Source organism: Pseudomonas fragariae (ex Marin et al. 2024) (genome assembly GCF_059621105.1).
On the sequence record NZ_CM184369.1, the window covers coordinates 5,983,874 to 6,077,500 of the forward strand.

Here is a 93,627-nt window from a genome sequence, read left to right on the forward strand (position 1 = left end):
TTGCGCTGGGTCTGGAACTGGAGCTGGAGCCGGAAGGCGTTGATGCAGAGCAAGCGCCACCGCCGGGTGGTGGTTTGAGTGATCAGGTGGAAAGCTTCGAGCGCGCCTTGATCGCCGCCGAACTGGCGCGCCCGCACAGCTCGGTGCGCAGCCTCGCGGAAGCGCTGGGTGTGCCGCGCAAGACCCTGCACGACAAACTGCGCAAGCACGGCCTGACGTTTGGCGACAGCAGCGGAGCTTCCGATGACAACGATTGAGCCTGGACATGACGCCGCCCACGCACTGGAGCAGGTGCTGCACCACGACATCCCGCTGACCCGCGAGATGGGCATGCGCGTGATTGACTGGCACAACCAGACACTGCGCCTGCACCTGCCGCTGGCCCCCAACGTCAACCACAAGAGCACGCTGTTCGGCGGCAGCCTGTATTGCGGCGCAGTACTGGCGGGCTGGGGCTGGCTGCACCTGCGGCTGCGCGAAGCCGGGATCACTGATGGGCATATCGTGATTCAGGACGGACAGATCAGTTATCCACTGCCGGTACGCAGCGACGCCATCGCCCGCTGCGACGCGCCCGAGCTGGCGCAATGGGACAAATTCATCACCACCTACCAACGCCGAGGCCGCGCCCGCCTGACCCTGCACACCGCCATCAGCGAGCAGGACAGTGAAGAACAGGCCGTGCGCTTTGTCGGGCAGTTTGTGTTGCACCGGTGAGGCTGCGCGCAGTCAATTCACTACCCGTGGGAGCCAACTTGCTCGCGAAGAGGCCAGTGTAATCCGCAAAAATTCATCGTCTGATCAATCGTATTCGCGAGCAAGCTCGCTCCCACAAGAACGCGCCTGCCCCTGCAGACCTGTATCAAGCGAAGAACACGCCGTGCGCTTTGTCGGGCAGTTCATGTTGCGCCAGTGTGGCTGCGCGTAGTGGATGCAGACCTGTGGGAGCGAGCTTGCTCGCGAAGAGGCCGGTGCAATCGGCAAAAATTCATCGCCTGAACCATCGCCTTCGCGAGCAAGCTGGCTCCACAAGAACGCGCCTGACCCTGCATACCTGTATCAAGCGAAGAACAGGCCGTGCGCTTTAGCACTGGTGAAACTGTCTCAGCCAAGCGTCTCAGCGCTTTTGTAGGAGCGAACTTGTTCGCGAAGGCGTCGTTTCAAGCACTGGATTTGCTGTGGATGCACCGGCCCTTTCGCGAGCAAGCGAAACGTCGCCCGGTTCGCTTCTACGCCCGCCGGGCAGAGGCCTTGAGGCCCGGCCTCAGGACTGCGCCAGCACCAGCAGTTTGTCGCGCCATTCGGCGTTGGCTGGCAGGGCCAGGAAGAACGGGTTGAGCAGTGATTCGCGGGCCGGGTAGCTGAACGGCTGGCCGTCCAGTTGCAACACTTCGCCTCCTGCACCTTCAAGCACGCCCTGCGCCGCAGCGGTGTCCCATTGCGAGGTCGGGGCCAGGCGTGGGTAGCAGTCGGCGGCGCCTTCGGCCAGCAGGCAGAATTTCAGTGAGCTGCCGATGTTGGTCAGTTGCAAATGACCCAGCCCGTTCGACAGGCCCGCCAGCAAATGCTCCTGCTCCGGGCTGGAGTGGCGGCGGCTGGCGACCACGGTAAAGGTCTGCCCTTCGCCAAGCTGATTGCGCACGGCGATCGGCTGGAGGTGGCCGACGCCATCGCTGCGCCAGGCACCCAGCCCGGCACCGCCGAAGTAACAACGGTTGTTGGTGGGCATCGAGACCACACCGAATACCACGCGGCCGCGTTCGATCAGTGCGACATTGACGGTGAACTCTTCGCTGCCGGAGATGAACTCCTTGGTGCCGTCCAGCGGATCGACCAGCCACCAGCGCTCCCAGCTTGCCCGCTGGCGGAAGGGGATGTCAGCGTCCTCTTCAGAGAGCACATGAATGTCCGGATCAAGCGCCTGCAGGCCCTCGACCAGCACCTGATGGGCGGCCAGATCAGCGGCGGTCACCGGCGAGTCGTCAGTCTTGGTGGTCACGGTGACATTGGCGCGCCAGAACGGCAGGATCACTTCGCCCGCCAGTCGCGTGAGTTCAATCACCGGGGCGAGCAGCGGATGTGGCAGGTTGTGCAACGAATCGGTCATGGCTGAAACAATCCACGCTGGGTCAGCAGGTCACGTGTGAGGTACAGCGCGGCCAGCGCCCGGCCTTCGCTGAACTGGGCATTCTGGGCAAGGCTCGACAGCTCGCGCAGGTTGATCCGGTCGACCCGGATCGGCTCGGGCTCGTCGCCTTCCAGCCGCTCTTCGTACAGGTCGGTGGCCAGCACCACCTGAATTTTCTGGCTCATGTAGCCGGGAGACAGCGACAGCTCGGTCAACAATTCCAGCTCCCGCGCACCGAAGCCGGCCTCTTCCTTGAGTTCACGGTTGGCAGCCGCCAGCACGTCTTCGCCCGGCTCGATCAGGCCCTTGGGCAGGGACAGCTCGTAGGCATCGGTGCCGCCGCAATATTCTTCGATCAGCACCGCGTGATCGGCATCGAGCATGGCCACGATCATCACCGCGCCGGGGCCCGTGCCTTTGCTGGCCAGACGCTCGTAGGTCCGCTCGACGCCATTGGCAAAGCGCAATTGCAGCTCTTCAACGCGGAACAGACGACTACTGGCGACGATTGCGCGGGCAAGTACGGTAGGTTTCTGACGCATGACAGGCTCCTTTACATGAACGAGGTACTATACCGAGCTTTTCCCGATGTCTGTGTCGGATATGCTTACCCGCTATCAACCCCCTGACGAGGCCAGAATGCTTTCCATGCCCTGGAGCGAAATCGATACCGTCCTGCTGGATATGGACGGCACGTTGCTCGACCTGCATTACGACGAACACTTCTGGATGCAGCACCTGCCGCAGCGCTACGCCGAACTGCACGGCGTCAGTTTCGCCATGGCCTGGCTGGAATTGAAACCGCTGTTCGAAAACAACGCGGGCACGCTCAACTGGTACTGCCTGGATTTCTGGAGCGCCGAGCTTAACCTCTCGGTTCGCGACCTGAAACGCGAAATCGCCCACATGATTGCACTGCGCCCGGACGCCGAGAGCTTTCTGGCGGCCCTGCAAAAGGCCGGCAAGCGGGTGATCATGATCACCAATGCGCACCGTGATTCGTTGTCGCTGAAAATGGAGCGAATCGAGCTGGCGCCTTATTTCGAACGCCTGATCAGCTCTCACGATTACGGCTTTCCCAAGGAAAGCCAGCATTTCTGGGACGCGTTGAAGGCCGAAACAGCGTTCGACCCGGCACGCAGTCTGTTCATCGACGACACCCTGCCGATCCTGCGCAGCGCCCGACACTTCGGTGTAGCTCATTTGCTGGCAGTCAGCCAGCCCAACAGCCAGAAAGGCCCGAAAGACACCGAAGAGTTCGCTGCAGTGGACGACTATCGGGAGCTGAGCAAGGGATTGTAAGCAACGCCGTGTGCCCGCCTGAAAAGGCGGGCAGCGTCTTCAGATCACTTCGGAATGCGCAGCTTCTGACCTGGATAGATCTTGTCCGCGCTCTTGAGCATCGGCTTGTTGGCTTCAAAGATTTTCTGGTACTGGTTGGCATCGTGATACACGCGCTTGGAAATAGCGCTGAGGGTGTCGCCCGGCATCACTTCGACGTATTCGGATTCAGAAGTCTCGCCGCCCGCAACAGTCATCTGGTCGTCGACTTTATCCACGCCATGAATATTACCCAGCGTCACGACAATCTTTTCCCTCTCCTCCTGATTGGCGACCTGGCCTTTGACGATGACCGTGCCGCCGTTAACCTCGGTCTGCACATTGGGGTTGCCCAGGCCGACTTCGGAGATATGCTTTTTCAGCACCTCATCGGCGTTGGCTTTATCTGGCAGAAGTGCATCCAGAATTTTCTCGCCTGCTTCTTTGATGAAACTGATAAGACTCATTTTCTGGTTATCCGTAAGTAGTGTTGAGGACTGCGCGATTAGTGTAGCCCTCGTAAATCAAGGGCTGCAGGCTTCCGACCAACGTAGCTCGACCATCGTTCAGCCTGAACGCGTAGAATCGGCTGTCTGGATGGCTCACCGGAGTGAATATGGACATCAAGCAACTTAAATTTCTGATCGCCCTCGACGAGACGAGGCACTTCGGCCAGGCGGCTGCGCGTTGCAACATCACCCAGCCGACGCTGTCGATGCGCCTGCGCAATCTGGAAGAAGAGCTTGGCTTGCCACTGGTCAATCGCGGCCAGCGCTTCGAGGGTTTCACTGCGCCAGGCGAACGCGTATTGGCCTGGGCACGCACGGTACTGGCGGCCTACGACGGTCTGCAGGCTGAAGCGGCCGCCTGCCGCGGTCATCTGGTCGGGACGTTGCGCCTGGGCGTGGTGCCGCTGTCGAGCTTCGACCCGCTGCCATTGCTGCACCGGCTGCACCAGATGCACCCCAATCTGCGCTTCGAGCTGTCGTCACTCAGCTCCGAGCAAGTGCTGGAACAACTGGCGAGCAATCGTATCGACCTGGGCGTTTCGTACCTGGAACGGCTGGACAACGAGCGTTTCGATTCGCTGACCCTGGACGACACACGCATGGGCCTGCTGTATGACCGTCGGCACTTTACCTTTGGTGACGATCCCTTGAGCTGGGCCGACCTGGTCGAGTTGCCGCTGGGCACGCTGACCAGCGGCATGCATTTTCGCCAGTCGATCGATCACAACTTCCATAGCCGCGGCCTGCAACCCAATCCGCTGATACAAACCGATGCCGTTCATCAGTTGCTGCAAGCCGTACACGGCGGTTTTTGCTGCGCGATCATGCCGCTGGATGGCGGTCTGGAAACGCTGACCGAACATTTGCGCCTGCATCCGATTGCCGACTCCCGGACTTTAGCCCGGCTGGGGTTGATCATGCGCCGCAGTGCGCCGCGCTCGGCACTGGCTGAAGCCTGCTTTGCACTGGTAGCGGAAATACCGCGCTAGCGCGTTGATCGACGTCATCTATCGGGGCATCAGCACTAGCGATTAGACGATTTCCAATAACGGGCCTAGTCTTGCAGATGTCATTCTGCCGGTATTTCAGCCCATGCCCGTTACGCGCAAGGTCAGCTCGGCGTCCTTTGCTACGCCAGCCCCTGAAGCAAGCCAGTCCTACAGCTACTCGAATCTCGAGGGCGTGGACGCTGCACGCAACGAACTTGCCGAAGAAGTGGCACTGGCGATTGCCTACAACGGTATCAGCCAGGCGGTCATGCTGGTCAGCCCGACCGATCTGGAAGACTTTATCGTCGGTTTCAGTCTGGGCAGCGGCATCATTGCCTCGCATGACGAAATCTACGACTTCAAAATCAGCGGTTGCGGCTCGGCCATGCAGGCCGAGGTCGAGATCGCCAGCCGCGCGTTCTGGGAACTCAAGCAGCAGCGTCGGCAACTGGCGGGCACCAGCGGTTGCGGACTGTGTGGCGTTGAAGCCGTCGAGCAGGCATTGCCTGACCTGAAGGCGCTGCCCGGCGCGCCCCTGCCCCCGATCGAATGGCTGGACGGTCTGCGTCAGCGCATCGGCGAGTTCCAGCCGCTTGGCCGCCATTGCGGCGCTGTGCATGCGGCGGTGTTCATGGACGGTAATGGCCAGCTGTTGCTGGGCCGTGAAGACATCGGCCGCCACAACGCGCTGGACAAACTGATCGGCGCCCTGATCCGCCAGGACATCCCCCTGGCCGGCGGCGTCGCCATCGTGACCAGCCGCTGCAGCCTGGAACTGATTCAGAAAGTATTGCGCGCCGGCATCCAGACGCTGGTCAGCCTGTCGTCGCCCACCGGCCTGGCCCTGCAATGGGCCCGCCGTCATAACCTCAATCTAATTCACCTGCCGCAGAAAAGTGCGCCGCGGGTCTATAGCCCTGCGATGGAGATTCAAGCGTGAGCACTCATCATCAAGCCGACAAGACACCAACCCCCCGCTACAAGCCGTACAAAGGTGCGGCAGGCGGATGGGGCGCACTGATCAGCGTGACGCAACACTGGCTGGGCAGTGACAACGCGCTGAAGAACCTGCGCATGATGCTCAAGACCAACCAGAACGGCGGTTTTGACTGCCCGGGCTGCGCGTGGGGCGACTCGCCGGAAAGCGGCATGGTCAAGTTCTGCGAGAACGGCGCCAAGGCGGTGAACTGGGAAGCGACCAAGCGTCGTGTGGACCCGGCCTTCTTCGCCCGCTACAGCGTCAGCTCGCTGATGGAGCAGAGCGATTACTGGCTCGAGTATCAGGGCCGTCTGACCGAGCCGATGAGCTATGACGCGGAAACCGACCGTTACAAGCCGATCAGTTGGGACAGCGCGTTTGCGCTGATCGCCAAGCACCTGAAGAACCTGCCCAGCCCGAACATGGCCGAGTTCTACACCTCGGGTCGCGCCAGCAACGAAGCGGCATACCTGTATCAGCTGTTCGTACGCGCCTATGGCACCAACAACTTCCCGGACTGCTCGAACATGTGCCACGAGGCCAGTGGCGTAGCGCTGTCGCAAAGCGTCGGCGTGGGCAAGGGCACCGTGACCTTCGAGGATTTCGAACACGCCGATGCCATCTTCGTCCTCGGTCAGAACCCCGGTACCAACCATCCGCGCATGCTCGAGCCCTTGCGTGAAGCGGTACAGCGCGGCGCCCAGGTGGTTTGCGTCAACCCGCTCAAAGAGCGTGGCCTGGAGCGTTTCCAGCACCCGCAACACCCGGTCGAAATGCTCACCAACGGCGACCGCCCGACCAATACCGCCTACTTCCGCCCTGCCCTGGGTGGCGACATGGCGCTGTTGCGCGGCATGGCCAAGTTCCTGCTGCAATGGGAGCGCGAGGCGCAGGCCAACAACGGACCTTCGGTGTTCGACCACGCGTTCCTCAACGAACACACCGAAGGCGTACTCGAATACCTGGCCGCCATCGATGACACGTCCTGGGACGCCATCGTCGAGCAATCCGGCCTGCCGCTGAGCGACATCGAACAGTCGGCACGCATGTACGCCAAGGGCAAGAACGTGATCATGTGCTGGGCAATGGGGATCACCCAGCACCGCCACTCGGTGCCGACCATCCAGGAAATTGCCAACCTGATGCTGCTGCGCGGCAACATCGGTCGTCCGGGTGCCGGTCTGTGCCCGGTGCGCGGTCACAGTAACGTGCAGGGCGACCGCACCATGGGCATCAACGAACGCCCACCGGTGTTCCTGCTCGATGCCCTGGAAAAACGCTTCCAGTTCAAAGTGCCCCGCGAAAACGGCCACAACGTCGTCGAAGCCATTCACGCCATGGCCGAAGGCCGCGCCAAGGTGTTCATCGCGCTGGGCGGCAACTTCGCCCAAGCCACCCCGGACAGCCATCGCACCGCCGAAGCGCTCAGCAAGTGCGATCTGACCGTACAGATCAGCACCAAGCTGAACCGCAGCCACCTGTTCCACGGCAAGGACGCGCTGATCCTGCCGTGCTTCGGCCGCACCGACATTGATATCCAGGCCAACGGCCCACAAGCCGTCACCGTGGAAGATTCGTTCAGCATGGTTCACGCTTCCAACGGTCAGTTGAAGCCGTCGTCGAAGCAAATGCGTTCCGAGCCTGCGATCATCGCCGGTATCGCCAACGCAACGCTGGGCAAGACGCCTGTCGACTGGTTGTGGCTGGTCGAGGACTACAACCGGATTCGTGACCTGATCGCCGACACCATCCCCGGCTTCAAGGATTTCAACGAGCGCGTCAAGCACCCGGGCGGCTTCTACCTGGGTAACGCTGCTGGCGCACGCCGCTGGAACACTGCGTCGACCCGCGCCAACTTCAAGTCCAACGCGCTGCCGTTGACTCTGATCAATGAACACGTCAGCTCGACCGGGCAGATCCCGGACCTGATCATGCAATCGATGCGTTCGCACGATCAGTACAACACCACCATCTATGGCCTGGACGACCGTTATCGCGGGGTCAAGGGTCAGCGTGACGTGCTGTTCGTCAACGAAGCCGACATCATCCGTCTGGGCTTCCAGCCGGGGCAGAAGGCGGACCTGATTTCGATCTGGAGTGATAACCGCGAGCGCCGCGTCAAAGGCTTCACCTTGCTGCCGTTCGATATTCCGGCCGGTCAGGCTGCCGCCTACTACCCGGAGGTCAACCCGCTGGTGCCGCTGGAAAGCGTGGGCGATGGCAGCAGCACGCCGACATCGAAGTTCGTTGCCATCCGCCTCGAGCGCTCGGCAGAGTCGGCACGCATCCTCTGACGTCCCTGAAAGACGCCCACAAAAAAGGCCCGTTTCACTGGAAACGGGCCTTTTGCAAGTAACCTCAGACTCTCTTTTCAGACTTAAGTTCCTTAGCCAAAACAATAACTTAGCAGTTTGTGTGGCAATCGTGTTACTCGTCGGAATTGCATTGCTACATTCTTCACTTGACACCAAGATCGCGCCGTCATCCCTATGAGATTCCATACATGAAGTATTCCTCGATACTGTTGTTGTCTCTTACCCTGATCAGCGGTGCGGCGTCTGCAGGCAACCTCGAGTCAGGCGTAGGCGGAGCATTGGGTGGGGTACTCGGTTCGGTCGTCGGCCAGCAGGTCGGCGGCAGCACTGGTTCAGCAATTGGCGCAGGTGTCGGCGGCGCAGCCGGTGGCGCTGTAGGCGCGGACCGTCGCAACCGCACAGAGGCAGCCATTGGCGGCGGTCTGGGCGCAGCGGGCGGTAATGTGCTGGGTCGCAGCGTCGGCGGCAACACCGGCAGCCTGGTCGGCTCGGCGGTAGGTGGCGGCGGCGGTGCTGCACTCGGCAACTACATGGGCAACGAAAGCCGCAGCGACGATCGTCGTTATCGTGGTGGCCGTGACCATGGCCATCGCCCGAAGCACCACGGCCATCGCCGTCATCGTGACTGATACCACCGTCAGTTACTGAAACATAAAAACCGGCCGCTCTTGAGCGGCCGGTTTTCATTTGTCTGTCGCAACGCAGGCTCAGGACTGGATGCAGAGCATCGCCCCCTTGGTCAGATCACTTTGTGTGCATAGTCAGTTGCCAGCCATGGCCTGCACCCACGTCCTGACCTGTGCGTACGGATAATCCTCCAGCACCGCAAACCCGGAGGTGGCGCGGGCTTTGAGCCTGGTGAACAGTGGCACGCTGATGCCGCACAGAAAACGCGTCAGGCAGTCGGCGCTGGGGCGCTGGCCGGTGTAGTCCTGATGCTTGTGGATAAACTCGCTGCACAGTTGCTGAAAGTCCCGATTCGCCAAGGGCTCCAGCGCAGGTGGTTCGGGCAGGCGGGCAACTTCGCCAAAGCAGACCGAGCAATGTCCGCAACGCTCAGGCGCATTGTGATCACCAAAGTACCGCGCCAGCCGATGGGTCAGGCACTGGTCGCTGGCGAACACGTCCAGCATGGTGTGAATGCGCGCCACTTCAGTGGCTTCGTGATGAGCGAAATAATCGTGCAATTCGATGCTCAGGGCCTGTGCATCAAAGTCGCTGCGCAACAGGCTGTAGACCTCGGTCATCTGTTTGCTTTCAAGCTCGATCCAGCCTTTTTCCTGAAAGTAATCCAGCGCCTTGACCACCCGCCCGCGCTCGGCGCCGTATTGCTGGTACATCGCATCGAAATCGACGGTGGCCCAGGTGCGTGCCCGGTTTGAGGTGTCGATCAGGGCCTGAACGAACTCGCGTCGCTCCCCTTCGAAACGCGCCATCAGGTCTTGCGGCTGAAGCAGAAACTTGAAGCGGTACTCGGCAAAATACGCGTAGCGCGGCGCAATGATCCCGCGCAGCTCCAGTTGCACCAGCAGGGTCTTCAACGGCAATTGACGAATGTTGCTGAGGTCGGCGAGTGGCCCCAGCAGAAATTCCCACTGCCCGTCATGACGCGCCGCGAGCAGGTCTTCCAGCACACGGGCAATCCCCTCGCGCTCCGGCGTATCGCCGTACACGAAGTTCTCCAGCACGTTGAGGCTGTCGCGGTTGGCCAGCACCAGACAATCCGAAGCAGCACCATCACGCCCAGCCCGACCGATTTCCTGACTGTAGTTCTCGATGGATTTCGGCAGGTCGAAATGCACCACGTTGCGGATATCGCTCTTGTCGATGCCCATTCCGAACGCGATGGTTGCCACGATGCAGTTCAGACGGCCGCCCATGAACTGCTTCTGGATCGACTCGCGCTGATCATTGGGCAGCCCGGCATGGTAGGCGCTGGCGGGCAGGCCATTCTGTTCCAGGTGCGCGGCGATATGTTCGGCTGTCTTTTGCAGGGTCACGTAAACGATGGTCGGCTGCCCGCGACGCTCGTTGAGCCACTCCACCAGCAGGCGTCGTTTGTCACGGCCGCTGACCGGCTTGACCCACAGGTGCAGGTTGGCGCGGTAGAAACCGGTGGTGATGACATCCTCGGGGGCGATGGCGAATTTGTCCTGCATGTCGATGATGACTTGCGGGGTCGCCGTGGCGGTCAGCAGCAATGTCTGGGGAATATTGAATTCGCGCTGGTAGTCCGGCAGCTTCAGGTAGTCGGGGCGGAAGTTATGTCCCCACTCCGAGATGCAGTGCGCTTCGTCGACCACCAGCAAGGAAATCGGCACTTGGGCGATGAAATTGCGGAAGCGCTCGTTCTTCAGGCGCTCGACGGAAATCATCAGAATCTTCAGCTCGCCGGAGCGTGCGCGCGCCATCACGTCAGCGATCTCGTCGCGGCTCTGCGCCGAATCAATGCTCGCCGCCGATATGCCATGGCGGTGCAGGAAGGCAAGCTGATCCTGAATCAGCGCCAGCAACGGCGACACCACCAGCGTCAAATGCGGCAACATCAGGGCGGGCAATTGGTAACATAGCGACTTGCCCGAGCCAGTCGGAAAGATCGCCGCAGCCGAGCGCCCGGCCAGTACCGCACTGATGGCAGCCTCCTGCCCCGGCCGGAACTGTGTGTAGCCGAATACCTGTTCGAGACGCTGGTGCATTCGCGGTCCATCCATCAGTCAAAAAACGGGCTCAACCTTAACGCGCCAGGCCGGATGCACATAGCACCAAAGCGTTGCAGAAACTCTACCCAGCGACCGATATCATTGTAATATCACCGCCAAACATCGCTTGATCAGGAGCAGGAATGGATTCCCTACAGCAACCCGAGGACGACGGGATCATCCGCATTCAGCGCCTCGTGCCGGGTCAGGTCGATGTGGTGCTGGGCTCGCATCCACGCCGCAAGCGCGTCGATGCGCCTCGCCGCTCACGCCCTTATGGCCTGTGGCTGGCGTGCCTTATTGCTGCAGCCTGCGTGGCCGGACTGATCACCTCACATGCGAGAGGCCCCAAAGCGCTGGCAGTACCGCCTGTTGTGCAGTCCATACCCGAAACCCGGACAGTCGAGGCCGAGGCGCAACCCGTAGCCGCCGCCGATCCCGCGCCCACGCACATTCGAAAAACCGCAGAGCTTGTACCGATCGCGGCCACTGTGGCGCCGCCTGCCCCTGTGCAGCCCTTGGATGACTGCATGAAAAACGGCAACGTCATCAATGAGGCGGTGGCGAACTGTCGATTCGGCCAGGCTCCACGCCCCGCTCAGGCAGAACCGGCAACAGGCATGGTGTCTGCCGACTACATGGCCGATTTCAAGGCCAATGCTTCACGCAATTCCACGCGTTCTTCCAGGCCTTACAGCGTAGCGACGGCCTCCATCCGCGAAGCGGACGGCAGAAATCGCTACCGCGCGCAGTGGCGGATTTACGGCAACACGATCGATGGCGACAGCGTCTGCGAAAACTTCGCCATTCGTTCATTCGAACGGCGCGAGTGTCGCAAGGCGGCAGCGGTCAATTTCCGAGAAGAGTGCCGTGAGTGGACCAAACGTGCGGCGAGAAACCGCGACGAGGACAGTAAAAACGCCCAACAGCGCTATTGTGAAGTGACCACGAATTTCTCACCTTGAAAACAAGCCTGCGCCGCTCTGGCACAACAGTTTCACCGGTTTTTTCTACGTTCCCGGTGCATGGCCGAGCACCTGAGAATCCGTAAAAACGGACACATGTATAGCCAAAGGCTTACACGCAATGAAGCGAATGGCTATTTTGCACCTGCCATCAGAGCCGTAAGATTGGATCCAACAACTGGCGAACAAGGAGTTCGCCAGGATCAGGGACGATCGACCATCGCCGGGAAGGCAGCCGACAGGGAGTTGGAATGGTCTTGGTACAAACCCGCTTCGGCGGGTTTTTTATTGCCTGCGATTTTTGCCGTCAGCAGTCATACCGCCTCAAGATTTTTCCTGACGCCAGATCTCCCGCCCTTCAAAGGGTGGTTCGAAGCTGATCCCGCGAGGTATAGCGAAAGGCTTACACGCGCTGGGGGAACTTGGCTATTTCCGACCTGGCTCGCGCTCCGTACTATTGGATCCATCAAGGGGTGAACAGGAGTTCACCCGGATCAAGGATGATCGACCATCGCCTCGGAGGCGTCCGACAGGAAGTCGGGATGGTCTTGGAAAAACCCGCTTCGGCGGGTTTTTTGTTGCCTGCAGAAAAGCTGCGCGCCTTACGCTGCCCCGCTCACAGCCAACCGCTTAACGCTTGCCCTGCTCGAAGCGCTGCTGCAGCAAGTGCCGTGCATGACCCGCATTGACGTAATCCGCAATCAACTCACCAAGCTCGTCTGGCTTGAGCTTTTTGCCGTCCCGGCTGAACCGCGCCAGCGCCAGGAGTACCCGGCGTTTTTTCCTGAACACTTTTGCGTTCGGTGCAGAGAACGAACGTGAGACTCGCTCGGGTAAGGGCGCATCGTCTTGCAGATGCAGGGTCAGAAACGTGCCGTAGGCGACATTCAGCTCAAAATCAGCGATGTGCTGGATCGGGACGGGGGACTTCAGGTTGGCGAAGACAAAGTGATCGGGAGTGAGAAGCAGAGCGGTCTTGTCAGCACGCAGACACATGCGCAGCGCAAATGGCAGCAGCATCAGCATGAACGCCGTCAAGATACCGCCCGCTATCAGCATAGAGTTGCGCTTTTCGGTCAGCCCCTGGGGAAATGACAGCGCTTCGGCTATCAGATAAATACCCAGCCCCAGCAGAGGGGCGAGGAATAGCGTTAGCAACAGCCCCCGCAGGCGAGCGCCCTCATGCAGAACGACATTACCGCTTACCGTTTTCGCGCGGGCACGCAGTTCGGTCACCACCTCAGCATCATTTGCCACGTGATGCTTGATGAAGTCCTCGGTAAGACGCGTGCGCAGTGCCTGGGCATTGCTGAAGTACTGGTCCATCGCGGCGCGGGCCTGGGCCGCCACCACCGGCCGGGTGCCACTGCGGATCGCCTCGTCGGCAGCAACCTGCAGCGCGGCGATACGTTCGCCGTTTGAAGGGTGCGTATCCGAGGGGTGCGGCAGCTGGACGGCCATTTCTTCGTCAGGCAGCGTGAATGTCTTGCCGGCCAGTTCGTGCAGCACGCTGTTCGGCAGATCCTTGGTGAACACCTCCCCGCGCCTTGGGTTGGTGGCCCGCGTGATGTGCGTGTAGATCCGCTCCTGCAAAAGCGGATCAATGGCCGAGATGCGCACCAGCGCCGAGGCCGCCGACGCGTTGCCAGCCAGGCTCGCCCCCGCGGCGTCGGCGGCCAGCTCGCGCACGCGGCTCCAGTGATTGACCGCGTGATCGAAGCTTTCCATGAAATACACGCCCAGCATGAACGCCGGACGCAGAATGGTGCGCTGCAACCACCCGCTGACCATCATGTTTTCAGCGATCGCCCCTAGGCTGCGACCGATGCCGTCGTAGATCGGCAGAAAGCGCAGGCTGTACTCGGTGTCCTCACCGGCAAAATGCGCCAGCTCGTGGCCAATCACCGCACTGGTTTCAGCGGCATCGATCAGCCCGAGGTACAGGATCGGCACATGCAGAGTGCGCCCTTTGAGCACGGCGTCGGACGGCAGAAGGGAAACGTCGCTCGAGGTGACGTAGAAGCCTTCGGTCATGCCCAGCACGATGTGATCGGGGGACAGCGCGCCGAGCCGTTCGGCCAGATCGCGCACATAGGTCCAGAGCACCGGGGCCTCTTCAGGCGTGACCTGCTGCCCCAGAACCTCCATCGCGGTGGGCTCGAACATGTGCAGCATGACGCCCAGTTGCTTGCCCATCCGCCAGATCGAATACAGGCATGCAGCGACCAGCATCAGCACGACGATGATCAACTTGAGCTCGCCCGCGGACATGCGCCCCACATGCCACAGGCCCAGGGCTTCGAAACAGAGGATCGCCGACACGGCCGTGCCCATGGCGATAATGTGTCCCACCAGAACGAAGGGCAGAATCCGCCTGACCCTGCTGAAGGTGTTCAGCAATCGCTCGCGGGAATGCAGTGCGCGCGCTCCGGCCCAGTTAAGCCCTGCCAGCCCGATGCCTCCGACCAGAGCCGCCAGCAGGCACAGCGCGATGACAGCGCGTGCCAGCCAGGTGGTGACATTACCCACCACCACTACGAAGTCGAGACCCTGTTCTGCCTCATGGAGACGGGACAGAGCCTCCTTGAGGGTGATGTTCTCTCCGTCCATCTCCATCGTTCGCGTGAGGGCGTCGGGCGACCTGGCGAGCCTTTCGAAATAGGGACGGGCATGCGCAAGGTCGGCCTGGATCTCGGTCAGGCGCTCAGTGTTTTCGACACTGCGCTGCAACTGCCAGACACCGATGAGGTTCAGGCCCAGAGGGAGCAGGATGAGTACAGCAATGAGCTTGTAGATTTTCATGAGGCAAGGCTCATAGAGGTGCGTCGCCGCTGGCTGTCCTTAGCGCGCACAGGGTCCGTCAGGTAAAACGCCTCTGGCGTCTGCGTGCATGCGCCCTGCCGTTGCTCGAATAGAGGCGTGAGGGCGCTGGCGGCGTTATACCCTGATTTGCAAACTGATGTAACAAAGCTGCCCGCCTGACCTGCGTCGACCCGCCTGGATCCGTCCGCCTGAACGCTCGCAGTGCCATCATTCCCTTTCCAGAAAAAACAGCCTAATAAGGCCAGTCTGTGTATTTACCCTCTTCAGAGCTCGGTAAATCTGCAAATAAGTTCATCTTTCTAAGCTTAATTTACCCCCTTTATCGGATCCAAATACCACCCTAAAGCCCTTTAAAATCAACACCTACAGCTACATTGAGGGTGTAATCCAAAATAATGATGGCTCATAGGCATCATTGCTTACTGTAACGAAACCGAGAAAATATCTACCGTCTGTAGGAACTTTCCTACTAAAAATAGTGCCATAGACCACACTGCTGGCTAGACGACATCTATATGCCAGCACGAACTCCTCCCTCATTGTGGCGGTGTGTCTCGCAGTGACACACATGGCAAAACCACTTCATGAGCAGGTGTGCAGTCGAGCAATTCGCAACTTTTCCCCGTCCCCCGGCCTGATCCGGGAAACGGTCGTGAAGGGTTCAAGGACGATGTACCGATGACTCAGACGTTCGATATAGAAGCATTGATCAAGCTGCGCAAGCAGACGCGCGCTATCTCCGACGCGCTCAAGGTGCAGGCGTCCGACTATCTGTCGACCCTCGCGCTGCTGATACGCCCGCAGACATTCTTCGGTGAATACCTGCAGGGCGCACAGCGCAGCAGCGGCCGCGAGACTCAGCACCATTTCAAAGAGCTCAAGGAGCTCTATGACCGCATTGCCTCGGCAGAGCCGTTCAAGCTGGTCAATGAACTGGAAGTGCCCCTGAACCTGATCAGCACGACACCCGAGCTGTTCCCGCTCGAATACGACATGGTGTTGTCACAAAGCGGGCAGACCATTCGCATCACCAGTCCGGTGCGTTGGGTGGTGGGCTTCAACTCGTTCGATCTGGCGCAGTTTCGCAAGGTCATCAAAGACCCCAATCGCAGCAGCGCCGAGCTGTACCGCTATGTAGTGCATTATCTGGTGCTGTTCTACTGCCTGAGCAAGTCGCCGGGCATGAGCCGCCTGTTCGAAGGGCTGCGCTTCCCGGTCAGTTTCGAGCGCTTGAAAGACTTCGGCGACCTGCCGTTCTGCGTGATCAGTTCGCCGGTGCGCTCAGAGCTGCCGGATGAATCGGTCATTCGCAACAGCACGCAGATTGCAGGCAATACCAGCTTCGAAGAATTGGTCGGACACGAAAACATTCTGGAAATGAACGATGAAATCCGTCAGCGTCTTTTGCTGACGATTGAAGGACTCTAATCGCGCCCGGCCTGCCACAGGCCCGGTACGCAAACGACTTGCAGCGAGTTGCTCGCACAGGAGATGACGATGGCGAAGAAGGAAAGTACCCAGCACAAACTTGACCGCGTTCGCGCGCCTCGGGTCCATATCACTTACGACGTGGACATCGGCGATGCTCAGGAAAAGAAAGAGCTGCCATTCGTTGTGGGCGTTCTGGGTGATTTCTCCGGCAACCCGCTGGAGCCGCTGCCCAAGCTCAAGGATCGCAAGTTCATCTTCATCGACCGCGACAACTTCAACGGCGTCCTGAAGGGCATCAAGCCGCGCCTGGCGTATCGCGTCGACAACACGCTGGCAAAAGACGGCACGCAACTCGGTGTCGAGCTGAACTTCAATGCGCTGGAAGACTTCGAGCCGCAGAACGTCGTGCGTCAGGTCGAGCCGCTGCGCAAGCTGCTGGAAGTGCGCAACAAGCTGGCTGACCTGCGTAACAAGATGGGTGGCAACGACAAGCTTGAAGAACTGCTGATGGACGTGTTGCAGAACACGGAAAAGCTGAAAACCCTGGGCAAGGAATTTGGCCGTGAAGCCGCCGTTCCTGCCACCGACAGCAAAGAGTAAGGAGGAGCCTGACGATGACCGATAAGCAACCCGTGACTCAGCAGGACAGCGCTCTGGTTGAAGTGGAAAACTTCGCCCCGCAATCTTCCTTGCTCGACAGCATCATTTCCGAAAGCCGCGTTGCACGCTCCGAAACCGAGCGCACCCGTACCCGCGATCTGATCGGCGAACTGGTGGCCCAGGTACTTGAAGGCGAGATGACGCCGAGCAAGGACCTGATTGCCGTGCTCGACGCGCGCATCGCCGAGATCGATTCGATGCTCTCCGAGCAAATGAACGAAATCATGCACGCCCGTGAATTCCAGCAACTGGAAGCGTCCTGGCGCGGCCTGAAATATCAGGTTGACCAGACCGAGACCAGCACCACGCTGAAGATTCACCTGCTCAACGCGTCGAAAAAAGACCTCGTGCGTGACCTCAAGGCATCGTCCGAATTCGACCAGAGCGCACTGTTCAAGAAGATCTACGAAGAAGAGTACGGCACCTTCGGTGGTGCGCCGTTCGGCATGCTGCTGGGTGACTACGAGTTCAACCGCAGCCCGGAAGACATGTACCTGCTGGAAGAGATCTCCCACGTGGCAGCTGCCGCCCACGCGCCGTTCATTTCGGCTGCCTCGGCTGAGCTGTTCGGCTGGGACTCGTTCACCGACATGGCCGGCCCTCGCGATCTGGCGAAGATCTTCGACACCGTCGAATACGCCAAGTGGAAGTCATTCCGCGCCTCCGAAGATTCCCGCTATGTCGGCCTGACCCTGCCGCACGTGCTGGGTCGCCTGCCGTATGGTCCGGATACCACGCCCGTCGAAGAATTCAACTTCGTCGAAAGCGTCGATGGCCGTGACCACAACAAATACCTGTGGATGAACGCTGCCTACGCGCTGGGCACTCGCGTGACCGACGCATTCTCCCGCTACGGCTGGTGCGTGGCGATCCGTGGTGTGGAAGGCGGTGGCCTGGTCGAAGGCCTGCCAACCCATACCTTCAAGACCGATGACGGTGAAATCGCGCTCAAATGCCCGACTGAAATCGCCATCACCGACCGTCGCGAAAAAGAGCTCTCGGACCTCGGCTTCATTCCGCTGGTGCACTGCAAAGGCACCGACTACGCCGCGTTCTTCGGCACCCAGTCGACCCAGAAGCAGAAGCAGTACAACACCGACATTGCCAACGCCAACGCGCGTCTGTCGGCGCAACTGCAATACATCTTCGCGACCTCGCGTATCGCTCACTACATGAAAGCGATCATGCGCGACAAGATCGGCAGTTTTGCATCGCGCAAGGATGTCGAGCTGTTCCTCAACAAGTGGCTGTCCAGCTACGTGTTGCTGGATGACACCGCCAGCCAGGAAGCCAAGGCCAAGTTCCCGCTGCGCGAGGCGCGTGCCGAAGTGTTCGAAGTCCCTGGCAAGCCTGGCGTCTACAAGGCCGTGACTTACCTGCGTCCGCATTACCAACTGGATGAACTGACGGCATCGCTGCGTCTGGTCGCCGAATTGCCGCAATCGACACGCGGCTAACGTCAGTCACTTAGCCAGGGAGGCAACATGAGTAGTCAACACAAGCTGTTGCCTTCATTGCTGGATCGATTGCTCGACGATCGTCCACATCAATCCGTGGAATCGTCGTCGCAACGACTGAGCTCGCTGGCCGATTACAAGGCCAGCATCGTGCGTGACCTGGAGATTCTGGTGAACACTCGCCAATCTCTGGTCGCTGGCGAGCTGGAAGGTTTCGCCAATCTGAGCGGCACCATCCTCGACTACGGTATGCCCGACTTCACCAGTAGAAGCGTGCTCGACCCACAGGATCGTCTTTTGATCCAGCGCCAGCTGGAAAAGGCCATCTCGGTGGGCGACCGACGCTTTCGCAGCGTGAAAGTCCAGTTGCTTGCACAACAGACCGGCCAACGCATGCTGACTTTTCGTGTGGACGCAGTACTGCGTCTGCAGGACATTTCGCGTCAGGTTTCTTTTGACGCCGTGCTGCAGGTCAACACTCAGGAATACAAAGTGCAGAACCTCAACTGATGCTCGACGATCTGCTGCCCTATTACGAGAAGGAACTCTCGCACCTGCGCTTTCTGGGCCAGGAATTTGCTGCTCAATATCCGAAGATCGCTTCGCGACTGCTGATTGAGGGCGACAACTGCGAGGACCCGCATACCGAGCGCCTGATCGAGGCGTTCTCGTTCCTCTCGGCTCGCGTGCACAAGAAGCTCGATGATGAGTTTCCGGAAATCGTCGAGTCGTTCCTCGAGGTGCTGTACCCGCATTACTTGCGCCCTACCCCGTCGATGTCCATCGTCGAGTTCAACATGGGCAAGCAGGAAAAGGTCACCGAGTCCTATCGTGTGGCGCGACACACCGAACTGCATGCCAATCCGGTGGACGGCATCGTGTGCAAGTTCCGGACGTGCTACCCGGTCGAGCTATGGCCGATTGCCGTGCAGAGCGCGTCGTTCATCGAAATGGAACGCTCGGCGTTCAACGGCCACAGCGCAGACCTGATTGCACGTCTGCGCATTGGTCTGACGGCCACCTCCGACGTGCTGTTCGGCAAGATGGAAATGGACAGCCTGCGCTTTTTCCTCGATGGCGAAAGCACGCTCATGCATCAACTGTATGAGCTGCTGTTCAACAACCTGGCCAAGGCCACGCTGTCCTTCGAAGACGAAGGCCGCACTCGCGAAGTGGTGCTGCCCGCCGGTGCCTTGAAGTCTGTCGGTTACGGTCTGGATGAAGGGCTGGTGGATTACTCGGAGCGTTCGTTTCTCGGTTATCGGTTGCTGCACGAGTACTTCACCTTCCCGGACAAGTTCATGTTCTTCGACCTGTCGGGCTTTGCGCGCATTCTGGCGGGCAAAGAGATCGGCAAAGTGGAGATCAATTTCTACTTTTCCGACTACGACCTGACGGACCGTCTGGCGCGCCTGACGCAGAACATCAGCCGCAACAATTTCAAGCTCAACTGCACGCCGATCATCAACCTGTTCCGCCAGCAGGCCGAGCCGATCAAGCTGACCCACGTCCAGCATGAATACGCTGTCACGCCGGATGTGCGCCTGCAAAGCTCCGCCGAAGTGGTTTCGATCGATCGCGTGCGCCGGGTGAAGAAGATCAATGGCAACGACCAGGTCGGCACCTGCCATCCGTTCTTCGAACCACGCGGCGATCAAGGCCCGGGACAGAGTTTCTGGATCGCCCGGCGCCGGCCGACGCAGAGCCGGCAAAGTGACGGCTCAAACATGTTCATCCGGGTCGTGGATCGGGATCTGGAGCTGATCGATTCCAACAATGACACGCTCAGTATCCGTCTGACGTGCAGCAATCGCGACCTGCCATTGATGCTGCCTTTTGGCGGCGAGCGCGGCGATTTCAACATTCCGTCGAACTCAGTGATCAAGGACATCCGCTGCCTGCGCAAGCCTACGGCGACGGTGCGCGTGCCGCTGGGCAACGGCGTGATCTGGCGGCTTATTTCGCACCTGTCACTCAACCACATGTCGCTGGTTTCCAAGGGACGCGAGGTGCTGCTGGAACTGCTGTCGCTTTACAACTACCGCAACGTGTCGGCGATCCGCAAACAGATCAACGGGATCGTTTCGGTGAGCAGCGAGCCGGTCGTGGCACGCATCGGCCATCCGCGGCCGAACTTCGTGCGCGGCGTCGGCATCACGCTGAAGTTCGATGAAAGCCAGTACACCGGCAGTGGCGTGTTCCTGTTCGGCATGGTGCTTGATCACTTCTTTGGTCAGTACTGCTCGATGAACAGCTTTACCCAATTAACCCTTCGCACCTTGCAGCGCGAAAAGAGAGTGGTCCAATGGCCCCCGCGAACAGGCGATCAACCCCTGGTCTGATCGACCAGGCAAGGGCTGAGCCGCACCGATTCGAATTTTTCCAGTTGGTGCGTTTGCTTCGCCTGCACTACAGCAGGAACGGGCGTATGGACCTGGAAACCAGGCCGCACGAAGACCCTCTGCGCTTTCGTTCGCAGCTGTCACTGAACTTCCCGGCCAGCGAAGTCAGCGACCTGCAGTTCGAACGCGAAGGCAAGCTCTCGGCGGCAGGTTTGCCGCTGTCCGAAGTGCAGGTCACGTTCATGGGCCTGGTCGGTCCTTCGGGCGTGCTGCCGCGCCCGTATACCGAGCTATTGATCGATCGACATATTCAGTATCGAGACGACGCTGCGCATGCGTTTCTGGATATTTTTTCGCATCGCATGACCACGCTGTTTTACGAGGCGTGGCAGAAGTACAAGTTTTACATCGAGTACGAGCGCAACGGCACTTCGAACTTCGACCGTTATCTGCTCAACCTGGTGGGTTTCGGTCCAGAAGGCCTGAAGCAGAAGTTCGACAAGGGCGAGTCTCCCCTGCGCCGCGAACTGTTCAGCTACTTCTCGGGGATGTTCGCGCAGAAGCCGCGCAACGCCCTGAACCTTGAGGTCATGCTGAGTTTTTACTTCTCGCTGCCGTTCAAGATCCAGCAGTTCGCCGGACGCTGGCTGAAGCTCGACAGCAGCCAGTGCACGCAGTTGGGCCGCAAGAATGCCGTGCTGGGGCAAAGCGCCGTGGCCGGCAATCGCGTCTGGGATTACCAGTCGTGTGTACGTATCGAAATGGGTCCTCTGGAACTGGCCGACTACCAGCGCTTTCAGCCGGGCACCGAGGATTACCAGAAGCTTGTTGAACTGGTGCGTTTTTACATCGGTGCCGAACTGGACTTCCAGATTGCGCCGAAGCTCAAGCGCGAAGCTGTACCCGTGGCCCGCCTGGGTCGCCAAGGCAATGTATCGCTGGGCTGGCTTGGCTGGCTCAAACGCCCCGGTGTCGACGTGGAGCCTTCCCGTTGCGCCGTTTTCCATATTCCTTTTGATGGGGTCTCCCTGTGAACCTGAAGTCCCTGTTCGCCAAGCTGAACGAAACGAGCCGCACTGCCACTGAAAGCGCTGCTGCGCTGTGCCTGTCGGAGAACCATTACGACGTTGAAGTCGAGCACTTGCTGCTGCAACTGCTCGATAACAACGACAACGATCTGCCAGTGATCCTGCGCCACTACGATGTGGTGCCTGATCGCCTGCAGGCACAGTTGGTCACTGCGCTGGGGACGTTCAAGAAAGGCAACACGCGGACGCCTGCGCTCTCGCCGCACATCACGCGCATGATCGAGCAGGCTTGGGTGCTGGCATCGATCGAGTTCGGTCAGTCACAGATCCGTACCGGCCATCTTGTGCAGGCCTTGCTGGATGACGATGCACTGCGTCGCGTGGTCATCGGCTCGGCGCCGGAGCTGGAGAAGATCAACGCTGACGACCTGCGCCTGAACATGAGCGCGCTGGTCGAGGGCAGCCCCGAGACCAAGCTGAGCAAGCCACTGGCGAACGCCGACGCCAGCACGGGCGCCACCACCAAAGGTAACGGCAAGACGCCAGCCCTGGACCAGTACACCGTCAACCTGACCCAGAGCGCTCGCGATGGTCGCATTGACCCGGTGCTGGGACGCGAATTCGAAGTGCGGCAGATGGTCGACATCCTGACCCGCCGCCGCCAGAACAACCCGATCCTGACCGGTGAAGCCGGCGTCGGTAAAACAGCCGTGGTGGAAGGCCTGGCGCTGCGCATTGTGCAGGGCGACGTGCCGTCGGTGCTCAAGGGCGTTGCCATTCACACGCTGGATCTGGGCCTGTTGCAGGCCGGTGCCGGGGTCAAGGGCGAGTTCGAAAACCGCCTCAAGTCGGTCATCGAAGAAACCAAACGCAGCCTGCACCCGATCATTCTGTTTATCGATGAAGCCCACACGCTGATCGGTTCGGGCGGGCAAGCCGGGCAGAACGATGCCGCCAACCTGCTCAAGCCTGCCTTGGCACGCGGTGAGCTGCGCACCATCGCCGCCACAACCTGGGCCGAGTACAAAAAGTATTTCGAGAAGGATGCCGCACTGGCTCGACGCTTCCAGGTGGTGAAAGTCGAAGAGCCTGACGAAGACAAGGCCATCCACATGCTTCGCGGGTTGCTGGCGAAGATGCAGGAACACCACAAGGTCACGGTGATGGATGAAGCGCTGGTGCAGGCCGTGCGCCTGTCCAACCGCTACATCACCGGCCGCCAGTTGCCGGACAAGGCAGTCAGCGTACTCGACACCGCTTGCGCACGCGTTGCCCTGGGCCAGTCGGCACAGCCGGGAGCGCTGGAAGACTGCAAGCGTCACATCGACAACCTGAACGCGGAAATCACCGTACTGGAGCAGGAAACCGCCAAGGGCAGCGACCACGCTCGGCGTCTGACGGCCCTGCACGAAGAGCTGCAGGCCGAACAGGAGACCCGCGAGTCGCTGGAACAACAGTGGAAGCGCGAGCTGGAGCTGGTCGAAAAGCTTGGTGCACTCAGCGTTCCGCAAAGCGGCGAGCCTGATGCCGGGCAGATTGCCGCCGTACGCGCCGAACTGGCCAGCGTGCAGGGCGAGCAACCGCTGGTCCACGCACTGGTCGATGGCGGCACGATTGGCGAAGTGATTTCCGGCTGGACCGGCATTCCGCTGGGCAAGATGCTGCGCGACGAAATCGACACCGTGCAGAGCCTGCCCGCGCTGCTGGGCGAACGCGTACTGGGTCAGGACCATGCACTCGAAGAAATCGGCAAGCGCATCAAGATTTCCCGTGCCCGCATGGAAGACCCGAACAAGCCGATCGGTGTGTTCCTGCTGCTGGGCCCGAGCGGCGTCGGCAAGACCGAAACGGCACTGGCCCTGGCTGACACGCTGTATGGCGGCGAACGTAACGTCATCACCATCAACATGTCCGAATACCAGGAAGCCCACACCGTCTCCAGCCTGAAAGGCTCACCGCCTGGCTACGTCGGTTACGGCGAAGGTGGCGTGCTCACCGAAGCCGTACGCCGCAAGCCTTATAGCGTGGTGCTGCTCGACGAGGTGGAGAAAGCCCACCCGGATGTGCTCGAGCTGTTTTTCCAGGTCTTCGACAAAGGCGTGCTGGACGATGGCGAAGGTCGCGAGATCAACTTCCGCAATACCGTGATCATCCTCACCTCCAACACCGGTACTGATCGCATCATGCAGTGGTGCCTGAACACCGAGCAGAAGCCGACCCCCGATGACATCGTGGAAGGCCTGCGCGACGAGCTGAATCAGGTGTTCAAACCGGCCTTCCTGGGTCGCCTGACCATCGTGCCGTATTACCCGGTACAGGACGCGATTCTGGAGCGCATCGTCGGCCTGAAGCTGGAGCGCATCCGCAAGCGTTTCGAGTGCAATCATCAGGCGGTGCTGCGTTACGACGAAGCGCTGATCAAGGCTATCGCGTCGCGCTGCACGGAAGTCGACAGCGGCGCGCGCAATATCGACAACATCCTGTCCAAGACCCTCATGCCGGAGCTCGCGCAGCGGGTGCTGGAGCGGATGGCGCAGGACAAGCCGATTCAGAGCCTGACCATCGACCTGGGCAGCGATGGCGACTTCGCTTACACCCTGACCTGATCGATCACCCCATAGGTAAGACGTAATGAATAAAAGACTTCAAGGCAATTGTTCCTCGAAGCCAGCCTTGGCAAGGTGCCTGGCTGTTCTGGCAATGATGATGGCTCTGTCCGCCTGCGGCGTGACAGACCGTGTCGCCAAGCGCATGGATGACACCTGGGCTGGCGACATGATGTTTGGTGACAACGAAAAGGTCATCCTGACGACTGACGGCGGCAACCAGCTCAACCCCGACGAGTACGGCAAACCGCTCTCGGTGGTGGTGCGCGTTTATCAACTGTCCTCTCTGGAGCGCTTCGAGTCGATCAACGCCGACACCCTCTGGGATGATCCGCAAAAGGCTCTGGGCAACACCCTGGTCGAAAGCCGGGAGCTGATTCTGTTGCCTGGCATGGGCCAGACCGATCAGTGGCCGCTGAACCCGAATGCCTCGTATGTGGGCATCGCGGCGTTCTTCCGCACCGACGTCGACAGCCGCTGGAAGGTCGCGTTCGACGCCAACACGCTGCGCAAGGACGGTATCTGGTTCTCGTCCGACGGCGTGCGTGTGCTGGTGGATAACAACTACATCCTCGCGGTGCGTGGGGTGGACGTGCTGAACAAACTCAAGACTGAAGAGCAGTTCAACAAATCCAATTCGATTCCCGGACAACCCGCCAGTAAAAGTATGACCGAGCGCGCGCAGGACGCAGCTGTCCAGCAGGTTCAGGACTCGGCCGGCAGTGCTGCCAAAAAGGCAGCCGACTCACAATTCAATTCTCTGTTGGAAGGCGCCAAATGAGTAAACAAAGCCGCGTGATGTGGTCGGAAGGCATGTTCCTTTTGCCGCAACATTTCCAATATCAGGATGAGTTTCATCAACATCAGCTTGCTGAGTCGACGCTGCGCTCCACGCCCTTTCACTGGGGCGTGCAAACGCTGGAAGTCGACGTCGAGGCGCTGGCGACAGGCTCCCTGCAACTGAAGCGTCTGAAGCTGGTGTTCCCGGACGGCAGCCTTTACGACGCGCCGCAGCACGACCCGCTGCCTGCCGCCCGCGACCTGAAAAACCTGCTCAAAGGCGGAGAAATCAAGGTCTACGCGGCGCTCAAACTGCCTGAGCCCTTTGGCCTGAACTACGTTGAGGACGGCCAGGAGCAGAAGAGCGCGCGACGCTTTCGCAAACAGTTCGACACCCTGCCAGACCTCAACGAAGGCGATCTGGAAAACGAAATCACCAGCCTGCGCCTGAACGTGGTGATGCTGGTCGATGGCGACAGTCTGGATGGCTACAGCTACTGCCCGATTGCCCGACTGGCACGCAACAGCATTGGCGGCTTCAACCTGGATGCGCATTTTGTGCACCCGACGCTGCACGTGGGCACCCACGAGACGCTGGTCGGTCTCGGCAGGCGTTTGATCAGCGTGCTGCAAGCCAAGAGCAAGGCGCTTTCAGGCCGCCGCCGCGAGCGTGCTGACCAGATCGCCGAGTTTGGCTCCAGCGACGTCACCTTGTTCTGGCTGCTGAATACGGTCAACCGCGCCTACCCGCAACTGGCTCACCTGCTGGCGCATCCACGCTTGCACCCGGAACGTCTGTATCTGTTTCTGGCGGAACTGGCGGGTGGTTTGCTGACCTTCTCGCTGGACACCCAGCTCACCGACATCCCCGATTACGATCATCAGGACCCGGCGGCCTCGTTGGTCAAGCTCGACGAACTGGTTCGTCTGCTGCTTGAAAACGTGATTCCGAACCAGTGCATCGTCATCAACCTGAGTCAGGTCCGGCCTTCGTACTGGCAGGGCCAGTTGCTGGACCCGCGTCTTACCGAAGCCGACTTTTACATCTCGGTGCATGCCGACATGCCCGGCTCCAGCCTGCTGGAACTGGTGCCGCGCGCCTTCAAGGTCGGTTCGCCGGAAGACATCGAAGTGGTGGTCAACAGCGCCATGCCGGGCGTCACGCTGAACCACTCGACGCGTCTGCCAAACGCCATTCCGGTGCGCCTGGACAACCATTACTTCTCCATCGAGCCGCATGGCCGCGTGTATGAACGCATGATGGAAGCCCAGGCCATTTCCTTCTACGCGCCCAGCGCGTTTACCAATCTCAAGCTCGAACTGTTGGCGGTGCTTAAATGACTGAAGCCGTGATGCAAGGTGCCGCTACGGCCGCAACCGAAAAACCTACGCTCAAAGACCTGGTGCGTGACTTCATCACCATGGCGCTGATTGTCCGTCGCGGCCGCCAGGCGATCTCGGTCACCGCCTTCGAATCCAGCGTCGATACCTTTTTCGCCAACCTGGAGCGTCAGGCGCGCAGCGCCAACTACAGCGTCGAACAGGTCAAGGACGCCCAATACGCACTGTGCGCATTCCTCGATGAGAGCGTGCTGCGTTCGGGCGACAACGACATGCGTCGCCACTTCGAAATGGAGCCGTTGCAGTTCCGTTATTTCGGGGTTCACCTGGCGGGCGAAGGCTTCTTCGAGAAAATCGAACTGCTGCGCGCCGACGTGAAAAAGAACCTGGATGTGCTCGAGGTGTATCACCTGTGCCTGGCCCTGGGTTTCGAAGGCAAATTCGGGCTGGGTCAGAAGGACCAGTTGCGCTACCTGGCCAACACGCTGGGCCAGGACATCGCACGCTACCGCAAGACGCCAAAGGCGCTGTCGCCTGACTGGGCATTGCCTGACCAGGTGTCGCAAATGCTGCGCCATGAAGTTCCGGTATGGCTTTACCTGGTGCTCATCGCCCTCGTATGCCTGGGTGTCTATCTGACGCTTGACTGGTTGCTGGGCAAAGACGTGGCCGCGTTGGCCGAACAAATCAGCCAACTGTTCAATGCTTGAGTCCCGATCAGGTAACCGAGTCAGGAAGACATGAAGACATTACTGCGCCTGTTAAAAAGTTTCTGGTTCCTGGTCCCGATACTGTGGCTGATCAGCCTGGCTGTCTGCTGGTTTTTCGCCCCAAGGATCAGTTGGCTGCAAGGCTACACGCTCGAAGCGATGGCGATCATCAGCGCCTTCTACCTGCTGCTGATCGTACTGCGTCAATACCGCCGGATTCGCACCGAACACAACCTCGAGAATCTGGTTCAGATCGAAGTTGACCGCTCGCTGAAGTCCACCGGCGAGTTCCGTGATCAGCAAGTGCTGCGCGACCGCCTCAAGCATGCCATTGCCATGCTGCGCACCGATCGTTCGGCAGGTGGTGGCGGCTCCTCGGCGCTCTACGATCTGCCCTGGTATCTGGTCATCGGCATGTCAGCGGCAGGCAAGACCTCGCTGCTGACCCGCTCCGGCCTGTCGGCCAGCATTGCCAGCAGCGCCAATGACACGGAAAGCGGCACCCAGCACTGCGACTGGTACTTCAGCCCTGAAGCCGTGATGATCGACACCGCTGGCCGCTACCTTCGCGATGATCAGTCCGCCAGCGAATTCGCGGCGTTCCTGCGCATGCTCAAAAAGCAGCGCAGCAAAGCCGCCGTCAATGGTCTGGTGCTGGTGGTCAGCCTGCCGGAACTGTTGGCCTCCTCTTCCGCCGAACGCAACGAAATGGGGGCGCGCCTGGTCACGCGCATCGAGGAATACACCGATTGCCTGGACGCCAATCCACCGATCTACCTGATGCTGACCAAGACCGACCAACTGCCCGGATTCAACCAGGCCTTCGACGGCATGGACCTGAACGAGCGCCAGCAGCCGCTCGGCATGACGTTCGGGCTGAACGAGATCAGCACCGAAAGCCTGCGCACGGTGCTCGATCGCAAGCTGGCGAACCTGCAGGCGCATGTCAGTCGCCATGTCGATGCACAGATCATCGCGCTGGGTGCCGATGCCAACAGCGCCCTGCTGAACTTCCCCAACTACTTTGCCGAGCTGTCGGCGATACTCGAGCAGTTCCTGCAGCATTTCGCGCGCAGTAACGTCAACGGTACTCAGTTGTTGCTGCGCGGCCTGTATTTCACCAGCGCCCTGCAAACCGACAAGCAACTGACACCGGTGTATGAAGACGAGCTGTCGGAGTCGTTCGTCCTGCGGCCGGCGAAGCCATACGGTGCAGTGGAGGAAGAGGAAGAAGAACACCGGAAAATCAGTGATCGCAGTTACTTCATCACCGATACCTTCCGCCGCGTCATTTTCCCTGACCGTGACCTGACCCTGTACCAGTCACGGCATGGCCGCGACCGCTCTATTGGCCCGATCGTCATCGCTGCGGCGCTGTTCGCCGGGCTGGCCTTCATCGGCTGGCAGGCCCTGTCGTTCCAGAAAAACCGCGAGTGGCTGGCCAACATCAGCCAGCAGTTGCACGACCTGGAGCAGTCCCCGGACCGGGCACAACGCCTTGCCTCGGGCCAAGGCCTGGAGCTGCTGCGCAATCAGCTGGCAACCATCGAGAAATACCGCACCAAGGGCGTACCGCTGCAACTCAGCGGCGGCCTGTACCGTGGTGACGATATCTACTTCGCCACCCAGACCGCCTACTTGCAGCAACTGCGTACCCAGGCGCTTGAGCCGATCACCCTGAAACTGCAATTGCAGATGCGTGAATTCAACGAGTTCGCCAAAACCATGGACCCGCAGTATGGCTTCGGGGCCGCCCCCGCAGGTTCCGACAGCAAAACCGGCAAGGCGCGTGCGCAAGGCCGGAAACTGCTGGACCGTGGCGCTCGCAACGTCGCTGCAGGCCGTCCGACCAGCCTTAGCAGCATTCCGCGCAGCACCGGCGACGTGACCAATCGCCTGACCGGCGCCGCGAGAAACACGGCCAGCCAGACACGCAGCGAGGCCATCGCCGCACTGCGTAACCCGGCCACCGCAAACGATGCGGCCGAGTTGTCGGCCACCACGGGCGGTCTGTCGCTGTCGGAGGAAATGCTCGGACGACTCGATGAACGGCAGGTGGCATCCATCATCGAGTCATACAACGCTCTCAAGCTTTATCTGATTCTGACTCAGCCGACCACGCACCCGGAAACCGAGTTCGTCAACGCGGCGTTGCCGGTGGCCTGGGCGGATATCTCCAGTGAGGCCAATCCGATCAGCGACGACGTCATTGAGGACAACTCGCCGGTCTATGTACAGTTGCTCAAGAACGGCGACGCGCCGGCCATGCCGCGTAATGAGCAGTTGATCGACGAGACCCGCAAGAGCCTGAAGTTTTTCATGATCTCCAGCTCGCTGGTGGACCGTGAATACCTGCGCCTGCAACTGGAGTCCAGCCGTCAGTTCCCCGCTATCGGCCTGAATGATCTGGTGCCGATGCCGGGTCGTCAGTTGCTGTACGGTTCGGAAGCTGTGCCTGCGATTTTCACCCGTCAGGGCTGGGAAGAGTTCGTCAAGCCCGAGCTGATCAAGCTGGTGTCCGGCAATCTGCGTAACGAATCGGACTGGGTGCTCGACGGTGAAGGCGGCGACAGCGTGGTGCAGAAAGCCAACTTCGTCCGTGAGTTCATGTCCCGTTACAAGCGTGACTACACGAAAGTCTGGTACACCATGATCGACAGCGTGGGCGTACGTCGCTTCAGCGACATGGCCAACGCCACGCAGCAGTTGTCATTGCTCAGTGACGTGCGCAATTCGCCGGTCAAGCTGCTGTTGGCCTCAGTCAACGACAACACGCAATGGGACGTCCCTGCAGTTCGCGAGGCGCAACAGACCGGGGTCAAGCGCGACGATGGCTTCTGGGGCAAGGTCACCGGCATCTTCGACAACAAGGAAGCGGCCGCCAGCGTACTGGTCTCGCCACTGCCTGCGGTGGATGACGGCAGTCTGGCCAAGCGTTTCGAGCCTGTATCGCGGGTTTTCGCCACACAGAATGCCGAAGGCGCCGACAGCACCATCATGGATCGCTACCTGGCAGCGCTGCGCAAGCTCAAAGTGCGGATGAACAACATCCAGCGCTCGCAGGATGTCGGCAAGAGCAGCAAGCAGTTGATCAGCGAAACCCTCGAAGGGCAGCCGAGCGAAGTCACCAACGTACGTAACTACGTTGAAACCACGGTCGATACCAGCCAGGGCGGGCTTTCCACTTCGCTGCAAAGCCTGTTCAGCCTGCCGATTCAGTTCGCCTGGGAAACGCTGCGCGATCCGGCTGGCGAACAGATCGCCAAAGCCTGGGCCAAACAGGTCGCCAAGCCCTGGGAACAAGTCATGGCTCACCGGTACCCGATTGCTGCGGACAGCCGCAACGAGGCCTCGGTGAAAGACCTGCAGCGCTTCGTCGATCCGGAGTCGGGCCTGCTGCCCAACTTCAAACGCAATGAAATCGGCAATCTGTCCGATGGTGAAGGGCTCGGCATGGGCAGCGGGGCCAAGGCGACGCCGCTGGTCAACCCGAAAATGGTCAGCAACATCGACAAGGCCAGTTCGCTGGGCGAAGTCATCGCCAGCCTCTCGGACCGCGACAACGGCTTCGAGATCATGCTTGAGCCGTCGGCCTACTTCACCGATATCATCTTCACGCTGGATGGCCAGGAGCAGCACTACCGCAACGGCAAGACCAGCTGGAGCCGCTTCTCGTGGCCTGGCACTACCACAGCGCCAGGCGCACGCCTGGATGTGGTCACCCTGTCCGGCGAACGCATTACCGTGTTCGACTACACCGGCCGCTGGGGCCTGCTGCGCATGAACGACAGCGCACGCGTCGCTGACCTCGACGGCATCCAGCAACGATTCAGCTGGAACACGGCCAAAGGGCCGGTCAGCCTGGTGGTACGCAACTATGGCGGCGTGAAACTGACCGACCTGGCCAACGTCAAGGCGCTGAGCGCGCTTAACGCAACCGATGGGCGGACCAAGTGAGGATGCACATGCTGGATCTGGAGGGCGGTCGATGATTGGCTGCTTCGGAAAAGTGCCCGCGAGCGCAGATTTCGTCAGCCTGCATGGTGCCAGCGACGATGTCTGCGAGTTCGATGCATGGCTGCAGGGCGCGCTCGCCGACATGCAGCACCGCGAGGACTGGCGCACGCTGTTCGATCGATTGCCCGTGTGCTTTTTCAGCTATCGGGCACGCAGCGGCAACTGGCTGGTGGGCGGTTTGATCAGTTCCCGGGACTCAAGCGCTCGGCGTTATCCGTTCTTCATCTTTCAAACGGTGAAGTCCAGTGACGCCGGGCTGTTTGTGAACCCGTTCACCCTGAGCGAACTGTTCGCCGGGCAGATCAAACCGCTGCTGCACATGGCCGCGCAAGGCGAAAGCACGGCGGTGCTGTTCGAACGCATCAGGGCCTTGCGACCGCTGCAAGGTCAGGATTTCGAGCTGTTCAGGCGTGTGCATGAGAAGTTTCTGGTGAACTTCACCCTGCGCGACATCGCGACCTCGCTGGAAAGCTCCTACCCGGAGTTCATCAGCAACGCCGTGCTCACCAGGCTGCAGGCGCTGAGCCGTCCGTCGTCCAAGGCACCCGTTGGTATTTCACTGCCACTGCCGGCAGAACGAGGCTTGAAGAACCCGACAGCCGATCTGTGGGTCAACTGGCTGACACGCATCGAACCGAACAGGGCGGTGCCGCAGATCAGCATTCTGGCGGATGATTTCATGCGCCCCCGGCTGTTCTGCTTTGCATCCCGCAACACCTCCGGCGTGTACCGGGTGGTGACGGGCGTGAGTGAGCATTCGGAGAGTTATGACGTACTGGCACCCTTCGACACGTTCGACGAACACCACCGAGGCCATGTGTTTCCAGACATTGACCGCCCTCTTTATGACGTTATCGACCGCTTTGTCGATGTGCTGGATTTGAAGCCCGTATGAACAAGATCAAATACTACTTTTTGCGCTACCAGCCCTACGTTCTAGGGGTCTGCTTTTTCCTGGCGATCTTCATCGTCTGGAGCATCGGCCGTGCCCTGGGCTTCAGCTCGATGAACAGTCTGCTGACGGGGATCGGCCTGTTTCTGCTGTTGTCGGCAGCCTATGTGCTGTTGCTGTACCGAGGTGTATCACAGCACCAGAACCTGGAAGGCCTGCTGCGTGACGACGCCGATCAGGCGGTGCTCAACGCCAGCCCGGCAGACCGTGAAGAAGTCAGCCTGCTGCGCGAGCGCCTGCTGCAAAGCCTCGAGCGCCTGCAGAGCAACAAACCGAACGGCAGCAACTCCAAGGACGCGCTCTACGCCCTGCCCTGGTATCTGGTGGTCGGTCAGCCCGCAGCGGGCAAAAGCACCATGCTCTATCAGTCGGGCCTCAACTTCCCCTACGCAGAACGCGAAGGCGCACGCGTGGCCGGTTTGGGTGGCACGCGCAATTGTGACTGGTTCTTCAGTTCGGAAGCCGTGCTGCTGGACACGGCCGGTCGCTACATGAACGATCAGGAAGAAGCCGGCAAATGGCGTGCTTTTCTGCAATTGCTGCGTCAGCACCGCCAGCGCAGACCGCTCAACGGCCTGATTGTCACCGTCAGCATTCATGACATCCTGCAATCCTCGGTGGAGGACCAGGAGCGCATCGCCAAGCGTCTGCGCGAACGTATCCAGGAAACCCACGCGCTGCTGGAAGTGCGTCTGCCGGTGTATCTGGTGTTCACCAAGTGCGACCTGGTCCCGGGCTTCGTGCCGTTCTATCGCCAGCTGGACGATATGGCGCGCGGCGAAGTGATGGGCAAGACCTTCCCGCACAAGGGCTTCGAGCAAGCCGACTGGGGCCAGCGCTTCGGTGTGGCGATGGATGAACTGATCAATTACTGGAAACAGATCGCCAACCAGCAACTGGTGCTTCAGGACATCCAGGTCACTCGTCAGGACACCGCGGTGTATCGCTTCCCGCTGGAGCTGGAAGCCTTGAAACCGCGCCTGCTCCTGTTCGTCGATGCTCTGCTGCGCGCCAACCCGTATCAAAGCGCCGAGATGCTGCGCGGTTTCTACTTCACCAGCGCACTGGACGCCGATCAGCCCGAGATGGGCGGACACACCCGCCAGGTCACTGAGCGATTCCAGCTGGAAAGCGAGCAGGAAGCTGTCGATGGCAATGTCCAGCCGCACCCGCTGTTCATCAACAGCCTGTTCCGCAAGGTAATCATCCCCGATCAGCATCTGGTGGCGCTGTACACCACCAACCACCGCGAGCGTCGCCGCAAGGCCGCCTGGATCGGTGGCGCAAGCCTTGTCGCGTTGCTGCTGTGCAGTCTGTGGGGCTGGTCGTACTGGAACAACAAGGACAACATCCAGTCCATCTCCAGCGAACTCGCTCAGGCCGCAGCCGAGGACAGCAAGGCCACCGGGCAGTACACCGAGTGGCAAACGCTGGATCGCATGCGCTTCTGGACTTCGCTTTACTACGACCGTCATCACGACGAGGGCGTACCACTGCGCTTGCGTCTGGGTCTCTACCGGGGCTATGACGTCGAGCCGTTGCTGCGCACGCGTTATTTCAACCGTCTGGAAACGGTGATGCTCAAACCGACCGCAGACAACCTGACGCGCTCGCTTTACCTGCTGACCACCATCAAGGTCTACCAGCGTAATGCCAAGGACCTGATGCCGGTCACCGGTGTAGACAGTGTCGAGCCCAAGGCGCTGCCGCCGGATAACCGCGCGCAATCCATCGCTGCCTTCGGCAAGGCCACGCTGGACACTTACGTGATGTTGTCGCGCGCCCAGCGTGAAAAGGCCGACCCGGCGTTCCTGAAAGCGAAGATGCCTGATTACTGGTATCCGGCTATTGCGCGTCAGACCGGCAAGACCATCACCGCGAATGCCGAGGCAGGCTCCAATCAGGACTACGAGTACGCCAGCCGACAGATCAACTTCTACAGCGATCAGATTCACGAGCTGGACGTGCCACGGATTCTCGACAACGCATTTCTGACATCCAGTTCGCGTAATTACATCAACAGCCTGTTGACGCAGTCGTTGAAGGCTATCGAAACGATCACGCTGGAATCGGACACGCTGTTTGCCTTTGGTCGTGCCGATTTCCAGAGCCTTAAAACCGAAGGTCAAAATCAGTTGAGCGCGATCGCCGGCAAGCTGTTGAATACACCGAACATCGGCAAGATCGTGATTGCAGGTCACGCCGACCAGCTGGGCGACCCGCAAAGCAACATGCAGGTGTCCAAACAGCGCGCGCAGACCATCAAGACCTACCTGGTCGGCAAGGGCGTGCCCGCCGAGCTGGTGGACGCGATCGGTGAAGGCAGCGAGAAGCCTCTGGTCAAATGCGACATGCAGCAACCCAGAGCTCAGTTGATTCAGTGCCTTGAGCCGAATCGACGCGTGGAGATCGAAGTACGCGCGCTCAATTGATCGCGCGCTGGCAAGCAAACCGAAGCCCGGGTTGTCCCTATGAAACCTTGGCCGTGGCAAGAGAACCTTTCTTGATCGTTTCAGGAAGGTTAATCAAAAGGGCCGTGTTCTGTCCGCAGACGCCACGGCTTTAAATGAAGAAGGAGAAGCAGAAAATGGCATTTGACGCATACATCCAAATCGACGGCATCCCAGGCGAAGTTCTGGACGACAAGCACAAGGACTGGATCGAAGTGTTGGGCTACGAGTTCGGCGCTACCCAGGCCACCTCGGCGACCGCAAGCTCTTCGGGCGGTGCTTCGTCCGAGCGCGTTGCACTGAGCGACTTCAGCATCCGCAAGTCTGTGGACAAGGCTTCCGCCAAGCTGTTCGAAGCGTGCTGCAAGGGCACTCACATCGCCAAGATCCAGCTGAACGTCAACCGTGCAGGCGGCGACAAGCTGACCTACCTGACCATCAACCTGGAAGAAGTGGTTGTGTCTTCCGTGAAGGCGGTTGCTGGCGGTAGCCAGAAAGGCGAAGACAACGCAGTCAGCGATCTGCCGATTGAAGAAATCAGCTTCAACTTCGCTCGCATCAAGACTACCTACACCCAGCAGAGCCGTTCCGATGGCCAGGGTGGCGGTAACGTCACTGGCGGCTGGGACCGCACTGCGAACAAAGTATTCGCATAAGTCCGTGACACATCGGGTCGCGCAAGCGGCCCGTCTTCAACACCGTGTCTGCCCAGGCACGGTGTTCTTTTATCCTCTGATCAGAGTTGACTATGTCTGAATTTCTCAACGACCTTTCGCTTGCCGATCTGACGGCACCCATCAACGGGGGAAGTGGCGAGGACCTGAGCTTTTCCACCCTGTTCGATCAGGTCAAGGAAGCTCGTCGAGCAGACCCCGACTACCTCACCCAAGGTGACTGGCAAACCGATCTCAAGTCCTCGGACTGGGAACAGACCATCACGTTGGCCGCACAGGGCCTTGCCGAACAAAGCAAGGACCTGATGCTCGTCGCCTGGCTCAGTGAAGCCCTGGCGCACAAATACCACTTCGTCGGCATCACCTTCGGCCTGACCGTGGCCGAACGGATCCTGCAAAACTTCTGGGACGATCTGTACCCGTCTCTGGAAGATGGCGTAGAAGAACGTGCCGCCCGCCTGGCCTGGCTGAAAACCACGCTGACCGAAGTCGTCGGCGGGCTGCCGATCACACAGGGGCAGAACTTCGGCCTGTTGCGTTACGACGAGTCACGCCACGTTGAAAACCTCGCGCTGCAAAACCCCAAGGCCATGCAGTCCGCTGTTGAAGAAGGCAAGATCAACGCCGAAATCTTCCAGCGCTCGGTGGTCCTGACCGACTCGGATCATCTGCGCCTCAAGGCCAGCGAAATCGCCGCCAGCCTGTACGCCTGCCAGCAGCTCCAGGCCACTGCCGACACCCTGTTCGGCCGCGACGCGCCGAGCCTTGTCACCCTCAGCGACATCCTGCAACGCGCCGGGCAACTGACCGAAAAGCTGCTCAAGGACCGCGGCATCGAACTGAGCCCCGCCCCCGCCGCCGCTCAGGCCGCCCCCGAAACCGTCGTCGACCAACCCGCAGGTGCCGTGATGACCCAGGCCAGCCAGGACAGCGCGTCCGCACCACTGCGCACCACCCCGACCACACGCGACGAAGCCTTCACCATGCTCGCCGGCATCGCACAGTTCTTCAAAAACACCGAACCGCAAAGCCCCGTCCCGTACCTCATCGAGCGCGCCATCAAGTGGGGCAACATGCCGCTGGAAGGCTGGCTGAACGACGTTATCAAGGACAGCAACGTCGTGGACAGCATTCGCGATGTGCTGGGTACGAAAGAGCCTAAGCAGTAAGGGCAGTTCGTAGGATCGGTCTGTATGAACGTGCGTACAGACCATCAGGAAACGCACCACAGGACGAGTCTGTCTGTACGACTGACGTGCCCATGATTTACCCGTATTTTGTGTCATACCCAGCGCTGCAACAGGGAACGACCATTCACGTGATTCACACACATCAGGGATTAGAGAATGAACACGTCAGACCCGGTAAACGCATCAGGCCACTACAGCGACAAATGGAAAGAACGCTTCGCCTTTTTTGAAGCGCACGGCGGCCCAAGCGCACCGGGGTTCAGACCTGCGCTCAAGCAACTGCCCTTTCTGAAAAAAGTGAAAATCAACTTCAACTTCTTCGCGTTCTTTTTTGGGCCGGTTTATCTGTTCATCATGGGGCTGTGGAAGAAGAATCTGTCCTTTATCGCGATCATGATAGTGGTGTCCGTCGCATCGGACATCGTGATGGAAATGTTTGATTTTCGCTACGCCAGAGAGGCCAGCTCTGCACTCGGTTTTGTATTTAACGCGCTCTACGGGCAGCTGACTAACTATGCCTATTATCTCAATGAAGTGAAAGGCAAGCAGAGCTGGAATCCCTTTGAGGGGATACGTTGGTAATGCGAGCACATGGATTCTATTTCAGGGAGATTTAAATGTTTGAACCTGTAGCCATTACAGCAGTATTACTGTTTTTTTTAGCGCTGGGATTTTTTACTGTCTACGCGCCGATTAGAACCATTGCTTCGTTGATTCGGCGTAACAATCCTCTTGACCGTGTGTCGCGGTTTTCTTACGCCATGTCGACCTGCTTATCATTTCCCGCGGCAGGCTATGCATTCCTCGTTGCTTTCGTTGATTCGGACCAGACCGAAACGTTTTTATGGCTTTCGGCCTATCTTTTTTTACAGGCAATAATGATGGCGGTACTGATGATTAAAACCAGAGGACGCTCAAGGCTTGATAGATTTTTGTAGCTTCCTGGCGTTCGCCTCACACAGTTGAAGTCTGCCGTTTGTAAATCCTACCTCTCATTTGGGCAGGCATGGAGCCATTACTCACAAGGAAGCCAATATGCGACCAATCATCGTGATCAACGATCCTACCTCCGATGCAGGTCAGGTCCTCGAGGGATCGCCCAGCATGTTCATAAACGGTTTGGCCGTGGCACGGGTCGGGGACCGAGTGTCTTGCCCACATGGTATCGGGACCATCGTCAGCGGAGATGAAACCCTGCTGGTGGACGGCCGCCCGGTGGCCCGGGAAGGTGATTTCATTTCCTGTGGTGCGCGGCTGATGGCAACGCAGCAGGACACCGTGGACCTCTAAGGAACAGAGATGAATACAACACTCAGCAGCAACGCACCGGGAGCCTGACCATGACCACACCTGTAATCACCACCCCGGTCGCTACCAGCAAAAACATGTCGTGCAACATCAACATGCCGTGGTTTCTACACAACACCGAGTACTACCCTAGAGAAGCCACTTTTGAGCCTTTGGTCAACGGCGAGCGCGCATTCGGCGCGGTGTACGATGCGATAATGGTTGCCAAAAAGAGTGTTGAAATAGTCTGCTGGGGGTTTCAGCCTTCGATGTATTTTAAGCGTGGCGATAAAAGCTCTATGTGTATCGGAAAACTTCTGGCGATTAAGGCCCAAGCCGGAATTCAAGTAAGAATCATCTGTTGGTCTGACTCACTTCACATGGGCCAATTTCTGGAAAACACTACACCAGGAGATAACGTCAGCAACTGGATTCCCGGCCTTGATGATTTTTTTCACGCCAACTCGGTTACAAAAGAACTAGGCCTTGATAGCGTGAACAAGAAGCTCGAAGAAAGGCGCGCGCAAGCCGAACAGAATCGAGATAAGGAACAAATCCAGATTGACAAGATGTGGTATCGCCAGGTCCGCCTCGCCTACACGGGTGCTGAAACTGGCCCTATCCAGCTAGGTCAACGCTTTTTTCATGTAATGATGTGGGGCACCGACGAATCTCTCAAAATCAAGAATTTAGAATTCGTCACTCGCGACTTTTCCGTCACCGACCGTGTGGAAATTGCATGGCAATTGCAAATGAGAGCACTTGATCAAGATCGCAGTAAAACTAATAAGGTCGTAAGTACAGGGGCTATGTTCGTCGCACCGAGTCACCATCAAAAAATGGTGCTTATTGACTATGAAGTTCCGGATATTGCGGTGGGCTTTGTCATGGGTCACAACTCATTGGACGCCTATTGGGATAAGGATGATCACAGCGCGACAAGAATGCCAGCTCATGAGGGCCGCAACGGCGCAACTCCGCGTCAGGATATTTCCAGCCGAGTTACCGGCCCGATACTCGAATACTTGAACCACAACTTTACTGAAGCGTGGTTGCGCGAAACAGGCGTTGACCTTTTGACACCTAGACAACATATTGCAAACCAGCTGAAAGCCAGAGATGGGTTCGGTCCTAAAATGATGGCTCAGGTTCTGCGGACTCAGCCTCAAGAAGATAAGCGTGATATCAGGGAGATGTATATCAAGGCCGCAGGCAATGCAAACAGTTTTATGTACATAGAGAACCAGTATTTTCGCTGGCCACCTTTGGCGGAAAAAATCAAAGAAAATGTCCGTCGTCAATTTGCAGACGGGCGGAGTTTGATTGAGCATGGCCCACTTTATCTTTTTGTCGTTACCAACTCGTCAGAAGAAGGAATGGGCGATGGAACAATCAACACCTATCGAATGCTCAGACAATTAGGTCGCCCCGAACTCATGCCTAATGTTGCGAGACTGGAGCGCAATAAAGAGCTGGAAGCTCAGGTCGCGCAAGCCAAGGAGCGTTATGATACCGCCAAAGGCAAGATCACCATTATTGAAGGCACCTACGGAAATTCATTCAATCCGGCAATGAGTAAACTGTGGGAATCACAGCGAAAAGCAGCCGCAGCGGCAGAAGCTGAGTACCGTGAATTAAAAGCCAAACTGCCTGCTGCTAGTGTAAAAACTGTGGAAAAGGTAGAAATTGAAGGCCTTGAGGTGCTGATTTGTACCTTGGTCGCTCCTGACTCGCCCCCCGAAGAATGGATGGACGTTTACATTCATAGCAAACTGATGATCATTGATGATGTTTTTACTACATTAGGCTCAAGCAATATCAACACACGCAGTATGGAAGTCGACAGCGAGCTGAATATCTGTGTTGAAGATCCAGCTGTGACTAAGCCATTGCGCAAGCATTTATGGGGAATACATTCCAATGGGAAGGGCAGCGGAGATGATATTGGAGAAGCATTTGATATCTGGACCGAAACTGCAGTTTACAACTCAGCACTTCGTCAAAAAACCAAAGACAAGGCAAGCCCCACGGCATCCTTAACAGAGTTCAGAAGAGAAAGTGCTTCAAGAACAAATAAGGACTAAATATGCTTACTCGATTGATTTTAACTTTCACCTTGTGCTTCACGATATACGCATGTGCCGAGGAAGACTCATTGAACATATCTGCAGACCAAATGAAACATGCTTTAGAAAGAATTTCTTTTACATGTCATGTAGAGGCAGATCATCTACCGTCTATTAGCGAAAATGCTCGACAGCTGTATCAATATGCAAGATTACTAGAGACCACGGAGGGGCCTAAAGACTATCAAAAAATAGCAAGGTATTATCGACTTGCGTCTGCTGAGGGTAATTATAAGGCAGCTACTAATCTGCACACCTTGATCTCCCAAGGTGTTATTGAGACCGACAATCCAGAAAAAGACGTTATCGATATTGTTGAGGGTCTTATCGCCCAAGGTATTCCAGGAGGTTACTACGATATGGGACATTATTTGGAAGAGGGCTATGGCGTCAAGCAAGATGGAAGCAGAGCAAATGCTTACTTTCGTCGAGCGGCCGACTTAGGTAATCCGGATGCCCAATTTTACGTATCAAAACTGCTTGAGGGTATCGAATCGGCAGAGGAAACAGTGACTAGTATGCGTCGCTGCGCAATGAATCAAGGGCATGCTCAGGCCGCTTTCAACTACGGAGTTTATATGAAGGTGCGGGGTAACTACCCAGAGGCTATTCAGGCCTTTCAAGCGGGCGCTCGGTACGGTAGTCGTAATAGCGCGAGTTTTCTGAGGGAGGGATTTTCCACAACCGATGCTAGTGATGAACAATATTATTTTGCGCTGCCTGTGGATGACAAGCGGTCTCTTCGCTATAAACAAATTGGTGCCTTCCTAAGACGCTATGATGCTCTTGGAGCAAAAGTCCCAGACATCGACCAGATCGTTCCCCTGCCCCCAGCCAAGCTTCCGGAATGGGACGGCACATTCGAATGGCTGAAAAAACGCGAGTCCACGCCCCCTGCTGAAAAGCCATCGGAAGACATGATCCGGGCGCTAAGCCAGGAGAAAGGCCTCGACCCGGAAACAGGTCTGCCGCTACCGAAATGACGTGATAACGATGGGTATACGTTAAGCCATACCTGCTACGCCCCAAAGGAACGGACTCCGGAATCGGGGAATCTGACCTCGACACAAAGGAATGGAAATGTTCACAAGGCTGGTTTTTCTGGCAATTCTCACGACAAGCCTCTGCGCTTGCGAGAAGAAAGGTCACGACAGCGTTACTGATGAAGACATGGCTAAGGCCATGGAGAGGCTTTCGTTTGTCTGCACTCACGAAGCAGACCATTTGCCTGCGATAAGCGATGATGCTCAGGTGCTGTATCGCTATGCACTATTTCTGGAATCGAAAAAAGGCGCCAAAGACTATCAGCAAATAGGCAGATACTACCGTTTGGCCTATGCAGCAGGTAACTATAACGCGGCAACCAACCTGCACAATCTGATAGCCCAAGGGGTTGTTGATAGCAGCAATCGCAGTAAAGAGGTTACAGCCATCGTAAAAAATCTGATCTCGCAAAGTATTCCGGGCGGTTATTACGATATGGGACATTATCTGGAGATAGGCTATGGAGTAAAGAAAGACATACCCAGCGCTCGTGCCTATCTACGGAAGGCCGCTGACCTAGGCAATCCGGACGCACAATATTACATAGCCGAATTGCTAACCAAAGTCCCTAATACTGCAACCACAATGCAGTCCATGTACAAGTGCGCGATGGAACAAGGCCATTCGATGGCTGGAAGAAGATACGCTAGCTATGCTTCAGTCACAAACGGATATAAGGATGCCGTCGCCGGTTACCAACTCTCAACCAAGAATGGCGACAACATTAGCGCTCGTCTTCTGGCGCGTGGCTTCGAAGGACCAGAACCTTCTGACGAATATTACTATTTGGCATTAGATAAAGATGAAGAGCGTGTCGCAAGATACGATAAAATCAGCAATTTCTTGGTTCGTCATGAACACTTGGGCGCCAAGATCCCTGATCTGGATGACATTGTTCCACTGCCCCCAGCACCGTTGCCCGAGTGGGACGGCACGTTCAAATGGAAGCGTGATCGTGATGCCGCTGCACCACCTTCGCCTCCATCGGAAGAGCTGATTCAACGGATGGCGGCAGAAAAGAACCTCGATCCTGAAACAGGTCTTTCATTACCTGCATCAAAGTGAAAAAGACATGCGTTGAGTCATACCCGACACATGCGTAGAGGAAGGGACTCCAATTCCGGGAAGCTTTTCTCACAAATAGGCACATACAAGGGAATGGAAATGTTCACAAGGCTGGTTTTTCTGGCAATTCTCACCGCAAGCCTCTGTGCTTGCGAGAAGAAAGGTCATGACAGCGTCACTGATGAAGACATGGCTAAGGCCATGGAGAGGCTTTCGTTTGTCTGCACTCACGAAGCCGACAATCTGCCTGCTATAAGCGAGGATGCTCAGGCACTGTATCGCTATGCACTATTTCTGAAATCGAAAAAAGGCGCCAAAGACTATCAGCAAATAGGCAGATATTACCGTTTGGCCTATGCAGCAGGGAACTATAAAGCAGCGACCAACCTGCACATCCTGATTTCTCAAGGTGCTGTTGATAGTAACAATCGCAGCAAAGAGGCGATTGACGTTGTGGAGCATCTGATCGCGCAAGGTATTCCAGGCGGTTATTACGATATGGGACATTATTTGGAAGTCGGCTACGGCGTAGTACGCAATAAGGGCAGCGCGTATGCCTACTTTCGCAGGGCGGCAGACTTAGGCAATCCTGCTGCACAATTTTATGTCGCTCGATTACTGTCTAGCATCCCGGCCGATACCGCCGATGTCATGCAAGCAATGTACAAATGCGCGATGGAGCAAGGTAATGGGCCAGCAGGCGTTCATTACGCAAGCTATTCAAAAGTTGTTGGCCGTTATGCGGATGCGGTTACCGGTTTTCACACCGCAATTCGAAATGGTGACTACGATGCAGCACGCAATCTGGCCCGTGCTTTTGAAGGTCCGCCACCATCGGAAGAGCTTTACTATATGGCCTTGCAGCGAGATGAAGAGCGTGTGAAGCGATTGGATAAAATAAACATGTTTCTCTCGCGCCATGAGCATCTTGGGGCAAAAGTCCCAGATCTGGACGATATCGTTCCACTTCCTCCAGCACCGTTACCCGAGTGGGACGGCACATTCAAATGGAAGCGTGATCGTGATTCCGCCGCTCCACCTTCGCCCCCATCGGAAGAACTGATTCAACGGATTGCGGCTGAAAAGAACCTCGACCCCGCTACAGGCACGCCTTTTGGCAGCCGTTAAAAAGTAAACGATCTCTACTTGCACGACAGCGCGATATCCAAAACCTCGCGCGCGCTCTTAAGGAAAAGAAATGCTTGGTCCCCGTAGGAGTATTTATGATCGCCTGTCCGAAAAGCGTCTGGCTGATCTTGAGCGGCAGCGCGTTGTCGAGGCGCAGTTGCCGAAGGGCAATTTCACCTCTGGCTCTGTGGCGGTGGTCAATGCCTGGGTGTGGTTGCCTTGCGGTGTATTCGACGCGCCGCTGACGGCTGATGAGCTGGCGCTGCGCCGTGCGGATTTTGATCATGATCCGCGTCTGGTTGATTCACGCAGTTTGCGACGACCTCTGCGTCGCCTGGAGACACCGGCTGTTCGGTCGCCTGCCGTCGATGCGGCTGGGCGGGCTGTCGAGATTCTCAAGGCGATGTTTGCCCAGTGGGATGAGGCGTTCTGTTCGCAGGTCGACTGGGCGAACACTCAGGTCATGCTGTTTACACCTACGGCACTCAGTGAGCTGGACTGGCTGGCCGCGGTTTGCAGGCTGTGGCCTCGCGACAAGCTGCCTTATTACGCGTTTGACGTCACCACTCAGCCGGTGGCGCAGTGGCTGCCCGAGGCTTTGGGGCAAAGCTACGGCGCCCCCTACCTTTTGTGCCTGAGCCTGGATACCTGGGCGTGCAAGGAACAGATGAAGGTCGGTGAACCCGGCGAAATGGCTGGGGAGGCGGTCAGCGCGGTTCTGCTGCAACGCGAATCCAGCCCTCCTGAACCTCTGCGCGAAGGCGCTTTGAAATTGTTTGCGCCCGTCACTGAACACCATGTCAGCCGTTACTCTCAGACCCGCAACGACACGCAGGTGCTGGAAAGCCTGATGGCCGGGCTAAGCGCCCGAACCGGCTTCGACGCGGAGAAAATCAAGGTGCTGATCGGTGATGGCGCTTTCGATGGGCAACGTTTGCAGCAGCTCCATCATTACGCTCGATCCTCTTTGCCTCGCCTCGATCTGGAACGCCAGATCCGTTTGAACACGCTGGGCGCTAGGGTCGGGCCTGCCACTGAGCAATGGGCGCAGATCGGGCTGGCGTGGCTGGCTGCCAGCGCAGAACCGGGCAGCGTCGCATGGATACTGGACCGTGGTTGCGCGGACCAGACTCAGGGCTGGCTGATCGGCTGATCACCCAGGGAATTGCAAGAAAGGGATGTACCTATGAATTCGATACTCGACGCTGCCATGAACGCCTTCAGCGGACCACTCAGTCAGGCCGGTCGTCTGCTGGAATTGAACACGCCGCAAGGTCAGGAGCTGTTTGCTCTGCGCGCGCATGCCGTTGAGCGGCTGAGCCACGTGGCCCGCTACACGGTAGACGTGATCAATCAGACCACCGACTTCGACCCGGAAAAGCTGATTGGCCAAGCAGTGCAACTGAGCATCCGTCTCGACGACGGCAGCCTGAGCCCTCGGCATGGCTGGGTCGAGAGTGTGCGTTATCTCGGCAGCGATGGCGGGCTCGAGGATTGGCAGCTGGTCTTTGCGCCGTGGTTCAGCCTGCTGGAATACCGCATTGATTGCCGAATCTGGCAAGAAATGAGCTTGCCGGACATCCTCGCTCAGGTGTTTCAGCACTACAGCCAGGCCCGGGCCAACTACCGCTTCGACCTGCAACGCGACTACCCGCTGCTGTCATACGTGACGCAGTTCAACGAGACCGACGCCAACTTTGTGCAGCGCTGGTGCGAGCAGGAAGGCCTTTTCTGGTACGTGGAGCACAAGGTCGACAGTCATTGCATCGTGTTCACCGACAACATTGACTCTCTGCCCACACTGAACCCCGCAAGCCTGCGTTTTCATACCCAGCAGGCCGCCGACCTGAAAGACAGCATCACCCAATGGAGCCCCGGCGCCCGCCTGCTCAATGGGCTGGTGCAGTGGCGCAGCAGCGAATACCGCAGCCATGCGCAGCCACAGATCACTCACTCCATGGCACTGCCTGCCGCATCGGCGCCCCCTGACCTTGAGCGTTACCAATACCGCGGCCAGTATGCATGGCAGAGCCTCGGCCGAGGCGAATGGCTCGCACGCGTGCAGATCGAACAGGATGAGTCGGCGGCCCGTCGCATTCAGGGTCAGGGCGGGGCTCGTCAGATGCAGCCCGGTCATGGCTTTGAGCTGACCCAACATCCGCTTTACGAGCTCAAGCCGCTCCAGGACCGTCAGTTCCTGATCGTCGCCGTGGAGTTCTTTGTGCAGAGCAACCTGCCAATCGGCAAGACGCGATCAAGCCCACCCGGGAGCCTGAAAACACAGTTGGATGCACTGCAGACGCAAGCTTCGCTACCGGCGGGCGATGAAGGCTTCTACCTGAATCGCTTTGAAACACAGCGTCTGGATATTCCCTATCGCAGCGCGTTTACCCATCAAAAACCGGCGCACCCCGGCCCGCAGACAGCAGTCGTCGTGACACCCGGCGGGCATGAGGTTTTCACCGATAACCTGAACCGGGTTTGCGTTCGCTTTCACTGGGATCGTCTGGTGAAGGATGGAGAGCTTGGTTCGTGCTGGCTGCGCATGATGCAGTCGAGCAGCGGTCAGGACTGGGGCAGCGTCAATGTGCCGCGCGCTGGCGAAGAGGTCGTCGTCACCTTTCTTGATAACGATATCGACCGTCCGCTGATCATGGGACAGGTCTACGGCGGACATAAGCCGGCGTGGCATTCCAGCGGCCTGATGAGTGGCTATAAAAGTCAGGAGATTCAGGGGAGCGGCTATAACCAGTGGGTAATGGACGATTCCACCGGCCAGGTCAGAACCCAGATCCACAGTAGCCATGGGCATAGTCAGCTGAACCTCGGTTACCTGATCGACCAACAGGGCAATTCACGAGGCGCACTGCGCGGCGCAGGTTTCGAGTTGCGTACTGACGCCTATGGGGCCTTGCGGGCCCAGCAAGGTCTGTACTTGAGTACATGGCCGCGCAACAAGGCACAAGGTGGGCAGATTGATACTCAGGAAGCTCAGCAGCACCTGAGCAACGCTCAGGCACGAGTGAAGGCATTGTCGGAAATTGCCGAGCAGCACAATGCGCTGCCCATGCCGGGCGGTATTGAAAGTCTCGACCAGCTCAACGCCGATACCCAGGCCAATTACGGCAGCGGCGGCGAAAGCCCGGTCAGCAGCAGTCCGCAGCAACGTAACGGCGGTGACACCAAGGCGGCAATCATGAGCGGCGGCCGTGGCCAGACGTCAGGCTATAAAAAGCCCTTGCTGGTCGCATCCTCACCGGCCGACATCGCGACCGTCACCCCGCAAAATACTCACATCCACAGCGGCAAACAGTTAACGCTTTCGACCGGTGAAGACACCAATCTGGCCAGCGGCAAGTCGCTATTGGTGAGTGTCGCGCAAAGCATCAGCCTGTTCGCCCAAACGGCAGGCGCCAAGCTGTTTGCGGCAAAGGGCAAAGTTGAGATACAGGCACAAAACGACAGCATTGAACTGACCGCGAAAGAAAGCGTGCGTATCACCTCCACCGCTCGCACCATCGAGATTGCGGCGCAGGAAGAAATCCTGCTGACCAGCGGCGCAGCGTACATCCGCATCAAAGGCGGCAATATCGAGATTCATGCCCCCGGAACCATCGATGTAAAAGGCGTGAAAAAGACCTTCGACGGCCCTGCGCAGCTCAATCGGGATAATCCGGCGTGGCCGACCGATTCGATCAAACAAAAGCTTACAGCCTACGCCGGGCTTAGTAGTGCGGCGGGCTATCAGGCATGGGCAGGTCAGCCGTATACCATCTTTGCAGACGGGGCCGAGATCAAAAAAGGAGTGATGGACGCCAGCGGACAGATCGGCATCGACCATCACGTTACAACCAGCCAGTACCGTATTGACCTGAGTAACGGCGTCAGCTATGACCTGCCAGTAGCCGCCGATTACAAAGGTGATCCCAAAAATGCGGAACTGGCCAACCGCGGGCTTCACCGCCACGAAAGCGCTTCGCACCCAGACGTCAAACCGAGCGACAATCGCAGTCTGTTCCGTAACAGGTATGACCAGTTGAGCAACCCAGAGTCGGACGCGTGATTGCTTTGGCGTGTCAACGCTCTACCCTATCGTGCAAATCGATGACATTCGTGAGGCTTGTAGGAGATGGTGGTTGGGCAGGCTGTGCAAGTGGATAGCGGCTTGGCACAAGTAGTAGGTCGCCTGATATTCGGTATCACAAAAAGCCGGCCCGGAAGCGCGGCTATTTGTTGAACTGGATAACTTGAATCTTCCCATTCTCCGCATTCACCGAGTAGGTCACACCATTCCAGCAATCTGCGATGACATGAGCGTTGTCATCGCAGTGAAGACTCATAAACGGCTTGTCCGCCTGCGTACCGTGCGGGCTTTCCTCGATCTGCCAGAGCACTTCGCCAGCCATCGAGAAAGCGAAGATGTTCCGGTTGAAGCCCTCGCCCGGCGGGGATTCAAGCCTGATTAGCACTATCCCCTTAAACAGCAGAAACGTGTCCGCCGGGTAAGGAAGGCAGACTCGCTGACTTTCTATCCAGAGACTCCCGTTCTCGATCCGACAATGATGAGAGCTCATTATTCAGCCTTCAAAGCCATCAACATAAAGCGCCTCATAACGCGCCATCGTATCAATGAGCCGCTGCCGCAGATACCCGTTCGCATGCCCCAAGGCTGCCAGAATCTGCGCCGACTCCACCAGATACGACGCTCGCTTCGCCTTCTTCCAGGTGGACGGCGCTGACTGAAGATTGGTGATGCGGTCACACAACTTGACCGACGCAGCTTCTTTGGAATGACTGGCGATCCCGGCGAAATAAAGCGCTTCGGAAAACGGCACGATCAGGTTCTTGCTCAGGCACGCCACGGCTGAGGCGACCTCGACACCGAACGCTTCAGCCAACTCATCCTGAGTTACCGGCGTATCCTCCAGCACGTCGTGCAGCAACGCTGTGGGCAAGGCGATTTCAAGCGCGCCCACGGATTCTTCGCGATGGGCGAAGATCAACTCGTTGGCAACCATCGCCACGTGGGTGGTGTAAGGAAGGTCCGAACCGGTCATTTTTTGGCCGACGTGGGCCTGGGATGCGAATAGCCAGGCTTTGTTGTAGAGCTGTTGCGGGCACGGTTTGGACATTTGGGTCAGATTCCTTGAGACGCGATAAAAGTCAGGGGCTGTGAGCTGATCCTCGGAGAGAGTACGCGCGTTTCCCTATCAGTCGCCGATAGACTCGTCCAAAGGGTCCTGCAGCGGCGCACGCTCGAACAACTGTTGAGCCAGACCTTGAATGTGCTCGGACCATGCGACGTTCTTGACCCATTCCTCCGGCATGCCTGACACCCCATAAAGCGCGCCTGCGATTTGTCCGGCGGTGGCGGCTACGCTGTCGGCATCATCAGCCAGATTGGCAGCCAGCAGGATGGCGTCTTTGAAATTGTCGGTATTCCAAACGGCCCACAGGGCTGCTTCGAGTGTGTCGATGACATGGCCTGAAGAGCGGATCTGGTCGCGGGTTTTTTCTTTGTATTCGCCTGCGTTGATGATCAAAGCTCGCGGTCGTAATGGCCGAATCATCGGAGAAAGGGTCTCTTCTTTGTCTGCTCCATTAAGGGCCAGATGCAACTGGGCGCCGAGCAGCTCGCAGCAACTTATAGCCTCCATTGCTCTGTGAGTGCATCTGCTTTGTGCGGCGCTTTGCCGCCACGTAGCGAATAGCGAGTGCCTGCGAAATATTGCAGTGGGTGCCAATCTTATTATCGACCCATTACCGGCAGTAGATGGATCGTCGTTGCCATACCAGCCATCTTTGCTTGCCAAGCGTCCTTCCAGAGCAGCACGAGTAGCGTTTCCGATATCGAAGCACTTTCCGTTATGACTGTTCTCGCCCTGCTTATACCAACGACATAGCCTATCGGCGTAATCAGAAAAATCGAAATCACCTTCAGCAAGGTAGGTGTCCGCAAGGCAGAGAGCCATGCTGGTGTCATCGGTCCACTCACCGGGATTGAGCTTGAAAGGACCGCCACCCACCATGTCATGGACATGGCTACGATCACGGGGCAAAAATTCCAGTGTTGTGCCCACGGCATCGCCAATGGCCAGCCCAAGCAGGCACCCTTTTGCACGGTCCAGCGCCTGTGCTTCGGTGAGGGTACACGTCCGTGACGCTATCCAGCCGGGCTTCTCTACAGGCAACCTTGGTGCGTCAGCCTGCAGCATATAATCCATACGTTGGAGCAGCTGCGCAGATGGCGGAGGCAGCAGGTGATCGTAGCGCTCAACATATCGATCAAGGGTTTCGTTGGAGCTTCTCAAGTCAATCATGGGTCCTTCCAGAATAATTTCTCAAGGTGTAAAGCAGTATGGAAGCTGCTACCGGATGCCCGAGTCTATATCGCTTGTTAACGGCCAAATAGCCGTTCCCCGCTTTGCTCCAGGCTTCTGGATCAAAAGATCATCCCGCTCTCTCCTGCGGCATGTCGTGGCGAAAGCAACCGCAGCAATGAGGTCTGTGTGGAAAAGATCAAAGCTGGCTTTGTCGATCTCGTAATACTCCTCGTAATCGATCAAGCCATTATTCACCGGAAATGACAAATAGAAACGCCCTGAGGTTTCCTCGATACCCAAGGAAAGCATGAGGTCGCGATTAAAAAAGGTATCGTTAAATTTCATATGACTGCCTTAGAGCCTTAATCATTCAACCTCATAGATGAAGCCCATCAACTTGTGCAAAAAGCGCCTACAACAAGCTTCATTTTCTGCCATACCTACGAATAATCAACCATAAAGATAAAATTATTATGGGCTTCACCGCCTCATTTAAAGCTGCGGTATTCTACAGTTCACTTCCCATCTACCTGTATACAATACTCTTGGTCGCCCACCATCTTGCAGGGCCAGCCATCGTTAATGTAACGCGTCGGCTTAAAACAAACCCGCTCATCGTTCACCCAAAATAGTTGCCATGCCGAGCCAGAAATAAGCAGCTTGGAGCATGGAGCATAATCCCTCACGAGCAGTAAAATCGTAGTTATAACTATTACAGAGGGCACGACATACGTTATTATCTTTACTGAAAGATAGATCATCAAGCTTTGAAAGCGATATAGGAAAGACTTATTGGGCGGATCAAATTTCTTTCCTGTACAGAGCGCAAAAAAACTCCCGACTACAGCTATCAGAACAGCGGGCGGCGCCATGATAAGTGCAAAAGCCAAATAAGGCACCTCTACAACAGGGGCATTTCGATAAATACGTGCGTACAAGGGTATTACCCTCTCCCAAAGCCAGTAAATTGAAAATATGCCAACAGCGGTCACAGAAATAATCAAAGCCAATGCAATTAGCCGAAAAACCAACGGGTGGATATTTTGTGTAGCTGTTTCTAACCCCTTACTCATAGATAGCCTTAGCGCGCAAGTTTAAACCATGTTATACATATCAAAAATAGCATTCGACAGTTATTAAAACTGTCAAAACACCCATAGCAAACCAATTTATTATTTGCTCACATACTTTTACACCATACAACTAACTCAAATTTTCCCTTGCATTAAGCATCTTGAGGATCGGAGGTTCCCCGCCTGTAATTTCAATTGAAAACATAGCATAAGCATGCTCTAAATCACTGTATCTTTGAAGCCCATTCTCAGTAAATCGATAGCGCCCCGGAACGGCTCCCACCTCTATAGGGGTTAAAATCCGTCTCGACTTTGCCAGCTCCAGCAATGGCTTCAGGTCGTTATGGAGATGTAATGCCTGAGGATCTTTCGATGAGTACTTCTCTAATTTCTCTTCCAACTTTTTTGCTGAGAACTCAACTTTATCCATGTCCATTTTAATCTCCTGCAACCTGGGCTTTCACAGGGGCCACTCAGTTTTGTACAGCTTCCTACCAGGAACGTGGTCCATGGGTGCCGTAACAAGGGCCGCCGTGTCAGTCCCGCCGTATGACTGGCACCTTACAGCGGCCAGGTTTTTCCCTCAAGAATTGCAAGACCGAAAAGGCTCTAAGAAAAGTATTGGCTTTCTGGTCATTCTGCGGCACTTTCACATTTCCTGGCTGTCTCACTCGGTGGCTCGGTAGGAGCAGAAGGTCTTGGAAGAAGCTGAGGTAGGACGTCTCCTACGATTTTTTCGGAAATATTGCACTTTTTTGATAGACGTGAAACGTAGAAAAATCCTGAATAAAGGGATACGTTGCTACCTGACGGCTTCAATTTCCAAACCCTGACTCGCGTTCAGTTGCGGCAACAGACGTACGTACGTTCAAGGATATGTACATGACCACGGATCAGGCCGGACCGTCGCGGCGGCGATGGCATCAAAAGTATTGCTATCTCGTCAATTTTGGTAGATTTGGTTTTCGGACCGATCAGCTTGATAAATGCCGACGTCATGCGGCAGTCAACGAGGCACGCGCATGAATAAATTCTTGACCCCTCCTACCTCCGCAGCTCTGACCTGTGAGCGCAAGCAGACTGGCTTGCTGGGTAGTGGTCAGCAGGGGTTTGCAGGCGAATCGGCCATGGACTTCTACATGCAGCCTGGGCGCTTTGCAGGACTGTACGCAACTGATGATTACACGGCTGCGGTGTACCTGGTGCATCAGCTTTCATCTCGCGATGAGCAAATGAGTTCTGATGAGTCCAAAAGTGCTGCTCTGCTACTGCGCAAACTCCTGCAAAAACTGAAGTACGCAATCAACGTATCGGTTGAAGCATTACAAGCCTTGCAAACGGCCGCTGAAAACATTCCGGTAATTGGCCCTCTCATGTTCTCGGGAGGGAATTGGCCAGGGACTATAGCGACTGCCGCAAGTGGCGCTATGGCAGCCGCACAGAGCAGAAAAGTAACTGATTTACTGGATATGACGCCCGAGCAGAAAGCCAAACTTAACGCATGGGCAGATAGCAGAGGCACGCCCGGCGCACGGTCGGCGCGAAAGACATTTAAAGGCAGTATTAAAATTATTGCTAAAGAAGGTCAGCTATTTTTTGAGATACCTGTCACAGCCGTTGCAAAGCATTACAAGATACTCGATGCGATCGGACCTTCAGTCGCCCATGTACCAGTGAAAAATACGAAAGCGGCCTTGAGTCAGCGAGCACACTTGCATGCGGAAGGTGGGACAGGAGTACTGAAGTTTATGGGCAGTAACCCTGTTGGCATTGCTCTGGCAGTGGGTCCTCAAGCCTACCTGGATTATTCAAGCTCCTCCACGAATCTGGAGTTCTATAACAAGTCTGTTCATAGTCAGCCCACCAACATTGTGTCCGCTGGTTTCGGTGTGGCAACCGGTTATGCCATGGCGGCCGGCGCCACCTTCTTTGCGGTTCCTGCAGCGCCCTTAGTTGTTGTCGTAGCCGTCAGCTTCGGCGTGGGTCTGGTTGCGCAGTGGGCGATGGTTGAGTTCGGAATTGACGAGATGATCGGAAAAGCCTTAGAAATCGAGAAACAAAAATGATCGACTCAGACAAACTGAAAAAATTCAGCTGGTTTTTGTTTGTTTTTCTGGTCTCCATACTAGCTTTGGGACTTTCAAGTTTTAAATATTTTTTACCTGTCTATTTTACTATTTTCTTATGCGCAATAACGTGGACTCTGTACCTTGTCTATGTATGCGAGAGCTTTACTTTATATATGACTTCCTTGTTGGTTACGATAGCAAGCATCTTCTGCTCATTTGCTTCTCTCTCAGCTTATTTGGTTGCCACAAAATTTTGGGGCAAAGCAAGCGCTCCTGCGCTCATGGCGGGACTCGTCCCATTTGGGATTACATCGTTGACGTATCTGCTCTTGGTCAATGGCAAGCCATCATTTCATCCATTTGAATACGATGGAATCAAGGTCCAGCCACGTCCAGAGAAAAAGCAAAAAAAATCGATTGCTTACAATCCTCTCTTAATAGCTGGCGCAACCACACTGGCAGCAAGCATTTTTATCAAAGCAGCAGGGGCCCTTACCGCCGGGATGGTTGCGATGTTTGGGTTAACGACTTTCTCGATAGCGTTATTATTCCACGCACGTCACATAATCAGAGGCTTGCGTGACCTGCGCCTCCACCAAAAAACGATGCCAACCCCCTATACATTCATGCAGATTGATGAAATTCGCAAAGCTCGTAGACGCTGGTGGCTGAGCAGGTTATTCCAGTGGGTCGCTTCCCGGCGCAAGTCGCCGGGAGCCTGATTTTCGATGATAATTACGCGCGGGCTGATAAAGCCTCCTAGCGTTGTACCGGCTTAAGGAGTAGTGGAAGCGATGGATCTATCCTCACTGTTTACGGCGCAGAACAGGCGACTGTTCAAGCTGACGATGGCCCTCAAGGGTGGCCAGGAGCTGTTGCTCGATTCCTTTGCCGGTAGTGAAGGTTTGTCGGCTGATTTCGGGTTTCAACTCGATCTGATTTCTGATGATGCGAGCGTAAAGCTAAAGTCCGCTATAGGGCAGTCCGCGACCATTGAAATCGAACTCGCCACCGGAGGCAGCCGTTACATTAACGGTCATGTATTGAGCTTTGGTAACAATGGCAGCGACGGTGGCATGTCGCGCTATTCAGCCTACATAGGCTCGTGGTTGAGCCTGATTGCGCAGAGGTACGATTCTCAGATCTATCAGGATCAGACAGTGGAGCAGGTGATCCGGAAAGTATTGGGTCGCTACGATGGGCTTGCGAAGTACGAGTTCCGTGTCAATCGCACGCTCAAGCCATATAGCTACATCACCCAATACCGCGAAAGCGATAGTCACTTCGTCATGCGCCTGCTGGAGCAGGAGGGTTTGTTCTTCTACTTTGAGCATACGGCGGACAGCCATACGCTGATCATCATGGACGACTCGACTGTACTCACACCGCTTCCAGAGCAGCCCCAGGTTCGCTTCCATACAGCTTCTGTAACCGAAACCTCTGACTCCATCACCCACTGGAGTTCAGCCCGGGAATTCCAGGCTGGCAAGATTTCGGTACAAACCTTCGATTACCGGCAGCCAGGAAATCGTATTCCCGTCACGATGAACAGCCTTAATCAGCAAGGCGATGTTCCATCGTATGAAATCTTTGATTACATGGGGCAGTACACGCACGGCACGCCCGAAGATGGTGAGCTCCTCGTGCGTAATCGTATCGAGGCACTGGAGCTAAAAGGTAAGACATTCGTAGGGTCGAGTAACTGTCGGGCGATGCGTCCAGGTTACACATTTGAACTGACGCAACATTACGAGCATGACACGGGCTCTCCCGATGATCGGCAGTTCCTGTTAATGAATATCGAGCATCGCGGCAGCAATAATTACACCTCGGGCAGTCAGGCGGGTTACGCCAATAAAATTTATTGCGTACGCAAAAAAATCAAGTTCCGGCCTCAGATGGATCTGCTCAAGCCAGGCATTTCCGGCCCCCAAACCGCCATCGTTGTCGGCCCGCCCGGCGAAGAAATCTACACCGACGAAATGGGCCGGGTAAAAGTGCAGTTCCACTGGGACCGCTACGGCAAGTTTGATGACAAAAGCTCCTGCTGGGTCCGCGTCGCTCAATCCGGCGCAAGTGGCGGTTTTGGTAGCATGCAGATCCCGCGTGTCGGTGACGAGGTGGTGGTCGTTTTCCTTGATGGCAACCCTGACCGTCCGCTCGTCATGGGCAGTTTGTACAACAGCCAGAACACGCCGCCGTGGTCGCTGCCTGCCAACAAGACCCAGAGTGGTTTCCTGACGCGTTCGGCCAAGGGGGATGGCGGTACAGCCAACTTCTTCCGCTTTGAAGACAAGGCCGGTGCCGAACAGGTGATCATGCATGCCGAGCGCAACATGGACACCGAGATCGAGCTGGATGAAAAGCACGAGGTGGGCAATAACCGCAAGGTGACGGTCGGCGGCACGAATACGGAAATCATCCAGAAAGATACTGTGACGAACGTGCAGCAGGGATCGTTTACGCTAAAGGTCGACAACCAATTCATTCAGGTGGATGCCAAGCAGTACATCCTTCTCAAAGTGGGCGACAGCAGCATCTCGATCACTCCGGAAGGCATTCAGATAAAAGGCAAAGTGATCAATGTTCTTGGCGAGAGCACCTTCGTCAAAGGTGACCGAGTCGACATCAACAAGTGAGAACGCAGGGCATGGAACGAACAAGTCTCTACGACCGTATTTCCGCAAAACGTATTGCGGATGAGGAGGCAGCACGCAAGGCGGCGCTGGAAGCTCCGGTCGTTGAAGCTGTCCCCGAGCCTGAGCCAGAACCGATCACGCCATTGCAGGACGTGCCCAGCAGTTTCAATTTTGGTGGCTTTAATCTGGCCTTTCCTGAGGGCGCCCTGTTTCGTGATGTCCAGGTTACGCTTGCGTACAAAGGCGAGCCGCTCATGTTGTCTGTCAAACGCAGAGACGTAATGCAGGGTGAGGCGCTGGAAGCACTTTTCGAAAGCTCGGTGCAGACCTTTCGTGAGCGCGACCCTCAACTCCGTATTATTCGTCGGCGGGACTGCACCCTGGTGGGCTGTACTGCGAAAGCGCTGGATTTCCACTTCAAAGAAGGCAGCGCAGAACAACACGCACGTCTGGTAGGTGCGCTTGTTCCCCTTGCCGGAAAGGATGTGCTGCAGTGGTTGGAAATTTCTTGCCTGATCGATCCGACCAAGCCGGACCTCAGCCTCTGGCTGGCGGATTTCGATAGCATGCTGGGCGGTCTCGCCGCACAGTGATTGTTTCTTTTTTGATTTCAGGAATTCTTATCACATGGACTACGAGTTGCACGAAGGCAGTATCAAGCTGCCAGAGGGATTTCAGGACCGCACAGTGAACATGTTCGTGATGGGCTCGACGCTGCCTGCCCCGCTGAGCATTACAGTCTCCAGAGACACTCTGCTACCTTCCGAGCACCTGAAAACCTATGTTGATCGCCAGGTCAAGATGCTTTCGTCCAAGCTGCGCGGTTACACGCTGCTGAACAGAAAAGCAGTTTCGCTATCGACCGTGGCCCCTCTCGAAGGTATTCAGATCGACGCGTATTACATGACCGAAGGGCGTCCTTACTATCAACGTCAGGCGGCGTTTCTGATCGAGCCTGAGCGCGCGATCGTATTCTCGACCACGTCCCAGACGGACTTCAGTGCCGAGCAGACCCAGGACTGGGAAAACTTGCTGGCCAGTTTCCAGCCTCGCGTGGCCGACACTTCTCCAGCCAACGGTAGCGAACAGGAGTAACGCTCATGTTCGAGGCCGCGCGCTTTGGTGACGAAATATCGCATACCGGCGCCCTGGGGGGCTTCCTGATCGGGGCTGTGCTCGGTATTGCGCTCATTGCGACGGTGGCAATCGCAACCTTCACGTGCGGGTTCGGCGTGGCTCTTCTGGCAGGACTTGCAGCAGGCGTCGGAGGTAGCCTGCTCACCGCCGCAGGAGAGGCGATAGGGAGTATGTTTTCCTCCCCTTCCGGCACGATCATCACGGCCTCACCCAATGTATACATCAACAACCGCAAGGCAGCGCATGTTGAAAAAAGCATTGGTGCCTGTGACAAGCATCCGGGGCCGGTCAAGATTGCCGAGGGCTCGACCAACGTCTTCATCAACAGTGTGGCGGCGGCGCGCAAAGGCGACAAGCTGACCTGTGGCGCGACCATCTCCGGCGGCTCCGACAACGTATTCATCGGCGGCGGCAGGTATCGCTATCTGCCAGTGGACGACGAAATTCCAGGCTGGCTGCGCACTACCGTCGATGTACTGATGGCCGTGGCGGGTGCGGCAGGTGGTATCGCCCAGTTGATCAAGGCCGGAACGCAGGCAGGCATGAAAGCAGTGCTGCCCTGCGCCCTGAAGTTCACCGCAGGTTTCGTCGCCGGCGAAGTGGGCAGTCGCTACGTGGTTGAGCCTGTGATGCGCAGTGCAATCGGCGGCCTGAGCGGCAATCCGGTCGACACCACGACTGGCCGCAAGCTGATCCCGGATGAGATCGACTTCAGCCTGCCCGGCCTGATGCCCATCGAATGGTCGCGTTTTTACGCCAGCAATCTGAATGTCGACAGCGTACTCGGCAAAGGCTGGGTGCTGCCGTGGGAGCAAAGCCTGCGCAAGCGCGGCAGCTTCCTCTACCTTACGGACAACCAGGGCCGCACCGTACCGTTCGTGGACATAGCGCCCGGCCAGCGCATCTACAACCCCCACGAACAGGTTTATCTGGTCTGCACGCAGGGTGGTCACTACCTGCTGCAGACGCTGGACAACATCTTCTTCTACTTCGGCGAAGTGCCTGACGACAACAAGCCGGTCCCGCTGGATCGTATCGAAAACGCACTCGGTCACTTCCTGCATTTCACCCGCACTGAACAAGGCACGCTGACCGACATCAGCGCAACGGGCGGGATCCGCGTGCACCTGCATTACGACGAAGTGACCACGCGCCTGACCTCGGTCAAGCGCATCGTCGACAACGAGGCGGTCGAAACGCTGGTTCAATACCACTACGACAGTAATGGCCAGCTCGCTGAGGTGTTCAACCGCAACGGTGATTCAGTACGCCGTTTCAGTTACACCGATGGCGTCATGACCCGCCACAGCAACGCACTGGGCCTGACCTGCGAGTACCGCTGGGAAATCATCGACGGCCAGCCGCGTGTCGTCGAACACCAGACCAGCGATGGTGAGCATTTCCACTTCCGCTACGACCGTGAGGCCCGCACCACCTGGGTCACCGACGTACTGGGCCGCGAGCTGGAAATTCATTACAACAAGGATCATCGCGTCACCTCGAGCCGCGACTACAGTGGCGATCACTACGTCATCGAGATCGACGACACCGGCAACATGACCGGGCTGACCCTGCCCGATGGCAACCAGCTGGCGTTCGAGTACGACGAGTTCGCCCGGTTGCTCAAGGAGACCGATCCGCTGGGCCGCAGCATTCGCTACCAGTATCACCACCTGACGACGCTGATCACTCAGGTTGATTACCCGGATGGCAGCACCTGGAAGGCCAACTACGATGCCAAAGGCAACCTCGTTGCCGAGATCGATGCGCTGGGCCACAAGACCGAATACCTCAACGGTGAGGACGGCCTGCCGCACACCATCGTCGACCCGACGCTCAAGTCCAAATACCTGTGGTGGAATAACCTGGCGCAAGTGCAGCGCTTTCAGGACTGTTCGGGCAAAAGCACTTATTACCGCTATGACGAACGTCACCACCTGGTTGCCGTCACCGATGCCCTGAACAACACCACCACGCTGGAACGCAAACCCGACGGCGAAGTGCTGCGCATCAACCATCCGGATGGCACCAGCGAGACCTTTACCTACAACGAACTGGGCCAAGTCCTGACCCACACCGATGGCAAAGGCCAGACTACCCAGCTGCTGCGCAACGGCCGTGGCCTGCCTAAATGGCGACAGGATGCCAAAGGGCAGACCATCACCTACGAATACGACAAGGCCATTCGCCTCGTCGCCCTGACCAACGAAAACGATGCGACCTACCGCTTTGCCTACGACAACGCAGACCGCCTGATCGAAGAAAAACGCATCGACAACCTGACCCGCCGTTTCAGCTACAACCTCGGCGGACACCTGACACAGGTCGAGGAAATCGGCTACGGCGAGAAAGGCGAACAGCCACGGCGCAGCACCCACCTGGAGCGCGACCCGATTGGTCGCCTGCTGGCCAGACTCAACGACGACGCGCGTCAGGACTACGCCTACGATGACGGCGACCGACTGCTGTCAATCGAGCGCAAGCCGACGGACACCGGCAGAAAACTGGGCGTCACCGCCGAGAAACTGGAATTTGCTTACGACCTGCTGGGGCGACTGACCACAGAGACCACGCCGCAAGGCGCACTGGCCTACGACTACGATCCACTCAGCAACCTGACCACGCTGACCCTTCCGACAGGCCAGCATCTGAACCACCTGTATTACGGCAGCGGCCATCTGCATCAGCTCAATCTCGATGGCCAGCTGATCAGCGACATGGAGCGCGACGACCTGCACCGCGAGGTCTACCGCACCCAGGGCAAACTCACCAGTTGCTTCGGTTACGACAGCATGGGTCGCAAGGCCTGGCAGTACGCCACAACCCTGCCTGCGGAAAAACTGTCGCAGATCCAGAACCCGCTCATAAAGCCGGAACGTTACGTCGAACACGCCTACAACCCGATTCACCGCCGTTATGAATACGACCCGGCCGGTGAACTGAGCCGCACCCTCGACAAACTGCGCGGCGAAACCCAGTACGAATACGAAGCCAACGGCCAGCTGCTGGCGCGCAACACCGGTCGCGTGGTCGATGGCGAAGAGTTCCGCTACGACGCCGCCGCCAACCGCCTCAACTTCAACACCAGCCGATTCGATCACGTCAAAGACAACCGCCTCAGACAATGGGCGAACCACGAATACAAATACGACGCCTGGGGCAACCTGATCGAGAAAGTCGTCGGCATCGTGCGCTGGCAGACCTTCACCTACGACTGCGAAAACCGCCTGGTTAAAACCGAGACCATGGCCGACACGCAGGTGGAAAGCACCAGCAGCTACCAATACGACAGCCTGGGCCGAAGAGTCGCCAAACAGTCCGAGATCAAAGGCCACACCGACCACAAACGCTTCCTCTGGCAAGGCCTGCGGATACTGCGCGAAGAAAGCCCGGGACAGAGCAGCCTGTACCTCTACGAGCCCGGCAGCTATGCGCCGCTGGCCCGCGTGGATGAAAAAGAAGGTGAGGTAGAGAACAAGGTTTATTACTTCCACACCGACCAGATCGGCACACCGCTGGAGATGACCGACGCCGAGGGGCAGATCGTCTGGCAGGCCAAGTACCGGGCGTGGGGTGCGGTTGAGAAGCTGGTGGTGAACGAAGTTGAGCAGAACCTGCGGTTTCAGGGGCAGTATTTTGATGTCGAGACGGGGCTGCATTACAACACGTTTAGGTATTATGATCCGGAGATTGGGCGGTTTATAACGCAGGATCCGATTGGGTTAGATGGCGGTTTCAACCTTTACAAATATGTTCCAAATCCGACGTCATGGGTCGATCCTTGGGGCTGGGAATGCTGGGGCACGGCTCGAAGCAGCTATTGGAAGGCTGAAGCTAAGGCTCCCACTCAAGCGTACTCACCAGCGAACATAGCTCGAATGACAAAAGGGCAAGCCCCTAGAATGAAAGTTGAAGTAATTAATCGTAAGACGTTAGAGATATCTGAAAAAGACGTATCTATGGAGCTCCATCATGATCTGATTCCTCAGCGGACTGGTGGGGCCGGAGTTCATGATAAATCTAACCTGCTATCACTTACACCGTGGGAGCATGAAGCAGTCGATCAATTCAGACATGTTGGGTCAGATCTAATTCGGGTAATTAAAGGAGTAGATACATGGGTACCACCACTTCGGAATCAGTAAGAGATTTAATTTCTTCATCGCCCTACAAAAAAATAGTAGCCGATTTAAAAAAAGAGCTGAAGCTTAAGGTGTCAGAGGATTATGCAGATATATTCAATCGCTTGGATACCGATGCTCTCAATAGGTCTGGATTAGAATTAACAGCGATTGAGAAAATAATTTCAGAAAGGGCGGGCGAGCTTAAATCATACTCTATAAAAAAATACAAAATCATGAATGGCATCCAAGAAGATCAGGAATATCCAAGCGGTGAGGAGCCGGAGGTAATGGATAGAGACTCTAACATTGTGAGCAAGGGATATGCGCCGGGGTTTCTGCTTGCTAATGCAATAGAATATTTATTAGATGAAAAAAGCAAAAAGGAACTTGAAGACTATTTAAAGGCTTCTCGAATTCCAGCGGCGAAAAGTTATGCTAAACAAATCGCGACTTTTAAGTTATAGAGCTACTATATTTTTCCGGACCTCCGGCTGTCAGATCGTCATCAAAGATTATCTGAAAACCACACGCTGGGGGCAAACCCGACAGTGACGTGCACCAGCTGGTACGGCACGCCGTGTAGATTTTGTAGTCAAACGCAAAGATGGGAGTTGGTCGCCAGTTGAAGTAACCAGTAAGACAGCAGATAAAAATAGCCCAACTACGAAAGAGTCCGAAATCCGGCAAATGGGCGGTACTTTCGTAAGAGAGCCCAAAACAGCTCGTTTAACTTTCGGACATCTCACGTATTGCGAGGGTAAAATAATGGTAGATCTCGTCAAATTTAGCGTACCTCTTTTATACAGCAGGAACAAAAACCTACAATATAAAGAAAATATAATCCAGATGTCCACTGCGCTTTTAAAATTCTTGAAAGATGAGGATTTGATATGCACTATACCTTTCACCGAAAGTGGAGAGCTTAAGAAAGATTTTGAAATTCGCGAGTCTGATTTGACTGAGCAAGGCGTGGAGCTATTTAAAAGCGCCATTCATAAATGGTGGAAAAAAATAGACGCCAGGCTCGATAGATCAGATGTTAGCTTTCTTAAGTCTGAGCTTGAAAAAATAAAAAACTCTAAGCATCATTGATATTTCTATAGAGCCTGAATCCAGACTATTTTGAAACTCTAAAGCTCTTTAAAAACTCAGTTGGAAGAGAGGCTGCTAACACTATTTCAGCCTCCTTTCTATTGCATCAACACAATGGCGACTCCATTCGCAGCTTCTCCTAAACTGATGATGTGACGACCCGCCACAGCAACGCACTGGGCCTGACCTGCGAGTACCGCTGGGAAATCATCGAAGGCCAGCCGCGTGTCGTCGAACACCAGACCAGCGATGGTGAGCATTTCCACTTCCGCTACGACCGCGAGGCCCGCACCACCTGGGTCACCGACGTACTGGGCCGTGAGCTGGAAATTCATTACAACAAGGACCATCGCGTCACCTCGAGCCGCGACTACAGTGGCGATCACTACGTCATCGAGATCGACGACACCGGCAACATGACCGGGCTGACCTTGCCCGATGGCAACCAGTTGGCATTCGAGTACGACGAGTTCGCCCGATTGCTCAAGGAGACCGATCCGCTGGGCCGGAGTATTCGCTACCAGTACCACCATCTGACGACGCTGATCACTCAGGTTGATTACCCGGATGGCAGCACCTGGAAGGCCAACTACGATGCCAAAGGCAACCTCGTGGCCGAGATCGATGCGCTGGGCCACAAGACCGAATACCTCAACGGTGAGGACGGCCTGCCGCACACCATCGTCGACCCGACGCTCAAGTCCAAATACCTGTGGTGGAACAACCTGGCGCAAGTGCAGCGCTTTCAGGACTGTTCGGGCAAAAGCACTTATTACCGCTATGACGAGCGCCACCACCTGGTGGCCGTCACCGATGCCCTGAACAACACCACCACGCTGGAACGCAAACCCGACGGCGAAGTGCTGCGCATCGACCATCCGGATGGCACCAGCGAGACCTTTACCTATAACGAACTGGGCCAAGTCCTGACCCACACCGATGGCAAAGGCCAGACTACCCAGCTGCTGCGCAACGGCCGTGGCCTGCCTAAATGGCGACAGGATGCCAAAGGGCAGACCATCACCTACGAATACGACAAGGCCATTCGCCTCGTCGCCCTGACCAACGAAAACGATGCGACCTACCGCTTTGCCTACGACAACGCAGACCGCCTGATCGAAGAAAAACGCATCGACAACCTGACCCGCCGTTTCAGCTACAACCTCGGCGGACACCTGACACAGGTCGAGGAAATCGGCTACGGCGAGAAAGGCGAACAGCCACGGCGCAGCACCCACCTGGAGCGCGACCCGATTGGTCGCCTGCTGGCCAGACTCAACGACGACGCGCGTCAGGACTACGCCTACGATGACGGCGACCGACTGCTGTCAATCGAGCGCAAGCCGACGGACACCGGCAGAAAACTGGGCGTCACCGCCGAGAAACTGGAATTTGCTTACGACCTGCTGGGGCGACTGACCACAGAGACCACGCCGCAAGGCGCACTGGCCTACGACTACGATCCACTCAGCAACCTGACCACGCTGACCCTTCCGACAGGCCAGCATCTGAACCACCTGTATTACGGCAGCGGCCATCTGCATCAGCTCAATCTCGATGGCCAGCTGATCAGCGACATGGAGCGCGACGACCTGCACCGCGAGGTCTACCGCACCCAGGGCAAACTCACCAGTTGCTTCGGTTACGACAGCATGGGTCGCAAGGCCTGGCAGTACGCCACAACCCTGCCTGCGGAAAAACTGTCGCAGATCCAGAACCCGCTCATAAAGCCGGAACGTTACGTCGAACACGCCTACAACCCGATTCACCGCCGTTATGAATACGACCCGGCCGGTGAACTGAGCCGCACCCTCGACAAACTGCGCGGCGAAACCCAGTACGAATACGAAGCCAACGGCCAGCTGCTGGCGCGCAACACCGGTCGCGTGGTCGATGGCGAAGAGTTCCGCTACGACGCCGCCGCCAACCGCCTCAACTTCAACACCAGCCGATTCGATCACGTCAAAGACAACCGCCTCAGACAATGGGCGAACCACGAATACAAATACGACGCCTGGGGCAACCTGATCGAGAAAGTCGTCGGCATCGTGCGCTGGCAGACCTTCACCTACGACTGCGAAAACCGCCTGGTTAAAACCGAGACCATGGCCGACACGCAGGTGGAAAGCACCAGCAGCTACCAATACGACAGCCTGGGCCGAAGAGTCGCCAAACAGTCCGAGATCAAAGGCCACACCGACCACAAACGCTTCCTCTGGCAAGGCCTGCGGATACTGCGCGAAGAAAGCCCGGGACAGAGCAGCCTGTACCTCTACGAGCCCGGCAGCTATGCGCCGCTGGCCCGCGTGGATGAAAAAGAAGGTGAGGTAGAGAACAAGGTTTATTACTTCCACACCGACCAGATCGGCACACCGCTGGAGATGACCGACGCCGAGGGGCAGATCGTCTGGCAGGCCAAGTACCGGGCGTGGGGTGCGGTTGAGAAGCTGGTGGTGAACGAAGTTGAGCAGAACCTGCGGTTTCAGGGGCAGTATTTTGATGCCGAGACGGGGCTGCATTACAACACGTTTCGGTATTATGATCCGGAGATTGGGCGGTTTACTACGCAGGATCCGATTGGGTTGTTGGGTGGGTTTAATCTTTATCAGTATGCCCCTAATACCAACGGATGGATTGATCCGTTTGGACTAACTGGATTTTTTACACCCTCCTCATTCACCGCTCCATCCGGTAGTACACATACAGTTTATCAGCAAGTGATAGACTGGGACCTACCTGTCAATACAAGGGAAGGAGTCAAGACCAACTTGGATCTCGCATCAGAGGGGAGAAGTCCATTTGTTGTTAAGAATGGCAGTTATTCTCAGCTTAATCTCCATCATTCTAAACAAGATGGGTTAGGCTCTCTCTTCGAGTTATCTGCCGATACACATAAAAAATTTGGTAACACTAACGCGTTGCATCCTCATCTACCTGCACAGCATCCGATCAACCCTGTTAATAGAGACCTATTCAACGGTGATCGCGGCGCTTACTGGGAAGGACGTGCGCAAACAGAAATTAACAGAAGAGCCGGGAGCCCTAAGCTTTCGGGAAACTGCGGATAAAGCTATGATATCGAAAAAACTGATAGATTTTTTTAAACAACAAGGCTGGTGGTATGAAGATGCTAGCGCAGATTATGAAGTGGAGCTCAAGAAGCTGGGTATTGACTTATCATCTGATTTCGCTCAGTTCTACTTACACGTAGAAGACGGTCCAACATTCATGCAGCACGGAAAGGAAATATATCAGGTATGCTGGTTCTCCAAAAACACCAATTTTGATCTAGACTTGAAGAGCACACATGAAACATTGCAGCTCCCACAGGAGTATATTCCGCTAGATAGCTTCGAGGGCGAAAGTGGCTATTTCTATAATAGAGACACTGGCGAGGTACTTAGCGTATCTTTGGGAAATGAGCTCTTGGATTTCAAACAAGGAAAATTGAGACCTCAGTGGGCAAATTTTAACGATTTCTTGGAAAGTTATTTCGAACAGGCTTGACGATTTAATGATTAATGCTACGCAAATAAAAACCTTTGCGATGTAAGCTTAGGTTCAAACCACTCATATTGAATTAGCTACAGAGAGTGTTGAAAAAATAGAGTAGGAAATTTATTTTCTTTTGATAGGGCATCTGGTTTTTGCTGTTAGCCTTTGCCCTAATAATAAGACTCATTTAGGCTACAAAAATATAATTAGTCTAAGTGAAGCTTGTAAGAAAGCTTGTTGCTAGTATTTTGTAACTCTGGTTTTTTAGAGGCTTGCACTTTCACGATGAGATAGCCCTAGCGCCACAGTAGCGATCTTTAAAAATTTGACTGAGATGGGCAACTTCAATACCGTCCTAGCCTTGTACAAAGGTGATAAAAACTTTGCCATGAAAGCGACTTGGATTGCCTTATCAACATCAAAGGTGCAGCGAGCACCTCGTCAATGTCGAATTGCTTGTGTAAAGAATTCGATCACCTGTTCACCGTCACCGATGCCCTGAACAACACCACCACGCTGGAACGCAAACCCGACGGCGAAGTGCTGCGCATCAACCACCCGGATGGTACCAGCGAGACCTTTACCTACAACGAACTGGGCCAGGTCCTGACCCACACCGATGGCAAAGGCCAGACCACCCAGCTGCTGCGTAACGGCCGTGGCCTGCCTAAATGGCGACAGGATGCCAAAGGGCAGACCATCACCTACGAATACGACAAGGCCATTCGCCTCGTCGCCCTGACCAACGAAAACGATGCGACCTACAGCTTTGCCTACGACGACGCAGACCGCCTGATCGAAGAAAAACGCATCGACAACCTCACCCGCCGTTTCAGCTACAACCTCGGCGGGCACCTGACACAGGTCGAGGAAATCGGCTACGGCGAGAAAGGCGAACAGCCACGGCGCAACACTCATCTGGAGCGCGACCCGATTGGTCGCCTGCTGGCCAAACTCAACGACGATGCGCGTCAGGACTACGCCTACGACGACGGCGACCGACTGCTGTCAATCGAGCGCAAGCCGACGGACACCGGCAGAAAACTCGGCGTCACCGCTGAGAAGATCGACTTCGCCTACGACCTGCTCGGCCGCCTCGTCAAAGAGACCACACCCCAAGGCGCGCTGGCCTACGAGTACGATCCGCTCAGCAACCTGACCACTCTAACCCTGCCTACCGGCCAGCATCTGAACCACCTGTATTACGGCAGCGGCCACCTGCATCAGCTCAACCTCGACGGCCAACTGATCAGCGACATGGAGCGCGACGACCTGCATCGCGAGATCTATCGTACCCAAGGCAAACTCACCAGTTGCTTCGGTTACGACAGCATGGGTCGAAAGGCCTGGCAGTACGCGACCACCCTGCCTGCTGAAAAACTGTCACAGATCCAGAACCCGCTCATAAAGCCAGAGCGCTACGTCGAACACGCTTACAACCCGATTCACCGCCGCTACGAATACGACCCTGCCGGCGAACTGAGCCGCACCCTCGACAAACTGCGCGGCGAAACCCAGTATGAATACGAAGCCAACGGCCAGTTGCTGGCGCGCAACACCGGCCGAGTGGTCGACGGCGAGGAATTCCGCTACGACGCCGCGGCCAACCGCCTCAACTTCAACACCAGCCGCTTCGATCACGTCAAAGACAACCGCCTCAGACAATGGGCGAACCACGAATACAAATACGACGCCTGGGGCAACCTGATCGAAAAAGTTGTCGGCATCGTACGCTGGCAGACTTTCACCTACGACTGCGAAAACCGCCTGGTCAAAACCGAGACCATGGCCGACACGCAGGTGGAAAGCACCAGCAGCTATCAGTACGACAGCCTCGGTCGACGCGTCGCCAAACAGTCAGAGATCAAAGGCCACACCGAACACAAACGCTTCCTCTGGCAAGGCCTGCGCATGCTGCGTGAGGAAAGTCCAGGACAGAGCAGCCTGTATATATACGAGCCCGGAAGCTATGCGCCGCTGGCCCGCGTTGACGAGAAAGAAGGCGAGATAGAAAACAAGGTTTACTACTTTCATACCGACCAGATTGGTACACCGCTGGAGATGACCGACGCCGAAGGGCAGATCGTCTGGCAGGCCAAATACCGGGCGTGGGGCGCGGTGGAAAAGCTGGTGGTGAACGAGGTTGAACAGAACCTGCGGTTTCAAGGGCAGTATTTTGATGTCGAGACGGGGCTGCATTACAACACGTTTAGGTATTATGACCCGGAGATTGGGCGGTTTATTACGCAGGATCCGATTGGGTTGGAGGGTGGATTTAATCTATACGGCTATTGCCGTAACCCTACGGCGTGGGTTGATCCGTTAGGGCTGGATTGGAATTACTTCCTGACTGACTCCACTGGTGAGCCTTACTATCATGGCCGTGCATCAGACAAGACTTCGTTGAGTGATGTAATGCGTCGTCACGGCAATAACGTGGGGGCAGATGGGGCTAGATTTGGGCCGGGTGATAGTATTTCGCAGGTGACGCCTAAAGGAACACACATTGATACCGTTCGGGGTATTGAGAACGCAGGCATCAGAGAAAAAACTGTATTGGGTCGCGGCAACCCGAATGTGCGAGGCAATACTATTCATGGCATCTCTGATGCAAAACTTAATAAGCCTAAAGGCATTGTTCAGGTGAAAGCGGCCAATCAACATTTGGACGCAAAAGGAGTGAGCAAGGTGAGCTCACTACCAGGTATTGAAACACGCACACATGGCGGCATTAAGTCGGCAACATGCTAGAGGTTAAAAATGAGTAGCAAACTAAATAAAGCATTCAACGAATATCTGATTGCAGGCTCGTTGAGCAGTATGAAGAATACCGAACTAGCTGATCTCCTACGTGAAAGCAATGTAATTATCCCGTCAAAAGACATGAGTCATGACGAGCTTATCAAGGCGCTCCGAAATGAAATGGCACTGGTTGAAAAGAAGGATATTGTGGAGTCTTTTCTAATAGGTTTAGAGCGTGGAGAACCACAAAAAAGAGCGGCTCTTTCTGCATATGCAATCATGCTGAACTTTCCTGATCACTTATTAAGTTCTCATGATGATGTTCGGTGTGACATTTGTGGTGCATTTAAGCAACAGGAAATAGATTTTACTTTTTGCAATATAGTAAGGCATCTCAGCGGTGTAGTCATAAGTGGCCTGCCTGATCAAATGTATTTCTTTTTGAGAGAAAGCCACAAAGAACACTCTGAAAAACCAGAATCGGTATCTTCCTTAGAGAAATTATTAAATATTATCAGAAGCTCAGACTCAGAAGACACGCCTATTATCTTGGAGAAAAAAATCAGAAATGCGCTAACTGTAAAAATGAGCAAAGAAGAATCTAGAGGCTTGCTTGATCTGTTAGGTCATATAGGTGTCTTGGAAAGCCCCGAACATAAAGGCTTTATCGATACCTTTAAAAATCTTGGGCTCGTTCCAAGAAAGTCACGTTCAACAGACTGGAGCTATCCTGTAGACTTCTGGAAAGGAGAGTATGGAGTAAATGAAAAAGCTGTAGACTTTTGGTTTGGGGACTATTTGAAGTGTACTGGATGAGCTACAAAACGCACTCCTAGCAGCATACGTAACTTTATACCTGCACCTGGCCGATCGCTCTTTAAAATACAAGATATGATGGCGTCAATGTTTCTTATCCGCTTTCTACCGCGTTTATATTTTATTCAGGCACCGGGACGACAGCCAGATTAGTAACGATCAGCACTATCACACTGGAAAAGCTTAGAGATGCAGAAAATAAAACCACACAGGAAAGGGAATCCGACGGCAGCGCCAAAACCTTTACCGATAACGAAATGGACCAGGTACTGACACACAACGATGGCAAAGGCCAGACCATCACCTACGAGTATGGCAAGGCCATTTGCCCGTCGCACTGACCAGTGAAAACGACGCAATATACCGTTTTGCCTAGTACAACGCAGATCGCTTGATTGAAAAAACACATCGACAACCTGAACGGCTATTTCTGCTACAACCTCGGCGTGCATCTGACATAGGTCGAGGACATAGGCCAGAGCGGATAGAGTGAGCAGACGACCCTGCAAATGCTAAAAATTTTGATTATGAAGGTATGGAAAATGAGATACCTTTACTGTTTAATCAAGAGAGCCAGGACACTTGACTGAAGATGTACTTAAATATAGATATCCGAATATGTCTGAATCTAATCAACCTACCAGACCATTTTTTTGGTGGCGATGATCAGACTGAGAAAAATCCTGCACGGAGCTTAGAGCAAAGAGTTTTCTATGATCGGGGCGGGCTGGAAAAACCTCTAACCGGCAGAACCCTGTCGGGATAAAAAGACCAAATAGAAAGAGTTAATTTACTGCAGCAGATGAATATCGTGCGACAGCAGCAGGTGCAAAACTTAAAACCGGAGCATCGGGATGTTGAAAAGCATAAAGTGGGTAGAAGATGCAGTGCTCGTTGTCAAGGTCGACGATGTGACATATACATTAGCCCAAATGAGAAAAAATGGGCTGATGGAATTCTTTGATGTATTTAGGTCAAATAACAGCTGGGAAGATGTTGACCTTAACAAGTGCAAGTTACTATTTTGTATTTTTGTAGCTGAGAAACGTCTAAAAAATATATTCTTAAGAATCCTCAATGATAACGAGGTTATAAAAAACTCTAGACCTATAAGAAAAGAAATGCTTTCTTTTGAGTGGGTTTCAGAAAATGTATACACATCAAATCTTATAGAGTTGAGTGATAGCTACTCCAGCGTTGGTGGACGAGTGATCAAGACTGCTCTTTCAGACAAAAGCGATATTGAAACCATCAACGCACATGAATTTTGTGGCGTTTTCGGGGATCCTAAAAAACTTTTAGATAGGCTTAAGTTTTTTAAAGAGACGGAAATAAACTGGGATGAACAAAAGAAGTTTATTTATCCCTCTATAGAAAGACCCACTGGATTTCCTATAGAATAACGCCTAGGGTCAAGTATGAATCCGCACGACCTAAATCTTTTTAGGTCTAAAACCTTTAAGTCAGGAAAAAATGACTGTCAGACTGAAAAACCCTTAATCTGGCGGTGCGGGGTGATAAACTGGCCATACAAGGGGAATATTCTCCCTGCAATCACTGTAAAGTCATGGCACACCAAGCTCTAAAATTACTGATGCCTGAGTGTCGCTAATAGAGGAGAAGCATGGTGAAGAATTTTTCTGCATCTACCATAAAATGTTACGAAGAAGATAATGTTTTAGTTATTGCCTTAAGTGATGACTTAGTGGCCCCTTCTAATTTCATTATTATTACGCGTCTTGACGATGAAGATAACGCGACGGTAAATGATGGCATCGGCTTTCAAACTGATCAGGCAGAGTATGAGAGGTCTGATGCAATCGAAAAGGTTATTTTGCACTCCAATAGCCTGGAAGTGGTGGTAAAGCCTGAATTTGCCAGTTTTTTTGGTGGCTCAAGTATTTTGGCAGAAATACCCCTAGAGAGTCACGATTCGTCGGAGCAGGTCCGCACCCTGAAAGATGCATTGCTGAGTATTTTTAATGGTACTCAGATTGAGTTGGTTGTTTAGAATCTCGCGAAGCGCTGATTTATTCTGCGTCGTCACAGCAACGCTCCTATTGAAACCAGAGAGTAAGTCCATCAGCAAAGACAACTAACCGCCACACCCAACCAAGGAAGAAAAATGGGTAAACAATCTCGCAGCAAGCGCGCCTCGCCGGAGCCTATGGTGATTTACCGCAGTCACGTTGCCGCTTTCCGCTCGCGTTATCTGCTGTCCTTTCTGACTCCGATCTTCATGGGCATATTTTCTCTCGCCATTACCGCAGGCACGATGGTCGATGCGTACTTTCCAAATGAGCCGGAGAGAACGGGCCAGTCAATGATGCTCATGATGGGCGTATCACTGGTCTTGAGTTTCGGCGGCATCATGATGAGTCGCGGGCATGCCTGCGGAATGTGGATATTGGCGGCCATTCTGGTGAGCTGCTTTTTTGCCGTGTTGCCCACTGCCCCTGCGCACTGGCGGCGTTTTGAATTGATGCTTTACGTGCTGGGGCTGCTTTTCCCGTTGCTGGGCCTTTTATCGCTCAACAGCGAGCGCGGCCGGGAGTTGCGCATGCAGTGGAGGATTATTCGATCCGAACGCAAGGAGATCCGTCAGGAGATGCGGCGGCACAAGGATCTCGAGGTGCATCGTGAAAGCCTGCGCAAGAGAAAGGCGCTACGCAAATAGCCCGGGCTCAACGAGGACTTTATCGCGCCCAACAAAAAACCCGCCGAAGCGGGTTTTTCCAAGACCATCCCGACTTCCTGTCGGCTGCCTCCGAGGCGATGGTCGATCATCCTTGATCCTGGTGAACTCCTGTTCACCACTTGATGGATCCGATATTACGGAAGAAGGACCAGGTCGGAAATGGCCAAATCCCTCCACCGCGTGTAAGCGTTTGGCTATACCTTGTCGAGGCGAACATGAAGAACTCGGGGCGCAATGCGTAGTACGCCACCTCGAAACTTCATACAATCGCTCGCTGATTACAAAAGCAGCAACATCAGAGACACAGGATTTCCCGGAAGAAAACGTCACCCCACGGAACACAAGGAGTAGAACCATGAGCACGACAGATCAGACCCAAAGCACTGGCCAGCACAGTGCCAAGTGGCAAGAGCGCTTCAATTTTTTCGAGACGTATGGTGCGCCGAACGATCCACGCTTCAAGCCGGCAGTGAACGCGCTGCCTGACTTCAAGAAGAAGTTGCTTGTCTGCACCAACATCATCGCGTTTTTCTTCGGTCCGATTTACTTCTTCGTGCTGGGGCTGTGGAAGAAAAATCTGGCGCTGATCGGCGTCATTATCGCGGTCAACATCGTTATAGCTCTGCTTTTCGGGATCCTCGGAATGGAGGTTCCCGCCGCATTGGGCACCGGCTTGAACGTCGTGTTTTCTCTAATGTACGCCCTGACGGCCAACTACTCCTACTACCTCAAGGAAGTAAAAGGCGAGCAAGGCTGGAACCCGTTCAAAGGCATGCGTCTCTGACCTGCAGATGTAGCCAGCTGAGCACCCGCACCGCTCAATGAGCGTGCGGGTTGGCTGTGGATAACTCCCCTCGGGCTTTATGCCTGCCCTTCCACCAGCCGCAACTCCCCATCCACATACAGCACTTCGCGCCCCACCCACGCCAGATCAACCTGCGGCAGCACGGCCGAGGGTTTGCGCAGTTCACGCAGCAAGGTCGAGCCGTGCGAGAGACGCCCGCCCATGCGCGCGATCACCGCGCGGGCGTTCTGGTAGTGCGCGTGGCGTCCGGGGTCGAGGGTGTCTTCCAGCAGGATGTCCTCGCCCAGAATGCCCTGGACCTGGCCCGGATAGATCATGAAGCCGGTGGCCTGCTCGGTGCCTTCGCGGCCGTCCTGCCAGAAGCTGCCTGCACGGCTGCGAATGTCCGGATGCGGCGCAAACCAGTGTTCCCGGTCGGCGCCGGGCATGGCGTGGTGCAGGCGGAAGAACAGGCGCATCAGGTTGTCGCGATACCACTCGCGTACTTGCAGGTAGTAGCCGCGCATGCCCGGCATGCCTGCGCGATGGGCGATGCGAATGAAACCCGGCCAGGTCGGGAAGGCCTGTAAAGGCAGGTCAGTGGCTGCCGGGCGCGGGGTCGCGGGGTCGGTTTCCCAGGGCAGCCGGTGCGGGCAGTGCTCCAGGTCGTCGTAAGCGGTCGGCGGACGTCCCAGCAGGTCTCCGCCGCTGCTGGCCAGCGAGGTGGCGATGCACAGGTTGCCTTGCACGACGAATACGTAGAAACGGGTGAACCAGTCAGCCAATTGCTGGCCGTCAGCCCCTTGGGCCGTGAGGGCATGCAGCTCTCGGTCGAAGCGGTGCAGTTGCTTTTCCAGGGTCAGCAAGTGGCCACGCGCGACACGCTGCATCCGCAGAAACACCGGTAATGAGCGCACCAGACGCAGCGGTCGCCACGGAAGATGCGGGGTCGCGCCGCCGACCTCGTCGGCGTAGCTGCTGGAGGCGATGCCCCAGTCAGCCAGGCGTGCGAGAAACAGGTCGTTGTTGATGTAGGAAGCTGCGCCAAACAGTGCGGTAAATGGCTCGTTGTCCTGCAACACGCGTGAATCCCAACGCGCCATGATCGCCGGGATGCTGCCTGCGGCACGCCGCTGTGCGTACTCGACCAGCCTGCTGGGCTGTGGCGGCAGGATCTCCGCAATATTGGCGGCGGTCAGGTGGCGGCGCCAGCCGTAGTCACTGATCGGGCGGTACTGCAGCAGCCACAGCTGGCGGCCATCCCAGGCCCACTCCACGTCGCCCGGCACGTAGTGGAATACGCGCAGAACGCCCTGCAGGAAGTCCCAGAGCACCTCCTCAGTCAAACCGTGGGATGGCTTGAAGCCCCCGCTGCTCCAGGCCGCGCCGAGGCGGGAAATGATTGCTCGCTCAGGGCTTGCCTGACCGTCGGCCAGCGACTCCAGATGGCCTTCCACCCACTCCAGCTCGACCGACAGGTGACGCACGAAAGCGATGCCGGAAAGCACCGGCGTGATGAAGCGCTGCACCACAACCTCTTCGACGCCAGCGTTGTGCAACTCTGCAACGCGCGCGGCTACGTTGTGGCTGGGCTCGCGAAGAAAAGTAGTGCTCAGACCGGCGTTGGCCGCATCGGCCTGATCCTCACCGAAGCTGGACGAGCGCACGGCCCAGATAGCGTCAGGCTGACGGGCCAGAAACGCGGGCAAGGCCGAGTCACCGCCCTGTTCCAGAGACAGTGCCTCGGGCACCGGTTGCCCGGCAATGGCCGCCAGACGCAGACGGCCGCCTTTGGTGTGCGCAACGAAGCCGCGCTCGCCCGACTCCAGCCACTGCGCAAACTCGGCCGGTGCGTCGATCCACGGGTAGTGACCCCAGCCCGGTTTCAGGCTGATGGTCAGGTCGGCACGCGCCAGAATGGCCGACCACGCGGCTGCCTGCTCGATGCCCAGGACCTTGTCCTGATCGCCCCAGACCAGCTCTATCGAATCCTGAACCCACTCCAGCAGCGGCAGCGCGGTGTCGGCACGCAACAGGTCCCAATACGGCACGAAAGCACGGCAGCGGGCGTAACCGGAACCCATGCGCTGGTAGTGCGCGGCAGGCCAGCGCTGCTTGGAAAACTTGTGCGCAAACAGCGTGGGCTTGTTGGCCAGCAGCCAGTGAATGGTCTTGCGAATGGGCAGCGGCGACATCAGCGCAGGCAAACGCCGCTGCCACAGAAAAGCTCCCACCGGTGCCAGCAACACGCTTCTGCAGAAGTGCCCGGGCTGGCGCTGCAAGGCATGAATGACCAGCAAGGCATTGACGCCCACAGCGACGATGGCGCTGCCCTTCACGGTCGCCGCCAACAGCGCATCGGCGTAGGCGGCGAGGTCTTCGCAGGGTGGCTGAGGATTATTGCCGAAGCCCGGTAGCTCCAGCGGCACGACCTGATGCTGCTGAAAATACGGCAGCGCGTCGTCCCACCATTCGGCACTGCTGCCGTTGCCCGCCAGCAGATACAGCAGCGGCAAGTCAGACATGACGAGGGTCCTTCGACGAGTGGACAGCCGAAGTGCGGCGATCATGGCGATACAGCCAGATCAGCGGCGGCAACAACGCCAGCAGCGCCGCCAGATCGAGCCACACATGTGACCAAACGCCCCCACGCACGGAAATCAGGATGTCCTGAGGCGCCCACAGCAGCAGGCCCGCAATCAGCCAGCCCCAGGGCATGGCGCTTTTCAGGCGATTGCCCAAGTGCACCAGCGCCAGCATGTACATTGAATAGGTTTGCAGCGTTGCGCCGAACAGCGCCATCCACCAGACCTGTTGCGCGCGAGCATCGGCGGGAACCGCCTCGGTCCAGAACGCCTGCTCGAGGCTAGTCAGATAGCCATCGAGCAAGCCGGAAAAGCCTGCCCAGGTGAACACCAGACTGCCCAGCACATGCGCAACTGCGACGGCATACAGCCAGGTCACCAGCGTACGGCGCAGGGTGTCAGAAGAGAGCGGCATACCAGGTCCTTGAGTCGTCCTTGTGAGGTGGCGAGTTTAGCGATTTCTCGATGGGCTTAATACGAGCATGGCCAAACTGCTCAGACCTCCCACTGTTGAACAGCTGTTATTAATGTCAGTAGACAGCTTTTCTGCTGCGGCCTAATTTTAGGCCTTCAGTAGTCAGTAAAAAAAAGCAATCAAGGAGATGATCATCATGGTAGATGTAATGACACGTGTAAAAGAATTGGTGGCCGAGCATTTGGAAGCAGCGCAAGAAGATGTAAAACCGACATCTGACATAACCAAGGATCTCAAGGGTAGCAGTTTAGAAATTGTCGAGCTCGGCATGGCTCTGGAAGAAGAATTCAACATCAAGATCCCGGATGAAAACTTTGAAAAATTCAAAACGGTGCAAAACATAGTTGACTACATCTCAAAAAACAAAAAATAGACACGATGTAGGCTAACAGCCCATCACACTTGCTGAGTTCCCCAACGCCAGTTGCAGGCCCTTTGCCTCCAGTCATAACTACCAGTAGCCACCAACCCGCTTTGCCCTTCAATGTACGGCTCCGCTCGTCAGGCCATCTGCCGGGCGAGCCCTGCAGTCGGGAGTAGCGGTGATGGATGCGCTGAATGTCATCAATATTGGCACTGACGGAATCAACTCGCTGTTCACTATCGTTCTGCAGTACGGAGCGACCGTAGTTTTGAGGTTGGTGATCGCCGCATTGCTGTGGATTGTCGGCCGCTGGCTGATCGGTGTGCTGGTCAGGATGGCGCAGCGTTCGCTGACGCGGCAGCGGTTTGATCCGACGGTTCTGCGCTATGTCGGCTCGTTCATCACGGTGACGCTGCATATCATTCTGGTGATCGCCATTCTGAGCTATTGCGGCATCGAGACCACCAGTTTTGCGGCGCTGCTGGCGGCCGTGGCGCTGGCGATCGGCATGGCCTGGTCGGGTTTGCTGGCCAATCTGGCAGCGGGGGGGTTTCATCATCGTGCTGCGGCCTTTCAAGGTCGGCGATATGATTTCGGCGGCGGGCGTGACCGGAACCGTGGTCGAAATCGGCTTGTTCGTCACGTCGATCAACACTCCGGAAAACGTGCTGAATCTGGTGGGCAACAACAAGATCTTCTCTGACACGATCGTCAATTTTTCCAGCAATGCTTTTCGCAGCGTCGAACTGACCGCGATATTGCCCGGCAGCGCCGACGAGCAGAAGATCATCCCGCGCCTCAAGAATCAGATAGCCCGCCTGCCCAATGTACTGAGCAGCCCCGCTGTCGATGTGCACCTGTCCTCCACAACGGCCGACTCCATCACCCTGTCGGTACGGCCCTATTGCCACAATGATCATTATGATTCGGTGCATCGCCAGACGCTCGCCCTCATCAGAGCGTTGATGCTGCACCTGTCCTGAGCGGCACGCATAGGCAAAATTCATCGCCCTTCAAGCTCACCCCAACCTGTTGGCAGCCGATCAATAAGGATCGGTCCATATTCCGCGTGGCCTCTGCTTTTTTATCTTTACGGGTTTAACCATGAGCCTTTTATCTCGTTTTCGGGCCGGCACGTCGCGGACCGAGGGCGCCATCAGTGTCATTACGTCCGCCCGAGAATTGAACGCCAAGCTGTCTGCGCTGAGCTTCGATCCGGTCTATCTGACCGGTTTCGTTTCGCCGCACGTCGACTTCGATCAGGTGGCCAAGTCTGTCGCTGCGCGCTTTCCCAACGCGAAGATCAGCCTGTGCACAACGTCAGGCGAACTGTGCTCGGGCAATGATTCGCTGTACTGCGCGGCGGATAACCAGTGGGACCGGATTGTCCTCGCGCTGTTCGACTCAAGCGTCATCAAGAGCGCGGAGGTGGTGCACATTCCGCTGCACAGCGAAGACATTCGCGGTGCGGGCAAGCGACTGTCGATGCGTGAGCGCATTGCGCGCCTGACCGACTCGATCAAGCGCACGCAGATCAACACCCCCATCGACCACCGCGATACGCTGGCCTACGTCACATTCGACGGGCTGTCGGCGTCGGAGTCGTTCTTCATGGAAGCGCTGTATGAGTCCGGGCGCTTTCCGTGCCTGTTCGTGGGCGGTTCTGCGGGGGGCAAAGGCGACTTCAAGAAGACCTTGATTCACGACGGCAAACGCAGCTACGAAAATCATGCCCAGGTGGTGTTTCTCAAGAGCGCAAAAAACGTGCGCTTCGGCGTCTTCAAGAGCCAGAACTTCGAGCCGACGCCACTGAGCCTGAGTGTGCTGACGGCCTCCCTGGAGGAGCGTTACATCAGCCAGGTGGTCAACGCCAGAGGCGAGATCGCCACCATGGTTGCGGCGCTGTGTGACGCGCTGAAGTGCGAACGGCATGAGCTGGAAGGCAAGCTGGCGCAGTACTCGTTCGCCATCCGGGTGGGCGAAGAGCTGTTCGTGCGCTCGATTGCGCGCATCGATTATGAAAGCGAGCGGGTCCACCTGTTCTGCGACGTGGCGCCCGGCGAAGAGCTGGTGATGGTCAAACGAACATCCATGATCGACACCACGCGCAAGGACTTCGCGCGCTTTCTGCAGGGCAAGTCCGGAAAGCCGCTGCTTGGTCTGTTGAGCGACTGCATCCTGCGGCGCCTGAACAACGGCAGTGAGCTGGGCCGGATGAACGATGTGTTCGGTGCGACGCCGGTGGTGGGCTTCTCGACCTTTGGCGAGATTCTGGGGTTGAACCTTAACCAGACGCTCACCGCGGTGTTCTTCTTCAAAGTGCCCGAAGGCCAGCCGTTCCGCGACGACTACATCGATAACTTCATCGCCTATTACGGCGAGTTCAAGGCGTTCTTTCTGCGCCGGCAGATCAAGAAGCTGGCTGGTCTGAGCCATGTGGTGGTCAAGCAGATCGATCAGTTCAAGCAGCGCAACTTCGTGCAAACCATTGACCCGAGCGGTCTGGACGAGCAGATCCGCCCGGTGTTCGGTGGCCTGAGCGACCTCGGCGAGGTGCTGGTCAAGGCCCACCATGATCAGGAAGAAATCGCCGCTCAGTTGCGCCACTACTCTGGCGAGCTGCATGTGTCGATGGACGAGCTGTCGCAGACCATCACCCAGCAGGAAACGGTTATCGACAAAGCGGGCAATACCGTCAAAAGCCTGGTCAGTCAGGCGGACGAGGTGGTGCTGGGCTCGCGGGAGCTGGCCAAGTCCAGCCTGCGCATTCAGTCGGTGGTGCAGACGATCCAGCAGATCGCCGGACAGACCAACCTGCTGGCGCTGAACGCCGCCATCGAGGCTGCACGGGCGGGTGAAATGGGACGTGGCTTTGCCGTGGTGGCCGATGAAGTGCGCCAGCTGGCGCAGAAGACGTCGCAGAACGCCAACGACATCGGCACCGATATCGAGCGCCTGGCCGAGGAGATTCGCAAGGTGGCGCAGCACATCGAGGAGCAGTCCCTTGAGGTCGGAACGCTGACGGGGCTGCTGTCGGAACTGGAAGGCTCCAGCGACATGACGGCGGGCACTTCACAGCGTACCCGCCAACTGGCCGATACCCTGCGCGGGCTGACTCAGTAGCAGCGCCTGCGTCAGGACGGCATATTGCCCGTCCTGACGCAGACCGAGTTACAGGCGGCTTACTGGTTACCCAGCACGCCGACCTTGCCCATGACGTTGCTCATGAACTGCTGCACGGTCATTTTCTGGCCGTTGAAGTCGACCATCTGGTTGGCGTAATGCAGGTCGGAGACGATGTTGTCGCCGTCGACCTTGGCCAGTTGCATCATCTCGGCCATGGCGCTGGCCATGTCGCCAGCGGCCTTGGCCTGATCGGCGATGACCTTGAGGTCGGTCTGGCCTTCACGAATGGCTTGCTGGGTCGCGAGGTCGCGAATCATCGGCTTGGACAGGACGACCCTGGCGTTGACTTCGCCCAGGCTCTTCATGAGCAGCGCATCGGAAGGCTGATCGAGCGAGCCTGGATCGGCCAGGTCCACGGCGATACGCATGTGGCTTTCACCGTTGCTGGTCTTGAGCGAGAGCTTTTCCAGCTCGATGTGCGGTTTGGCCGCCAGCAGCGTTTTCATCTGGGTGTTCATCAGCTCCTGATCAGCCGGGCTCAGCTCCAGGCGGAACGGACGTTTCTCCTGCGCGGCCTGTTGCTGCTGAGGCAGGATTTTATCCTGATACAACTGATACAGCGCCTGAGTCGCCAGCACATCGAAGTTGGCGATCTTGAAGCCCATGTGCGCAGAACCGACGTCCTTGCCGGCGTAGGCGATCATGCCGGCATCGTAGTTGATCTGCGCTGCCAGGTTACCGGCATCTTCCTGCGCCAGGTTGGTGTTGGTGAAATCGCGAATCTGCACCTGTGGCTTGCCCACCACTTGGAAACCCGCGTTCTGGATTTTCATGTTGGTGTGGCCCAGATAGAAACCGGACTTGCCTTTGGTACCACCCGTGTCGAAGGTCATGCCTTTGATTTCGATGCTGACCGGGCCGTCGGGCGACGCGACATTGAGTTGCAAATTGTCCATGTTGCCCGCAAGGCTGAATTTCTCCGCGTCAGCGGACGACTCGGCGTTCAGGTCCAGACCTGAAAAACGGAACGTGCCGTCGACGTCGGTCATTTCCAGCGGAGCCATCTGCAGCGTGCCTTTGGTGGCGCGGTCATAGCCGATGCTGGCCTGACCCGTGAGCGGTGGAACGTCCTTGCTCATGGCGAACCATTTCTCGGCGCTTGGGCTTTTTTCCATCTGGAAATTGCTCAGGGCCATGACCGGCAGCAGGTTCAGGGTTTTCAGATGCGACAGCGGAATGGGGCCGTGCTCGATATGGTCGACAAACAAGAACTGGCCGCCCTGGGTGCTATCGGACAGGTTCTGGATGTCGACGCGGTAGTGCGCCGTGCTGCTGAAGAAGTGCTTGTCGAGCGAGAGCATTTCCAGTTTGACGCTGGTGTCCGTGCCTTTGAACGACTTGGCCAGCTCCTGATTGGCCTTGCTGATCGAGTCGTTCAGCGCGCCTTCCAGTTGATTGCCGGTGTACCAGGCACCAGCCGTAGCCAGTGCGCCCGCTACGACGATGACGCCAATCGCTATACCTGCTGATTTATTCATAGTGACGTGAAGATATCCGTTCTGATGATGGGAAAGTCGTACCGGGACCGGCAGCGCCGATTGAAAGCCGCGAGAGACTATCATCGGCAGATCCCGAGAGCCCAGCCTTCATGGCCATTTCTGTGGGCGCGTCGCCCTTCTGTAAGCGCGTTGGACATGGCCTTGTGCCTTTTGTTGCGCATGCCAATCCCGCTGAAAGGTTTTGAAACAGACCCTAGCCACAGCCTTCCCGGAAACGTTAGGCTGAAACGAATTTGCGAACAGGACGTGATCACATGAGCGAGCAGCAAAAACAACGAGGCCCGATCAAGGCCGTCATTTTCGACATGGATGGCCTGTTGCTGGACACCGAGGGGGTTTACACCGAAGTCACCCACTTGATTGCCAGCCGCCACGGTCGCACCTTCGACTGGTCGGTCAAGCAGCACACCATTGGCCGCGGTGCCCGGGACTTCTCGGACTACGTGATCAAGGCGCTGGAGCTGCCGATGTCGATCGACGAGTTTCTCGAAGTCAGGGAGCCCATGCTTGAAGAGCGTTTCCCGCGCGCCGCAGCCATGCCGGGTGCCGAAGCGCTGGTCCGTCATCTGGCTGCGCATAATATTCCGATCGCCGTGGGCACCAGCTCGTCGGTGCATTACTTCGAGGCCAAGACCACCCTGCACCGCGCATGGTTCGAACTGTTCGACACCGTCGTCACCGCCGACGACCCGGAAGTCGGCGCCGCCAAGCCGGCCCCGGACATCTTTCTGGTCGCCGCCCGCCGTCTTGGCGTCTCGCCTGCCGATTGCCTGGTCTTCGAAGACTCGCCATTCGGTGTGACCGCCGCCAAGGCTGCCGGGATGTACGCGGTGGCCGTGCCGGACTCGCACATGCCGGTCGAGCAATACGAGCATGCGGACCTGCTGCTGGGCTCGCTGGCCGACTTCCCGCTCAAGGCGTGGGGGTTGCCTGAGCTCGCCTGAATGACATGGAGATGCTGAGCATGAATTATCGAACCCTTGGCCAGTCCGGCCTCAAGGTTTCCACACTGACACTCGGCTCGATGATGTTCGGTGAGCAGACCGCTGCCGAGGAATCGCTGCGCATCATCGACAAGGCCAGGGATCAAGGCATCAATTTCATCGACACGGCGGATGTCTATAACGCCGGGCGCTCGGAGGAAATCGTCGGCCGGGCCATCGCGGCACAGCGCAGCGACTGGGTGCTGGCCACCAAGGTCGCGATCGGCCCGTCCAATGGTGTGCCCAATCGGGCCGGTCTGAACCGCAAGCACATGTTCAATGCCATCGAGAACAGCCTGCGGCGGCTGGATACCGACTATGTGGATATCTATTACCTGCACAAGGAAGATCACGACACGCCGCTGGAAGTGACGGTGTCGGCGATTGGCGATCTGATCCGGCAAGGCAAGATCCGCTATTGGGGCGTGTCGAACTTCCGCGGCTGGCGAATTGCTGAAATCGTCAACGTTGCGCAACGCCTGGGCGTCGACAAGCCGGTCATCAGCCAGCCGCTGTACAACATCGTCAACCGCCAGGCCGAGGTCGAGCAGATCACTGCAGCCGCACATCATGGCCTGGGCGTCGTGCCCTACAGCCCGCTCGCCCGCGGTGTGCTCAGTGGTAAATACGCTCCGGACATCGCTCCGGACATCGCTCCCGACAGCGAGAGCCGCGCCGGACGTCAGGACAAGCGACTGCTGGAAACCGAATGGCGCATGGAGTCGTTGCGTATCGCGCAGCGAATTCAGGCGTATGTGCAGGACAAAGGCGTCGGCATTGTCGAGTTCGCCATTGCCTGGGTGCTCAACAACCAGGCCGTGACCTCAGCCATCGTCGGACCAAGAACCGAGCAGCAGTGGGACGGGTATACCAAGGCACTCACGGTGGATATCACCGCTGAAGACGAGGCGTTCATCGATTCGCTGGTGACCCCCGGCCATGCGTCGACGCCCGGCTTCAATGACGTTCAGCACTTCGTTTCCGGCCGCCTGACGCGCTGAGACGATCACGCCTGCGGCCTTATGCCGCGAGCGTGTCACGGTTGCGCTCTGGACCGGTCGTTTCAGAGCGCAATGTCATAAAAACAACACGTGAAACTCCTGTTACCTGTGAATACGCACTCGGTACGTGAGGTCGATGAGCGCTAAGATAGACGCTTATTTTGTCGAGCTCGCCGGGCTGCAGTGCGATTCGCTGCTCGCCGTTAAACATGATGATGTTTGTATTTTCGCGACGGACTGGCAAGTCTTGGCTAGTCTGTCGGCAACAAAGCGATTAATTGGACATTGTCCAGCCAGGGTTGATGAAGAAGTAGGCCAATGCGCAAATCAGATAGAGAAGCCTTTCTGGGCTCCGTACTGGGCAATGAGCAGCCTCCGGCGCACCTTGCCAGAACCGTGATTGAAGAAAAGCTGCGAAACGCCATTATCGATGGCAGCCTGCCAAGCGGCACGGCATTGCGCCAACAGGAACTGGCGACGCTGTTTGGCGTCAGCCGCATGCCTGTGCGCGAAGCACTGCGCCAGCTCGAGGCGCAGTCGCTGCTGCGTGTCGAAACGCACAAGGGCGCGGTGGTCGCGCCGCTGATCACCGAAGACGCAGTGGACGCCTATGCCCTGCGCATACTGCTGGAATCCGAAGCGTTGCGTCTGTCTATCCCGTTGCTGGATGCCGACGATCTGGCGGCGGCCAAGGGCTACATCGAGCAGCTTGAAGTCGAGACGGATTTCGGCCAGATCGGCAGACTCAATCGGATGTTCCACCTTTCGCTGTATGCCAAGACCCACAACACGCGTCTCATGCGTCTGGTTGAAGAAGGCCTGAACGAAGAAGAACGCTTCCTGCGTTTCAATCTTTCCGACATGGGCCTGGGCAAGCTTTCTCAGGATGACCATTGGCAGCTGTTGCGGCTCGCCGAGCAGAAAGCGATCGAACCCTGTGTCGAAGCGCTGCAGTACCACCTCAACCGAGGTGTTCAGGCCGTCACTCAATACCTGAACAGCAAAAAGGCCACCAAGGCCAAGCCGCCCCGCGCAACGAAGAAAAACCCCGCCTGAATCATCAAGGCGGTCTATCCAGCAGGCGGTGACACAACGTCTGCGGCTTGGCCGCTTGTACCTCCCGCCCTCCGCTTCACACCTCGTCGGCGTATCGCCAGGCTCAACCCCGACATGGCGTTTTTATCGCTATTTTCCTGATCTGCCGGATGGCCCAACGCTGGAATGAGGCAAACTCGGCCGTGACGCTGAGGAAACCAACCGGAGGATGTTCCCTGGCTACGGCTGAACGGCTCGCGCAGGATCGGAGCGGTTCTCTGTTCATATGAACTCAATGGATAAGGAGTTGTTGAACGGGGCAAACAGACAGTGGAAGTCATTTCCAACTTCGCCCATTAAAAAAATCCAGAACCCTGATTATTCAGCACATCGGCAACGCTGGGCGAGGCATTCGCTCATTATTAATAATTCTGACTTAATCAGTCGGAAGGGTTGTCTGCGCGCCTATAAAACGTACACCCGACGTTTTATATAGCCACTTACACCCTCAAAAAACACCTCCTTTAATTATTATTAAAAAACGATTGCAGCCCTTGTTAAATTTGTTTTAAGTTTTCTTCGCCGGCCGTGTTATCGACGGCATGCCGGGGTGAACACCTTGCCCCACAAGGGCCAAGGCTCGGTAAACCGGCGTTGCGCTGTATCGTGTAATTCAATAACCGATGCGTGTTTGTGGCAAATCAGCCCTCACACTTCAGGCCCTTGTTCGCCTCGCATTCGGGGACTTTATTACGTGTCATCGTCGCACTGCCGATAACGCTCACCCCTTGAGTAACTGCATTAACACTGACCACCACCATGACAATAGGGACATCACTATGCTTTGTGAAAAAACACTGCTCGCACACAAGAAAGTTGAACTTGGCCGTCATCCGATCTTTGCAGAAATCACCACACTGGATGTACTCCGACGTTTTATGGAAACCCATGTATTCGCGGTCTGGGATTTCATGTCGCTGACCAAGCGCCTGCAACAGGAACTGACCTGCACCCAATTGCCGTGGTTGCCGCCGACAGATGCTTCCGCTGCCCGCCTGATCAACGAGATCGTGCTGGGGGAGGAGTCCGATGACCGACTGGGCGCGGGTCATTACAGCCACTTCGAGCTGTACCTGGATGCGATGCGCGAGATTGGCGCGAGCACGGTACAGATCGAGCGCTTCATCGAACTGCAGAGACAGGGCATGCGTTGCACCACTGCGCTGCAACACGTCGACGCGGGACAGGCGGCGACGGCATTCGTGACACACACGCTCGACATCGCCCTGCATGCGCCGGCACACAGCGTTGCTGCGGCCTTTCTGCATGGTCGCGAGAGTGTCATCCCGCTGATGTTCCAGACCATCCTCGATGACTGGGGCATCACCGCCGACCAGGCACCCACCTTCCGCTACTACCTGGAGCGCCACATCGAAGTGGACGCTGAAGATCACGGCCCGGCAGCAGAGCAGTTGCTGGCTCGTCTGGTTGCTGGCGACACGCAGCGCGAACGAGAGGTTTATCAGACCGCCATCGCGGCTGTGGAAAGCAGGATCCGGCTATGGGACACGCTGCGCCTGAGCATGCGAACGCCGCGCATGCAGGCCAGCGCGTAGGACCCGCTCGCAACACCCTGAAGCCTTTACAAGGAAGCCATCATGAAAGCAGAAGACTACATGTCGTTCATCGATGCGTGGGAAGGTCGCGCCACCATTCGTACGCGTCCACGCAGGATGGTCGAGAACGATGAAAAACTCATCTACCCCCTCAGCCGACAGCCGCTGGTACTCAGTGACACCTTCACCCGCGAGTGCACGCATTGGCGCGATTACGCGCTGGTGCAGAGCCTCTACAAGTTCATCAACGATGTGGTGATCTTCGAGACCGAGATCGTCGACAGGACCGCGCGCAGTATCGCCAAGGACAACTTCGCGATTCGCTTCCCGTTTGCCTGTCGCTATGACGCGATGACGGTGGTGGTCGATGAGGACTACCACGCACTGGTGGCGATGGACTTCATGCAACAGACCATCGCCCTGACAGGTATTGAGCCTATCCCGTTGCCGGACGAGATTGAACTCAGCCGGGCCATTCCCGCCGCATTGGCTCTGGCCCCCGAGCATCTGCGCAGCGCGGTGGAGCTGATCTGTGTCGCCATCGCGGAGAACACCGTGACCAATGACGTGGCGGCGTTTGCCAAGGACGAATCGGTCAAGCAATCGGTGAAGGGGCTGATGGCCGACCACTTGCTGGACGAGGGGCGTCACTCGGGCTTCTGGGCGCGGCTGGTACGCATCTATTGGCATACCGCTCCCCAACAGGACCGGGAATCCATCGCCCGCATCATGCCGGTGTTCATCGCTCAATACCTGACCAACGATATTCAGAATGGCTTCGACTTCACCCTGATCGACCACCTGCAGGTGCCGGACACCGTCAAGCAGGCGCTCAGGGATGAGACCAGGGCTGTGAGTTTTCCAGTCAACCGCCATCATCCACTGGTGGCCAACATCGTGCGTTTCTTCAAGAACAGCTCGATGCTGGACGATCCTTGTGTGCAGCGGGCGCTGACGGACTATCTGCCTGCGCAGAGGGCGCTGCAATGAAGCGCCTGGAGATTGTGCTCATCGGTCACAGCCTGACCTTGAGTGAACTGAATAGCGAGCTGCTGGACCACGGGCATGGCGTGCGGCATCTGTCTGATCAGCAGGCGCTGGACGCGTTGACGGTGCCTGATGGCGGCGTGCTGATCGAAGACGGCAGCCTGGACCTGTCCGAGGAACAACTGAATGCGTTCGGCCACTGCACGCAACTGCGACTGCGGGTCGGTTTCAGCAAGGCGCTGGATCACGGATTACCCCGGCTGGAATTGCTGTGCTGGCATGGCGCAGCCGAGGCTCGACGTTTGATCGTTCATAAGTGGCTTGCGGTCGAGGAATCAGGCAGCGGGCGGGTACTGCGTGATGCCGCTGTCGCAGCCATGGTGGATCTGGCGACATTGCAGATCAGCCGGTTATCCAGAGATGAAGACTGTCTCAACGGTATGACAAGCGTCACACCCGCCCGGAGCGATCGGCAGCACGGCTTGCAGGCGGTTGATCAATTGCTGTTCGAGCATCGTTTCAATCAGACAGATCAACCGCATCTGCTGAAACTGTCCGAAACACCCATCACCGAGCGGCTGGAGCAGGCGCTGCTGACGTTTGCCGAACGCCCGGCACTGTCCGTTCGCAACCGGACGCTCAGCTATCGGCAACTGCACGCGCACAGTCTCGCCATCCAAAGCTTGCTGCAGCCGTTGCTGGCGCACGCGAAAGCCGGCACACCTGCCGTGATCGGTATCTGCCTGCACAAGTCAGCCGAGCTGTATGCGGGCATTCTCGCGGTTCTGGGTTGCGGTGCGGTTTACCTGCCACTTGATCCCGGCCAGCCCGTGCAGCGTCAGCAGTACATTCTGGAAAACTCGGGAGCGATGCTGTTGCTGCACGATGGCTCGCACCCGCTGGCGGCTGCGGAGTTTCCGGCGCTGGATATCGCTACGGTTCCTGTGGGAGATGGAGCTCCAACCCATGTACGCGTTGCTACCGATCAGGATGCGCCCTGCATGGCGCTGTACACGTCGGGCACCACGGGACAGCCGAAAGGCGTATTGCTCAGCCAGCGCAATCTCAGCCACTTCACCGCCTGGTATGCCGAGCATGTGAGCCTGAGTGAACACAGCCGGGTGCTGCAATTCTCTACGCTGAGTTTCGACTCATCGATTATCGACATTTTCCCCACCTGGCTCAGTGGCGCCGAGCTGGTGGTCCCCGATGAAGACCAGCGACGTGATCCGTTGCAGTTGGTCAGCGCGCTGCAACAAGGCATCACCCATGCATTCCTGCCGCCGGCGCTGTTGAGCATCCTGCCGCTGGATCAACCGCTGGGGCTTGAGCATGTCATGACCGGAGGCGACGTCTGTGAGCCGCACGTGATTGCGCAACTCACCAGGCAATGTCATTTCCACAACCTGTACGGCCCCACCGAGGCCACGGTGTTGGTCACCGCCTGCGAGTTCGGGCCGTCCAGCAGCAACCGACATCTGGGCCGACCGATCGCCAACAGCCAGGCGTGGATTCTGGACGAGCAATTGCAGCCCGTGGCCGAACAGACTCAGGGTGAGCTGTACATCATCGGTCCCGGCGTCTGTCTGGGCTATGTAAACAATCCCGCGCTTACCGCCCAGCGCTATGTGTGGCTGACGAAGCCGGATGGCCAGCTTATGCGTGCCTATCGCACCGGCGACATCGCCAAGTGGACGGCTGACGGCATCGTCCTCAGCGGACGCCGTGATAATCAGGTGAAGATTCGCGGCTTTCGGGTCGAGCCGGAAGAGATCGAGCATTGCCTGCGTGACAGCGGACTGTATCGACAGGTTGCCGTGGTGATCGACAGACAGCGACGAATTCTGGCGTTTCTCGCTCAACCGAACCTTGAGCATGACGAACAGGCACTGAAAGCGCATGTACAGCGCCTGCTGCCTGATTACATGCATCCCGCTGTCTACACGCTGTTGCCCGGCATGCCATTCGCCAGTAACGGCAAGGTCGATCGCAAAGCGCTTCTGGAAATACCGCTGAGCTTTATCGGGCAGCACGCTCGTCGCCAGCCCGAGACGGAGCAGGAGCGGGCGCTGCTGGAGCTATGGGGCGAGCTGTTGGAGCTGCCGCCAGACGACATCTCGACTGATGAAAGCTTTTTCAATCTCGGAGGCCACTCGATCCTGCTGTCGCGCCTGTTGCTGGGGGTTCGTGAGCGCTTTGGGCGCAGTATTCCCATCAATCGTTTTATCGAAGCACCGACGGTGCTGACACTGGCCAGCCTGATCGACAGCGACGGCACCTCGGCGGGAGTCCTCAGTGCTCAGGCCCTGCGGGATGCCAACCCGGACTTTCAGCTGGCTACATTGCCCGTCAGCAGGCTGGGTGATGTTCATAAAGTGATTGTCACGGGTGCCAATGGCTTTCTGGGTGTGCATATCGTCGAAGCGCTGCTCAACCGGGGGGCGACCGAGATCGCCTGCCTGGTGCGCGAGGCTGCTGGACAAAGCGCGCAGCAGCGTTTCGAGGATGCCCTGCGGGAAAACCGTCTGGACCACCTGGACCTGAGTCGCGTGCAGGTCTACCCCGCTGACCTGACAAAGCCTCGGTTGGGGCTCAGTGAAGCGGTGTATGAGCGGCTGGATCTCGAGTTTGGTGCGTTGGTGCACAACGCTGCCAATGTGAACCATGTTCAGGACTATGAAAGCCTGGTCAAAGACAATGTCGCCCCGGTCTTTGAATGCCTCAAGCTGTGTGAAGGGCGCAGTAAAAAGATCTTCAATTTCGTGTCGACGTTGTCTGCCTGCAGTGCCATCGATGCCGCCGGTAATGTGCTTGAACAGCCCGCTGCCACGACCCCGCCGATCTACATCAAGAATGGCTACAACCTCTCCAAATGGGTGGCTGAGCGCATCCTGCAATGTGCCCGGGACCAAGGTGTGTGGGTGAACATCTATCGCCCCGGCAACATCGCCTTCAACAGCGTTACCGGCGTGTGTCAGCCACAGAAAAACCGCTTGATGCTGATGCTCAAGGGTTCGCTGCAACTGGGTCAGGTTCCGGCATTCGCCATCAACTTCGACCTGATGCCGGTGGACTTTCTGGCGCGCTTCATCGGCTTCCATGCCAGCCGTTACCAACCAGAACACGCGGTGTTCAATCTGCATAACCCCGAGCCCTTGAGCTGGAGCGACTACGTGCACGCCTTCCGCGAGGCAGGGCGTCAGTTCGAGCTGGTCAGCGTCGAGCAATGGCAGATGCAACTCAGGCGCGTCGACAGCCAGAACGCGCTGTTTGGCGTGCTGGGGTTCTATCTGGACGGGTTTGAAGAAGACATCGGCGATATCTCGATGATCGAGCACCGCAACACCCTGAACGGCATTCGTCGCATGGGCGAGCAATACCCGCAAAAGACTCCGGCGTTACTGCGCAGGGGCTGCGATTACCTGAAAGAAATCGACTTCATCTGAGCCATTACCCCCTGAGATAAATGGAGAACGACATGAACACACTTCATAGCAATCTGAAACCCGACACCCTTATCAAGAACCCAGAGGCATGCCGAGTGGTGTCCGCCGTGGAAGTCTCCGGTGATGCGGCCAGCGTGTGGGCTGTCGTCGGCAATTTCGGTGGCTTCCAGGCATTCATACCGGCGCTGGAGAGCATCGAGGTCACTGGCGAAGGTCCGGGCTCGGTTCGCAGCAAGCTGTTCAAGGATGGCAACGTGGCCATCGAACAACTGAACTCCTGGGACGATCAAGCGCTTTATATGACCTGGTCACTGATCCACACCAGCTTGCCGGTCAGCAATCTGTGGGCGGCAATGACTGTTGAAGCAACCGGTGACGGCGATACCTGCATCGCCAGTTGGACGATTGTTGCCGACCCTGTTGAGAATGGGCCTGAAGGGGATGCATTCGAGGCGTTTCTTCAGGGGTTTGCAGATGGCGCAATGAGTAAAGTGCGCAGCCTGTTTGGCTGATTGACGCTGCATCACAGCAGCCCGCTCGGAGCGAAAGCCTGAGCGGGCTTTTATTTGAAAGCCCATAACGACAAAACCCCTCATCGCGTAAGCGATGAGGGGTTTCGGAATTCAATCTTGACGATGACCTACTCTCACATGGGGAAACCCCACACTACCATCGGCGATACATCGTTTCACTGCTGAGTTCGGGATGGGATCAGGTGGTTCCAATGCTCTATGGTCGTCAAGAAATTCTGTTGCCGATCCGTTAACAGGTAACGTTCCAGCGAATTTTGGTGACTTCTACTTAAACAAAAACCCTCAACGCGTAAGCGAAGAGGGTTTCTGGAATTCAATCTTGACGATGACCTACTCTCACATGGGGAAACCCCACACTACCATCGGCGATACATCGTTTCACTACTGAGTTCGGGATGGGATCAGGTGGTTCCAATGCTCTATGGTCGTCAAGAAATTCGGGTACCGAGTCGTGCCTTGCGGCGCGCTTCAGCAAATCGGGTATGTGATAGTCAGCTCAGGTGTTGTTCGTGACGCAAACTTTCGGTTCGTGTCATCTTCACAGTCACCGCAATCTGGTCATTCGACGCAAATTGCTTGGGTGTTATATGGTCAAGCCTCACGGGCAATTAGTATTGGTTAGCTCAACGCCTCACAGCGCTTACACACCCAACCTATCAACGTCGTAGTCTTCGACGGCCCTTTAGGGAACTCAAGGTTCCAGTGAGATCTCATCTTGAGGCAAGTTTCCCGCTTAGATGCTTTCAGCGGTTATCTTTTCCGAACATAGCTACCCGGCAATGCCACTGGCGTGACAACCGGAACACCAGAGGTTCGTCCACTCCGGTCCTCTCGTACTAGGAGCAGCCCCTCTCAAATCTCAAACGTCCACGGCAGATAGGGACCGAACTGTCTCACGACGTTCTAAACCCAGCTCGCGTACCACTTTAAATGGCGAACAGCCATACCCTTGGGACCGGCTTCAGCCCCAGGATGTGATGAGCCGACATCGAGGTGCCAAACACCGCCGTCGATATGAACTCTTGGGCGGTATCAGCCTGTTATCCCCGGAGTACCTTTTATCCGTTGAGCGATGGCCCTTCCATACAGAACCACCGGATCACTAAGACCTACTTTCGTACCTGCTCGACGTGTCTGTCTCGCAGTCAAGCGCGCTTTTGCCTTTATACTCTACGACCGATTTCCGACCGGTCTGAGCGCACCTTCGTACTCCTCCGTTACTCTTTAGGAGGAGACCGCCCCAGTCAAACTACCCACCATACACTGTCCTCGATCCGGATAACGGACCTGAGTTAGAACCTCAAAGTTGCCAGGGTGGTATTTCAAGGTTGGCTCCACGCAGACTGGCGTCCACGCTTCAAAGCCTCCCACCTATCCTACACAAGCAAATTCAAAGTCCAGTGCAAAGCTATAGTAAAGGTTCACGGGGTCTTTCCGTCTAGCCGCGGATACACTGCATCTTCACAGCGATTTCAATTTCACTGAGTCTCGGGTGGAGACAGCGCCGCCATCGTTACGCCATTCGTGCAGGTCGGAACTTACCCGACAAGGAATTTCGCTACCTTAGGACCGTTATAGTTACGGCCGCCGTTTACCGGGGCTTCGATCAAGAGCTTCGCTTGCGCTAACCCCATCAATTAACCTTCCGGCACCGGGCAGGCGTCACACCCTATACGTCCACTTTCGTGTTTGCAGAGTGCTGTGTTTTTAATAAACAGTCGCAGCGGCCTGGTATCTTCGACCGGCAGGGGCTTACGCAGTAAATGCTTCACCTCCACCGGCGCACCTTCTCCCGAAGTTACGGTGCCATTTTGCCTAGTTCCTTCACCCGAGTTCTCTCAAGCGCCTTGGTATTCTCTACCCAACCACCTGTGTCGGTTTGGGGTACGGTTCCTGGTTACCTGAAGCTTAGAAGCTTTTCTTGGAAGCATGGCATCAACCACTTCGTGTTCTAAAAGAACACTCGTCATCAGCTCTCGGCCTTAAGATCCCGGATTTACCTAAGATCTCAGCCTACCACCTTAAACCTGGACAACCAACGCCAGGCTGGCCTAGCCTTCTCCGTCCCTCCATCGCAATAACCAGAAGTACAGGAATATTAACCTGTTTTCCATCGACTACGCTTTTCAGCCTCGCCTTAGGGACCGACTAACCCTGCGTCGATTAACGTTGCGCAGGAAACCTTGGTCTTTCGGCGTGGGTGTTTTTCACACCCATTGTCGTTACTCATGTCAGCATTCGCACTTCTGATACCTCCAGCAAGCTTCTCAACTCACCTTCACAGGCTTACAGAACGCTCCTCTACCGCATCATCAAAAGATGATACCCGTAGCTTCGGTGCATGGTTTGAGCCCCGTTACATCTTCCGCGCAGGCCGACTCGACTAGTGAGCTATTACGCTTTCTTTAAAGGGTGGCTGCTTCTAAGCCAACCTCCTAGCTGTCTAAGCCTTCCCACATCGTTTCCCACTTAACCATGACTTTGGGACCTTAGCTGACGGTCTGGGTTGTTTCCCTTTTCACGACGGACGTTAGCACCCGCCGTGTGTCTCCCATGCTCGGCACTTGTAGGTATTCGGAGTTTGCATCGGTTTGGTAAGTCGGGATGACCCCCTAGCCGAAACAGTGCTCTACCCCCTACAGTGATACATGAGGCGCTACCTAAATAGCTTTCGAGGAGAACCAGCTATCTCCGAGCTTGATTAGCCTTTCACTCCGATCCACAGGTCATCCGCTAACTTTTCAACGGTAGTCGGTTCGGTCCTCCAGTTAGTGTTACCCAACCTTCAACCTGCCCATGGATAGATCGCCCGGTTTCGGGTCTATTCCCAGCGACTAGACGCCCTATTAAGACTCGCTTTCGCTACGCCTCCCCTATTCGGTTAAGCTCGCCACTGAAAATAAGTCGCTGACCCATTATACAAAAGGTACGCAGTCACCCAACAAAGTGGGCTCCCACTGCTTGTACGCATACGGTTTCAGGATCTATTTCACTCCGCTCTCCGCGGTTCTTTTCGCCTTTCCCTCACGGTACTGGTTCACTATCGGTCAGTCAGTAGTATTTAGCCTTGGAGGATGGTCCCCCCATATTCAGACAAGGTTTCTCGTGCCCCGTCCTACTCGATTTCATTGCAAAGGGATTTTCGCGTACAGGGCTATCACCCACTATGGCCACCCTTTCCAGAGTGTTCCGCTAATCTCAATACAACTTAAGGGCTGGTCCCCGTTCGCTCGCCACTACTAAGGGAATCTCGGTTGATTTCTTTTCCTCAGGGTACTTAGATGTTTCAGTTCCCCTGGTTCGCCTCTTGCACCTATGTATTCAGTACAAGATAACCATCTTATGATGGCTGGGTTCCCCCATTCAGACATCTCCGGATCACAGTCTGTTTGCCGACTCCCCGAAGCTTTTCGCAGGCTACCACGTCTTTCATCGCCTCTGACTGCCAAGGCATCCACCGTATGCGCTTCTTCACTTGACCATATAACCCCAAGCAATCTGGTTATACTGTGAAGACGACATTCGCCGAAAGTTTGCATTTCACAAACTTTACCTTAGCCCGGACACACACCAGTGAAAGAGGTGCCCGGTCTATATTTCTTTCTATCACATACCCAAATTTTTAAAGAACGATCTAATCAAAGACTAGAAATCAACATTCAGGCACTGATCATCAGGATCAATGGAATGCTCATTTCTAAGCTTTCAAAACAGAAGCAGTAAGTGGTGGAGCCAAGCGGGATCGAACCGCTGACCTCCTGCGTGCAAGGCAGGCGCTCTCCCAGCTGAGCTATGGCCCCGTATCCGGGTGTCGTACGCGCTCTGACCAACTTCACCAGGTAACTGGTGGGTCTGGGCAGATTCGAACTGCCGACCTCACCCTTATCAGGGGTGCGCTCTAACCAACTGA

General features: G+C 56.6%; 68 protein-coding genes, 2 tRNA genes, 3 rRNA genes and 6 pseudogenes (2 of these 79 only partly in view). 60 read left to right on the forward strand and 19 right to left on the reverse strand.

The features are described from left to right. Positions 1-257: the 3' portion of a sigma-54-dependent transcriptional regulator gene (locus AC54XV_RS26100; RefSeq protein WP_496717477.1), read on the forward strand. 1,135 nt of this gene lie to the left of the window's left edge; only the last 257 of its 1,392 coding nucleotides appear in the window; its start codon lies off the left edge, out of view; it ends in the stop codon at positions 255-257. Then, positions 244-717: a YiiD C-terminal domain-containing protein gene (locus AC54XV_RS26105; protein WP_024659893.1), complete on the forward strand. Its 474-nt coding sequence runs from the start codon at positions 244-246 to the stop codon at positions 715-717. Before AC54XV_RS26100 ends, AC54XV_RS26105 begins: the two co-directional genes overlap by 14 nt. 547 nt (positions 718-1,264) lie before the next feature. Here the strand turns inward: AC54XV_RS26105 and cysQ are convergent. Beyond that, positions 1,265-2,107 (reverse strand): 3'(2'),5'-bisphosphate nucleotidase CysQ, encoded by an 843-nt coding sequence (gene cysQ / locus AC54XV_RS26110; RefSeq protein WP_104724271.1) that lies wholly within the window; start codon positions 2,105-2,107, stop codon positions 1,265-1,267. Beyond that, entirely contained in the window at positions 2,104-2,670 is a 567-nt protein-coding gene (gene nudE / locus AC54XV_RS26115) for an ADP compounds hydrolase NudE (protein ID WP_003372295.1), read from the reverse strand. The genes cysQ and nudE overlap by 4 nt, the downstream gene beginning before the upstream one ends. A 97-nt stretch (positions 2,671-2,767) precedes the next feature. Here nudE and yrfG point away from each other — a divergent pair, with 97 nt between their 5' ends. Then, the gene (yrfG, locus tag AC54XV_RS26120; RefSeq protein WP_024660324.1) at positions 2,768-3,430 is read left to right on the forward strand and encodes a GMP/IMP nucleotidase; all 663 of its coding nucleotides are present in this window, start codon (positions 2,768-2,770) and stop codon (positions 3,428-3,430) included. Positions 3,431-3,474: 44 nt separating this feature from the next. Here the strand turns inward: yrfG and lysM are convergent, their stop codons facing one another. Next, positions 3,475-3,915: a peptidoglycan-binding protein LysM gene (gene lysM, locus AC54XV_RS26125; RefSeq protein WP_024660323.1), complete on the reverse strand. Its 441-nt coding sequence runs from the start codon at positions 3,913-3,915 to the stop codon at positions 3,475-3,477. Positions 3,916-4,064: 149 nt separating this feature from the next. Here lysM and AC54XV_RS26130 point away from each other — a divergent pair, with 149 nt between their 5' ends. The 4 genes from AC54XV_RS26130 (at position 4,065) to AC54XV_RS26145 (ending at position 8,869) form a co-directional block, all read left to right on the forward strand. Next, entirely contained in the window at positions 4,065-4,946 is an 882-nt protein-coding gene (locus AC54XV_RS26130) for a LysR family transcriptional regulator (protein ID WP_003401941.1), read from the forward strand. A 103-nt stretch (positions 4,947-5,049) separates the two neighbouring features. After that, entirely contained in the window at positions 5,050-5,886 is an 837-nt protein-coding gene (gene fdhD / locus AC54XV_RS26135) for a formate dehydrogenase accessory sulfurtransferase FdhD (protein ID WP_024640482.1), read from the forward strand. Next, positions 5,883-8,219 carry an FdhF/YdeP family oxidoreductase gene (locus tag AC54XV_RS26140; RefSeq protein WP_104724273.1) on the forward strand — a complete coding sequence of 779 codons (2,337 nt, stop codon included), beginning with the start codon at positions 5,883-5,885 and terminating at the stop codon, positions 8,217-8,219. Before fdhD ends, AC54XV_RS26140 begins: the two co-directional genes overlap by 4 nt. Before the next feature lie 209 nt (positions 8,220-8,428). Further along, positions 8,429-8,869: a glycine zipper domain-containing protein gene (locus tag AC54XV_RS26145; RefSeq protein ID WP_003401931.1), complete on the forward strand. Its 441-nt coding sequence runs from the start codon at positions 8,429-8,431 to the stop codon at positions 8,867-8,869. A gap of 132 nt (positions 8,870-9,001) precedes the next feature. On the opposite strand, the gene AC54XV_RS26150 is transcribed toward AC54XV_RS26145, so the two are convergent. Next, positions 9,002-10,936: a RecQ family ATP-dependent DNA helicase gene (locus AC54XV_RS26150; RefSeq protein ID WP_496717481.1), complete on the reverse strand. Its 1,935-nt coding sequence runs from the start codon at positions 10,934-10,936 to the stop codon at positions 9,002-9,004. 146 nt (positions 10,937-11,082) lie between these two features. On the opposite strand from AC54XV_RS26150, the gene AC54XV_RS26155 reads away from it, so the two are divergent. Then, positions 11,083-11,904 carry a hypothetical protein gene (locus AC54XV_RS26155; RefSeq protein WP_440058496.1) on the forward strand — a complete coding sequence of 274 codons (822 nt, stop codon included), beginning with the start codon at positions 11,083-11,085 and terminating at the stop codon, positions 11,902-11,904. 630 nt (positions 11,905-12,534) lie between these two features. Here the strand turns inward: AC54XV_RS26155 and AC54XV_RS26160 are convergent. After that, the gene (locus tag AC54XV_RS26160) at positions 12,535-14,706 is read right to left on the reverse strand and encodes a M48 family metallopeptidase (protein WP_440073982.1); all 2,172 of its coding nucleotides are present in this window, start codon (positions 14,704-14,706) and stop codon (positions 12,535-12,537) included. Between the two features lie 699 nt (positions 14,707-15,405). Here AC54XV_RS26160 and AC54XV_RS26165 point away from each other — a divergent pair. From AC54XV_RS26165 to AC54XV_RS26280, 24 genes and pseudogenes are all read left to right on the forward strand, one after another. Next, on the forward strand, positions 15,406-16,155 hold the full coding sequence (locus AC54XV_RS26165) for a hypothetical protein (protein WP_002551426.1): 750 nt from the start codon (positions 15,406-15,408) through the stop codon (positions 16,153-16,155). Between the two features lie 69 nt (positions 16,156-16,224). Continuing rightward, entirely contained in the window at positions 16,225-16,758 is a 534-nt protein-coding gene (gene tssB / locus AC54XV_RS26170; protein WP_003318241.1) for a type VI secretion system contractile sheath small subunit, read from the forward strand. A gap of 14 nt (positions 16,759-16,772) precedes the next feature. Then, positions 16,773-18,275 carry a type VI secretion system contractile sheath large subunit gene (gene tssC / locus AC54XV_RS26175; protein ID WP_003343625.1) on the forward strand — a complete coding sequence of 501 codons (1,503 nt, stop codon included), beginning with the start codon at positions 16,773-16,775 and terminating at the stop codon, positions 18,273-18,275. Between the two features lie 27 nt (positions 18,276-18,302). Beyond that, the gene (gene tssE / locus AC54XV_RS26180) at positions 18,303-18,785 is read left to right on the forward strand and encodes a type VI secretion system baseplate subunit TssE (protein ID WP_003318239.1); all 483 of its coding nucleotides are present in this window, start codon (positions 18,303-18,305) and stop codon (positions 18,783-18,785) included. Then, a complete protein-coding gene (tssF, locus tag AC54XV_RS26185) occupies positions 18,785-20,617 on the forward strand; it encodes a type VI secretion system baseplate subunit TssF (protein ID WP_058823380.1) in 1,833 nt (610 codons plus the stop codon). The genes tssE and tssF overlap by 1 nt, the downstream gene beginning before the upstream one ends. Next, entirely contained in the window at positions 20,581-21,651 is a 1,071-nt protein-coding gene (gene tssG, locus AC54XV_RS26190; protein ID WP_024640475.1) for a type VI secretion system baseplate subunit TssG, read from the forward strand. Before tssF ends, tssG begins: the two co-directional genes overlap by 37 nt. Beyond that, positions 21,648-24,251, forward strand: a complete 2,604-nt coding sequence (gene tssH, locus AC54XV_RS26195) for a type VI secretion system ATPase TssH (protein ID WP_496717483.1) — start codon at positions 21,648-21,650, stop codon at positions 24,249-24,251. The genes tssG and tssH overlap by 4 nt, the downstream gene beginning before the upstream one ends. Before the next feature lie 25 nt (positions 24,252-24,276). Continuing rightward, a complete protein-coding gene (gene tssJ / locus AC54XV_RS26200) occupies positions 24,277-25,032 on the forward strand; it encodes a type VI secretion system lipoprotein TssJ (protein ID WP_100073485.1) in 756 nt (251 codons plus the stop codon). Beyond that, positions 25,029-26,372 carry a type VI secretion system baseplate subunit TssK gene (tssK, locus tag AC54XV_RS26205; protein WP_003343637.1) on the forward strand — a complete coding sequence of 448 codons (1,344 nt, stop codon included), beginning with the start codon at positions 25,029-25,031 and terminating at the stop codon, positions 26,370-26,372. Before tssJ ends, tssK begins: the two co-directional genes overlap by 4 nt. Next, the gene (gene icmH / locus AC54XV_RS26210) at positions 26,369-27,082 is read left to right on the forward strand and encodes a type IVB secretion system protein IcmH/DotU (protein WP_003318805.1); all 714 of its coding nucleotides are present in this window, start codon (positions 26,369-26,371) and stop codon (positions 27,080-27,082) included. The genes tssK and icmH overlap by 4 nt, the downstream gene beginning before the upstream one ends. Positions 27,083-27,112: 30 nt before the next feature. After that, a complete protein-coding gene (locus tag AC54XV_RS26215; RefSeq protein WP_058399519.1) occupies positions 27,113-31,039 on the forward strand; it encodes a type VI secretion protein IcmF/TssM N-terminal domain-containing protein in 3,927 nt (1,308 codons plus the stop codon). A 31-nt stretch (positions 31,040-31,070) separates the two neighbouring features. After that, a complete protein-coding gene (tagF, locus tag AC54XV_RS26220) occupies positions 31,071-31,994 on the forward strand; it encodes a type VI secretion system-associated protein TagF (protein WP_003401903.1) in 924 nt (307 codons plus the stop codon). Continuing rightward, positions 31,991-34,483, forward strand: coding sequence for a type VI secretion system membrane subunit TssM (tssM, locus tag AC54XV_RS26225; protein WP_058399518.1), 2,493 nt, complete (start codon positions 31,991-31,993; stop codon positions 34,481-34,483). Before tagF ends, tssM begins: the two co-directional genes overlap by 4 nt. Positions 34,484-34,638: 155 nt before the next feature. Continuing rightward, positions 34,639-35,157 carry an Hcp family type VI secretion system effector gene (locus tag AC54XV_RS26230; protein ID WP_003318810.1) on the forward strand — a complete coding sequence of 173 codons (519 nt, stop codon included), beginning with the start codon at positions 34,639-34,641 and terminating at the stop codon, positions 35,155-35,157. A gap of 92 nt (positions 35,158-35,249) precedes the next feature. Beyond that, the gene (tssA, locus tag AC54XV_RS26235; protein WP_003343647.1) at positions 35,250-36,344 is read left to right on the forward strand and encodes a type VI secretion system protein TssA; all 1,095 of its coding nucleotides are present in this window, start codon (positions 35,250-35,252) and stop codon (positions 36,342-36,344) included. 177 nt (positions 36,345-36,521) lie between these two features. Further along, positions 36,522-36,947: a DUF2628 domain-containing protein gene (locus tag AC54XV_RS26240; RefSeq protein ID WP_058399517.1), complete on the forward strand. Its 426-nt coding sequence runs from the start codon at positions 36,522-36,524 to the stop codon at positions 36,945-36,947. Between the two features lie 35 nt (positions 36,948-36,982). Beyond that, positions 36,983-37,303, forward strand: a complete 321-nt coding sequence (locus AC54XV_RS26245) for a hypothetical protein (protein WP_024642643.1) — start codon at positions 36,983-36,985, stop codon at positions 37,301-37,303. A gap of 97 nt (positions 37,304-37,400) precedes the next feature. Further along, positions 37,401-37,655, forward strand: coding sequence for a PAAR domain-containing protein (locus AC54XV_RS26250; protein ID WP_003401893.1), 255 nt, complete (start codon positions 37,401-37,403; stop codon positions 37,653-37,655). 50 nt (positions 37,656-37,705) lie between these two features. Beyond that, on the forward strand, positions 37,706-39,736 hold the full coding sequence (locus AC54XV_RS26255; protein WP_032657311.1) for a phospholipase D-like domain-containing protein: 2,031 nt from the start codon (positions 37,706-37,708) through the stop codon (positions 39,734-39,736). Positions 39,737-39,738: 2 nt separating this feature from the next. Next, positions 39,739-40,761 carry an SEL1-like repeat protein gene (locus AC54XV_RS26260; RefSeq protein ID WP_024642645.1) on the forward strand — a complete coding sequence of 341 codons (1,023 nt, stop codon included), beginning with the start codon at positions 39,739-39,741 and terminating at the stop codon, positions 40,759-40,761. Between the two features lie 97 nt (positions 40,762-40,858). Beyond that, entirely contained in the window at positions 40,859-41,887 is a 1,029-nt protein-coding gene (locus AC54XV_RS26265; RefSeq protein WP_058399516.1) for an SEL1-like repeat protein, read from the forward strand. A gap of 99 nt (positions 41,888-41,986) precedes the next feature. After that, positions 41,987-43,022, forward strand: a pseudogene (locus tag AC54XV_RS26270) (SEL1-like repeat protein). A gap of 63 nt (positions 43,023-43,085) precedes the next feature. Further along, positions 43,086-44,168 carry a hypothetical protein gene (locus tag AC54XV_RS26275; protein WP_240851245.1) on the forward strand — a complete coding sequence of 361 codons (1,083 nt, stop codon included), beginning with the start codon at positions 43,086-43,088 and terminating at the stop codon, positions 44,166-44,168. 33 nt (positions 44,169-44,201) lie between these two features. Next, a complete protein-coding gene (locus AC54XV_RS26280) occupies positions 44,202-47,078 on the forward strand; it encodes a type VI secretion system Vgr family protein (protein ID WP_060400232.1) in 2,877 nt (958 codons plus the stop codon). 163 nt (positions 47,079-47,241) lie between these two features. Here AC54XV_RS26280 and AC54XV_RS26285 read toward each other — a convergent pair whose 3' ends face one another. From AC54XV_RS26285 to AC54XV_RS26310, 6 genes are all read right to left on the reverse strand, one after another. After that, positions 47,242-47,589: a DUF7957 family protein gene (locus tag AC54XV_RS26285; protein ID WP_058417009.1), complete on the reverse strand. Its 348-nt coding sequence runs from the start codon at positions 47,587-47,589 to the stop codon at positions 47,242-47,244. 3 nt (positions 47,590-47,592) lie between these two features. Next, positions 47,593-48,147: an HD domain-containing protein gene (locus AC54XV_RS26290; protein ID WP_104652903.1), complete on the reverse strand. Its 555-nt coding sequence runs from the start codon at positions 48,145-48,147 to the stop codon at positions 47,593-47,595. A 78-nt stretch (positions 48,148-48,225) separates the two neighbouring features. Next, positions 48,226-49,335, reverse strand: coding sequence for an ADP-ribosylarginine hydrolase Tri1 (tri1, locus tag AC54XV_RS26295; RefSeq protein WP_496717488.1), 1,110 nt, complete (start codon positions 49,333-49,335; stop codon positions 48,226-48,228). A gap of 48 nt (positions 49,336-49,383) precedes the next feature. Continuing rightward, positions 49,384-49,683: a hypothetical protein gene (locus AC54XV_RS26300; RefSeq protein WP_024642653.1), complete on the reverse strand. Its 300-nt coding sequence runs from the start codon at positions 49,681-49,683 to the stop codon at positions 49,384-49,386. A gap of 170 nt (positions 49,684-49,853) precedes the next feature. Beyond that, complete coding sequence (locus AC54XV_RS26305; RefSeq protein WP_024642654.1) at positions 49,854-50,411, reverse strand: hypothetical protein; 558 nt, start codon at positions 50,409-50,411, stop codon at positions 49,854-49,856. 130 nt (positions 50,412-50,541) lie between these two features. Beyond that, entirely contained in the window at positions 50,542-50,847 is a 306-nt protein-coding gene (locus tag AC54XV_RS26310) for a hypothetical protein (protein ID WP_024642655.1), read from the reverse strand. 586 nt (positions 50,848-51,433) lie between these two features. Between AC54XV_RS26310 and AC54XV_RS26315 the strand changes: the two genes are divergently transcribed. The 17 genes and pseudogenes from AC54XV_RS26315 to AC54XV_RS26395 all read left to right on the forward strand — a co-directional run bounded on the left by AC54XV_RS26315 (position 51,434) and on the right by AC54XV_RS26395 (position 72,007). After that, entirely contained in the window at positions 51,434-52,477 is a 1,044-nt protein-coding gene (locus AC54XV_RS26315) for a hypothetical protein (RefSeq protein ID WP_046722315.1), read from the forward strand. Continuing rightward, entirely contained in the window at positions 52,474-53,202 is a 729-nt protein-coding gene (locus AC54XV_RS26320; RefSeq protein ID WP_058399512.1) for a hypothetical protein, read from the forward strand. Before AC54XV_RS26315 ends, AC54XV_RS26320 begins: the two co-directional genes overlap by 4 nt. A gap of 72 nt (positions 53,203-53,274) precedes the next feature. After that, positions 53,275-55,119: a type VI secretion system tip protein TssI/VgrG gene (gene tssI, locus AC54XV_RS26325; RefSeq protein WP_011269350.1), complete on the forward strand. Its 1,845-nt coding sequence runs from the start codon at positions 53,275-53,277 to the stop codon at positions 55,117-55,119. 11 nt (positions 55,120-55,130) lie between these two features. Then, positions 55,131-55,712 carry a DcrB-related protein gene (locus AC54XV_RS26330; RefSeq protein WP_011269351.1) on the forward strand — a complete coding sequence of 194 codons (582 nt, stop codon included), beginning with the start codon at positions 55,131-55,133 and terminating at the stop codon, positions 55,710-55,712. 34 nt (positions 55,713-55,746) lie between these two features. Continuing rightward, positions 55,747-56,214, forward strand: coding sequence for a DcrB-related protein (locus tag AC54XV_RS26335; RefSeq protein WP_003318825.1), 468 nt, complete (start codon positions 55,747-55,749; stop codon positions 56,212-56,214). Positions 56,215-56,219: 5 nt separating this feature from the next. Further along, on the forward strand, positions 56,220-60,401 hold the full coding sequence (locus AC54XV_RS26340) for an RHS repeat-associated core domain-containing protein (protein ID WP_104684676.1): 4,182 nt from the start codon (positions 56,220-56,222) through the stop codon (positions 60,399-60,401). Next, on the forward strand, positions 60,374-60,844 hold the full coding sequence (locus tag AC54XV_RS26345; RefSeq protein WP_003408175.1) for a hypothetical protein: 471 nt from the start codon (positions 60,374-60,376) through the stop codon (positions 60,842-60,844). The genes AC54XV_RS26340 and AC54XV_RS26345 overlap by 28 nt, the downstream gene beginning before the upstream one ends. Positions 60,845-61,226: 382 nt before the next feature. Further along, positions 61,227-61,472: a hypothetical protein gene (locus tag AC54XV_RS26350; protein ID WP_496717493.1), complete on the forward strand. Its 246-nt coding sequence runs from the start codon at positions 61,227-61,229 to the stop codon at positions 61,470-61,472. Between the two features lie 101 nt (positions 61,473-61,573). After that, positions 61,574-64,123, forward strand: a pseudogene (locus tag AC54XV_RS26355) (RHS repeat-associated core domain-containing protein); the annotation flags it as partial. A 66-nt stretch (positions 64,124-64,189) separates the two neighbouring features. Further along, complete coding sequence (locus tag AC54XV_RS26360; protein WP_235595607.1) at positions 64,190-64,540, forward strand: HNH/ENDO VII family nuclease; 351 nt, start codon at positions 64,190-64,192, stop codon at positions 64,538-64,540. A 4-nt stretch (positions 64,541-64,544) separates the two neighbouring features. After that, positions 64,545-64,979: an SMI1/KNR4 family protein gene (locus AC54XV_RS26365; protein ID WP_055005647.1), complete on the forward strand. Its 435-nt coding sequence runs from the start codon at positions 64,545-64,547 to the stop codon at positions 64,977-64,979. A gap of 453 nt (positions 64,980-65,432) precedes the next feature. Then, positions 65,433-67,718: pseudogene (locus AC54XV_RS26370) on the forward strand (RHS repeat-associated core domain-containing protein); the annotation flags it as partial. Between the two features lie 9 nt (positions 67,719-67,727). Further along, entirely contained in the window at positions 67,728-68,525 is a 798-nt protein-coding gene (locus AC54XV_RS26375) for a hypothetical protein (RefSeq protein ID WP_104684677.1), read from the forward strand. 854 nt (positions 68,526-69,379) lie between these two features. Next, positions 69,380-69,928, forward strand: coding sequence for a DUF8309 domain-containing protein (locus tag AC54XV_RS26380; protein WP_024640458.1), 549 nt, complete (start codon positions 69,380-69,382; stop codon positions 69,926-69,928). 221 nt (positions 69,929-70,149) lie between these two features. Beyond that, on the forward strand, positions 70,150-70,536 hold the full coding sequence (locus AC54XV_RS26385; RefSeq protein WP_024640457.1) for a hypothetical protein: 387 nt from the start codon (positions 70,150-70,152) through the stop codon (positions 70,534-70,536). A 114-nt stretch (positions 70,537-70,650) separates the two neighbouring features. Continuing rightward, complete coding sequence (locus tag AC54XV_RS26390) at positions 70,651-71,202, forward strand: hypothetical protein (RefSeq protein ID WP_032657275.1); 552 nt, start codon at positions 70,651-70,653, stop codon at positions 71,200-71,202. Between the two features lie 376 nt (positions 71,203-71,578). After that, the gene (locus AC54XV_RS26395; RefSeq protein ID WP_024643255.1) at positions 71,579-72,007 is read left to right on the forward strand and encodes a DUF2628 domain-containing protein; all 429 of its coding nucleotides are present in this window, start codon (positions 71,579-71,581) and stop codon (positions 72,005-72,007) included. A gap of 77 nt (positions 72,008-72,084) precedes the next feature. Here AC54XV_RS26395 and AC54XV_RS26400 read toward each other — a convergent pair whose 3' ends face one another. Further along, positions 72,085-74,532, reverse strand: coding sequence for a PEP-utilizing enzyme (locus tag AC54XV_RS26400; protein ID WP_496717497.1), 2,448 nt, complete (start codon positions 74,530-74,532; stop codon positions 72,085-72,087). Beyond that, the gene (locus tag AC54XV_RS26405; protein WP_496717499.1) at positions 74,525-75,007 is read right to left on the reverse strand and encodes a cell division protein; all 483 of its coding nucleotides are present in this window, start codon (positions 75,005-75,007) and stop codon (positions 74,525-74,527) included. The genes AC54XV_RS26400 and AC54XV_RS26405 overlap by 8 nt, the downstream gene beginning before the upstream one ends. Before the next feature lie 196 nt (positions 75,008-75,203). On the opposite strand from AC54XV_RS26405, the gene acpP reads away from it, so the two are divergent. The 4 genes and pseudogenes from acpP to AC54XV_RS26425 all read left to right on the forward strand — a co-directional run. Beyond that, positions 75,204-75,440, forward strand: coding sequence for an acyl carrier protein (acpP, locus tag AC54XV_RS26410; protein ID WP_054091386.1), 237 nt, complete (start codon positions 75,204-75,206; stop codon positions 75,438-75,440). Positions 75,441-75,612: 172 nt separating this feature from the next. Continuing rightward, positions 75,613-76,414, forward strand: a pseudogene (locus AC54XV_RS26415) (mechanosensitive ion channel family protein). 121 nt (positions 76,415-76,535) lie between these two features. Further along, a pseudogene (locus AC54XV_RS26420) lies at positions 76,536-77,642 on the forward strand (FIST signal transduction protein); the annotation flags it as partial. Between the two features lie 555 nt (positions 77,643-78,197). Next, positions 78,198-78,554, forward strand: a pseudogene (locus AC54XV_RS26425) (methyl-accepting chemotaxis protein); the annotation flags it as partial. A gap of 59 nt (positions 78,555-78,613) precedes the next feature. Here AC54XV_RS26425 and AC54XV_RS26430 read toward each other — a convergent pair. Continuing rightward, positions 78,614-80,095, reverse strand: a complete 1,482-nt coding sequence (locus tag AC54XV_RS26430; RefSeq protein ID WP_024652709.1) for a YdgA family protein — start codon at positions 80,093-80,095, stop codon at positions 78,614-78,616. Positions 80,096-80,370: 275 nt separating this feature from the next. Here AC54XV_RS26430 and AC54XV_RS26435 point away from each other — a divergent pair, with 275 nt between their 5' ends. The 7 genes from AC54XV_RS26435 (at position 80,371) to AC54XV_RS26465 (ending at position 89,696) form a co-directional block, all read left to right on the forward strand. Continuing rightward, positions 80,371-81,060, forward strand: coding sequence for an HAD-IA family hydrolase (locus AC54XV_RS26435; protein WP_003407919.1), 690 nt, complete (start codon positions 80,371-80,373; stop codon positions 81,058-81,060). Between the two features lie 20 nt (positions 81,061-81,080). Continuing rightward, positions 81,081-82,100: an aldo/keto reductase gene (locus AC54XV_RS26440; protein WP_104684747.1), complete on the forward strand. Its 1,020-nt coding sequence runs from the start codon at positions 81,081-81,083 to the stop codon at positions 82,098-82,100. Positions 82,101-82,418: 318 nt separating this feature from the next. Then, positions 82,419-83,156: a GntR family transcriptional regulator gene (locus AC54XV_RS26445; RefSeq protein ID WP_003407917.1), complete on the forward strand. Its 738-nt coding sequence runs from the start codon at positions 82,419-82,421 to the stop codon at positions 83,154-83,156. 818 nt (positions 83,157-83,974) lie between these two features. Further along, entirely contained in the window at positions 83,975-84,751 is a 777-nt protein-coding gene (locus AC54XV_RS26450) for a DUF3050 domain-containing protein (protein WP_496717503.1), read from the forward strand. 42 nt (positions 84,752-84,793) lie between these two features. Further along, a complete protein-coding gene (locus AC54XV_RS26455; RefSeq protein WP_011269373.1) occupies positions 84,794-85,741 on the forward strand; it encodes a diiron oxygenase in 948 nt (315 codons plus the stop codon). Further along, positions 85,738-89,184: a non-ribosomal peptide synthetase gene (locus tag AC54XV_RS26460; RefSeq protein WP_496717505.1), complete on the forward strand. Its 3,447-nt coding sequence runs from the start codon at positions 85,738-85,740 to the stop codon at positions 89,182-89,184. The genes AC54XV_RS26455 and AC54XV_RS26460 overlap by 4 nt, the downstream gene beginning before the upstream one ends. A 32-nt stretch (positions 89,185-89,216) precedes the next feature. Then, complete coding sequence (locus AC54XV_RS26465; protein ID WP_058399338.1) at positions 89,217-89,696, forward strand: SRPBCC family protein; 480 nt, start codon at positions 89,217-89,219, stop codon at positions 89,694-89,696. Positions 89,697-89,811: 115 nt separating this feature from the next. Here AC54XV_RS26465 and rrf (AC54XV_RS26470) read toward each other — a convergent pair. From rrf (AC54XV_RS26470) to AC54XV_RS26490, 5 genes are all read right to left on the reverse strand, one after another. After that, positions 89,812-89,927: ribosomal RNA gene (rrf, locus tag AC54XV_RS26470) — 5S ribosomal RNA — on the reverse strand. 107 nt (positions 89,928-90,034) lie between these two features. Further along, positions 90,035-90,150 (reverse strand): 5S ribosomal RNA (gene rrf / locus AC54XV_RS26475). 154 nt (positions 90,151-90,304) lie between these two features. After that, a 23S ribosomal RNA gene (locus AC54XV_RS26480) occupies positions 90,305-93,198 on the reverse strand. Between the two features lie 243 nt (positions 93,199-93,441). Then, a tRNA-Ala gene (locus AC54XV_RS26485) sits at positions 93,442-93,517 on the reverse strand. A 44-nt stretch (positions 93,518-93,561) separates the two neighbouring features. Then, positions 93,562-93,627 (reverse strand) — tRNA-Ile (locus AC54XV_RS26490); it runs 11 nt beyond the window's last position.

Excerpts from the sequence above, each read along its gene's own strand:
- AC54XV_RS26105 (WP_024659893.1), top strand. The coding sequence starts at position 244 with ATGACAACGATTGAGCCTGGACATGACGCCGCCCACGCACTGGAGCAG.
- cysQ (WP_104724271.1), bottom strand. The coding sequence starts at position 2,107 with ATGACCGATTCGTTGCACAACCTGCCACATCCGCTGCTCGCCCCGGTG.
- nudE (WP_003372295.1), bottom strand. The coding sequence starts at position 2,670 with ATGCGTCAGAAACCTACCGTACTTGCCCGCGCAATCGTCGCCAGTAGT.
- yrfG (WP_024660324.1), top strand. The coding sequence starts at position 2,768 with ATGCTTTCCATGCCCTGGAGCGAAATCGATACCGTCCTGCTGGATATG.
- lysM (WP_024660323.1), bottom strand. The coding sequence starts at position 3,915 with ATGAGTCTTATCAGTTTCATCAAAGAAGCAGGCGAGAAAATTCTGGAT.
- AC54XV_RS26130 (WP_003401941.1), top strand. The coding sequence starts at position 4,065 with ATGGACATCAAGCAACTTAAATTTCTGATCGCCCTCGACGAGACGAGG.
- fdhD (WP_024640482.1), top strand. The coding sequence starts at position 5,050 with ATGCCCGTTACGCGCAAGGTCAGCTCGGCGTCCTTTGCTACGCCAGCC.
- AC54XV_RS26145 (WP_003401931.1), top strand. The coding sequence starts at position 8,429 with ATGAAGTATTCCTCGATACTGTTGTTGTCTCTTACCCTGATCAGCGGT.
- AC54XV_RS26150 (WP_496717481.1), bottom strand. The coding sequence starts at position 10,936 with ATGCACCAGCGTCTCGAACAGGTATTCGGCTACACACAGTTCCGGCCG.
- AC54XV_RS26155 (WP_440058496.1), top strand. The coding sequence starts at position 11,083 with ATGGATTCCCTACAGCAACCCGAGGACGACGGGATCATCCGCATTCAG.
- AC54XV_RS26160 (WP_440073982.1), bottom strand. The coding sequence starts at position 14,706 with ATGAAAATCTACAAGCTCATTGCTGTACTCATCCTGCTCCCTCTGGGC.
- AC54XV_RS26165 (WP_002551426.1), top strand. The coding sequence starts at position 15,406 with ATGACTCAGACGTTCGATATAGAAGCATTGATCAAGCTGCGCAAGCAG.
- tssB (WP_003318241.1), top strand. The coding sequence starts at position 16,225 with ATGGCGAAGAAGGAAAGTACCCAGCACAAACTTGACCGCGTTCGCGCG.
- tssC (WP_003343625.1), top strand. The coding sequence starts at position 16,773 with ATGACCGATAAGCAACCCGTGACTCAGCAGGACAGCGCTCTGGTTGAA.
- tssE (WP_003318239.1), top strand. The coding sequence starts at position 18,303 with ATGAGTAGTCAACACAAGCTGTTGCCTTCATTGCTGGATCGATTGCTC.
- tssF (WP_058823380.1), top strand. The coding sequence starts at position 18,785 with ATGCTCGACGATCTGCTGCCCTATTACGAGAAGGAACTCTCGCACCTG.
- tssG (WP_024640475.1), top strand. The coding sequence starts at position 20,581 with ATGGCCCCCGCGAACAGGCGATCAACCCCTGGTCTGATCGACCAGGCA.
- tssJ (WP_100073485.1), top strand. The coding sequence starts at position 24,277 with ATGAATAAAAGACTTCAAGGCAATTGTTCCTCGAAGCCAGCCTTGGCA.
- tssK (WP_003343637.1), top strand. The coding sequence starts at position 25,029 with ATGAGTAAACAAAGCCGCGTGATGTGGTCGGAAGGCATGTTCCTTTTG.
- icmH (WP_003318805.1), top strand. The coding sequence starts at position 26,369 with ATGACTGAAGCCGTGATGCAAGGTGCCGCTACGGCCGCAACCGAAAAA.
- AC54XV_RS26215 (WP_058399519.1), top strand. The coding sequence starts at position 27,113 with ATGAAGACATTACTGCGCCTGTTAAAAAGTTTCTGGTTCCTGGTCCCG.
- tagF (WP_003401903.1), top strand. The coding sequence starts at position 31,071 with ATGATTGGCTGCTTCGGAAAAGTGCCCGCGAGCGCAGATTTCGTCAGC.
- tssM (WP_058399518.1), top strand. The coding sequence starts at position 31,991 with ATGAACAAGATCAAATACTACTTTTTGCGCTACCAGCCCTACGTTCTA.
- AC54XV_RS26230 (WP_003318810.1), top strand. The coding sequence starts at position 34,639 with ATGGCATTTGACGCATACATCCAAATCGACGGCATCCCAGGCGAAGTT.
- tssA (WP_003343647.1), top strand. The coding sequence starts at position 35,250 with ATGTCTGAATTTCTCAACGACCTTTCGCTTGCCGATCTGACGGCACCC.
- AC54XV_RS26240 (WP_058399517.1), top strand. The coding sequence starts at position 36,522 with ATGAACACGTCAGACCCGGTAAACGCATCAGGCCACTACAGCGACAAA.
- AC54XV_RS26245 (WP_024642643.1), top strand. The coding sequence starts at position 36,983 with ATGTTTGAACCTGTAGCCATTACAGCAGTATTACTGTTTTTTTTAGCG.
- AC54XV_RS26250 (WP_003401893.1), top strand. The coding sequence starts at position 37,401 with ATGCGACCAATCATCGTGATCAACGATCCTACCTCCGATGCAGGTCAG.
- AC54XV_RS26255 (WP_032657311.1), top strand. The coding sequence starts at position 37,706 with ATGACCACACCTGTAATCACCACCCCGGTCGCTACCAGCAAAAACATG.
- AC54XV_RS26260 (WP_024642645.1), top strand. The coding sequence starts at position 39,739 with ATGCTTACTCGATTGATTTTAACTTTCACCTTGTGCTTCACGATATAC.
- AC54XV_RS26265 (WP_058399516.1), top strand. The coding sequence starts at position 40,859 with ATGTTCACAAGGCTGGTTTTTCTGGCAATTCTCACGACAAGCCTCTGC.
- AC54XV_RS26275 (WP_240851245.1), top strand. The coding sequence starts at position 43,086 with ATGCTTGGTCCCCGTAGGAGTATTTATGATCGCCTGTCCGAAAAGCGT.
- AC54XV_RS26280 (WP_060400232.1), top strand. The coding sequence starts at position 44,202 with ATGAATTCGATACTCGACGCTGCCATGAACGCCTTCAGCGGACCACTC.
- AC54XV_RS26285 (WP_058417009.1), bottom strand. The coding sequence starts at position 47,589 with ATGAGCTCTCATCATTGTCGGATCGAGAACGGGAGTCTCTGGATAGAA.
- AC54XV_RS26290 (WP_104652903.1), bottom strand. The coding sequence starts at position 48,147 with ATGTCCAAACCGTGCCCGCAACAGCTCTACAACAAAGCCTGGCTATTC.
- tri1 (WP_496717488.1), bottom strand. The coding sequence starts at position 49,335 with ATGATTGACTTGAGAAGCTCCAACGAAACCCTTGATCGATATGTTGAG.
- AC54XV_RS26300 (WP_024642653.1), bottom strand. The coding sequence starts at position 49,683 with ATGAAATTTAACGATACCTTTTTTAATCGCGACCTCATGCTTTCCTTG.
- AC54XV_RS26305 (WP_024642654.1), bottom strand. The coding sequence starts at position 50,411 with ATGAGTAAGGGGTTAGAAACAGCTACACAAAATATCCACCCGTTGGTT.
- AC54XV_RS26310 (WP_024642655.1), bottom strand. The coding sequence starts at position 50,847 with ATGGACATGGATAAAGTTGAGTTCTCAGCAAAAAAGTTGGAAGAGAAA.
- AC54XV_RS26315 (WP_046722315.1), top strand. The coding sequence starts at position 51,434 with ATGAATAAATTCTTGACCCCTCCTACCTCCGCAGCTCTGACCTGTGAG.
- AC54XV_RS26320 (WP_058399512.1), top strand. The coding sequence starts at position 52,474 with ATGATCGACTCAGACAAACTGAAAAAATTCAGCTGGTTTTTGTTTGTT.
- tssI (WP_011269350.1), top strand. The coding sequence starts at position 53,275 with ATGGATCTATCCTCACTGTTTACGGCGCAGAACAGGCGACTGTTCAAG.
- AC54XV_RS26330 (WP_011269351.1), top strand. The coding sequence starts at position 55,131 with ATGGAACGAACAAGTCTCTACGACCGTATTTCCGCAAAACGTATTGCG.
- AC54XV_RS26335 (WP_003318825.1), top strand. The coding sequence starts at position 55,747 with ATGGACTACGAGTTGCACGAAGGCAGTATCAAGCTGCCAGAGGGATTT.
- AC54XV_RS26340 (WP_104684676.1), top strand. The coding sequence starts at position 56,220 with ATGTTCGAGGCCGCGCGCTTTGGTGACGAAATATCGCATACCGGCGCC.
- AC54XV_RS26345 (WP_003408175.1), top strand. The coding sequence starts at position 60,374 with ATGGGTACCACCACTTCGGAATCAGTAAGAGATTTAATTTCTTCATCG.
- AC54XV_RS26350 (WP_496717493.1), top strand. The coding sequence starts at position 61,227 with ATGTCCACTGCGCTTTTAAAATTCTTGAAAGATGAGGATTTGATATGC.
- AC54XV_RS26365 (WP_055005647.1), top strand. The coding sequence starts at position 64,545 with ATGATATCGAAAAAACTGATAGATTTTTTTAAACAACAAGGCTGGTGG.
- AC54XV_RS26375 (WP_104684677.1), top strand. The coding sequence starts at position 67,728 with ATGAGTAGCAAACTAAATAAAGCATTCAACGAATATCTGATTGCAGGC.
- AC54XV_RS26380 (WP_024640458.1), top strand. The coding sequence starts at position 69,380 with ATGTTGAAAAGCATAAAGTGGGTAGAAGATGCAGTGCTCGTTGTCAAG.
- AC54XV_RS26385 (WP_024640457.1), top strand. The coding sequence starts at position 70,150 with ATGGTGAAGAATTTTTCTGCATCTACCATAAAATGTTACGAAGAAGAT.
- AC54XV_RS26390 (WP_032657275.1), top strand. The coding sequence starts at position 70,651 with ATGGGTAAACAATCTCGCAGCAAGCGCGCCTCGCCGGAGCCTATGGTG.
- AC54XV_RS26395 (WP_024643255.1), top strand. The coding sequence starts at position 71,579 with ATGAGCACGACAGATCAGACCCAAAGCACTGGCCAGCACAGTGCCAAG.
- AC54XV_RS26400 (WP_496717497.1), bottom strand. The coding sequence starts at position 74,532 with ATGTCTGACTTGCCGCTGCTGTATCTGCTGGCGGGCAACGGCAGCAGT.
- AC54XV_RS26405 (WP_496717499.1), bottom strand. The coding sequence starts at position 75,007 with ATGCCGCTCTCTTCTGACACCCTGCGCCGTACGCTGGTGACCTGGCTG.
- acpP (WP_054091386.1), top strand. The coding sequence starts at position 75,204 with ATGGTAGATGTAATGACACGTGTAAAAGAATTGGTGGCCGAGCATTTG.
- AC54XV_RS26430 (WP_024652709.1), bottom strand. The coding sequence starts at position 80,095 with ATGAATAAATCAGCAGGTATAGCGATTGGCGTCATCGTCGTAGCGGGC.
- AC54XV_RS26435 (WP_003407919.1), top strand. The coding sequence starts at position 80,371 with ATGAGCGAGCAGCAAAAACAACGAGGCCCGATCAAGGCCGTCATTTTC.
- AC54XV_RS26440 (WP_104684747.1), top strand. The coding sequence starts at position 81,081 with ATGAATTATCGAACCCTTGGCCAGTCCGGCCTCAAGGTTTCCACACTG.
- AC54XV_RS26445 (WP_003407917.1), top strand. The coding sequence starts at position 82,419 with ATGCGCAAATCAGATAGAGAAGCCTTTCTGGGCTCCGTACTGGGCAAT.
- AC54XV_RS26450 (WP_496717503.1), top strand. The coding sequence starts at position 83,975 with ATGCTTTGTGAAAAAACACTGCTCGCACACAAGAAAGTTGAACTTGGC.
- AC54XV_RS26455 (WP_011269373.1), top strand. The coding sequence starts at position 84,794 with ATGAAAGCAGAAGACTACATGTCGTTCATCGATGCGTGGGAAGGTCGC.
- AC54XV_RS26460 (WP_496717505.1), top strand. The coding sequence starts at position 85,738 with ATGAAGCGCCTGGAGATTGTGCTCATCGGTCACAGCCTGACCTTGAGT.
- AC54XV_RS26465 (WP_058399338.1), top strand. The coding sequence starts at position 89,217 with ATGAACACACTTCATAGCAATCTGAAACCCGACACCCTTATCAAGAAC.